Source organism: Alloalcanivorax profundimaris (assembly GCF_015265435.1).
Classification (GTDB): Bacteria; Pseudomonadota; Gammaproteobacteria; order Pseudomonadales; family Alcanivoracaceae; genus Alloalcanivorax; species Alloalcanivorax profundimaris.
Window position 1 is genome coordinate 224,649 of sequence record NZ_JABJWH010000020.1, and the last position, 112,495, is coordinate 337,143.

Genomic DNA, 112,495 nt, shown 5'->3' on the forward strand with positions numbered 1-112,495 from the left:
CAGGAACGCTTCAGCGGCAACCCGTCCACGTCCAGGGTCACCAGACGCCCAGCCGCCAGCTCCTCCCGACAGGCGTCCCGGGGCAGCACCGCCAGCCCCAGGCCGGCGATCACCCCGGCCTTGATCGCCTCCTGGGAGCCCAGTTGCTGCCGGCGGCCGGGGCGCAGCCCACGGCTCTGGCACAGCTCCTCGAACACCAGCCGGGTGCCGGAGCCGGGCTCCCGGCTGAGCAGGGGGAACTCCAGGAAGCGGGTCAGCGGCACCGCCTCCATGTCTTGCAGCGGGTGCCCCGGGGCGGCCACCGCCACCAGATCGTTCTGGCGGAAGGGCACGAAACGCAGCCGCCGGTCGTCCGGCACCTGGCCCATGATGGTCAGGTCGTAGCGGTCCTCGCGCAGGCTTTTCAGCGCCTCGCCGTGGTTGAGCACGCGCATTTGCACCTCCACTTCCGGATGGCGCCGGCAGAAGGCCGCCAGCCGCTCGGGCATGAAGTACTGGGCGCTGCTTTCCACCGCCAGGGTCAGGGTGCCCTGCATCACCCCGCGCAGTTCCGCCAGCTCCATTTCCACCCGCACCAGACGCCGCATCAGGTCCTGGCCGGCGCGGCGCATGGCCCGCCCGGCCGGGGTCAGCGACAAGCGCTTGCCCACGTAATCGAACAGCGGTTCGCCGATCAGCTCCTCCAGATTGCGCACCTGGGCGCTCACCGCCGGCTGGGTGAGCGCCAGTTCCTCGGCGGCCCGGGAGTAGCTTTCCTGCTGACAGACGGTGAGGAAGATGCGCACTTGGCGGAGGGTTAGACGGCTTAGATAGGCGGTACTCATTGCTCTCCATGGCGAGCGAGCGCTCACACATAATGAATTCATTATGGCTTCTCATAGTAATATCAATTTCTTTTGGCCGCCATTTTCCCGGTACCTTGCCGGCATCAAGCGGCCCTTGGGCTGATCGGGAGTACACGCATGGCCATAACAAAAATCCTCATCGCCAACCGCGGCGAGATCGCGGTGCGCATCGTGCGCGCCTGCGCCGAGCTGGGCATCCGCTCGGTGGCGGTGTTCACCGAGCCGGACCGCTACGCCCTGCACGTGAAGCGCGCCGACGAAGCCTACAGCTTGGGCGACGACCCGCTCGCCGGCTATCTGAACCCGCACCATATCGTCAATATGGCGGTGCAAACCGGCTGCGACGCCCTGCACCCCGGCTACGGCTTTCTCTCCGAGAACGCGGAGCTGGCCGAGATCTGCGCCCAGCGCGGCGTGACCTTTATCGGGCCCTCGGCGGAGGTGATCCGGCGCATGGGCGACAAGACCCGCGCCCGCCAGGCGATGATCGAGGCCGGCGTGCCGGTGACGCCGGGCTCGGAGAACAACCTGAGCGGCCTGGACGAAGCCCGCGCCGAAGCCGAACGGGTGGGCTACCCGGTGATGCTCAAGGCCACCTCCGGCGGCGGCGGTCGCGGCATCCGCCGCTGCGACAACGAGGACGAGCTGGCGCGCAACTACGAACGGGTGGTCTCGGAAGCCACCAAGGCGTTCGGCAGCGCCGATGTGTTCCTGGAAAAATGCATCGTCGACCCGCGCCATATCGAAGTGCAGATCCTCGCCGACGACCACGGCAATACCATCCACCTGTTCGAGCGCGACTGCTCGATCCAGCGCCGCAATCAGAAACTGATTGAGATCGCGCCTTCCCCGCAGCTCACCCCGGAGCAGCGTACCTACGTGGGCGATCTGGCGGTGCGCGCCGCCGAGGCGGTGGGCTACACCAATGCCGGCACCGTGGAATTTCTGTTCACCGGCAACCAGGTGTTTTTCATGGAGATGAACACCCGGGTGCAGGTGGAACACACCATCACCGAGCAGATCACCGGCGTGGACATCGTGCGCGAACAGATCCGCGTGGCCGCCGGCGAGCCCCTGGCCCACCAGCAGAGCGACATCCGCCACCAGGGCTTCGCCCTGCAGTTCCGCATCAACGCCGAGGACCCGAAGAACAATTTCCTGCCCAGCTTCGGACGTATCAGCCGCTATTACGCCCCGGGCGGCCCGGGCGTGCGGGTGGATACCGCCATCTACACCGGTTACACCATCCCGCCCTACTTCGATTCCATGTGCCTGAAACTGATCGCCTGGAATCTGAGCTGGGAAGGCGCCCTGGACCGCGCCAAGCGCGCCATCCATGACATGCGCCTGCAGGGGGTGAAAACCACCGCGCCCTATTACCTGAAGATTCTCGACGATCCCGGTTTCCGCAGCGGCCAGTTCGACACCGGCTATGTGGATGCCCACCCGGAACTGCTGAATTACTCGGAAAAATCCAATCCCGAAGAGATCGCGCTGGCCATCGCCGCGGCGATTGCCGCTCACACCGGGCTTTAAGCGCAGGAGATCCCGTCATGAATACGAACGCGAAAAACAGCAGGAAAATTGAAGTCACCGACGTGGTGCTGCGCGACGGCCACCAATCCCTGATCGCCACGCGCCTGCGCACCGAGGACATGCTGCCGATCTGCGAGCAACTGGACGCCGCCGGCTTCTGGTCCCTGGAAGTGTGGGGCGGCGCCACCTTCGACGCCTGCGTGCGCTTCCTCAAGGAAGACCCCTGGGAGCGGCTGCGGCAACTGCGCCAGGCGCTGCCCAACAGCCGCCTGCAGATGCTGCTGCGCGGCCAGAACCTGCTCGGCTACCGCCACTACGGCGACGACGTGGTGGACGCCTTCGTGGAGCGCGCCGCCGCCAACGGCATCGACGTGTTCCGCGTATTCGACGCCATGAACGACCCGCGCAACCTGGAAACCGCCCTGCGCGCGGTGAAAGCCAACGGCAAACACGCCCAGGGCACGCTCTGCTATACCACCGGCCCGGTGCACACACCAGAACGGTTCGTGAAACTGGCCAAACAACTGGCGGACATGGGCAGCGACTCCATCGCCATCAAGGACATGGCCGGCCTGCTCACCCCTTATGCCACCGGCGAGCTGGTGGCCGCCCTCAAGGACGCGGTGGACCTGCCCCTGTTTCTGCATTCGCACAACACCTCCGGGCTGGCCCCGATGTGCCAGCTGAAGGCCATCGAGAACGGCGTGGACCATATCGATACCGCCATGTCGCCGTTCGCCGGCGGCACCAGCCACCCGGCCACGGAGTCCATGGTGGCGGCCCTGAAAGGCACGCCGTACGACACCGGTCTTGATCTGGAAAAGCTGCAGCCGATCGCCGATTACTTCCGCGAGGTGCGCAAGAAGTACCACCAGTTCGAAAGCGACTACACCCGCGAGGACATCGGCGTGCAGGTCAACCAGGTGCCCGGCGGCATGATGTCCAACCTGGCCAACCAGTTGAAGGAACAGGGCGCCCTGGACAAGATCGGCCAGGTGTTCGCGGAAATCCCCCGGGTGCGCCAGGACCTGGGCTACCCGCCGCTGGTCACGCCCACCTCGCAGATCGTCGGCACCCAGGCGGTGATGAACGTGCTCGCCGGCGAGCGCTACAAGACCATCACCAATGAAGTGAAGCGCTATTTGCTGGGCCACTACGGCGCCGCCCCAGCGCCGGTGGACACCACCCTGCAACGGCGCGCCGTGGGCAACGAGGAGGTCATCGACCAGCGTCCGGCGGACCTGCTGCCCCGGGAGCTGGACAAGCTGCGCCAGGACATCGGCGAACTGGCCGGCAACGAAGAGGACGTGCTCACCTTCGCCATGTTCCCGGACATCGGCCGCGCCTTCCTGGAAGAGCGCGCCGCCGGCACCCTCAAACCCGAGCCCCTGCTGCCGCCGGACAGCGGCCAGGCCGCCGGCGCCAAGGTGGCCGGCCAGCCCACCGAGTTCACCATCGACGTGCACGGCGAAACCTATCAGGTGGCGATCACCGGGGTGGGCCTGAAGGGCAGCGACAAGCGCCGCTTCTTCCTGACCCTGGATGGCATGCCCGAGGAAGTGATCTTCGAACCGCTCAACGCCTACCAGAAAGGCGAAGGGGAAGGCGGCCGCAAGCAGGCCGGCGGCCCCGGCGACGTGACCACCAACATGCCCGGCAACATCGTCGATGTGCTGGTGGCGGAAGGCGACGAAGTGCAAGCCGGCCAGCCGGTGCTGGTGATCGAAGCGATGAAAATGGAATCCGAGGTGCAGGCCCCCAGCGGCGGCACCGTGCAGGGGATCTTCGTCGCCAAGGGCGACCGGGTGACGCCGGGGGAAGTATTGATCGAAGTGCGCTGATTCTTCCCCTTACGGGGTTCGACTCCACCGGCGCCCGCCCCGGGCGCCGTTTTCACCGCCGCGACGTTCGCCTTAACCGTCGCGGCGTTTTTTTATCCCACCAAAAAGGTAGGCGCGTTCTATCGCGCCTCCAGGAACGCGAGATCCACGTGGTAACGGCGCGGATTGTCCGGCGCCACCCAGACGGTGAGCGGCTGATCGCCCAGCGCCGGGCTCGGATCGAACCACAGCGCATCGCTGCGGAACGGGTGGGTCTCGCCACTCACCGGATCGCTCCACTGGCACACGATCCGGTAGGGGTGGCGGCCATTCACCTGCAGTGAGTGGTCGAGCACCACCTCCACCGGCTCGGCGGCCACTTTCTGGCCGTTCTTGCGCAGCCAGGCCACCTTGCGCGCTTTCCATCTCGGCCACAGCAGCAAGCCGCTGCCGACCACGGTCAGAATCAGGCCCACCACCCCGGCGATCAGCGCCACGCCCCACAGGGAAAAGAAACTCCTGATCCGGGCGTCACCGCTGGCGCCGGGCGCGTACAGCACTTCCACGCCCTCGCCCACCGAATAGGCTGGTGGGCGGCTGCTCATATTGGGCACGAACACCACGCTGCCACCGTCGCGGTCGCGGAAATGCACCTTGGGGCTGTACAGCACGTCCCCGTCACTGTCGCGCTTGGGCACCAGATCGGTGACCACGCCGGAGGTGGTCACCGCCGTCTCCAGAAAACGGGAAGTGCTCACCGCCGACGCGCCGCTGCCCGCCAGGGCCAGCACACCGAAAAGCAGCAGGCCGCCACCGGCCACGGTCGTCACCTTCATGATTCGGCGCCCCGTGCCCGGCGCTCGCGTTCCCGCTCGCGGAGTTTTTCCACCCGGTCTTCCAGGCTGTCCAGGCCCAGGGCCCAGCGGCGCAGATTGACCATGGCGGGGTCGGCGATCGGGCACGGCACCGGCCAGCCCTCCTCGTCCATGTCGAACTGGGTGCCATAGCGCTGGGGCTCGCCGTTAAGCACGCACAGCCGGTCGCGCAGATAGGCGGACTGCCAGCCCGGAGCCTCGCCCACCGAGGCGGCCTCTTCCACCGCCGTGGCGCAACGCGCCATCAGCTCCAGCCGCGACATGGCGTGCTGGGCGATCAGCCAGGCCGCCTCGCCGCCGGCCTCGCCCACCAGGGACACCCCGGGCCAGCCGTGCTCGTCGAGGATGCGTTCCAGGGCCTCGGCGTTGCGTTCATGAACGGCGCGCATCTCCGGGTGGTAGTCCGGCGCGGGCAGCTCGCCGCGCTCGGTGAGCGCCGCCAGCGTTTGTTTGTCGTCCTCGGCCATGGCCGTGAGCCGGTCGGCGAGTTCCTGGTTCATGGGCGTCCTCGTGGGGGTTGGTCCTGCCTGTGGAGGGCGGCACTTTACCAGCTTCCCCGGGCGGAATCAGGGCGCCGTCGGCGATAAAGACAACACCGACACGAAACTGCCACCGCTCTGTCATGGCGGCTCCCTAGCCTCGCGGGCTGACTTTCAACTGAATCAATGGGAGCCGACCGTGCCTTTCCAACTCCGCTTTCCGGCCCTTGCCGTCACCGGTTTGTCACTTTTTCTCGCCGCCTGCGGCGGCGACGATGACAACCACGGCAACGCGTCCGACGAGGCCAAGCCGCTGAACCTGCAGGTGCTGTACACCAACGACCACCACTCCTATTTCGAGGGCCAGAGCCAGGACCTGAACCTGGACTACGACGCCGACCAGCCCGGCAGCGAAACCGTGCGCCTGAGCCTGGGCGGCTTCCCGCGCATCATCACCGCCATGAACGATTACCGGGACGACCATACCCTGGTGCTCAACAACGGCGAGCTCAACGGCACCCTCTATTTCAGCCTGTTCAAGGGCGAGGTGGACTTCAAGGTATTCAATACCCTGGGCCTGGACGCCTACCAGCTCGGCAACCATGAGTTCGACGAAGGCGAAGCGCATTTGCGCGACCTGCTGGAAACCGCCAACTTCCCGGTGATCACCGGCAACATCCGCCCCACCGTGGACAGCCCGCTGTTCAACTCCGACATCAAGCCCTACGTGGTCAAGGAGATCGACGGCGAGAAGGTGGCCGTGATCGGCGTGCTGAAAGTGGAGAAAACCCGGGAGTCCTCGCTGGTCACCGACGCGGTGGAATTCGACGACGAGATCCTGTCCGTGCGCGACCACATCTATGCGCTGAAGGATCAGGGCATCAACAAATTCATCGTGCTCAGCCACCTGGGCTATGAGTTCGACCAGGTGCTCGCCGAAAGCGTGCGCGACATCGACGTGATCATCGGCGGCGACACCCACAACGTGCTCGACTCCACCGGCGAACTGGCCGCCATGGGCCTGGAGGTGGACGGCGACTACCCCACCGTGGTCCAGGACCCGGACGGCAAGCCGGTGTACATCGTGCAAGCCTGGGAATACGCCAAGGGCCTCGGGCGGCTGAACATCGACTTCGACGCGGACGGCGTGGTCACCGACATCGACGGCAACATGGAACTGCTGGTGGGCGGCCCCTACCAGGTACAGGACGGCGGCGGCGCCTGGGTCACCGCCGACGCGGACCAGACCGCCCGCATCAACGGCGTGATCGACGATCTCACCACCATCCGCACCGCCGAGGAATCCCAGCAAATCCTGGACATCCTGGCGCCCTATAAAGAGCAGATGGAAAGCTTCAAGCAGGAAACCCTGGGCCAGGTCACCGAGCCGATGCCCTTCGAGCGCATCCCGGCGCCGTTCAACGCCGGCGACACCCCCACCGGCAGCTACGCCGCCTGGGTGGTGGCCGACGCCTTCCTGAAGTATCTGCCCAAGGCCGACGTGGCGATCCAGAACGCCGGCGGCGTGCGCGCGCCGCTCAACGACGGCACCTTCACCGTGGCCAACGCCTACGACATCCTGCCGTTCTCCAACACCGTGGTCACCATCGACATGACCGGCGCGCAGATCGTCAAGGTGCTCAACGAAGGCCTGGACTATGCCCAGGGCATCTCCGCCTCCACCGGCGCCTTCCCCTACTCCGCCGGCCTCCGCTATGACGTGACGCTGGGCGCCCCGGAAGGCACCGGCATCGAAAACGTGGAAGTGCGCGACGACAACGGCAACTGGGCGCCCATCGTGGAAAGCGAAACCTACTCCGTGGCCACCAACTCCTTCACCGGCCAGGGCAAGGACGGCTACGTCACCTTCGGCGAGGTGCAAACGGCGAACCCGGACGCCTTCGAAAACTCCAACGTCACCTACGTGGTGCCCCTGCTGGAGTACTTCCGCGAAGAGCTGCCCGGCCAGACCCTGCCGGCCCTGGACGCGAACCAGTACAGCCTCAAGTCCGTCACCGACCTGCGCTAGTCGCCGGAACGATCAAGCCGGGCGGATGTTTCCGCCCGGCTTTTTCTTTCTGAACAGCAGAGCCAGGGTGGCGAACAGAACCAAGGGCCCCATTGGGCCGCCACCACCGCCGCCACCTTCCGCTGAATCGGCGGGGGCTTCCGACAGCGTGCCGATCCGTGCCTTGAGAATCGGGCCGCTGTTTTCATCGGTCTGCTCATACCAGACCACCATCGCGGTCTCGTCCGCCAGTGCCACCTTGGTTGTTTCGGAACTGTCGAACAGCGCCGCGTCGCTTCGCGCGACTACCACCGGGGCATCTCCCACGGCCTGATCGCCGTTAATCACCGTGGCGTAACGGTCACGGGCGCCGTCGTCATGACTGCCCGTCCACGCCGTGATGGCGCCACCCCCACCAGCGCCGACATCCAGGTCCACCCGATCCGAGGACACGTCGAACGGCGTGGCGCCTACGCGCGCCGACCCCGCCACCGTGCCATCGGCCCGCCACCGCTGTATACGCTGGCTATAAACCGGCTCGGAACCATCGCTCTCGACCTGCAACCAGGCGCCCAGGTAGCCGCCGTCCGGGGTGGCCACCAAGCTGACCGCGCTCTGGTTCAGACCGTCGGCGTCGTGGGCATTGTTGTCAAAGCGGAAGTCACCGCCCCCCAGCGTATCGCCGGACAGGTCGAAGCGGGAAGCCAGCAGAACCGTGCCGGGGCCCGCTTGCTCGGACCAGACCGCCATGCCCGAACTTTCCTGAAGCGCCACCACCATTGGATGGCTGGCTCCACCGGCTTGCCCTCGCGTAACGGGAGCCCCCACACCGGTGCCGTCCTCGCCACGTACCTGCATAAGGTAGTTGTCCTCAAGACCATACTTCACGCTCAGAATGAACAGCCCTTGTTCATTCATCGCGACTTCAAGATTGCAATTGAAGCCGTTCGCGGTGTCCTGGAAAAATTGCGTGGGCGAGGCCGTGCCATTGTTATCCACCAGCCGGAATTGGACGAACCGCCGGCATTCCGAGGCGCCCTCGGCGGCACCGCTATTCCAGACGACCACCTTGTTGCCCGCGCCGTTCGTCGCCACGACTGGATCGGAGAGGCGCGGGAAATTGGCTTGATCGGGGGTGTCATCCACGGTCAGGGCGGCACCACGAGGTTCGCCATTGCGATCGAAACGGGCAAGCCGAACGGATTCGGTCTGATCAACCGAATTACGCTCCACCCAGGTAACCGCGAAGTCATTGTCCGGCAGCGCCGCCACGTCGAAGCCCACGAACCGGGCATCGGCGTCGGCGGCATAAAGACTGACCGGCTCACCGTCATCCAGCACCGAAGCCGGGCTCACACCCGGGCTCATCGCCGCGCCGAGAAAAACCGAGAAAGAGAAAAATCGAAGACCGTCCCGCCCCATGATGAAACTCCCTTTAAAGCAATAATCGAGTGAACAGGCGCGGCCACCTCTGCCCGGGCGGCCTGCGCCTTTCTGAATCTAGCACAACCGAAACAAAGAGGTCCCGGCACCATTGCCGCCCGGCCTGTTCACAACAGCCATTCCACCGGCAGCCAGGAGACGAAGCGCACCCAGCCCCGGCGCCAGACGCTGGTGGCCGGTTCCCGCTCATGGCGAACGGTGCCACCCTGGTCCGGCTCCAGCCAGTACAGGTCGCCGTCGTCATCCCGTTTCACCGCGTAGGCGTTGGCCGGAATCACGGTTTCGAAGGCGGCGTCGATGCGGCTGGCCAGGGCTTCACTGTGAATCAGGAAACCCAGTTCGGTGTTCAGGTTCGCCGAGCGCGGGTCGAAATTGAACGAGCCCACGAACACCCGTTCGCCGTCCACGGCGAAGGTCTTGGCGTGCAGGCTGGAGCCGGAGCTGCCGAACGGCCCGGCGCTTTCGTTGCGCTTCGACGACGACAGCCGGCGCAGCTCGTAGAGTTCCACGCCGGCTTTCAGCAGCGCCTTGCGCCGTTTCTGGTAACCGGCGTGTACCGCCGCCACGTCGGTGGCGGCCAGGGAATTGGTCAGCACTTTCACGGTGACGCCCCGGCGGCGCAGAGCACGGAAGGCGTCGGTGCCATCGGCGGTGGGCACGAAATAGGGCGAGACCAGCAGCAGCGAATCCCGGGGCTCGCCCAGGGCCGCTTCCATCTGATGGATCAGCAGGCCTTCCGGCTCGGCTTCGTCGAGCCCCTTGGCCGGGTCGTCGCTGACCATTTCCACCGGCACCCATTCCAGTTCCAGGGAGCCCTCCATCAGCCGGGTGACGAATCGGGAAGCGGCGATCACGCGCTGGTAGTCTTCCGCCGCCGGTGAGGCCTTGAGCGTCTCCGACTTGGCTACGAAACCGGCCAGGGCATCCTCCGGGGGCGCCGCCAGAATGCGCGCCACCGGATAGGCGGAGCGGCTGCGCCAGTAACGGTCAAAATCCCGGGACGCCGAATCCACCACCTCGCCCACCAGCAGTACATCCAGATCGTTGAACAGCATGCCGTCGGAGGCGCCGAAGTACTCGTCGCCCACATTGCGGCCGCCGGCGATCAGTGCCTGGTTATCAGCGATGAAGGCCTTGTTGTGCATGCGCCGGTTCAACCGGGAAAAGTCGTACACATAGCCCAGCCATTTGGGGCTACGTATTACGAAGGGATTGAACAGGCGAATCTCGATATTGGGATGCGAGGCCAGCGCCGCCAGGTCACCGTCCAGCCCGGCGGTGCCGTTGTCGTCCAGCAGCAGCCGCACCCTCACGCCCCGCTCGGCGGCCTGGTACAAGGCGCGCAACAGCAGCATGCCGGTAACGTCGTCGTGCCAGATGTAGTACTGCACATCCAGGGTTTTCTCCGCCGCCATGGACAGCAGCACCCGGGAGGCGAAGGCATCATGGGCGTCCGGCAGGGGCGACACGCCGGTGAGGCCGGGATGGCTCAGCGCCTCCGGGCGCAACGCCCGCCCCAGCGCGGTGGCGCGGCTTTCCTCCGGCGACAGGGCCCGGGACGCGGAGCGCCCGTCCAGGGACGGCAGCGCGCACCCGGACACCAGGGCCGCCAGCAGCAATACGATCAAGGCGGGGATTTTAATGATTCTCTCCTTGTCAGGGCACCGCCGGGCAAGTGTACCCCACCGCGCTCAGGGACCGCCCGCCAGCATCGGCGCCCAGACCGGCAGGCCGACGCCCAGCGCCACGCCGGCGAGTATGCCGACGGCCAGGAACACCAGGAACCACAGCCGCTCGCGCCGGTTCATGGCCTGCGCGCCCTGCAGCGTGCCGGGCCGCACCAGCAGATAGAACAGCCCCAGCGCCACCGCCAGCGGCCCGATCAGGACCGCCAGGTAGCCGTACTCCACGGCGGCCGCGCCAGTGGCCAGGGCGCGGGCCTTGCCACCCAGGTAAAACACCGTCCACAGCACACCGCCGGTGAGCAGCAACCCGCCGGCCAGACGCACGCCGCCGGGCGTGGCGACGCTGGGCGGCGAAGGTGGACTGCCCGCTTGCCGGTGGCGCCACAGGGCGCGGCCGGAACGCGCCATGCCGATCAGCCCCAGCACCAGGAACACCAGCCCCATGGCCAGCATGCCCAGCACCACGCCCTGATCGCCGAACTGCTGGTACAGCCAGCCGCTTCGTTCCTCCGCCCGGGCCGGCTCGCCCCAGCGGGCCACCGCCATGAACAATGCCACGCCACCGATCACCGACAACGCCAGCCAACGCCCCAAGGACGCCAAGGTTCTCTCCACGGTTATTCATCCCGCCAACACGTCAAAAGGGTGGACCAACCTACCCAAGCGCCGGCGCCTCGGCAACGAAACCGGCGCCGAACCGTGAAACGGCCCGGGCACGCTGTTTTGATGCAGATCAAAAAGCGACCAACGGGGAGCGATTAGGGTGTGATGACTCTTATTCCAAAATAAGGAGTCCGGCCATGACAGGAAGACCGCGATGAAAGTGGAGACCTTCTCCGACGTTCTGGACTGGACCCGGGCCGTGCACCGCAACCTGGCCGACTGCGCCGCCCACTGTGGCGCCGGCAGCCGCCATGAGAAGGTGCGCATGCTGCTCGACTATGTCCATGAACATGAAACCCGCCTCAACCGTATTCTGGAAAGCAGCCAGAAGGACGCCGACCCGGCGGCGCTCAACAGCTGGGCCTACGAGTTCTTCGAGAAGGCGCCGGTGCGGCCCCACGAGGCCTGCGCCGCCGATTTCAAGGACAAGGACACCGGCGAGATCATCAGCGCCGTGCTCGCCCAGCACAACAAGATCATCGAGTTCTACCGTTACATGGCCAGCCGCGCGGAAGTGCCCAGCACCCAGGCGCTGATGACCAACCTGCTGGAACTGGAACAGAACGAAGCCAGACGCATGGCCCGGGACGCCGGCGAACTGGACGACCTCTGAGTACCGCGCGCCACCCTCGAGACCCATCCATGCCCGATACCACCCCCGCCGCGCCGGAGCTGCTGTCTCCGGCCGGCACCCTCAAGCATTTGCGTTACGCTCTCGCCTACGGCGCCGATGCCGTCTACGCCGGCCAGCCCCGTTATTCCCTGCGGGTGCGCAACAACAGCTTCAAGAACGAAGCCGCCCTGGCGGAGGGCATCGCCGAAGCCCGCGCCCGGGGCAAACCGTTCTATCTGGCCTCCAACGTCAGCCCGCACAACGACAAGGTACGCAGCTACCTGCGCGACCTGGCGCCGATCATCGAGCTGCGCCCGGACGCGCTGATCATGTCCGACCCGGGCTTGATCATGATGGTGCGCGAACGCTGGCCGGAGCAGCCCATCCATCTTTCCGTGCAGGCCAACGCGGTCAATTACGCCACCGTGGAGTTCTGGCGCCGCCAGGGTATCCAGCGGGTGATCCTGTCCCGGGAGCTGGCCCTGGAGGAAATCCGCGAGATCCGGGAAAAAGTGCCGGCCATGGAGCTGGAGGTGTTCGTCCACGGCGCCCTGTGCATGGCCTATTCCGGCCGCTGCCTGCTGTCCGGCTACATGAACCACCGCGACGCCAACCAGGGCGCCTGCACCAACGCCTGCCGCTGGGATTACAAGCCGGTGGCCGCGCGCGCCGACGACAGCGGCGACCTGATCCCGGTGCGCGAGAGCCCCTCGCTGCTGGTGGCTGAGCCCAACGACCCGGGCCGCGCCATCGCGCTGCACGAGGATGAACACGGCACCTACATCATGAACTCCCGGGACCTGCGCGCGGTGCAGCACGTTCAGGCCCTGGCGGACATGGGCGTGCACTCGCTGAAGATCGAGGGCCGCACCAAGTCGGTTTACTACGCCGCCCGCACCGCCCAGGTGTACCGCCGCGCGTTGAATGACGCCGCCGCCGGCCGGCCCTTCGACATGGCGCTCATGGACGACCTGGAAGCCCTCTCCCACCGGGGCTACACCGAGGGCTTCTTCCGCCGCCATCCGCCCCAGGCCTACCAGCACTACGAAGCCGGCACCGCCAAACTGGGCAGCCAACAGCTGGTGGCGGAGGTGATCGACGCCGATGATCACTGGCTGACCCTGGCGGTGAAGAACCGCTTCGAGCTCGGCGACGAGGTGCTGTTGATCACCCCGGGCGGCAACCGCCGCTTCCGGCTGGACCGGCTGGAGAACCAACAGGGCAACGCCATCCCGTTGGCGCCGGGGGACGGCCATGTGGTACGCATTCCACGGCCCGCGGGTCCTGGCGACCAGGCCCTGGGCTTCGCCATGCTGGTCCGCTGTCTGGACCCGGGCGCCGGGCGCCACCCCTCCCCTGCCTCCCCCCGTACCCAGAGCGTGCGCTGATACGCCCCGGCCAGCATCGCCCGCCTATCGGCAACACGGGTATGATGACGGTCGGCGCCAGCGACCCTGGTGCCCGAAAGCTGAAAACCACAAAAAGAAACGGGGAGAGCAATGATGTTATTCAAACAATGGCTGCCGGCGCTGGCGCTGGCGACCCTGGCCGGGTGCCAGCACGCGCCGCCCGCCGAACCGGCGGACGCCATCTGGACAAACGGCCCGATCATCACCGTGGACGACAACCACCCGGACGCCGAAGCGGTGGCGGTGCGGGACGGGCGCATTGTCGCCGTTGGCACGCGCAAGAAGGTACTGCGCTACCAGGGCGAGACCACCGTCATGCACGACCTGCAAGGCCGTACCCTGCTGCCCGGCTTCGTGGACGCCCACGGCCATGTTTTCTTCGTCGGCTTCCAGGCGATGAGCGCCAACCTGCTGCCGCCGCCGGACGGCGGCGTCACCGATGTGGCGTCGATGATCGAAACGTTGAAGACCTTTTCGAAGGACTCGGTGCTGCGCGAACAGTTCGGCCTGATCTACGGCTTCGGCTACGACGACTCCCAGCTTGCCGAACGTCGCCATCCCACCCGGGAAGAGCTGGACCGGGTGAGCCAGGACCAACCGGTGCTGGTGATCCACCAATCCGCCCATTTCGGCGTGGTCAACAGCGCCGGCCTTAAACAACTGGGCATCACCGCCGACAGCGACAATCCCAAGGGCGGCGTGATCGGCAAGGACCCGGCCACCGGCGAACCCAACGGCCTGCTGGAAGAGAACGCCTTCTTCATGGCCCTGGGCAAGCTGTTCCCGAAAATGAACCCGGAGCAGGCCATCGCCATGCTGCGGGAAGGCGAGAAGCTTTACACTCGCTACGGCTACACCACGCTGCAGGACGGCCGCAGCGCCCCCATGCACGTAAAGATCGCCGAAGCGGCGGCCAATGCCGGCGCCCTGCGCGCGGACATCGTCTCCTACCCGGACATTCTCAACCCGGGGGTGGCGGAGCTGATGGTGCCGCCCTTCTATCACAACGTGGACAGCCAACCGCAATACCACAACCACTTCCGCATCGGCGGCATCAAGCTGACCCTGGACGGCTCGCCCCAGGGCAAGACCGCCTGGCTCACCGAACCCTACTACCAGCCGCCGGAAGGCAAGGGCGCCGACTACGCCGGCTACGGCGTGGTGGACGACGACAAGGTGGTGGAGGTCTACACCCAAGCCCTGGAGAACCGCTGGCAAACGCTGACCCACGCCAACGGCGACCGCGCCATCGACCAGATGATCATGGGCTGGCGGGAAGCGGAGGCGCGGGTGCCCGGCGTGGACGTGCGGCCGGTGCTGATTCATGGCCAGACCCTGCGCAAGGACCAGATCCCGGTACTCCAGGAACTGGGCATCTTCCCGTCCCTGTTCCCCATGCACACCTTCTACTGGGGCGACTGGCACCGGGATTCCGTGCTCGGCCCGGAGCGGGCGGAAAACATCTCCCCCACCGGCTGGCTGCGCGAGCGGGGCATGCGCTTCACCACCCACCACGACGCCCCGGTGGCGCTGCCGGATTCCATGCGCGTGCTCGACGCCACCGTGAACCGCACCACCCGCAGCGGCCGGGTGCTCGGCGAGAACCAGAAAGTGGACGTGATGACGGCGCTGAAGGCGATGACCCTGTGGTCCGCCTGGCAGCACTTCGAGGAAGACAGCAAGGGCTCCATCGAAGTGGGCAAGCTGGCCGACTTCGTGGTGCTCTCGGACAACCCGCTGACGGTGCCGCCGGCCACGCTGATCGACCTGCACGTGGAAGAAACCATCAAGGAAGGCGCAAACATTTACCACCGCGCCGCCGACGATAGCGCTGGCGCGCCGCCGGCCCTGGGCCTGGCGCCGGCCCTGGCCGCTCATGCCCATGATCATGCTCATGAACATGACCACTACGGCGGTGACGGCTGCTTCGCGCCGGGCCTGGAGGTGATCTTCCACCGCCTCACCGGCACGCCGCACTAAACGATCGCAATACTGAAATCAGGTCCCCGCTTCGGTGGGGACCTTTCGTGAAGGAGTGAGCACCATGAAACTCTGGGGACGCGCCAACTCCACCAACGTGCGCAAGGCGCGCTGGTGCGCGGCGGAACTCAACCTGAACCCGGAACTCATTGAAGTCGGCGGGCCTTTGGCGGCGTGGACACGCCGGAATACCGGGCCATGAACCCCAACGGCCTGGTGCCCTGCCTGGAGGACGACGGGCTGGTGCTGTGGGAATCCAACACCATCGTGCGCTACCTGGCCCGCCGCTATGGCCAGCCGCCGTTCACGCCCGAGGGCATCGAGGTCTGGGCCGAGGCGGAAAAATGGATGGACTGGGCGGCGATTTCGTTCGCCGAGCCGTTCAAGCAGCTGTTTCTCAATCGGGTGCGCCGCCCGCCGGAGGAACGGGATGACGCCGCCATGGAGCAGGGCCGGCAGGTGTGCGAAAAGCTGATGCGCATCGCCGATGACGCCCTCCGTCACCGGCCGTTTCTGGCCGGTGACACCCTCACCGTGGCCGATCTCCCTTTGGGGTGTTTTGCCTACGCCTGGTTGTCCATGCCCATCGAGCGCCCGGACCTGCCCCACCTGGCCGCTTGGTATCAGCGCCTGACCGAACGGCCGGCCTTCCAGACCGCGGTGATGACGCCGCTGACCTGAGTACGGTGTTACAGATGGCGGAAGCCGCCGGTCACGGACCAGCCGCGCCCCGCCACAACGCCAGGGCGGGCCCGGGGTCAGGCGGGTCCGCGCCGGGCCGTTACTCCTGCGCGCACTCGAACGAGGCAGCTTCCATCGGGTCGCCGCCATCGATATAGCGCGGCCAGGCCGGATAGTCGCACAGCGGCCGGGTGCGGCCCGGTGCGCCCACGGTGTCCGTGGTCACCTGATTCTCCGGCGCGGTGCCGTCTTCCACCCAGTCCTCCAGCGCGGTCAGCGAATCCCAGGTGGCGTTGAAGCTTAGGCTGGCCGCGTGGCCGAAGCCCGCCACTTCATAGAAGCGCACGAACGAATCCACTTTTTCCGCGCCCATCTGATTCAGCAGCCGGCCGTAGTACATCTCGGTGGCACGGGTGCTCACCAGCACGTCGGACATACCGTGGGCCAGCAGCAGCTTGCCGCCGCGCGCCTCGAACGCGGAAATATTGGTGCCCGCGTTCAGGCCCACGCTCAGCTCGCTGATGCGCTGCGCGTACTGGGGCGCCGGATTGATCGGGTCCAGGTTGTAGGAGTTGAAGGAGGCGTCCCGGGCCACGGAGTACTTCACCCACTGATCCACCAGCACGCTCAGGTAGGGCGCGTACTGCGGCATGTTCGGAAACACCGGCGCGGTGTAACCGAAGTTCAGGAAGGTGATGGTGTTGCCCACCGGGGTGCTGGTGTCGATGCCCAGATCCGCGCCCCACACGTTGGAGCCCGGGTAGCCGGTCTCGCCGCTGGCCAGCGGGAAGTTGAAGGTCACGCCCTGGTCCATGGTTTTCAGGGCGTTGATCTGCGCGTCGGACAAACAGCTGTCGCCGTCGTCACCACCGCCGGGGCAGCGCAGCGGATTACCGTTCACCATGGCCGTGGACGGGTCGAAGATCGCGTTGCACTGGCGCTGGTCATTGATCAGCTCGTCCGCCAGCCCGTCCAGCTCGTCGCAGGCTTCCAGGGCCGCGTCCAGCAGCAACTGCCGCTTGGCGAAACTCGGGTAGGCGCCGGGCTGGGACAGGGCGCGGCTGTAATGCTGACCGGCCAGCAGCGCTTCCGCGTCGTTCCAGGCCGGGTACCAGGCGATGGCCCCGTCCCAATCGTCCGGCCAGCGCTGGATGCTGGTCAGCGCCTCGCGGCCGCCGGTGGAACCGCCGGCGAAATAGCTGTGCGCCGGCGCGCTGCCGTAGCGCTGCTTGATAATGAACACTGACGCATCGCGGGTTTTCTTCAGCGCATCGCCGGCGAAGTTGTCCACCGCCTCGTCATTCAACCCCCAGCGGCCGTCCTGGGACCCGAGCGCATTGGCCTGGTGCCCGGAGTCGCTGGCGAAGGTGGCGTAGCCGCGCGCCACCGGCAGCGGCTGGTCCACCGCACCCTGGGCGATATTGCCGGTGATATTGGGAATGGAACCGTTGAAACCGCCGCCGCCGAACATCAGCGCTTTCTTGTTCCAGTCGGCGGGCAACGCCACCTTGAACAAAATGTCCGGCGCCGCCGGGTCCACCGGCGCGATGCGCCCCTCCACCAGGCAGTGCTCCGGCAACGCCGCCACGCCGCTGCCGCTGGCGGCCACCACCGTGGCCGCCGTCACCTCACCGCCGGAGGTCGCCAGCGCGAACGCATCGGCGGGAATCGCCAGCCCGGGCAACTGCTCGCAGCTCAAGGATTGGGGTTGGGGTTGGGGTTGGGGTTGTTCGACGTCATCGTGGTCGCTGTCGCCACCGCAGCCCACCAGGGCCAGGGCGGACAAACCGCACAGAGTGATGCCCAGCCGTTGCAGGCCGTTTGTTGTTTTCATGATGCTCTCCCGGTGTTGTCGTTATTGGTCGGGTTGTCTGTCTTGGCACCGTGCCCGGCGCGGGCACGGTGTTCTGGCATCATAGGACGGCCGGCGACTATATTCACTCGAACGTTAGTGAATAAACATAAAGGTGCTTTTCGGCTATCGCCCTTTGTTACACGCCAGGCATCGCCACGAACCCCGGCAACACCTTGATGCGCTCGATCCAGGCGCGGATGGCCGGGTACGGCTCCAGGCTCACACCGCCTTCCCAGCCCAGGGCGATGTAGGGGAACACCGCGCACTCGGCCAGGGTCGGCCGGCCCAGGGCCAGCCAGCGATGCTCGCTCAGGTGCCGTTCGATCAGCGGCAACACCCGCGCGCTCACTTCCAGGGCCCGCGACTTATCCAGCGGGTAACCGAACTTGTCGACCAGTCGCGCCGCATTGGGGCCCGCGTGGATCTCATTGGCGGCGGTGGACAACCACTGCATCACCTCGCCCTGATGGGCCGGGCTGTCCGGCCACCATTGATGGCCGCCGTACCGGCGCGCCAGATAAACCAAGATCGCCTGGGAATCGTGCAACACGACATCGCCGTCCTCCAGCACCGGCACCTGGGCCCAGGGGTTCAGATCAATGAATGGCGATTGCTTGTGCTCGCCGGCGGCCAGATCCACCGGCACCAGCTCCAGCTCGATGCCGACCAGAGCGGCGAACAGGCGCACCTTGTAGCAATTACCGGACAATTCCATATCGTACAGTTTCATGGCGAGACTCCTTATTCGGTTTCCGGAAGCAGCTGGTTGAACTCCAGCACGTTGCGATCCGGGTCGCGGATAAACAGGGTGATGCGGCGCGGGCCCAGGCGATGGATGCCCTCGGTGATCTCGATGCCCGCCTGATCCAGCCACTCCTTCAAGGCATACAGGTCGTCCACCACGAACGCCGGATGGGTCACGCCCGGCAGCTTCACCGGCTCGTCCAGCAGCACGTTGCGGCCATGGGGCAACCGCGTGCCGTTGAAAATCAGATTGATGCGCACGCCACCCGGCGTCTCCATCTCGTTGGCTTCGGCCTTCTCGAAACGGCGCACCTCCGTGAATCCGAGCTGCTCGTAGAACGCCACCGCCTCCTGGCGATCGCTGACCCGGATGCCCACGTGGTCGTACTCGCGAATGGGCTGCGGTTGTTTCATCACTGGCTCCTTCTATGAAACGGAGGCCCAGTACACGCCCTTCTTTAAGTTCAATAAATGGCGCCAAGCTGTTAGCTTTATTCAGCTTTTCGCAAAGATGAAGCCGCGCGCCTCCCATGGACAAACTCAAAGCCATGAGCACCTTCGTCGCCATCGTCGACCAGGGCAGCCTCTCCGCCGCCGGCGACAAACTGGACCGCTCCCCCGCCGCCTCGCCCTCACCGACGAAGGCCGCGACTACCTGCAACACTGCCGTTAGTGCCCTGTTCCCTGAATAGGTGACCGTCAGCGTGCCCCACAAAGGCCGTGGTTAGGCGCCGGCCGCCGCCAATGGCCGTAGTCCTTGGCAAGGACGGCAACACAGCCACGGGCTTTGTGGGGCTCGCCCTTCGGGAAGGCCGGGGCGCCACCGTGGCGGCGTTGCACTGCTTGCCCATAGCACCACTATGGCCTGCACAGCGCGCCTAGCCACGGTGGCGCCCCGACCTTCTGACGGTCACCTATTCAGGGAACAGGGCACTCGATCCTCGCCGACATCCACACCGCCGAAGCCCGCCTCGACAGTCACCGCACCGAACCCGCCGGCACCCTCTCCATCACCGCCCCGGTGATGTTCGGCCACCTCCACCTCACGCCCCTGCTCAACCAGTGGCTCAAACAACACCCGCACATGCGCGCCGAACTCACCCTCCTCGACCGCATCACCGACCTGCTCGAAGAAGGCTTCGACCTCGGCCTGCGCATCGGCCACCTCGCCGACAGCACCCTCATCGCCCGCCCCCTCGGACACACCGGCTACGTCCTCTGCGCCAGCCCCGAACTCATCGAACAACGGGGCAGCCCCCAACACCCCCAGGACCTCGCCCACTGGCCCACCGTCTGCTTCGCCCCCGCCGGCAGCACCTGGCACTTTCAGGTGGACGGCAAACCCTGGCCCCAACGCATCGACCCACTGATCCGCGCCAACCAGGTCGACACCCAACTCGCCGCCGCCCGTGACGGCCTCGGCCTCTGCCGCGTGCTCAGCTACCAGGCCCAGCAGGACTTCGAACGCGGCACCCTGGTGCCCGTGCTCACCGACTACAACCCGCCGCCCATGCCCGTGCAGTTCGTGTTTCCGCACAGCCGGCTGCTGTCACCGCGGGTCCGGCATTTTATGGAGGCGGTGGAGGGGGCGTTGAGGGAGAGGTTGGCGGGAGCGGCCAACAGAAGGGGGTAGTGCCGAGAAGGCCTGGAGGTAATCGACTCAGATTGTGAGCCGATTAGAAGGCGGATTCGGCTCATGGACCGCCGAAAAGACGATGGTACCTATAAATACACTTGTGGAATCGATCTCAACATTAGCCACAGGGCCCAGTATGAGACACTAACGGGCCCAACCAGAAAGTGACCGAGACACCTCGAAATCGGGCAAGTACTCTTGCTCTAAACGCCCTCGGTCCCGTGCTGTCAGATAGTGGTAAAGTTCGATTTCATCGCCAATCAAGCCAGCCGGGGCTTGATCTCCGGCGATAGACTCTTCCACTACCGCTCTTTCTTCTTCGTACCGATCAAAAACTGCGCGATCCATCATTAATGGCGTTAAATGAGGCTGATATCTTCTCGCCTCAGCCAACATCACCAAGCCCCAGCTATCGATATCCCCCCAATAGGCGACTTTCTTAGCCTCAAGCCAAGGCGCCGACATCCAAGAGAGATTACGGCCAGCCCCGAGTATGGCGATGGTATTGGGCATTCGAGGAAGAAGATGTAGGCAACGCTCATTTTCAACCACGAGAATACGATCCGCCGGTAGTTCCGCGGCGGCCAGTTCCTCGGCTGTTACACGAAGTCGTCTGAATGGGAGTAATTCATCATCAAGAGGTGCAATGAGAAGCCAGTGCTCTTTTTCTTCCAAAGCACCCAGAAATGCCACCAAACCGCGCTGGCTGGCCAGGCCATCGAATCTTTCATCAAGGAGCCGTGTCAGCAATCCGCTGTGACGTTCAAAAAACTTGGTATCGACTCCGAATTCCGCCATCAAACGCAGCGGCCGGCCATCCGCACACCCCGGGGAAAGCCGGATCGCCAGCCGGGCGGCGGCTATTACTTCCTGATCGGGCTTGTCGCGCCAAAGCCCCCTTTGGCGCACCAATATCCGACGAAATAACGCATCCACGTTCTCAATAATATACTCAAGCCGCCTGAACTCATCACGCATCTTGGTATCGGCGGCCGCCTCCACCCATTCCGAAGGAGTACGCAGGATCCAATAAACCGGAACATCGACGGGATCAGCGCCGGCACGATAGTTGACCGGCTCCCAAAGCACGTCTCCAACGGAAACCTCCCGCCAGGCCAATACATGCTCACGCACTGCCGCGACATCTCGCCCGAAACGCCGAGCGAAGGGCCTACCAATGGGCAGCTTCAATGGCCACCCGCTGGCGCTCAACAAACGTGCCTCCCGTAGTTGCGCCTGCTGCCATTGGCGTGCCAGGCGACAAGCCATCTCAGCGGGGGATTTCATCCGACGCCTTCAGCCGTTTCTGGTGGAACTCATCCAGTGCTTCCCAGCTCAGCGACGTCAAGGAAGCCTGTAAGCCCCGGCGGTGCACCACGATGGCAGAACGGGTGTGATTACGCAGCAGGCGCATTTCCTTATTGGGCGTAATAAAAACGGCGTGCAGGCCGAACTCATGCAGGGCGGCGATGATCCTGCCCGCCACCGCGTGGGAGCTGCGCGAGAAGGCTTCGTCCAACACAATGGTCCCGAATAAGGGGCGGCTGCTGCCGTCCGGACAAAGCGCATAACTCAACGACGCGGTCAGCACATAGGAGGCGATGATTTCCTTCTCGCCCCCACTACCACCCTGTGAGCCAGTACGGGTTTCGATGACGGCGCCATTTTCGCGATTGATCACCGACACCGCGAATTCCAGACGGTAGCGCGGGTCCAGCAAAGCCTTGGCGCCCTGATTCCGGCTACGGTCACAGGCATCATGCAGTAACGCGACCATATGCTGGAGCGCCTTGTATTGGCTTTCCCCGCCATCCTCGGTGAAGCGCGCGGAATTCAGCTCCCGAAGCGCTCTTTGCAGCGTGCGCAAGCTTTCGTGGACGACTTTCTTTGAAATCAGGCGCAAGTAGCGCCCCGGCTGGAAGTCCACCCGACGCAGCGTATTGTTAAGGTCCTCCAGACGCTCCTCGATCATCGATACTTCGTTATCGATATCGGTCAGCAACTGGGTCACGCCATCGTCGGAAGAACGATTCAAGTACTCCATGAACCGCTTTTGCTTCTCAGGAAGCGCTTCTTCAGTAAGAACCTGTAACCGCTCAAGGTAAGCGGGCACATCCTCAAGGTCACGCCCAGCCTCGGACAAGGCACCGCGATCCAGGTGCTTGGCGTCCGCCATGGCCTTGAGTAGCCTCGCAGCGATGTCCGCAAGCCGCCGATTATTCTGCTCAATCTCTTTCTGAAGATTAGCGACCGCTTCACGTTCTAGCTTTTCTATTTGATTCAGGTCTTCGATAACCAGCACTGCCAGATTTTTCTCGCCGATCTGGCGTTGATCACCAGTTAATCCTTCCCCCATGCGTACGAAAGCTTCCTGCCTGCTTCTTTCAGCTTGTTCCAGCCTTTCTTCACCCTTACTGCGTCTCTCGAACGCATCAAGCCAGTCGTTGTCCAGCTTCTTACACAGACTCTCTGCTTCATCCAACGCCTGTTTAGCCGCGCCGACATCGGAATCCGGTGCATTGAGGATCTCAAACTGCTGTTTAATATCCGCCAATGTCCTTTCAGCGCCAGGCAGGTCAATACTCTCAAAATGCACCTCCGCCAGGGAGAGCAGCAGTTCCATCCTCGCCTTTACTTCTCCGACACGAGATCGCGCGGCCTCCAGCCTGTTTTTGCGTTCTTGCCAATTGGCGCTGATCTCCTCAATGGCCCGCTCAAGAGCTGCCAGACGATCACGGTTGTCGAACCCGGTCATCCAGTCCTGGTCCAGGCGACGTTGGTCCTGCTTATCGAAATGCCGGGCTTTTCCGGACATCAAGCCTTGTGCCGTCATTGCGTGGGGGGTGTCACGCAGTTCCTCCGCGTCAGCCACGCAGTGACGGTCGATGCCCGCCAGCAACGCCTTCAACGCTTCCCGGAAGGGGTGTTCCTTGAACTCCAGCTTTCGGGTAAAGCCATCCTCAAAGAATCGGGGTTGCCGCTCCGGCTGCTTTACCTCCAGAAGGCGCACATGCAGCCGATTATGGCGCTGGTTTACCCAGCTCAATGCCTCTCGGATTTGTTCCGTCGGCACCAGGACTCGCAGCCGGTGAGCGCCGATCGCCCGCTCAATGGCGCCTCTCCATTGGTGCTCCTCGTCTTTGACCTGAACCAACTCGGCCACGAACGGCAACATCGACTCCGACAGCGACAACCGTTCAGCCAGCTCCGCCCTGAACTGTTGGTAGCGAAAGTCAATATTAGATCCCGGATTGGCCAGAACGGCTTCCCGCTCTTCCTCCAGCTCCCGTTTTTCGGCTCCAACCGTTCGTTCATTCACGCCGGCTTCAAAAAAGGCTTCCTCCGCCTCCGGGACGCTCTCCTCGATGGATTCCAGTTGCGTCCTTGCTCGGGCCCGGTTTTCCTCGACGACTCGTTTCTCAAGCGAAGTGGGCATTCCCAGACGTTCGGCGATATGGCGGTATTGCCCGGCGTGAACGGCAACCTCGTCCCGCCTCCCGGCCTTTTCCTTGATACGCAGTTCCAGCTGCTCGATATCGCCACCACCCGCCTGGAGATAGGCTTGATGCCTTGCCGAGACAAGATGTTTTTGGCTTTTAAGACGTTCCGCCAACGCTTTTTCGGCGTCCCGATCACGCTGCAGCTGTTCACGCAGCTCCGTTTCCCGCTGCTCCCATAGCCCGTGGGCCTGTTCCGCGTACCAGAGCGGCAGTACCTCCCGTAAACGCTCGCTGCTCGTCAATAGCTCGCGTTGTTCCTGATAACGCCGCCACTCTTCCGCGACCGGCACCAAAGAGCGCTGCTGGCGCCGTGCGATTTCCAGCTCTTCGTGAATATCGGTGAGATCATCAAAACTATTGGCCACATCAAGAGCACGGTCGAAGGCGGAGTGGTCATCCAGCACCAGCTCACGGAAGATTTCGTCGATGCTGTTCAGCTGCTTGAGGCCGGCGGCGCGATTGAGAAGGGTGAAGGCGTTCTCGCCCACTTCGAAGTAATCCCGCAGGCGAGCCAGGTAGGCCTTTTTGCTGGAGTAGGTGCGGATCCCCGTGTCTTCCTTTTCCATCTGTTTGAGTGCGCGCATACCGCCTTCATGGTGCACCATCAACCAGTGGTCCAGAGTGTGCTCCGGTGACTCGGCGAACAGCCACAGCTTTTTCAAATCCGATGCCGACGAACTGGTGCCGTCGAACCACAAGACAGCGCCGAGGCGCACTTCCTTCTCATGGTTGGCGAAGCGCGCGGCGAAGGCCGTCACGGTTTTCCCCGGCCGTGCGATGTGGGTCTGGTCGTCGCCGCCATCCCCGGGGCCGGAGACACCGCGCACATAGGAAACCAAATCCCGGTCGCTTTCGTGGCCGCCGGTGGACGCCAGGTTGTAACGGGGATTGGCGCATAACAAGGTCATCAGCGCATCGACCAGCGTGGTTTTACCGCTACCCGTGGGCCCGATTACCGCCGTGCCGGCCAGATCGATTTCCGCGGTGTGGCGCTCATTGAAACCGCCCCAGTTATAGAGGTCTAAGTGAGTCAGAAACAATGTTTCTCCGGCACTCAGAGGCATTGCCACACTCATTGATCGCCCTCCGGGGTTTCACCTTCCTGGTCTTCTTTTGACTGCCCCCCGGTCTGTTCGCGCAGCCACTCCAGCAGCGCTTGCAGGTTCTCCGGGTTGGCCAGGTGCGCGATAATCGGCCGCACGGTGACCCGCTCATGCTGATCCGGCGCAGAAACCAACCCATGCCCCTTGAGCTGCTCCAGCAGGGCGAGAATGCGGTTGCGCTCTCTGGCGTCACTACCGGTATCCCCCAGGTAAACCTGAATCTGCGGAATCAGATCGTCGATCGCTACCAGAGCCCCGCCGGCACCGGTGCCGCCCTCCTGCTCATGCGCCACGAAGTGCTGTCGCAGGATCGCCACAAGAAGGCTTTGCTCCAAATTCAGGCGCTGGCGCCTGACCAGAGGATGGGACCAGTCATCCTGCTCCGTGACCTCACCCTGACGCACCACCACGTAGGCCAGGCCACGCACGTCGTCCACGCCCAATGCCAGGTCCAAAGGTTCCAGAATCGCTTCTATCTCGGCAGCGTGAGTCGTCACGAGACGGTACAGATTGGGCTTGCGCTCCTCTTCCAACAAACCGTACTTCAATAGCTCCTGGGCCGCCTCACGCAAGCGGGCCGGCGTGCGGTTGGCGTCCGGCGATTCCGGTTGCACAAGTTCCTCTTGATCGCCGGCCTCCGTATCCCGTTCTTTCTCCGCTTCGTCGTCAGTGTCTTGCTGAGTCAACTGGTCAAAGAATCCCGCCATGCTCAGAGCTCCCAATCAATGCCGTTCAGTGCGTCACTTTCCAGGCCGGCATAGGGCAGCCGAAAACGCCAGCGGCCTTTTTCGTCGTCCTCCAGCTCCACTTCCTCAACGCGCTCCTCGTCCACCGGAATACCCGCTTCCCGAGCCATGCCCAACCACAGCGCGAACGTCTCCAGATCGTGGGTGGGAGGCAGGCGGCGGGCCAGCTCGGCAAGGCTCACCGGCCGGCCTTCCTCGGCCAGGAGCGCCAGGGTTTGCCGTACCAGCGCGTCCCGGTCCAGACCGTCGAAGGCCGCCCAGAACGCCTCATCGATCTCGTCCAAATCGCCGTCGCGGGTGACAAGGCTGAGCTCACCGGTGGCGTCGTCTTCCAACGATTTAAACCGCAAGCGCTCCACCACCGGCAGACCGGACAAGACCACGGCCACCGGGGGCAGCGGCGTCTCCCGGCGACGCACCGCCTGACGGGGCCAATCCACCTTCAACGCCACTTGCAGGATCTCGGACAGCAAATTGCCAACCCTATGGTGTTCGGCGGCCAGCCCGGTCTTCAAAAAGCCTTTCACGTCGCGCTCGCTACGCGCTCGCGCCTCAAAAACACCTTGGGATTCCTTGACCAGCCGCATCACCAACCAGCGCAATTCCTGCTGCTGATTGCGCGACAGCGCCTTGTTCACCGCCGGATGACCCTGAATCGTGCGCAGGCGCTGCTTCATGTTTTCCAGCTCGATGGTCTGTCTTAGCTGCTGCTGAAAGCCCTCGAAAACCCGCCCTTCCGGCGTCTCCAGCAAGGTATCGTGACCATCCAATAAGCGATCGACGATTTCGCCCCGGTGATGCTGCTCGCTGATGATCGACTGCCGGAGCTCTTTGTCCGCCTGACGCCAGGAGTCCTCCACGCGACGGAAATCCGCACGCAGCCCGGTGGCCAGATTGAACACTTCACGGATTCGCTCAATGGCGGCCGCCTCCGTCAGCACCGGCACCTTGCCGGCCTCGGCATCCGCCAGCTCACGCTCCAGTTCATCGATACGACGGCGCAGGCTCGCCACCCGGCTGGCCGGGTTCGGGTTAAGGCCGATCTCCAGACTCTCGATCTCGCGCTGGACCACCGACAGCCGTGATGCCGTGGACGTCATGATGCGATTGTCCAGGCCCTCCACGAAGCGTAGCGCGGCCTCCAGCGCATCGGTCTGATACAAACGGCCCTGCCGTTCTACGATCAGCGCCCGCTTGATCCAAGAGCGCAGCTCTCGCCGGGCCTGCTGCGGCGCCTGGTCCACATCGATCTCATAGTCCACGTGGTTGGCGTGCTCCGCCAGCATCTCAGCCAGCGCTTGCAACGCGTCTTCCATGGCGATGCCGTCGTGAGCCTGCTCGAACAGCGTTTGCAGACACCCCAGCACCAAAGGCGCGCGACGCGACGCCAGCAACTGCCAGGATGGATTGTGATAACGAGCGGAAATATAGCGTTCGGTGCGCTCTCTCGCCGGCGCGTCCATAGGTCACCGTCCGTGTTATACCTGCCGGTGCGGCAAGGCTCCCCCCAGGGAAAACATGGTTTTATCCAGGGGAAAGAAATAACACGCCTGCTAGCGCAGGAAAAGGCCACACGGCTCATTCTTAAACTTGCCGGATGGGCCCAGGATAGCGCACCACCATCTCATCACTGGTCAACAGCAGAATCCCTTCATACTCTGCCTGGGCGACCAGAATCCGGTCGAAAGGATCACGGTGAATCGGCGGCAGGTGGCTGATGGCAAGCGTATGACTGCTGATGATCGGCAGCTCTTCATAGCCATTCTCCACCAGCCCCCGCCGGAAGAGGTGTGGATCGACCTGAAAAGCGGGCTTGCCCAAACCGTTTTTGATCGTTACTTCCCAAATGCTAGCAGCGCTGAAGAACAAGCGGTTCTCCGGGGGCTCAATCAGCGCCCGAGCCTCCATCGAAAGGCGCTCAGGAAAACCCGCCGCCCATAGCAGTAAATGCGTATCCAGCAGCAGATTCATTCAGCCCTCAAAGGAATCGGCAATGTCCGTTTCACCGAGGCGGTCAAAATCCTCCGGCACCTGCATTTGCCCCTTGAGAAACCCCAGGCGACGGACCTTGCCGGGCTCGGGAGCATCCACGGCGGTCACTCGCGCCACCGGCTTGCCGGCCTTGGCGATGATGAACGGCTCGCCCTTCGCGGCTTTGTCCACCAACTGGGACAAGCGCGTCTTGGCGTCGTGCATATTGATGATGTCCATGGCCCCTCCTAAGCTTAGTCCAACTAGCTTAGTCTTTTTTGGAGACCCAAGAAACCCCTCTGCCAGCCCGTCTCGGCAACCACAAATAGAGCCGTAGACCAGTGCCAGATCAATGGCCTCCGTATCCGTCCTCCCAAGGCCCTCGCCCACATGTCGCTCGAACCATCGAGAGACGATGCTAGACTACCGGCCGTCACGCAACGGAAACGCCCTCTCAAACCATGACGCACTGTCTTCAAGAACTGGACGATTTCGAACTGGAACGCCTGGCGGGGCCGGCGGCCCTGGAGCGCGGTGTCGGCTATTTCCTGGAGCGCCGGGTCAGGCACCTGCACACCAACCCGCGGGGACTGAACGCCGAAGTGGCGGGTAGCCGCCGCTATCAACTCTGGATACACGAGGAAGACGACCGTCTGGACTGGTTCTGCGACTGCCCGGCGGCGGAAGACGGCGCCTTCTGCAAGCATCTGGTGGCTGCGGTGCTCACCCTACGGGACGATCAAAGCCCCTCCGCGGACACGGCCGATAACGCTTTGCTGGAGGCATTAAGCGAATGCGCCCCGACACAATTGGCCGAGTGGCTTCTGGAAGCCGCTCAACGTGACCCCGAACTGGAGCAGCGGCTACGGTTACGGCTTTCGGCGAGCACGCCGAAATCTCTCGAAGCCCGGCTCGACGACCTTTTGACGCCGAACGGAGACCTGGATTATCAAGGCAGCCTCGACTACGGCGAGCAATTGGCAATGGTGGCCGACCTGCTTGCCGATCATGGTCACCAGGACCCGAATGCCGGCTTTCTCCTTTGCGAACAGGCCGTGGCAAGGGGATTGGCGTACTACGCGCATTCCGACGATTCCGCCGGCACCATCGGCGACCACCTCCACGAACTCGCCGTCCTCCACGCGGAAATGGCCGGGCGCGCCGCCAGCATCGGCGAGGATTTTCCCGACCGGTTATTCCGCCTGAAAACCCACGACGAGTGGGCGTTGTTTCCCTTACCGGCGTACTGGCCCCGGTTCGACGCGGCCGCCCGGGAACGCTATGCAGCGCTGGTACTCGACCGCTTCCGCGCCATTGGCAGGCACCCCAAGACGGAAACGGATGCCTTCTCCATCCGCCATCTTCGCGAGGAACTGGCCGAGGAACAAGGCGACACCGACACCCTGATCGAGCTGCTCAAGCCCGGTCTCCCCGGCTTTTACGCCTACCAGAAACTGATCGATGTCTGCCAACGCCACGGCCATATTGATGACGCCCTCACCTGGGCCGAGCAAGGAGTGCAAGCTCACCCGGACCATCCGGCGTTGCACCGCGCCTTGGCCGGGCTGTACCGACAACGGAACCGAATCAACGACGCCATCGAAACGCTATGGCAAGGCTTCCAATACCGCGTCGACCTGCAATTATGGGATGACCTGCTCGACCTGGCCGGCCCGGACGAGGCCATCTGGTATCAGAAAGCGCGCGCCGCATTACTGGCGCGAGCGCCCCAGATGGAGAGCTACGAACACGCCCAACTGATTGCTTTTTTTATTCACAACAACGACCCGACAGCGGCCCTGCCCATCGCCAAGGCCCACCCCATTGACCTCAACACCCTGCTCCACCTGGCCGACGTCGTGCGCGCCGACCATCCCCATCAAGCCGCGAAACTGATCAAAAAAGCCACGGAACATCAACTGCGCGACGCCGTCAGCCAGCGCTACCCGTTCGCCGTCCGCTTGATGAAACGCGTACGCCGCTACGCCCCAACCCCGGACACCGACGCCTGGATCGCCGACCTGCGCCAGCGCTTCGCGCGGCGCCCGGCGCTGATGCGGCGCATGGACGACGCCGGGCTTTGATCCGGAACGAGCCCACCTGGGAATCTATTGTCGGGGTGGCTATCAGGCGCTCTGCCTCTCACTCCAGGGGCGGATAGCCGCCAGCACCTCCCCCAACTCACGCTCCGCCACCTCCGTATCGTGCTCCACCTGCGCCCGCAGCCAATAGCCACGGGACAGGCCGAAGAAACGACACAGGCGCAGGTCGGTATCCGCGGTGATGGCGCGCTTGCCGGCGACGATATCGCCGATGCGCTGCGCCGGCACGCCGATTTCCTTGGCGAGGCGATATTTGGTGATACCCAGGGGCTTGAGGAATTCCTCGAGAAGCAGCTCACCGGGCGTCACGGGTGCAATACGAGTCATGATGCCCTCCTAGTGGTAGTCCACGATCTCCACGTCAACCGCCCCGGCGGCGGTCCACCGGAAGCAGAGACGGAACTGATCGTTCACTCTGATACTGTGCTGCCCTTTGCAGCCTCCTTTCAGGGCTTCCAGGCGATTGCCCGGCGGCACTCGAAGATCGTCCAGCCGCTCGGCAATCTGCAACTGCCGAAGTTTACGCAGCGCGACGCGCTCGAAGCGACGAAACGTCGGACGCGCCTGCCGCTCGCCAGCGCTTCCGTGTCCTGGCATTTGAACGAACTGATCATTAGCAAATACTAACGCGTTGCATTATTAACGTAAAGCGTTATTGTCCAGGTACGGACGACCCACACCGTGCAATGCCAGCTGTGAGGCCGTCCCAAGATTCAGTAATTTGAACGGGCTTGCAGTAAAACGGCCGGAAACCGCTAAAATTTCAGTGAATTGACCGGGGCCATTTGGCGGCCCGGCCGCTTTACTGCAATGACCTCCATTTCCGGCTATTCTACTGCAAACCCGGCCAATTTACTGAAGAGGGCTCTATGTCCGCACCGCTCGGCTACCAATGGCTGATCGAACACTATGCCCTGCGCGCGCTGCCGCTGGACGAGTGTGCGTATGTCGGCAACATCCGCGGCGGGCGGCAAAGCACCCAGCAAGGGGGGCAGGTCGTCCATCGCTTTGAGCCGAACTACGACCCCGGCGACACCTTGGCGGGGCAAATTCAGTTTGCGCTTCGCTACGAGGGCGTCAACCTGCAGGTCCTTTCCCTGCTCTTCGAAAAAACGGGCCCTGAAGAGCTGGTGACGTGGCTCCTCGACAGCCCCCAGTCCCAGTACGCCCGAAGAGCCTGCTTCCTGTTTGAATGGTTGACAGGTCAGCAGCTTCCCATTGAGGATCCGGTTTCCTCAAGGGCCCGATACGTTCTGGCCGTCGACCCCGCGCATCACTTCGTCTGGGAACACGGCGAGCGCAGCAAACGATTCCGGGTCACCAACAACCTCGCCGGACCGCCCTCGTTCTGCCCCCTGGTCAGGCGCACGGACTATCTGAATGAGATGGTCCGAAAGGACCTCCGCAAGAGTACCTTCGAGACCCTGGCGCGTTACGACGAAGACCTGTTGAGGCGAGCGGCCGCGTTCCTGTATCTCAAAGAAACCCAATCCTCCTTCGAGGTGGAACGGGAGAAACCAAGCCCAAAAAAAGCACAGCGTTTCGCAGACATGCTGAGACAGGCGGATGCTCACGAACCGCTCACCGAAGAACGGCTGGTTGAGCTGCAGAACACCGTGATTGACCCACGCTTCCACGAATTCACCTGGCGGCATCGGCAAAACTGGATTGGCAAGGACCTGGGCCACCGCCAGCAGATCGATTTCGTACCCGCCAGACCGGAGGACCTCCCGGCGCTGATGGGCGGGCTGCTTACCATGTCCTCAAACCTGAGTGATGATCTGGACGAGGTGCGGGACCAGGAAAAAAGCGATAAGGGCCCCTCGCTCGTCGCTGACTTCGTCAACCAGCGCTATGAAGTGTATGTCCCGCCCATGGACCCGGTGGTGGCCGCCGCCTGTATCGCCTTCGGCTTCGTCTACATCCATCCATTCATGGATGGCAACGGACGCATCCATCGCTACCTGATTCACGACACCCTGGCGAAAGCCGGGTTTACCCCACGTGGCATCGTCCTGCCAGTGTCGGCGGTGATCCTGGCCAACCTGGACGACTACATCGAGACGCTGGAGCACTTCTCCAAACCCCTGAATCGGCTCACCGACTACAACCCGGACACGCCAGAGAGCCCGGCCAGCGGCAACGACGCCGTCTATTTCCGCTACCCGGACCTCACCCGACAAACAGAATTCCTCTACCGGGCCCTGGAACGGACCGTCGAGCACGACCTTCAGGAGGAAATCGACTTTCTGCTGGGCTTCGACCGCGCCTGCCGGGCATTGAACGGGTTGCTGGATTGGCCGGACCACAGCCTGGAACTGTTTGTGCGCGTGGTACGGCAAAACGACGGACTGCTTTCAGCCAATAAGCGCAAAAGTCATTTTGATTGGATGACGGAGGAGGAAGTCGCACAGGCAGAAGAGCTTGCCCGAGAAGCCTTCGCTCCAGATTCTGATTAGAAGGCAAGTCACGCCCCACGCGGCCCACCTGAAACTGCCGATAATCGGGCCCAGCGTCAGCCTTCCAGGCGCAACCGCACCGAGGCCTCGACATCGCGGGCCACCCGAATCATCGCGGCCACCAGCGATTCGTCAACTTCCAGATGCCCTTCGTACTCAGCCAGATTGCGTTTCCGGTGGGCTTGGTCCAGCACCCGCCACTGAGCGTTCGGCAAATCCGCCGTGTGCTTGAGACACTGAAAGACCAGATAGCGGCTTTCCGAGCGGTAGCCCTGCAAGCGGAGGGCGGTAAGCGCCAGGGCATGAGCTGCGTTGTAGGCCAGATCGAAACGGCTCTCCAAGCTCAGGCTTTCCTGCTCGGCGTCGGCCAGCCTGCGCTGGCCGGAGAGGAACAGGCCGTTGAGTTCGGCCTCGGCGGGCGGTTCAGGTTTGAGCTGGCCGGTGCAGGCCAGATTCTCCAGAGGATCGGAAGTCATCGGGTAAGCGTCCTTGCAACAGTATGGTGTCCCCCGAAAGCACCTTATGCAGGAACGGATTGCCGTCCCGCAGCCGCTTCTCGAACTCCGCGTTGGTGTACAACGTCGGATTGATCGGCCGCCCCAAGGTGCTCTCCACATCGGCCAGCATCCCGTAGGCCGATTCAAGAGTCAGGGTATCGGACACCAGCAGCAGGTCAATATCGCTCGCCGCCGTGGCCCCGCCCTTCGCCACGGAACCGTAGACCAACGCCAGATCAATGGCCTCCGGAGAGGCCGACAGTGCCTCTCGCAGCGGCGCCACCAGCCCCACTGTCTTGCGGATCAGGGCCACCAGCTCGGAATAGATCGGCGATTCCGGATTGGCCTGGTAATGCTTCTGGTTGCCCACCCGAAACACCCGCACCAACCCGCTATCGGCCAGCTTCTTCAGCTCCCGCTGCACCCCGCCGGAGCCCATACCCAGCAGGCCGATCACCTCGGCGCCGAAGAAGCTCCGCTCCGGCTGACCGAACAGCAGCCCCAGCACCCGCTGCTGGGTGCTGGAGAACAAGGCGTCGGCCACGGAGAGGCGGCCGGAATTGGTTTCGATACCGTGATTCATACCCATAATGGGTAACTATAAACCCAATATGAGTATACTTATACAGGAAACCCATATTGAGTTCTCGAAACCCCAAAATGGGTATTCAGTCTGGACCACCGGTCAAACGCCTTCCCGGTCATTCCAAGGACGAATAGCCCTCAGTTCACGCTCCGGCCGTGGGTTCAGTACCGGCGCTGCTCGCGCATCTCGTAATGCTGAGCGTGCGCATCCCAGCGCGCCAGCACCTCCCTAGCCTTGTCCGGCACGTCAGACACCGTGACGTCCTCACCGACGAACGCCTTGATGGCGTCCAGGGAATCGAACCCCATCAGTGTGATGAACTCCACCTCATCGGCGTGCTCGCGGCGCAGCAATTGGATACCCCGGTAGCCGGGCACCTGCTTGGCTTCGATGCCGGGGAAAATCTCTTCCTTGAGCAGCGACTCGTAACGGTCGGCGTTGGCGTGGGTGGTCCAGCCGTGCCAGATGCGTTTGATCATGGTGCTTTCCTCAACCGGAGCCCGACGGAATCATTATGGCTTTACGGTGCTGGCTGACAAGAGACGAAGCACCTCCTCCAGCCGGGCCACCGCCGCCGCCCGCTTCTCCGGGGTCATCGCGTTGATATTGCGAAGTTTCCACTGCACAGCAGGAAGCGATTCGGCTTTTGGTACCGGACACCGTTGCCAATCAGGCTCGCCGCGTTTGAAGGAAAGGAGGAACTCAATGTCTGCATCGGAAAGGTGGACAGCCAGGGCTTTGAGTAAGGCATCACCAACGGCTTGCAGCGTTTCGGCGGAGACAGCCTCCCGGCTCATGCCGGCGAACTCATCGGCGTGCACCTGACCCAGAGCCTTCCAGCGCGGAGCGAGTAACTCCGCCATCGGCCGGGGATGGCTCATCAGATAGACCAGAAACCCCTCAAAAAGCGGTCGGTCTATGCCTCCGTTTTCCAGTAACAGGTGAACATCGAAAAGATCACGGGGGTGCTGGCGATCCAGCGCCGCACACAGCTTGCCGCCATACAGATCCGGCAGCGCCAGCACCGACGCCGATGCGAAGCCGAACTGATCTTCCACGGCCTCGCTGACGTCACGCTCTTCCGGGGTGTGCAACGAGCCACGGACGACCGGGTTCACCTCCACCTTGACCTGCACCCGCCCCTGGCGAACGACCAGCTTGAGATCGTCATCTCCTCGGTTTTGTTGAAGGCAGTTAACCCCGGGAAGCTGCGCCTTGATGCGCCCTTGTATCCGGGTCAGGGCCTCCCGGGAACATCCCAGAGCGTCGGCACGCCCGTGGTCCGGCAGGTACGCCAAGTCAATGTCCACGGACAGCCGCGGCATATCGCGCACGAAGAGATTAATGGCCGTGCCGCCCTTCAGGGCAAAGTCTTTTTCTTCCGCCACAAGCGGCAGCACCCGCAGCAGCAGCCGCACCTGGTCCGCATAGCGTGCATCAAACGTCATCGCCCCACTCCCTGGGTACCGTTACTTGAAAGTCCCTGTCCAGCCGACCACCCGGATACAGCTGACGCTTACCCGCGCCCAGATCGATACGCACCGTGTCCAGGCGCCGATACCAGGCATGACCGTAGTGGCGGGCCAGCAACAGGAAAGCCCGCTTCACTTTGACCGAGCGACAGGCCTCCAGCAACACCTGCAAACGCCGGGGGCGAAGCGTCACCAGCCCGCCGAACGTCTCCGACACCAGGCTGCCGAAGAACGCCTCACCGGACAACGCATAGAACCACTCCAACACCGCGCGCTCTGGCGTGGCCACCTGGATATCGAAATCCCGCCCCGGCGGCTTATAAGGCTGGATGCTGTCCGCAGGCGCCCGGCCGAACAAGGCGTACCGCTGATAACTCACCCTCGCCCCCCAGTCGTACCCGGCGAACCAGCGCGGCAGCCGCCGGCCGGGCTCGCCCCAGAGAGTGAGCGCTTCCTCACCAAAGCGCAGGAAATGGCTGCCTTCGCTGAGCTCCAGCGCCGACAACCCGCCCAACCAGAAGGCCGGCCCTTCGCCGAGCGGCTGCTGCAACCCGTACAGTCCGCCCTGCCAGTCCACCTTGTCGCCGGCCCGCCGGTAGGCGCCGTGCCCCACGCGCGCCAACCACCCCTCCCGCGCCCAACGCCCGGCGGCCACGCTGGAGACACCATGCGCCGTCAGCCAGGGCTGGGAGAGGACCGCGCCGGCGGGCCATTGCTGGAGGAGCTGGTTTACATTTTTCACTGATATAAACCCATGAAGAACATATCAAGCTATAAATTAAACCATCGTCAGTTTAATTTATAGCCCAAAATATCCTATAAATGCACATATTGGTTTATTTTTTAAACTAGCCGCAGGGATTTCACCGGAGATGCAGAGAAACGAGCGCGCCCTGCCCCGTTCAATACCCAGGCTACAAAGCGGCCTCGGCGGCTTTCGCCACCTCTACCAACTGAGCATTAAAGCGCGCGGCATCCTTAGCGTAGTGCGCGCGCCGGTGACAATTGGGGCACAGAGCGATCACGTTTTCTGGGTGGTCCGGCCCACCATCGGCCACACGGTGAAGATGGTGGCACTCAAGATAAGGACCTTGTGACGAGGAAAACGGCGCCGGCTGGGCACAGCCCTCGCAATAGCCTTTGGCACGCGCCAATGTATAGCGTCGAATAGCCTCCGCCCGGTAGTAGGCAACTCGCATTCGAGTCTGTGGCTCGACGGTGCTAACGGCCTTCGGGAGCGCCGCATCCCGAAGCTGCGCCAGCGAATAGCGCTTCAGCCTATCTGTATCGCCCGGGTCGTAGAGCGGCCGAGCCTCCCGCACCGACGAGGAAGGAGGCGACGAATTCACATCGAGATGAAACACCAAGGCCTGACGCAGCTCGCCATCCCGGTCAGGTCGCTCTTCCTGGTGGTAACCAATACAGTCCGCCTGCCCGACATAACGAACGTACCCGCGGCGCGTGTATTCGAAGAGGTGCAACGTCTTGCCATCTTGCTGATGATGAGCAATGGCGCGATTGCCGCCGGTGAACGCCATGTCTCCGACCTGCCCCGCCCCGGTGTAGAAGAACACGCCCTCTTTGAACTCGTCCGTGTAACCGTGCCGACCGCCGGTCTCTGAAACGAACAGGAACACGCAGGGCGCGTTCTTTGGTGTGGAAATACCGCCTTGCTGCTGCCCGCCATGCACCTCATGAATCTGCGAACGGCGGTGATACTCTTTTCCCACTTCAAACACTGCGCATCCCCAAGCCAACCGGACTATCCGGACGCCCAGGCCAAAACCAGAGCGTCGACGATTATTGTTCGTCAGGGATCATAACGGGTATGCGCTCTTGGTTGCAGCCTCGCAAAGGGAGGAAATCAAGGGATCGATGAAAAGATCTAAGGGTACAGAGTGACAGGAGAGCGTTAAAACGGCCGTAAAGCGAGGCGGGTATCTGAGCGACCCTTCACTGGCCGCTTAGGGGAAGGCGGCCACGAAGTGGCCCACCTCCTCCGTTCAGGTCTGTATAAGCTTCAAGCCGCGACTAATGAACGGGCCACACTGAGCTTGGCCGCCAGAGTTTCGCTGTGATTGGCCAGCCACATGTCGTTGAGTAGCTGCAAGTTGAGCCAGAACTCCGGCGTGGTGCCCAATACCTTGGCGAGCAAGAAGGCCGTTTCGGCGGTGACGCCGCGGCGGTTACCGCAGAGCTCGTTAACTGTTTTCCGACCCACGCCCATTGCCTTAGCGAGTTCGCCTTGGGTGATCCCCAAGGGTTCAAGAAACTCTTCTTTGAGCATCAAACCAACACTCGTGGGTTGATGCGCCGGGATCCTCAATGCTTCAGCCATAACGCACCTCATTTTCTCATCACCGGTAGGTATGTGGGTCCAGATAGAGACCTCGGGCCTCACCATGGTCCCACTGAAAGACCAGCCGGTATTGCTTGTTGACCCTGATTGAGCACCATCCCTTCAACTTACCGCTCAAGTGCTCAAACTTATTGCCGGGAGGAACCATAAGATCCTTCTCTCCCTCTGCGGCATGGATGATTTGAAGCTTTCGCCTTAACGCACTCTCTATGTTGCTGGGAATATGCCGTGTTGATTGACCACCAAAGTAATAGTCATCCAACCACTGATCTCTGAACTCACTGATCACGACGAATTGTACCCTGTATCGATACATGTTACAAGCCAGGATACCCGTTGCCTATGGGCCGATCCCTGGCTCCCCCAGTTCGCATCCTATTGTTTTTGATCGCCTTTATTGGTGGCAGCAGTAAAGCCAGACCAATGCCCTTGCCCAGTCCAGCAGAACATACTGGCCGGTAAACGCAACCCTCGAAGGAGGACGCCCGGCGACACAAGCTTGCTGGAAAGCCGCCGCCCGGCAAGGCGGCGGCGCGGGCGGCCGTCAGGCGCCGGAGGGCTCGGGGGCCGCCGAGATCACCAGGCGGCCTTCGCTGACTTCCACCTCCAATTGCGTGCCGATGGCGAAGCCTGCCTCGGCAAGCCAGTAGCCCTTCACGTGAACCCAGGGCACAGGCGGCTTGGGTGGGCGGCTTAGCTGGACGTGGAGCGGGACGCCGGACGAGTAGTACTGGCCGGGGTGGACCTTGAGGTGGCGAATATAGGGAAATTCCCGGTTGGGTTTGGGGGTTTCGCTTTTACCCACGCGGGCGCGTGGCTTATGATTGCGCTCAGCCATGATGGACTCCTCAGAAGTCTGTTATGGTTAGCTACCTTCGGGTGTTGCCGCACCCGAAGGTAGTGCCTTAATAGTAGTCATAAAAAAAGCCACCAGCAATATTCACCTTATAATTTTTTCGAATATTTTTTGCTCTATATTCTCCTGACTGAAATTTTCATTCTTCACCCTTAGCCCATCGCGATAAGATTTATAATTAATCTCCGCCATCTTGAATGCTTGATCAATAGCATTGAGGGTATTAGCCTTTGAGGCCAATCTCATCACTCCATTCATTACGCAATCCAAATAGTCATGTGCATGCTCGATAAGAACATCAATGTAAGTGGGTGTAATACCTTCATGAACCATCATATTTCTGGCCCTATATATTCTTCTTATTTGCCATCCCACTCTTACTTTATGGGCTTCTAGAGCATCGCTAACAGATTTTGGACTGTGGAAAATTGTGAGAATATACTCAAATCTCAAACCCAGCCATACATAACCCCGACAACTCTCCCTGATAATATCTTTACTTTCATTAAATTCATCCAATGCTAGAATCTTCACTGTTTTTGATAGCACATCAGAGCCCGAAATTCCCTTTAGAGCGTTCTTGAAATTTCTGCTATCCCATCTCCACATATCTCTAACGAAAGACAAAACTAAAGAGCAAATATATTCCAGGTTTATAAAAGGAACGATAGAATCAACAACGTGTTCTATATTGGATTTATCGTTAGCCTCTCCCTTGCTTGGAATGAGTGACTCCAATGCAATCCATAAATTTATCATTTGATTCTCGGATGAATCACTCGCAAGGGCCAATGCATGAAGCTCGGCACTTCGATTAAACTTTTGAAAGGAGTCCCTCTTCATCGAAAAACCAGCCATGAATTCATCTAATTTCTTTGCCGCCTTCTCCTTAGTTAAATCTCTACACTTGTGCATAGGGTTTTTACTTTTATTTATTTTTTTACCTCTTCCTAGAGTTTTATTATATACAACCGCTTCAAGAATAGTTTTCGGATGTTCCTTATGGTGATATAACCCAATCAAAGTTTGAAGCAAGTCAACTTTGCGGTCAGCAGCAGACTTTATTGTGTAAGGATCTTCCCCAATAATGCTGTCGATATATAAATATACCCCGCCCTTTCTCACCGAAAATCCGAATCGACTTAGAATCGTCTGTTTTCCGCTAATATTTTTGCATACATCTATGCCTATTTTTTTAGCTGCTTCTGAAAACCCCTCGAAGTAGTCTGGAGCCCGATAAGCCACAAAGAAGTCATGCCTCTCATGGGAGAATACATCCACAAACTGTCTAATATTTTCATTCGATGAGACATTACTGCCGAAGGCGTAGAACATATTCTGAGATTGCTCCCTTATATATCTCTGAGAGAACCCCATATTTAAAAGCGTTGTCACATATCCGCGCACCAAGGCCCTTATATAGTATTCTCTATGCCCCGAAACGACCTCTTCAACCAAGAGTTCTTAGGTCCTTTTTTTATAAGCCACCAAAGAAACTTGGCTATGCAAGAGCTCAACCACCGCCAGCTTACTTGCATTAGATTCTTTGGGATTTCTCAATAATGCCGTAACCTCTCGCAGATCAATAGCTATCAGAGACTGAGCAACTATATCTTTGTTAATATTTTCGCAAAGTTCATCTAAAACGTGCTTCAAATTCGGGGATTTAATACTTCCAGAGTCAACTAAGGAATATGTTTGAAGTGCCTCTTGAATAAGAATACTCGTATTCATAGCTGACGGCTTATATGTGTCAATCGTGTAATCGAAGAGAAGCTCATCCATCATTTGAGCTACTATCACTAGCGACCGACAAGCAATAGGATCACTCCACCTTTTCAAACTTTTGAATCTCATCCCGTCCCCTTTTCTTATCTAAACAAAGCTCGATGATTATCCACAAAAAAAGGCCACCCCAAAAGGAGCGGCCATCACCAAGGAAGCCTTGAATTAAAGAGTAAGGACTAACTCACCACATGGGTTATGCGTCCCCTTTCTTCTTCGCCACCAGCGTGAGGATGTCGTAGCTGGCGACGAGTTCGTCGTCCTGGTTTTTGACCTGCACGTCCCAGACCACCACGCCTTGGGGGGTGCCGTCGGGGGCGGCTTTGCCTTGGTCGATTTTGCGCTTGCACGTCAGGCGGGCCTGAATGGTGTCGCCGGCGCCGACGGGGGTGATGAAGCGGAGGGTGTCGAGGCCGTAGTTGGCGAGGACCGGGCCGGGGGCCGGGGAGACGAAGAGGCCGGCGGCGGCGGAGAGCAGGAAGTAGCCGTGGGCGATGCGTTTGCCGAATTGGGAGTCCTTGGCGGCGATGTCGTCGAAGTGCATGTAGAAGTGGTCGCCGGAGAGGCAGCCGAAGTTGACGATGTCGGCTTCGGTGACGGTGCGGCGGTGGGTGAGCAGGGATTCGCCGATGGCGAGGTCGTCGAAGTGGCGGCGGAAGGGGTGCACGTCGGTTTCGAGGACGTCGGCGCCACGCACGTATTCGCCGGTGACGGCGGCGAGCATAGAGGGAGAGCCTTGGATGGCGGTGCGCTGGAGGTAGTGGCGCACGGCGCGGATGCCGCCGAGTTCTTCACCGCCGCCGGCGCGGCCGGGGCCGCCGTGTTTGAGCATGGGGAGCGGCGCGCCGTGGCCGGTGGATTCCTTGGCGGATTCGGCGTTGAGCACTTGCAGGCGGCCGTGGCGGGCGGCGAGCACGGGGATGGCGCGGGCGGCGTTTTGCGGATCCTTGGTGGCGAAGGTGGTGACCAGACTGCCTTTGCCTTTGTCGGCAAGGGCGATGGCTTCATCCAGGTCGCCGTAGCCCATGAGGGTGCTGACCGGGCCGAAGGCTTCGATGTCGTGGGCGCCGCCTTCCGCATGAGGATCTTTGCTGCGCAGCAGGCGCGGGCCGAAGAAGGCGCCTTTGTCGGTGCCCTGGCCGATGGGCTGCGGGTCGCCGTTGCCGCCGAAGATGCATTCACTGGTGTTGAGCAGGTCGTTGACGGCGGCGGCCACGTCTTCTTTCTGGTCCAGGGAGGCGAGCGCGCCCATGCGCACACCTTCTTCGTCCGGGTCGCCGAGGGTGATTTTTTCCAGGCGCTGGATCAGGCGGTCGGCGAAGGCGTCCAGGTGCTGTTGGGGCACCAGGATGCGGCGGATGGCGGTGCATTTCTGGCCGGCTTTGACGGTCATTTCACGGACCACTTCCTTGGCCAGCAGGTCGAATTCCTCGTCGTCGGGGGTGACGTCCGGGGCGAGGATGGCGCTGTTGAGCGAATCCGCTTCGGCGTTGAAGGGGATGGAGCGGTTGATGATGTTGGGGTGTGCGCGCAGTTTGCGGGCGGTGTTGGCCGAGCCGGTGAAGGTGACCATGTCCTGTTCGTCGAGCTGGTCGAGCAGGTCACCGGTGCCGCCGATGATCAGCTGAAGGGCCCCTTCCGGGAGGGCGCCGGAGTCTTGCATCAGGCGCACGCAGGCGGCGGTGAGGTAGCTGGTGGCGGTGGCCGGTTTCACCAGACACGGCATGCCGGCGAGGAAGTTGCCGGCGAATTTTTCCAGCATGCCCCAGACCGGGAAGTTGAAGGCGTTGATGTGCACCGCGACGCCCCGGCGCGGCACCAAGATGTGGGTGGCGGCGAAGTGGTTTTCCTTGCCGAGGGGGACCACCGGGCCTTCGTGGAGGACGTTGCCGGAGGGCAACTCCTTGCGGCCCATGCTGGCGTAGGCGAACAGGGTGCCGAAGCCGCCGTCGATGTCGAAGGCATTGTCGCCTTTGGTGGCGCCGGTGTGGCGCGACAGTGTGTAGAGCTCTTTTTTGTGTTCTTGCAGGTAGAGCGCCATGGCCTTGAGGCGGGCGGCCCGTTCCTGGAAGTCGAGTTTGAGCAGTTCGCGGGTGCCGGTGGTGCGGGCGTAGTCCACGGCGGCGGCGAAGTCGGGAGCGTCGTCGTGGGTGTGGGCGACGATTTCGCCGTTGATGGCGCTGGCCAGGGGTTTGGCGGCCTGGCTGCCGAACCATTGGCCGGCGAGGTAGCTTTGGAGAACGGTCATGGCGTGGCTCCTTGTTTGTCTGCGTATGGGCGCGGCTTCTTGGGGCCGCGGCCTGTGTTTTGTTTGGGCCGTGGTTTGGCGGAGGAAGGCTGTGCTTCCTGGTGGCCCGTGCCGCGTCTGGCGACGTGCCGGTTTTTGGCCCTGGTTATCGCGACTGAAGTCGCTCCTACAGCGGCTTCGGCTTGAGTTGTAGGAGCGGCTTCAGCCGCGATTGTTTTGATCGAGGCCTACGGCTGATCGAAATCCAGGACCACCTTGTCGGTGACCGGGTAGCTCTGGCAGGAGAGCACGTAGCCGGCGGCGACTTCGTAGTCTTCCAGGGCGAAGTTGTTGTCCATTTCCACTTCGCCTTCCACCACCTTGCAGCGGCAGGTGGAGCAGACGCCGGCCTTGCAGGAGAACGGCAGGTCGGCGCCGTTTTCGTTGGCGGCGTCGAGGATGTTCTTGCTGTCCCGGGGCAGTTCGACGAGCACTTCGCGGCCGTCGGCGATGATGGTGACCTGGGTTTTGGTTTCGTCGGCGGCGACTTCTTCCGGGACGCGGTGTTTGCGCTGGGTTTGCCCTTCCACGCCGAACAGTTCGAAGTGCACGCGGCTTTTGTCCAGACCGTTGGCGATCAGCCGTTCTTTGACGGTCTCCGTCATGGATTGCGGGCCGCAGAGGAAGGCGGCGTGCAGGTTCGGGGTGTCGAGCCAGCGGGAGAAGATGGCGTCGCATTTGTCGGCGTCGATGCGGCCGTTGTAGAGGTCCACGTCCTGCTGTTCGCGGCTGAACAGGTAGATCACGTTGAAGCGGCCCAGGTAGGCGTTCTTCAGGTCGCTGAGCGCTTCGCGGAACAGGGTGGAGTTGCTGGAGCGGTTGCCGTAGAGCAGCGTGAACTGGCTGTGGGGCTCGGCTTCCAGGGTGGTTTTGATGATCGACAGGATCGGCGTGATGCCACTGCCGGCGGCCACCGCCAGGTAGTGGGCCTGGCGCTCGGGATCCAGGTCGATAAAGAAGTGGCCGCTGGGGGGCATCACTTCCAGGGTGTCGCCTTCTTTCAGGTCGCCGTTGGCGAAGCCGGAGAAGCGGCCGCCGGGCACTTTTTTCACCGCCACGCGCAGGTCGCCGTCGTGGACGCCGGTGCAGATGGAGTAGGAGCGGCGCACTTCCTCGCCGTCCATATGGGTGCGGACGATCAGGTGCTGGCCCTGGGTGAAGCGGAAGGTGTCGCGGAGCTCCGGGGGCACGTCGAAGGCGATGGAGACGGCTTCGCGGGTTTCCGGGCGCACTTCACGGATGGTCAGGGAATGAAATTGGTTCATGGCGCGAACTCTTCACTTTTCGGTTTCGAGGGGCCGCGTGCTTGGCGGCGGGCGGCCCGCTCTTGATTCAGGTGGCCGATTCAGGTGACCCATTCAGAGGCACTTGAAGTAATCGAACGGCTCCAGGCAGTCGCGGCACTTGTAGAGCGCCTTGCAGGCGGTGGAGCCGAATTCACTGACCTGCACGGTGTCGGTGCTGCCGCAGTGCGGGCATTCCGCCGGGCCGGGGTCGTGCAAGGTGTCTCGGCCCTGCCCTTTGGGCGGCGGCGCGATGCCGTAGGCCTGGAGCGCGGCGCGGCCCTGGTCGGTGATCCAGTCGGTGGTCCAGGCCGGGGCCAGCACCCGTTCGATGCGCGGGTTCTTGAAGCCGGTATCTTCCAGGGCTTCTTGCACGTCGCGCTCGATCACCTCGGTGGCCGGGCAGCCGGAGTAAGTCGGCGAGACTTTGACCTTGAGGCGGTCGCCCTCCCACTCCACCGCGCGGATCATGCCCAGATCGACGACGCTGACCACGGGCACTTCCGGGTCCATCACTTCGGTGAGGCATTCCCAGGCCCGGGGCAGGTCGTCTTCGCCGAGCGGTACACCTTGGTAGGCCTTGCGCTCGCGATAGATCAGATCACCAGGTTGCATCGGGGTAGGCCCGCGGCAGGTACTGCATCTCGGCCAGCAGGAAGCCCAGATGCTCGGTGTGCTTGCCGTTCTTGCCGTCCATATAGAAGTGGCGCGCCGGTTCCGGCAGCTCCAGGCCGGCCTCGGCGAACACGCGGGCCACTTCGGCGCGCCAGGCGTCGCCCACGTTGCCGGCGCCGATGCCCGCCTCGGCGAGCTGGTCCTCGATCTCGTCGGTGTCGGTGAGCTCACAGGTGAAGCGCCACAGGTTTTGCACGGCGTCGGTGAGACGGCGGTGGCTCTCCTCGGTGCCCTGCCCCAGGCGCAGCATCCATTCGGTGGAGCGGCGGCGGTGGTAGGTGGCTTCCTTGAGGCCCTTGGCGGCGATGCCGGCGATGCGTTCGTCGCTGGATTCGGTCAGGCGCGTGAGCACCAGGTGGTGCCAGACGTCGAAGAAGAACTGCTTCGCCGTGGTGACGGCGTAATCGCCGCGCGGTTGTTCGGCGATCAGCAGGTTGAGGTATTCGCGCTCGTTGCGACGGAACGCCAGGAAGTCGGCATCGTGGCCGTCGTCGCGCAGTTCGGCGACGTAGTCGTACCAGTTGCGCGCCTGGCCGATCAGGTCCAGGCCCACGTTCATCATGGCGATTTCTTCTTCCAGCGCCGGGGCGTTGCCGCACCATTCGCAGAAGCGCTGGGCCAGCACCATGTCGGTGTCGGCCAGGCGCAGAAGGTATTCGGTGAGTGCTTGATCGGTCGTCATCGTCACGCTCCTCACATCTGGTCCACTTCCGGGGGCAGCTTGTAGAAGCTGGCGTGGCGGTAGACCTTGTCGTCGGCCGGGTCGAAGAAGGGTTCTTTCTCGTCGCCGGCGCTGGCGGTGATCCGGTCGGCGGGCACCACCCAGATGCTGACGCCTTCGCTGCGGCGGGTGTATAGCTCGCGGGCGTTTTCCAGGGCCATGGTGGCGTCGGCGGCGTGCACGCTGCCCACGTGTTTGTGGTTGAGGCCGTGCTTGCTGCGCACGAAGACTTCGAAGAGGGTCCAGTCTGCCATTTCGATTTCCGTTGAATTAATTCGGTTTAAGCGGCGTTCGCTTTCTGCTTGTCGGCGTAGGCCACGGCGGCGTCACGCACCCACTGGCCCTCGTCGATGGCTTTCTTGCGCTGTTGGATGCGCTCGACGCCGCAGGGGCTGTGGCCCTTGAGCACGTCGAAGAACTCCTGCCATTGGATTTCGCCGAAGTCGTAGTGGCCGGTTTCCTCGTTCCATTTCAGGTCCGGGTCCGGGGCGGTGCAGCCGAGGAATTCCAGTTGCGGCACGGTCTGGTCGAGGAAGCGCTGGCGCAGTTCGTCGTTGCTGTGGCGCTTGATCTTCCAGGCCATGGACTGGGCGGAGTTGGGCGAGTTGACGTCGGACGGGCCGAACATCATCAGCGATGGCCACCAGAAGCGGTTGATGGCGTCCTGCACCATCTCTCTCTGCTCGTCGGTGCCTTCGCGCATCATGGTCAGCAGGATTTCGTAACCCTGGCGCTGGTGGAAGCTCTCTTCCTTGCAGACGCGGATCATGGCGCGGGAATAGGGGCCGTAGGAGCAGCGCTGCAGCGGCACCTGGTTGACGATGGCGGCACCGTCCACCAGCCAGCCGATGGCACCCATGTCCGCCCAGGTAAGCGTCGGGTAGGTGAAGATGGAGGAGAACTTCACTTCGCCCCGGTGCAGCTTCTCGATTTCCTCGTCGCGGTCGGCACCCAGGGTTTCCATGGCGCTGTACAGGTACAGGCCGTGGCCGGCCTCGTCCTGGATCTTGGCCATCAATTGGAGTTTCCGTTTCAGCGAAGGCGCCCGGGTCAGCCAGTTGCCCTCCGGCAGCATGCCGACGATTTCCGAGTGGGCGTGCTGGGAGATCTGACGAATCAGCGTCTTGCGGTAGCCATCGGGCATCCAGTTCTTGGGCTCGATGCGGACTTCCGCGTCCACCTTCTCCTGGAAGTGGCGTTCTTCCGGGCTCATCTCGTCCAGGCTCTTCAGGCCCTTGCTGCCGGTGTCCACCTGTTGTGCGTACATGGGTGCCTCCTTGATGCGTGGGCGGAACGCCGGGGCGCCGGGGTTTCCGCCATGAATGGCTCCTTTTTATACGACACATAATTTAGTGTCAATATCTCAATTGCGTATCATATTGAAGCGGGCCGCCGACCGGCCAGGATTAACCTGCATAAATCTTTGTTTTTAATGGCAATAATACTGCCCTTTTCAGCATCGTTTCGGGCTCCCGTGCGCGCCCTTCAACCGGGAAACCGTTAACAATACGATACAGAGCCAGCCCCATCCGCCCCCTTCCCTGAGGCAGGAACCAAAAGACAACGCTTTAACACCCGGGGAAGCGGCGGCCCGGCACCGCTTTTGCTACTCTCTTCGCGGGGGCTTTTCGTCGTGAAAGGGGCTGTATGCCGAATGAAATCGTGGTCGCCGGCCTGACGGGCGCGGGCGTGGACACCTGGGCGCTGTGGGGGAAGATCATGGCGGTGGGCGCCACCGCCACCCTGTCCAGCCTGCTGGTGGTGTTCACCGTGGCGCTGTACCGCAATGGCGACCGGGAAGCGCCAGTGGCGCTGCATTTCACGGTGGCCAACCTGTGCGCCACCACCTACGTGGCCGGCGACATCGCGGTGCGCATCTGCCTGATGGAAAACCGCCTGGAAAGCGTCATGGTGCCGTACCGGGTGTCCCTGAGCGCGGTGATCCTATCGCTGGCCTCCCTGGTGGCGCTGCACCAGGTACTGGGTGACCGTCGCATACCATCAAGGCGCTTATTGCCAATCTATCTGCTGGGCGCCCTGTTGGCCGGGCTGTTCTGGGTCGACGACCCACGGCTGGTGATTGCCTCCGACCGGTATCGGGTGACGCCGGTGGGTGTATTCGCGGATTACGGTGTTCTCGCCGGGCCCGTTTACGTGGCCTGCCTGGCGACCCTGGTGGCGGTGGCCTGGGCCATGCTGCGCCGGGCCCGCCGGGCCGAGGGCCGGTTGCCGTGGCGGATGACGGTGTTCGGTTTCACCGTGTTCTTCCTGGCCGGCGTCCACGACACCTTCCGCGAGCTGGGCATGGAGCTGCTGCCCTTCAGCGGCCTCACCCTGGCCTGCGCGGTGTTCCAGATCGGCGCCTTCGCGGCCATGGCCATGCACTACTCCAAGACCCTGCGCGAACGCACCTACCACGACCACCAGATGCGCCGGCTGGCGGACAAGGCCACCCGGGATCCGCTCTCCGGCCTGTTCAACCGGGCCTACATGGAGCAACACCTGGACCGGCTGCCCGCCGAGGGCGCCGGCGGCCTGCTGTTCATCGACCTGGATCATTTCAAGGTGGTCAACGACCGCTATGGCCACGAACGCGGCGACCGGCTGATCCGCGCGGTGGCGGACGGCATTCGCCAGACCGTGCGCGAGCAGGACGTGGCCTGCCGCTGGGGCGGCGATGAGTTCGTGGTGCACCTTAGCGAGGCGGGCAGCGACGCGGCCCTGGCCGTGGCGGAGCGCCTGCTGCGTGCCTTCCGCCACCTGGACCCGGCCGCCCCGGGGCTGGAGATGAGCGCCAGCGTGGGCTTCGCCCAACTCACCGACGGCGACTGGCGCGCCACCCTACGGCGCGCCGACCAGGCGCTGTACCAGGCCAAGGCGGACGGTCGCAACCGGCTGGCCATCGCCCCCTGAGGCTCAGGCGTCGCCGCGCCGGCCCCGCCACACCAACAACCCGGCCCAGGCCACGGAGGCCACCATGATCAGCCGCCCCAGGTTGAGGGTGAGGGAGGCCAGCGCCTTGTCCCAGGCCAGCAGGCCGGTTTCGCCGAGCAGGAATTCCCAGTCATGGAAGCCGTAGGGCGAGGACCGGCCGTAGTTGCCGCCCACCAGGGGCAGCTGGCCGGCGCGGGCATCCGCCATGTAGGGGGCGATGTCGAGGAAGTTCTGGCCGAACCACCACAGGCAGACGGCGGCGCCGAAGGTGTCCGGGCGGCGCAGCAGGGCGATGCCGCAGATCACCGGGATCAGCAGCTGCCCCAGGGTGCCGCCCAGGGAACCGATGAAACGGCCGAACACGCCGAACACCACATGGCCGGCCTCGTGGAAGGGCAGGTTCACGTTGTGCAGGACGCTGGGCTGGTAGCCCAATTCGTGGAGGTTCTGGGTGATCTGGGCGCCGCCCCACACCGCCAGCCCCAACCACAGGAGCGCGTAGGCGGCGGGGTAACGGCGCAGGCTGTCCGGCGGCACGGCGAGGCCGCGCAGCCAGGCCTTCAACCGCTCGCGGCGGTCCGGCCCGGGCGGCGTGCGGCTTTGTCCCAGTTGCCGCTGGCGCTCCAGGTAGGCGTCGTATTTGTGGAACACCAGGCCGCAGCCGTCGCAGGTGGTCTGGCCGGCGGTTCGGGGATGGTCACACTTGGGGCAGCGCATATCACGCCGGGGTCAGGGTGAGCCGCAGGTCGTCGCCCAGGTGGCGCACGTCCGCCCAGCGCAGGCGCACCTGGTCGGCCATGCGATTCAGGGGCAGGTCAAGCAGAGCGCGGGCGTCGCGACCCAGCAGGGTGGGCGCCATGTAAACGATCAACTCATCAAACAGGCCGTCGCGGACAAAGGCGCCGGCCAGGGTGGCACCGCATTCCACCAGCACCTCGTTGCACTCGCGGCGGGCCAGTTCCGCCAGCAGCGCGGTGAGATCCAGGCCGCGACGCTCCTCCGGCCGGGGCGCTTCCGGGGCGCCCTCCGGCCGCGCCGCCAGGGGCAGCACGAGCAGCTCGGCGCCAGCCCGCTCGAGCGCCGCCCGGGGTTCCGCCGGGGCCGCCTCGCCGTGCGCGATCAGGCAGGGGCCGGCGGCGCTGACCACCGGACTGTCCGGCGGCGTGCGCAGGGCCGGGTCCAGGATCACCCGCAGCGGCGGGCGCACCTCGCCGTCGCCGTAATCGTGGTAGCGGCCCAGGGTCCATTGTTCCGGGCGCACCGTGTAGGAGGGCCGGTCGGCCAGCACCGTGCCGATGCCGGTGACGATGGCGGAGCTGCGCGCGCGCAGCCGCTGCACGTCCTCCCGGGCTTGCGGCCCGGTGATCCACTGGGATTCACCGCTGGCCATGGCGGTGCGCCCGTCCAGGCTGGCGGCGGCCTTGATGCGCACCAGCGGGCGCTGGCCGGACATGCGGCGAATAAAGCCCGGGTTGAGCGCCCGCGCCTCCTGCTCCTGCGGGCCCACCTCCACCTCGATGCCGGCGTCGCGCAGCTTGCGCAGGCCGTTGCCGGCCACTTGCGGGTTGGGGTCCTGCATGGCCACCACCACCCGGGCCACGCCGGCCTGGATCAGGGCGTCGGCGCAGGGACCGGTGCGGCCGGTGTGCGAACAGGGCTCCAGGGTGACGTAGGCGGTGGCGCCCCGGGCGGCGTCGCCGGCGGCGGCCAGGGCATAACGCTCGGCGTGGGGCTCACCGGCGCGGGGATGAAACCCCTCGGCGATGACGGCGCCGTCGCGGGCCAGCACGCAGCCCACGCGGGGGTTGGGGTCGGTTGTGTAGAGCGCGCGCCGGGCCAGATAGAGGGCGCGCAGCATGCACTGCTGGTCGAAGGCGGCGTCGCTCATGCGCCGCCCTGGTCGTCACCCGGCTCGCCGTCCTTGCGGCCGCCCTTGCGCAGGCGGTCCACCTCGGCGGCGAACTCGGAGATGTCCTGGAAGCTGCGGTACACGGAGGCGAAGCGCACATAGGCCACGTCGTCCAGTTCCTGCAGGGCCTCCATGACGAACTCGCCCACTTCCCGGGCCGGCACTTCCCGCTCGCCGGTGGCGCGCAGCCGGTGGCACAGGCGGCTGATGGCCGCTTCCAGGTCCTCCATGCTCACCGGCCGCTTTTCCAGCGCACGGAGCATGCCGGCGCGCAGCTTGCTCTCGTTGAAGGGCTCCCGGGTGCCGTCGGATTTGACCACCCGGGGCATCACCAACTCGGCGGTTTCGAAGGTGGTGAAGCGCTCCGAGCAGCTCAGGCACTCGCGGCGACGCCGCACCTGGCCGCCGTCGGCGACCAGCCGGGAGTCGATGACCTTGGTGTCTTGGGCGCCGCAGAAAGGACAATACATGGGAGACCAGTTAATAGTTAATAGTGAACAGTTAACAGCGAAAACAAGGAGGCATTATCGCTGACTTTTTGTGGTTTTGATAATGGCGATCAAGATGCGCAGCAGCTCCCGGCAGTCCACTCGCAGCGACTGGCCCACCTCCGGGGCGAAGTAACCCGCGTCCGAGAGTAAGTCTATCCAGTAATCCGTCTCGTTGGCTTCTTTTAACGCCATGTGCATTTTGTGCACGAAATCAGGCCGGCTTTCCGCGTACTCCGCCTCGCGCACCAGAGCGCCAATGGCCGTGCCACTGCGCAGCAGTTGCTTGCTGAGCACGTATTCCCGTTTCCGGCCCTGCAGATACTGGCAGCTTCTCACCACCCGCAACGCGAAAGCGCGGGATTTCTCCCGCGCCACGAATTTTTCCGTCATCCTTGACGCCTCGTTTTGTTTTCGCTGTTAACTGTTCCCTGTTAACTGTTAACTCATTTCTTAGCGCTCGTAGACCGGCAGGCGCGCGCAGATTTCGGCGACCTTGCCGCGCACGTCGTCGATCACGCTCTCATCGCCCATGTTGTCGAGGATGTCGCAGATCCAGCCGGCCAGGTTGGCGGCGTCCTGCTCGTTGAAGCCGCGACGGGTGATGGAGGGCGAGCCGATGCGCAGGCCCGAGGTGACGAACGGCGAGCGCGGGTCGTTGGGCACGGCGTTCTTGTTGACGGTGATGTGGGCGCGGCCGAGGGCGGCGTCCGCGTCCTTGCCGGTGATGTCCTGCTTGATCAGGCTGAGCAGGAACAGGTGGTTCTCGGTACCGTTGGAGACCACGTCGAAGCCACGCTCGATGAACACGCGGGCCATGGCCTGGGCGTTCTTGATCACGTCCTGCTGATAGGTCTTGAAGGCCGGGTCCATGGCTTCCTTGAAGCAGATCGCCTTGGCGGCGATGACGTGCTCCAGGGGGCCGCCCTGGCCGCCGGGGAAGACCGCGGAGTTGATCTTCTTGAGCAGGTCGTCGTTGGCCTTGCCCATGATCAGGCCGCCGCGCGGGCCGCCCAGGGTCTTGTGGGTGGTGGTGGTGACCACGTCGGCGATGCCCACCGGGCTGGGGTAGACGCCGGCGGCGACCAGGCCGGCCACGTGGGCCATGTCCACCAGCAGCAGGGCACCCACTTCGTCGGCGATGTCGCGGAAGCGCTGCCAGTCCACCACCTGGGAGTAGGCGGAGAAGCCGGCGACGATCATTTTCGGCTTGTGTTCGCGGGCCAGCTCGGCCACCTGGTCGTAGTCGATCAGGCCGGTGTCGTTGTCCAGGCCGTACTGCACGGCGTTGTACATCTTGCCGGAGAAGTTGGGCTTGGCGCCGTGGGTCAGGTGGCCGCCGGCGTCCAGGCTCATGCCGAGCACCGTGTCGCCGGGTTTGAGGGCGGCCATGTAGACGGCGGCGTTGGCCTGGGAGCCGGAGTGCGGCTGCACGTTGGCCCAGTCGGCGCCGAACAGCTCACAGGCGCGGTCGATGGCCAGCTGCTCGACCACGTCCACGTTCTCGCAACCGCCGTAGTAGCGCTTGCCCGGGTAGCCCTCGGCGTATTTGTTGGTGAGGACGGAGCCCTGGGCTTCCATGACCCGCGGGGAAGCGTAGTTCTCGGAGGCGATCAGCTCGATGTGCTGTTCCTGGCGCTCGCGCTCGGCGTCGATGGCGGCCTGGATTTCCGGGTCGAACTCGGCGATGGACATGGATTTCGGGAACATGGGTTACCTGTCGTCGTGCAATGGTGGGTGTCAGGGGCGCGTATTCTACCCAAAACCTGGCCGGATAGCACTTGAAGGGGGTTCAGGTTAACCATGACCGGGGCTCATGATCCGGTGAGCCGGAAGCCGGCGATCAGGTCCGCCAGGGCGGCGGCCTGGCGGCGCATGGCGTCGGCGGCGGCGCTGCCCTGCTCCACCATGGCGGCGTTGTGCTGGGTCATGGCGTCGAGCTCGGCCACCGCTGTGTTCACCTGGTCGATGCCCTGGTTTTGCTCCCGGGCGCCGGCGCCGATGTCGCCGATTACCTGGCTGACCCGGTCGATGCTCGCCACGATCTCCTCCATGGTCCGGCCGGCGCGGCGCACCAGGCCGGCGCCCTTGTCGGTGGCGCCCGCGGAGCGGTCCACCAGCGCGCGGATGTCCCGGGAGGCCTCGCCGGAGCGGCCGGCCAGGGTGCGCACTTCCTCGGCCACCACGGCGAAGCCCTTGCCGTGCTCGCCGGCCCGGGCCGCCTCCACCGAGGCATTGAGCGCCAGGATGTTGGTCTGGAAGGCGATGCCGTCGATGAGGGCGATGATTTCGTTGATCCGGGCGGACGCCTCGCTGATTTCCTGCATGGTGGTTTCCACCTCGCCCATGGCGTCCTGGCCCCGGCGCACCACGTCCACCGCCGATCGCACCAGCTGGCCGGCCTGGTCGGTGGCCCCGGCGGTGCCACGCACGGTGGCGGTGATCTGCTCCATGGAAGCGGAGGTCTGCTGCAGATTGGCGGCGGATTGCTCGGTGCGCGCGGCCAGGTCCTGGCTGCCACGGGCCATGTCCTCGGCGGCGGTGCTGACGCCCACGGCGTTGTCGCGCACCGATTGCAGGGTGGTGTCGATGCGCCCGATGAAGGCGTCGAACTCCCGGGCCAGCTCGCCGATTTCGTCGCCCCGGGGGCTGTCGACGCGGGCGGTGAGGTCGCCGTCGCCCCGGGTGATCTCGCCGATGCGCCGGCTGACCTGGCGGATCGCCTTGGCCATCAGATGCGGGCCAATCAGGGCCAGCGCCATTGCCAGCAGGCCCACCAGGGCCGCGAAGCCGCCCACGATCAAACGCTGCCGGCGGATCTCGGCGGCGGTGCGCGCCGCCAACGCGGCCGTGGTGCGCTCCACCGCCGCGCTGGCCTGCCGGTAGGCCTCGCCGAGGGCCTGGAAGGCGTCCAGGGAATCCCGATCGATTTGCTGGCTGGCGCGCACCACGTTCTGGTCGTCGTAGTAATCGAAGGTGGCCTGGGAGGCGTCGTGCCAGGCCTGGAAGCGTTCGGCGAAGCCTTCAGTGCGCTCGAGCACGGCGGGGTAGCCGGCCATTTCCGCGCGGAACCGCGCCATGCCCTGGCGGGCGTCCTCCACGCTTTGCTGGTAAGCGGCCTTGGCGGCCTTGGATTCCGGGGTGCCGGGGATGTAGCGCAGGTACTCGTTCTCCGCCGAGCGGGCCTGGTAGAGATCCCGGTGGGCGCCCATCACCGCCACGGTGGCGGCGTGGAAGGGGCCGCTGAAGGCGTCCACCCGCTCGCGCAGCGCGTTCACCAGCAGGGCGTCCGCCGCCGCCACCAGCCACAGCGACAGGGCCACGCCGATAAAGGCGAGCCCGTATTTCACACTAATGCGATTGAGTGAGCGAGGCATGACCGACTCCTGAAAAATCCTGAGGAAAGACGGAGTGCAGGATGCCGGCCGGATGTGTCAGATCGGTGAAAAATAACGAAAAGTGCGGGCAATTTGTCGGCAAATTCCCCGAAAAAAACAGGAAAACACCAAAATCCGCCCACACGAAAACGGACCGGCGTCGCCGGCCCGTGTTTCCGGGCGGGCCGGGCCTCAGGCCGCCAGGTCACCCCCTCCAGCGGAGCGATCCGACGGCACCGCGCGCAGAGTGGGCACGGCGCTTTCCCGGTCGCCGCCAGCCGGGGCGCCGTCGCTGAGCCGGAAGCCGGCGATCAGCCGCGCCAGGGCGGCCGCCTGCTGGCGCATGGACTCGGCGGCGGCGCTGGTTTCCTCCACCAGGGAGGCGTTGTGCTGGGTCATGGTATCCAGCTCGGTGACCGCGGTGTTCACCTGGCCAATGCCCTGGCTCTGCTCCTGGGCGCCGGTGCTGATGTCGCTGATCACCCGGGTCACCTTGTCGATGCTCTCGACGATCTCCTCCATGGTGCGCCCGGCGTTCTTGACCAGGCCGGCGCCGTTCTGGGTGGAGGTCACGGAGCGATCCACCAGCTCACGAATTTCCCGGGAGGCATCGCCGGAGCGGCCGGCCAGGGTGCGCACTTCCTGGGCCACCACGGCGAAGCCCTTGCCGTGCTCACCGGCCCGGGCCGCCTCCACGGAAGCGTTCAGCGCCAGAATATTGGTCTGGAAGGCGATGCCGTCGATCATGGCGATAATCTCGTTGATCTTCGCCGAGGCGTCGCTGATTTCCTCCATGGTGGTTTCCACCTCGCGCATCGCTTCCTGGCCGCGACGGGCCACGTCCACGGTGGACTGGGCCATGCCTTCGGCCTGGCGAGCGGCGTCGGAAGTATTGCGCACCGTGGTGGTGATCTGCTCCATGGAGGCGGAGGTCTGCTGCAGGTTGGCGGCGGACTGCTCGGTCCGCGAGGCCAGATCCTGGCTGCCCTGGGCGATCTCGTCGGAGGCGCGGTTGACGCCCAGGGCGTTGTCGCGCACCGACTGCAGGGTGGTGTCGATGCGGTCGATGAAGGCGTTGAATTCCGCCGCCAGCTCGCCGATTTCGTCGCGGCGGTGGCTGTCGATGCGGGCGGTGAGGTCGCCGTCGCCCTGGGTGATCTCGCGGATACGCTGGCTGACCTGGCGGATCGCCTTGGACATCAAATGCGGGCCGATCAGGGCCACCGCCACGGCCATCAGCCCCACCACCACGGCGAAGCCGATCACCAGGGTTTGCTGGCGCGCCACCTGGGCCAGGGTTTCCTCCTCCAGCGCCTGAACGCGGGCGTCCACCGCCTGGCCGGTTTCGTCGTAGAAGCCGCGCAGGGCCTGGAAAGCGCTCAGGGAGTCGCCACCCAGCTGATCCATGGCGCCGCCGATGTCCTGGTCGTCGTAGAGGGTGAACACCTGGGTGGCGTCCTCGCGCCAGGTGCCGTACAGGGCCTGGAAGCGGTCCAGCTGCTCGCCGGTGTCGGTGTATGGCGCCAGCAATTCAGCCACTTTCTTGAGACGGTCCCGGGCCTGGTCCGCGTTCTCCTCGAAGGTCCGGCGGTTGGCCTCCGCCTCGGCGGTTTCCGGCACCGTGGCCAGGTAGGACATCTCCGCGATGCGCGCCTGGTACAGGTCACGGTCGGCGTTGAGCGTCAGCGACAGGGCCTGGTTGAACACCTCCGCCACCTCCACCATGCGGTTCTTCACCGTGTGCACCAGCATGGCATTGGCGGTGACCACCACCAGCAGCGCCAACGCCACGCCGATGAAGGCGGCCCCGTACTTCACATTGATCTGGTTGAATTTGGCAAACACCGCTCGTCTCCCTCATTGCGGGCATCCATGGCGCCCGTCGTTTATTCGTTCCCAGCGCTGGATATCGGCGGCGGCGGCGGGAACTTGAGCGGGCTTTCATCCCGGGCCGGGTTCGGTTAGTTTAGGCGCCATTCCGCCCGCGCCCCGTATGGCGGGCTTTTCATCCCGATTTCAGGCAGTTTCTTTCTATGTCCCAGTACATCTTCACCATGGATAAGGTGGGCAAGGTCGTCCCACCCAAGAAGCAGATCCTCAAGGACATCTCCCTGTCGTTCTTCCCGGGCGCCAAGATCGGCGTGCTGGGCCTCAACGGCGCCGGCAAGTCCACCCTGCTGCGCATCATGGCCGGGGTCGACAAGGACTACATCGGCGAGGCGCGGCCGCAGCCGGGCATCAACATCGGCTACCTGCCCCAGGAGCCGGAGCTGGACCCGGACAAGAACGTGCGCGAGATCGTCGAGGAATCCCTGTCCGAGATCCGTAATGCCCAGGCGCGGCTGGAAGAGGTGTACGCCGCCTACGCGGAAGAAGACGCGGACTTCGAGAAGCTGGCCGAGGAACAGGCCAGGCTGGAAAACATCATCGAGGCCACCGACGCCCACAACATCGAGCGGCGCCTGGACATCGCCGCCGACGCCCTGCGGCTGCCGCCCTGGGACGCCAACGTGGCCAACCTGTCCGGCGGTGAGCGCCGCCGGGTGGCGCTGTGCCGGCTGCTGATGAGCGCCCCGGACATGCTGCTGCTGGACGAGCCCACCAACCACCTGGACGCGGAGTCGGTGGCCTGGCTGGAGCGCTTCCTGCACGAATTCCCCGGCACCGTGGTGGCGGTGACCCACGACCGCTACTTCCTGGACAACTCCTGCGAGTGGATTCTGGAGCTGGACCGCGGCGAGGGCATTCCCTGGAAAGGCAACTACTCCTCCTGGCTGGAGCAGAAGGAGCAGCGCCTGGAGCAGGAAGAGAAGAAGGAAAGCGCCCATCGCAAGACCGTGGAGAAGGAGCTGGAATGGGTGCGCCAGAACCCGAAAGGCCGGCGCGCCAAGAACAAGGCCCGGGTCAACGCCTTCGAGGAACTGGCCAACCAGGACTTCCAGAAGCGCAACGAAACCCAGGAGCTGTACATTCCGCCCGGCGAACGCCTGGGTGAGAAGGTGTTCGAGATCAAGGACGTGGCCAAGCAGTTCGACGGCAAGCTGCTCTATGAGCACCTGGACTTCGCCGTGCCGCGCGGCGCCATCGTCGGCATCATCGGCCCCAACGGCGCCGGCAAGACCACCCTGTTCCGCATGCTCACCGGCGAGGAAACCCCGGACTCCGGCGAGATCGAGGTGGGCGAGACCGTGGACCTGGCCTACGTGGACCAGAGCCGCGAGGACCTGGACCCCAAGAAGACGGTCTGGGAAGAGGTGTCCGGCGGCAACGACATCCTGCGCATCGGCAGCTACGAAATCCCCAGCCGCGCCTACCTGGGCCGCTTCAACTTCAAGGGCGGCGACCAGCAGAAACGGGTCGGCGACCTGTCCGGCGGCGAACGCAACCGCCTGCACCTGGCCAAGCTGCTGCAGCAGGGTGCCAACGTGCTGCTGCTGGACGAACCCACCAACGACCTGGACGTGGAAACCCTGCGCGCGCTGGAAGAAGCGCTGCTCACCTTCCCCGGCTGCGCCATCGTGATTTCGCACGACCGCTGGTTCCTGGACCGGGTGGCCACCCACATCCTGGCCTTCGAGGGCGACGCCCAGGTGGAATGGTTCGAGGGTTCCTACACCGAGTTCGAGGAGTACCGCCGCAAGCAACTGGGCGACGACGCCCTGCAGCCCAAGCGCATGAAGTACAAGCGCATCGAGGTATGAATCGGGCCTCGGAAGACACGCCGCAAGCCGCACGCCGATTCCGGCGCCGGCCCGCGGCGTGTCGCCGGTAGGACGGGGCCGGGCGCGCCATGGCCATCCCGGAGCTGGAAAGTCCCGAATTCCTGGATCGCCTGCGCGCCGGCGACCGTGACGCCCTGACGGAACTGGTGCGCGGGTATCATCCGCGCCTGCTGGCCACCGCCCGCACTCTCTTGAGTCCGGCGGACGCCGAGGAGGCGGTTCAGGACGCCTGGATCGCCGCCCACCGGGCCCTGCCCCGCTTCCAGGGCCGCAGCGCCCTGCTCACCTGGCTCACCCGCATCGTCATTAACCAGGCCCGCATGCAGCTGCGCCGTGGCGGCCGGGAAATACCGTTCGACCCCACCGAGGACGGCGGCGACGCCCTGGACCACCGCTTCAAACCCGGCGGCCACTGGCGGGACCCGCCGCGCCACTGGGACCTCACCGGCCCGGACGCCCTGCTCACCCGGGATGAGCTGCAGCATTGCCTGGAGAAGAACCTGGCGGCCCTGCCCGACAACCAGCGCCTGCTACTGCAGCTGCGCGACGTGCAGGGGCTGGATTTCGACGCCATCTGTCACATTCTGGAGGTCAGTGCATCCAACGCCCGGGTGCTGCTGCACCGGGCCCGGGCCCGCATTTTCCAAATGGTGGATCACTTTCAGGAGACCGGCGAATGCTGAAATGCCGAGATCTGGTCAATCAGGCCGACCTGCTGATCGACGGCGCCGAATTGCGGCCCGGCCGGCGCCTGGCCCTGCGCGCCCATCTGCTGATCTGCCGCCACTGCCGACGCTACCTGCGCCAGCTCGACGCCCTCACCGACCACCTTCACCAACCGCCGCCGCCCCTGAACGAACGCGACACCCGGGCGGTGCTGGAGCGGCTGGAACCACGGCGTTAACGCTTTCAAACCGCTTTCGGGATAGGTTTCAGAGCGGGTATAATGGCGTCATGAATAGAAAACGCGGCACCGCACCTCTTTCCGAGACCAACCCCCATCTCCGCCGGGCAGGCGGCGCGTGGCGTGTTCGTGCCCGCTCCGTGGCCAGTTCCACCGCCATTGAAACCGGCGAATCAGTAAAGGTGATCAAGGCCAAACTCAAAAAACATCCGACTCGGCGTCCCGCAAGGCAGAGCTGACAAACGCTTCCATCGCCCCATAATCCTCACCAAGCCCCTGCTGAATAGCGGCGAAGTAATTATCCCGGTCCCGGTCCCAACTGGAAAAATCCAGCCCCGCCTTACCCGCCTGAAGGGCCATGATATCCGCCAGCAACCGGGCGATGCGCCCATTGCCTTCCCGAAAAGGGTGCACAAGAACAAACTCGACGTGGGTTCTGGCAATCGCGGCAACCAGTTCCTCCTCCGTCATACAAAGACATGGGGTTGATTCCTGGATCATCTGATCCAGCTCCTCGGCGAGACGGGGCAACTGGGCGGCGGCGGCGAACGGAAAGCCATTCTTGCTCATATTGACGGTCCGATACTGGCCCGCCCAGGCGTAAATGCCCCCTAGCCATTCCCGGTGCCAGGCAATGATGTCCTCCATGCCCAGCGTTTCGTCTTCAGTCACGGATTCATACACACTCTGATAGAGATAGTTCAAACCATCGAGCTCAATCTGGTCCATCAGACAGGGGTCGGTAACCCCAAGCTGATTGGCCAGCACCTGTTCCTCCGAGCCCGGTTCCCATTCGCCTTCCGGTGAACCGGCCGTATCGTAGCGTCCCTGATTCACGGCGCCTGCCTCTCGTCAACGAGTGACCAAAGCATCGACGATTCCGGCCCGGGCGCCAAGGCCGCGGCACGGCCAATTGGCCGATAGGCATTCGTTATTTGGCCAGCACGCGCGAAGCGCTTATCCTCTCGGGCAGAATGCTTTCCGACCGCAAGAGGCACCGGCATGACCTCCCCGCCCCGGCACGACGCCGGGCATGATCCCATCCAGGAAACGCTGAACGATCCGTCTCCCCGCTTTGCTTACCGGGAATACGGCGCCGATGGCGTCGGCGGCGAGCAGGCGCTGGCCGCGGAAGTGGCGGTGGCGATCAGCTACAACGGCATCAATCACGCGGTGATGATGGCCACCCCGGAACACTTGGAGGACTTCGTCGCCGGTTTCACGCTGACCGCCGGCCTGGTGGACGACGTCCGCGCCCTCTACGACATCGAGCTGACGGCCCACGACGACGCCATGGAAGTGGCGGTGACCCTGAGCAGCCGCGCTTTCGCCGGCTTCAAGCAGCAGCGGCGCGGCCAGGCCGGCACCGGCGGCTGCGGCCTGTGCGGGGTGGAAGCCCTGGACCAGGCGCTGCCGCCGTTGCCGGTACGCGAGCGGGCGACGCTGCCGCCGCGCGCCCATCTGGACGGGTTGCGCGAGCGCTTCGACGCCACCCAGCGGCTGGCGCGGCACAGTGGCGCCATGCATGCGGCGATTTACGTGGACGGTAGCGGCGAGACGCGCCTCTGCCGGGAGGACATCGGCCGCCATAACGCGCTCGACAAGCTGATCGGCGCCTGCGTGCGCCAGGGCCTGAACCCGGCGGACGGTTTCCTGGCGATCACCAGCCGCTGCGGCCTGGAGCTGATCCACAAGGCGGTGCGCGCCGGGGCCGGCACTTTGGTGAGCCTGTCCGCGCCGTCGTCACTGAGCGTGCGCCAGGCACGCCGCAGCGAACTGAACCTGATTCATCAACCCCGACACGGCGCGCCGCGCCTGTACAGCCCGATACGCTGATCCCGGACATCGGGCCCGGGAACACGGAGAACCCCATGAGTGATCCTCATACCCCCGCCGACCGGTTGCGCTTCAAGCCCTACCCGGGTCCCGCCGCCGGTTGGGGCGCGTTGCGCGCCGTCACCGACCACTGGTTCGAGAGCAAGCAGCCGTTCAAGAACCTGTTCGCCATGGTGAAAACCAACAAGAGCAACGGTTTCGACTGCCCCGGCTGCGCCTGGGGCGAGACGCCCCAGGGCGGCATGATCAAATTCTGCGAGAACGGCGCCAAGGCAGTGAACTGGGAAGCCACCAGCCGCCGGGTGGACGCCGCCTTTTTCGCGAAACACAGTGTCAGCGAACTGCTCGAACACGACGACTACTGGCTGGAATTCCAGGGCCGGCTCACCGAGCCCATGGTCTACAACCGGGCCACGGACCACTATGAGCCGATTGCCTGGGACGACGCCTTCGCACTGATCGCCCGGCACCTGAAGAACCTGGACAGCCCCCACGACGCCGCCTTCTACACGTCGGGCCGGGCCAGCAACGAAGTGGCCTACCTGTACCAGTTGTTCGTGCGCGCCTTCGGCACCAACAACTTCCCGGACTGCTCGAACATGTGCCACGAGGCCAGCGGCGTGGCGCTCTCCGACAGCATCGGCACCGGCAAGGGCACGGTAACCTTCGAGGATTTCGAGAAGGCGGACGCCTTGTTCCTGTTTGGCCAGAACCCGGGCACCAACCACCCGCGCATGCTGGAGCCGATCCGCGACGCGGTGAAACGCGGCGCCCAGGTGGCGGTGTTCAACCCGCTCAAGGAGCGCGGCCTGGAACGCTTCCAGGCGCCCCAGGACCCGAAGGAAATGCTCACCGGCGGCTCCTCGCCCTTGAACACCGCCTACTTCCGCCCGGCCCTGGGCGGCGACATGGCGGCGGTGCGCGGCATGGTCAAATGGCTGCTGCAGTGGGACCGGGAGGCCATGGAGAGCGGCGGCGAGCCGGTGTTCGACCACGCCTTCATCGCCGAGCACACCACCGGCCTGGACGACTACCTGGCGGAGGTGGACGCCACCTCCTGGGAACGGATCGAGGCACAGTCCGGCCTGAGCCGCGACGTCATCGAGCAGGCGGCGCGCATTCACCGCGACAGCAAACGGGTGATCATCTGCTGGGCCATGGGCATTACCCAGCACAAGCACTCCGTGCCCACCATTCAGGAAATCGCCAACCTGCAACTGCTGCGCGGCCAGTTCGCCGAGGGCGCCGGCCTGTGCCCGGTGCGCGGCCACTCCAACGTGCAGGGCGACCGCACCGTGGGCATCGCCGACGAGCCGCCGGCGGCGCTGCTGGACGCTCTGGAAAAACGCTTCGGCTTCCAGCCGCCCCGGGAGCCGGGCTACAACGTGATCACCACCCTGCAGGCCATGGTGGCGCGCAAGCTCAAGGTGTTCCTGGCCCTGGGCGGCAACTTCGCCCAGGCCACCCCGGACACGCCGCGCACCCACGAGGCCCTGCGCAGCTGCGATCTGACCGTGCAGATCAGCACCAAGCTCAACCGCAGCCATCTGGTGTGCGGTACCGAGGCGCTGATTCTGCCCTGCCTGGGGCGCACCGACATCGACCGTCAGGCGGCCGGGCCCCAGGGCGTCACCGTGGAGGACTCTTTCTCCATGGTGCACATTTCCCACGGCCAGCTGAAACCGCTGTCCGAGCAAATGCGCTCCGAGCCGGCCATCATCGCCGGCATCGCCGAGGCCACCCTGGGCAAGACACCGGTGGACTGGTCCGCCCTGGTGGAGGATTACGACCGCATCCGCGATCTGATCCAGGACACCATACCCGGCTTCGACAACTTCAACGAACGGCTCAAACATCCAGGCGGCTTTTACCTGGGCAATCCGGCCCGCGAGCGCCAGTGGCACACCGCCAGCGGCCGCGCCCGCCTGGCCAGCAATTCGCTGCCGGGCAGCCTGGTGGACGACGCGATCCTGGCCCGTGGCGAGGAACCGGATCTGGTGCTGCAGACGCTGCGCTCCCACGACCAGTACAACACCACGGTGTACGGGCTGCACGATCGCTACCGGGGCGTGCACGGTGAGCGCAAGGTGGTGTTCGCCAACCGCGCCGACATCAAGCGCCTGGGCTTCCGGCCCGGCGACAAGATTGATCTGGTGTCCCTGTGGCGCGATGGCGTGGAGCGTCGCGTCAGCGATTTCACCCTGCTGGAGTACGATGTGCCCGCCGGCCAGGCCGCCGCCTACTACCCGGAAACCAACCCGCTGGTGCCCATGGACAGCTACGGAGACGGCAGCTTCACGCCTACCTCCAAGCTGATCGCCATCCGCCTGGAAAAAAGCAGCACCCCGGCGCGCATCGCCTGACGGCGGTGTAACAAAACGCCGCCGGACGCATCCTTCCTTCAAAGCCACGAAGGAAGGATGCCATGTTCGTCACCGACACCGCCCACCGCCGCCAGGCCCGCTGGCCGGCGTTGGGCCCCGCGCCCCTGCCTGGCGCCGGTATCCGGCGCCGGAGGACCGGGCCGTTGATCTTTGCCGGGGCGCCCATTAGCCTAAAATGTCCATGCCTTGCTTCGGGGATCCGAATGGGGGACGACAGCCTGATTACCCCGCTGCTCGCCGCCGGCGACGAATACAACGTTGATCTGGACCAGGACATCCAGGACATTCAGCACATCCTCAATACGCTGCGCTCTCACCTGGGCATGGACGTGGCCTTTATTTCCGAGTTCATCGAGGGCCGCCGCCTGATCCGTTACGTGGACGCCAAGCAACACGCTTCCGCGCTGCGCCCCGGTGATTCCCACGCCCTGCCGGAAAGCTACTGCCACTATATCTCCAGCGGCGAGCTGGACAGCATCGTCCCGGATACCGGGGAAAACGCCGTGACCCGGACCATGCCGGTCACCTCGGAGCTGAACATCGCCAACTACATCGGCGTGCCGATCCGGCTGCCGGACGGCTCCCTGTTCGGCAGCTTCTGCTGCTTCGACCACCAGACTGGCGCCGAGCTGGACCAGCGGGATCTGGCCCTGCTCCACGCCTTCGCGGACTTCGCCGGGCGGCTGATCAGCAAGCAGGAGGAACAGCAGAGCCGGGGGCGCCGCATCAAGGAGACCGTGCTCGACATGCTCGAGCAGCGGCGGCTGAACACCGTGTTCCAGCCCATCTTCCACCTGGGCGAACGCAAGGTGGTGGGCTTCGAGGCGCTGACCCGTTTCCAAAGCGAGCCCTACCGGCCGCCCAATCAGTGGTTCGGCGACGCCCAGCGAGTGGGGCTGGGCCTGGAACTGGAGAAGCTGGCGGTGGAGACGGCCCTGGAGGCGGCGTCGGCGATACCGGCGCCACTGTATGTGTCGCTGAACGTGTCTCCGGCGCACCTGCTCCACGACCATTTCCTGTCCTGTCTGGATCCCTGGCCCGCCCACCGCGTGCTGCTGGAAATCACCGAGCACGCGCGCATCGCCGATTATCAGGCGTTGCGCAAGGCGCTGGTGCCGCTGCGGGACAAGGGCGTACAGATCGCCGTGGATGACGCCGGCGCCGGCTACGCCAGCTTTCAGCACGTTCTGGAGCTGGCCGCGGACACCATCAAACTTGACCTGAGCCTGATTCGCGACATTCATTCCGACCGGGCCCGCCAGGCCCTGGCGGCGGCGCTGATCCGCTTCGCGGAGGTGGTCGGCGCCCGGGTGATCGCCGAAGGCGTGGAATCGGAAACCGAGCTGGAGACCCTGCGTGGCCTGGGCGTGGACAAGGTGCAGGGCTATTTCGTCGGTGAGCCTCTGGACCTGGACCAGGCCTTGCGGCTGGCCGCCCTGGACTGAACCCCACGCTCCCGCTTTCTTTCTTCACGGAGCACAGCCCCCGAGGATGCCAGCATCCCGGGGGCGTCCCCGTCGTTACTGCAAGAGGTCCCACCCGTGCGCGAAGACGTTCAACAGTACTATGGCCAGCACCTGACCGGCAGCCAGGATCTGCAAACCAACGCCTGCTGCGACCAGACGCCGCCGGAACACCTGAAGCCCCTGCTCGCCCTACTCCACGACGAGGTGGTGAGCCGCTATTACGGCTGCGGCCTGGTGGCGCCGGCGGCCCTGGAGGGCATGCGCGTGCTTGACCTGGGCTGCGGCTCCGGCCGCGATGTCTACCTGCTTTCCGCCCTGGTGGGGCAAACCGGTGAGGTGGTGGGCGTGGACATGACCGACGAGCAGCTGGCCGTGGCCCGCCGCCACCAGGACTACCACCGCGAGGCGTTCGGTTTCGACGAGAGCAACGTGCGTTTCCTGAAGGGCTACATCGAGGAGCTGGACGCCCTGGATCTGGAGGATGGCTACTTCGACATCGTGGTCTCCAACTGCGTGATCAACCTGAGCACCGACAAGGCCAAGGTGATCGGCGATGTGAAGCGGCTGCTCAAGCCCGGCGGCGAGTTCTACTTTTCCGATGTGTACGCGGACCGCCGGGTGCCGGCCTCGTTGACCACGGACCCGGTGCTGTATGGCGAGTGCCTGGCGGGCGCGCTGTACTGGAATGACTTTCTCAACCTGGCCAAGGGCGGCGGGTTCGGCGATCCCCGCCTTGTCGAATCCCGGCGGCTGACCGTGGACAACCCGGCCATCGAGGCGAAGCTGGGCAATATCCGTTTCTATTCCGCCACTTACCGGCTGTTCAACATCGAGGCCCTGGAGCCGGCCTGCGAGGATTACGGTCAGGCGGTGGTTTACCGAGGCACGATGGCGGATCAGCCGGAGGCCTTCGTGCTGGACGGTCACCATGTGATGGAGGCCGGGCGGGTGTTTCCGGTGTGCGGGAATACCTGGCGGATGTTGGCGGAGAGCCGGTTCGCCGGGCATTTCGATTTTGTTGGGGATTTTTCCCGGCATTTCGGGATTTTCGAGGGGTGTGGGTTGAGTGTGCCCTTCGAGGAAAGTGACGGTGGTTCGTCGTCCGGTGCTTGTTGTTAGTGAGTGCTTGACCCTCCAGAGGGGCGCGCTGTGCCGTTTCGCCCCTTCGGGACACGCCGTGAATCCGTCCCTGGAGGCTCTTTTCAGACATCCCTGTCTTCAAAGGTCCCGAAGGGGCGAAACGGCACAGCGCTATCCGGAAACCTCAGCGCTCCGGCAATTCGGATTCAGGAGAGGTTATGAGCATTAAGAAGGTGGTGTTGCTGTTGGTGATCGTGGCGCTGGTGGCGGGCTACTTCATCCTTGATGTGGGACGGTTTCTGAGTCTGGATTACTTGAAGGAGCAGCGCGGGGCGTTTCAGGCGCTGGCCGGGGAGTATCCGGTGGCGGTGCTGGGCGGATTTTTCGCGTTGTATGTGCTGGTGACGGCGTTGAGTTTGCCGGGGGCGGCGATCATGACGCTGGCGGCGGGGGCGTTGTTCGGGTTCTGGGTGGCGCTGTTGCTGGTGTCGTTCGCGTCCAGCGTGGGCGCGACCCTGGCGTTTCTGGCGGCGCGGTTCCTGTTCAAGGACGCGGTGCAGGAACGGTTCGGTGAACGGCTCAAGAAGATCAACGCCGGGGTGGAGAAGGACGGCGCCTTTTATCTGTTTACCCTGCGGTTGATTCCGGCGTTTCCGTTTTTCGTGATCAATCTGGTGATGGCGCTGACGCCGTTGAAGACCTGGACGTTTTACTGGGTGAGCCAGCTGGGCATGCTGGCGGGGACCGCGGTGTACGTGAACGCGGGGACCCAGCTGGGCGAGCTGGAGCGGCTGTCCGGCCTGCTGTCGCCGGGGTTGCTGGGGGCGTTCGTATTGCTGGGCCTGTTTCCGTGGCTGGCCAAGGCGGTGCTGGCGGTGGTGCAGCGGCGCAAGGTGTATCGCGGTTATCGAAAGCCCGAAAAATTCGATCGCAACCTGATCGTGATCGGCGCCGGCTCCGCCGGCCTGGTGAGCGCCTACATCGCCGCCACGGTGAAGGCGAAGGTGTCGTTGATCGAAGCGGACAAGATGGGCGGCGACTGCCTGAACACCGGCTGCGTGCCGTCCAAGGCGCTGATCAAGAGCGCGTCCCTGGCGCATCTGGAGAAAGTGCCGGAGCGCTATGGCTTCAAGCGCATCACCACGGAGTTCGACTTCGCCGACATTCAGGCACGGATTCGCGACGTCATTGGTCGCATCGAACCCCACGATTCCGTGGAGCGCTACAGCGCCCTGGGGGTGGACTGCATTGAGGGCCGCGCGCGGCTGGTGTCGCCCTGGGAGGTGGCCATCGACACCGCCGATGGCGAGCGCCGCCTGAGCGCCCGGGCCGTGATCATCGCCACCGGGGCGCGCCCCCTGGTGCCGCCGATTCCGGGCATCGACGAGGTCACCGTGCTGACCTCGGAAAACCTCTGGCGCCTGGACAGCCAGCCGCGCCGGCTGGTGGTGCTCGGCGGCGGCCCCATCGGCTGTGAGCTGGCGCAGAGTTTCGCCCGCCTGGGCAGCACCGTAACCCAGGTGGAACAGTCCCCCCGGGTGCTGCCCCGGGAGGACGAGGACGAGGCGCGGGTGGTGGCCGACGCCCTGGGCGAGGACGGCGTGACCTTGCTCACCGGGCACCGGGCGGCGCGCTTCGCCGTGGAGGACGGGGAGCAGGTGCTGTACGCGGAAAGCCGGGATGGCGAGCGGCGGCTGCCGTTCGACGCGGTGCTGGTGGCGGTGGGCCGGCGCGCCAACACCGCCGGTCTGGGGCTGGAGGAACTGGGCATCGGCACCCGCGACAACGGCACCCTGGACCTGGACGAACGCCTGCGCACGCGCTTCCCCAATATCCACGGCTGCGGCGACGTGGCCGGCCCTTACCAGTTCACCCACGTGGCCGCTCACCAGGCCTGGTACGCCGCCGTGAACGCCCTGTTCGGCCGCCTGAAGACCTTCAAGGCGGATTACCGGGTGATTCCCTGGGCCACCTTCACGTCACCGGAGGTGGCGCGGGTCGGGCTCAACGAGGACGACGCCCGCGCACAGGGCATCCCGGTGGAGATCACCCGCTACGGCATTGATGATCTGGACCGCGCCATCGCCGATGGCAGCGACCGGGGCTTCGTGAAAGTGCTGACGCCGCCGGGCAAGGATCGCATTCTCGGTGTGACCATCGTCGGCGAAGCGGCCTCGGATCTGATCAGCGAATACGTGCTGGCCATGAAGCACGGCCTCGGGCTGAACAAGATTCTCGGCACCATCCACATCTATCCCACCCGGGCGGAAGCGAACAAGTTCGCCGCCGGCGAATGGAAACAAGCCCACAAGCCGGAAAAACTGCTGCGCTGGGTGCAACGTTTTCACGATTGGCAACGCTGAAGTGAGCAGCGCGTGAACAGTCAACGGAATGGGAGCAGTTCTAGGCGCCAACGCTCACTCCAACGCCACGCCGAAGCGGGTATCCTGAAGCGTAATTCGTTCAGGAGGCCCGCCATGCGTCCGTCCCGCTGGCTCTTTGTTTTGCTGCTTGTGTTCTGGGCGTCGGCGCCGGCCGGCGCCGACGCCGGTTTCGACCATGGCGCCTGGAACACCTTGCTCCAGGAACACGTTGAATGGCGCCGGGACGGCGTCGCCTCGGTGGTGGACTACGACGGCTTCGCCGCCGACCGGGACGCCTTGCGGGCCTACCTGGACGCGCTCGGCGCGCTGAGCGAAGCGGGTTTCCAACGTCTCGACCGCGACGCCCGGCTGGCCTTCCTGATCAACACCTACAACGCCTTCACCGTGGAACTGATTCTGCGCCAGACGCCGCGCCCGGACTCCATTCGCGACATCGGCTCGATCTTCCGCGGCCCCTGGAAGCAACGCTTTTTCACCCTGCTGGGTGAGGAACGCACCCTGGACGAGCTGGAGCACGAAATGATCCGGGGCAACCCGGCACTGATGGACGAGCGCATTCATTTCGCGGTGAACTGCGCCTCGGTGGGCTGCCCGGCGCTGCGCCCGGAGGCCTACACCGGTGCCCGCCTGGAGGCTCAGCTCGCCGACGCCACCCACCGTTTTCTTTCCGACCGCCAGCGCAACCGGTACCGGGACGGCACCCTGGAAATATCACCGATCTTCGACTGGTACGAATCGGACTTCGAAGCCGCCGCCGGCGGCCTGGACGCCTGGCTGGCGAACCACGGCGACGCCCTGGCGCTGCCCGACGCCGCCCGCTCCGCGGCGCGGGACGGCGACCTGGACATCGACTTTCTGGACTACGACTGGTCGCTCAATGACGGCGGCGGGCGCTAGCCGATCTGCACCTGATCCTCGGTAAAGCGCACCTTGGCGGGGCGCGGGCGCGCCAGGGCATAGGCGAACGCCAGGGGCCCGATGCGGCCCACGAACATAAGCAGCATGAGAACGCCCTGGGCGGGCGCCGACAGGTCCGCGGTGATGCCCCGGGACAGGCCCACGGTGCCGAACGCGGACACCGCCTCGAAGAACACGTCCAGCGGCGCCTGCTTCGGCGCCAGCACCACCAGGATGAACCCGGCCAGGGCCAGCAGGATCAGGCTCAGCATGACCACCGCATGGGCACGGAACACCGCGTCCCGGGCCACCGCGCGGCGGAAGATGGTGGTCTGCGCATTGCCCATGAGGAAGGCCCGGGTGGACAACAGCAGCACCATGAAGGTGCTGACCTTGATGCCCGAGGCGGTGGAGTTGCTGCCACCGCCGATGAACATCAGGAACATCACCAACAGCATGGCGGGCACGCCCAGGCCCGCCGTGTCCACCGTGTTGAAGCCGGCGGTGCGCGGCGTCACCGCCGTGAACCAGGCGGCCCAGAAGCGCTCGCCCACCGGCAACGCCCCCAGGGTGCGGGCGTTGTTCCATTCCAGCAGCAGGACCAGTAAGCCGCCGCCCACCGCCAGCACCAGGGTGCCCACCAGGGTCAGCTTGCTGTGCAGGGTCAGGGCACGGAAACGGCGGCGGCGCCACAGGTCCACCACCACGGTGAAGCCAAGCCCGCCGATGATGAACAGCGCGGTGATCACCAGGTTGATCAGCGGATGGCCGGCCCAGGCCGAGAGGCTCCCCGGCAACAGGCCGAAGCCGGCGTTGTTGAAGGCGGAAACGGCGTGGAACAGGCTGAACCAGAGCCCTCGGGCCCAGCCCATTTCCGGCACCCAGACGGTGGCCAGCAGGGCCACGCCCACCGCCTCCAGGGTGAAGGCGAGCAGCGCCACATGGCGCACCAGGGCGAGCACATCCCCCGGCGAGGTCTGATCCAGGGCCTCGCGCACCAGGCGCTGGCCACGCAGGCCGAAGCGCCCGCCCAGAGCCATCACGGTGAGGGCGGCGAAGGTCATCAGCCCGAGGCCGCCCAGGTGAATCAGCACCAGCACCACGGCCTGCCCGAACAGGGTGAGCTGGGCGCCGGTGTCCACCACCACCAGGCCGGTGACGGTGACCGCCGAGCAGGCGGTGAACAGGGCCTGCCACAGGCTCAGGCCATCCACGCTGGCCACCGGCAGCCACAGCAGCAGGGCACCGAGCACGATCAGCACGGCGAAGCTGGCCGCCAGGATCACCGGCGGCCCGTAGCGCCAGGCGCGGCGCAACTGGCGGGCGGCGCGGCCGCGCAGGCCCGGGTGCCAGGTCCTCACAGGCTGGCCGAGAAACGCCGCAGGGCCTGCTCCTCGCCGACCAGCACCAGGTGGTCGTTGCGGCGCAGGCGCTGTTCCGGGTCCGGGCTGAGGCTCACGCTCTGGCCGTGTTTGATGGCCAGCAGACGCACCTCGAAGTCGTCGATGCGCAGGTCGGAGAGCGGCCGGTCCTCAAGCACTTCCCCGGGACGGATCTCGATGACGAAGTAGTTATCGCCCAGCCCGATGTAGTCGAGCATGTTGGGGTGGGCCAGGCTCTGGGCCACGCGCAGGCCCATTTCGTATTCCGGGTGCAGCACCCGGTCGGCGCCCAGCTTCTCGACGATCTTGTGGTGGGTGGGGGTAATCGCCTTGACCCAGACCTCCTTGGCCTCCTGGGATTTGACCATCATGGTGCACAGGATGCTGGCCTCGATGTGGGCGCCGATGGCCACCAGCACGGCATCGAAGCGGTGCAGGTCCAGTTCCGCCAGGGCGTCCTCGTCGGTGGCGTTGGCGATCACCGTCTGGGTGAGCTTGTCCGCCAGGTGGTTGGCCTTGTCCGGATCGCTGTCCACGCCCAGCACTTCGTGGCCCAGGCGCATCAGCTCCACGGCCACCGCCTCGCCGAAGCCGCCCAGGCCGATTACCGCGAATTGCTTCTTCATGCGCGCTCCTTTTCCTCTCCGTAGTCGCGACTGAAGTCGCTCCTACTACAATTGTTCCAGGGCTTCGGAGAGGGTGCTCACGGCGACCACCTCCACGCCCTCCGGCATCTGGCGGGGCAGATTGGCCTTGGGAATGATGGCCCGTTTGAAGCCGTGTTTCACCGCCTCATGGAGCCGCTCCTGGCCCTGGGGCACCGGGCGGATCTCGCCGGACAGGCCGATCTCGCCGAACACCACCAGGTCGCGGCCCAGGGGCCGGTCCCGGAAGCTGGACACGATGGACAGCACCAGGGCCAGGTCGGCGGCGGTCTCCGCCACCTTGACGCCGCCCACCACGTTGGCGAACACGTCCTGGTCGCCCACCTGGATGCCACCGTGGCGGTGCAACACCGCCAGCAGCATGGCCAGGCGGTTGGCTTCCAGGCCCACGCACACCCGCCGGGGGTTGCCGAAGTGGCTGGCGTCCACCAGGGCCTGCAGCTCCACCAGCAGCGGCCGGGTGCCTTCCCAGACCACGGTGACCAGGGAGCCGGCGGCGATTTCGTCGGCGCGGTTGAGGAAGATGGCGGAGGGGTTCTTCACTTCCTTCAGCCCCTCGCCGGTCATGCCGAACACGCCCAGTTCATTGACCGCGCCGAAGCGGTTCTTGAGGCCGCGCAGGGTGCGGAAGCGGGAGTCCGTGGAGCCCTCCAGCATCAGCGAGCAGTCGATCATGTGTTCCAGCACCTTGGGGCCGGCCAGGGTGCCGTCCTTGGTGACGTGGCCCACCAGCAACAACACGGTACCGGTTTGCTTGGCGAAGCGCGTCAAGGCGGCGGCGCACTCGCGCACCTGGGCCACCGAGCCCGGCGCCGATTGCAGGCCGGCCAGGTACATCACCTGGATGGAGTCCACCACCAGCAGGCGGGGGCGCTCCTTGCGGGCCAGGTCCAGAATCTGTTCCACGTCGGTTTCCGCCGCCAGGCGCAATTTTTCCTTGGGCAGCTTCAGGCGATCGGCGCGCATCGCCACCTGGGACAGGGATTCCTCGCCGGTCACGTACAGGCACGACTCGGTGTCCGCCAGCCGGCACATGACCTGCAGCAGCAAGGTGGATTTACCCGCCCCCGGATGCCCGCCGATGAGGATCGCCGAGCCCGGCACCAGGCCGCCGCCCAGCACCCGGTCCAGCTCGCCCATGCCGGTGCCAATGCGCGGCGTTTCCTCCAGGACGATCTCGTCGAGGTTGCGCACCTCGGTGAGCTCGCCGCTGTAACCGGTGCGCTCGGCGCCACGGCTTTTCGGCGTGGCCGGATCGACCACGAATTCCTGTAGGGTGTTCCAGGCACCGCAGGCCGGGCACTGGCCCTGCCATTTGGGGAAGTCGGCACCGCACTCGGTGCACACGAAAGCGGTTTTCTTTTTCGCCACGACGGCTCCTTTATTCGCCCTGCAGGAGCGCCGCCCAGTCGCTCCTACAGTGGCGGTATCACGATTCGGTGATCACCCGCACCGGCCGGGCGGTCACCTGGCAGAACAACTCATAGCTGATGGTACCGCAGGCGGCGGCCACTTCATCCACGGACACCACGTCACCCCACAATTCCACCTCGTCGCCGACGCGGGCGTCGATGCCGTCCAGGTCCACGGTGATCATGTCCATGGAGACGCGCCCGGCCAGGCGGGTACGCTGGCCGTTCACCGCCAGGGGCGTGCCGTTGGGGGCATGGCGCGGATAGCCGTCGCCGTAGCCCACCGCCACCACGCCGATGCGCCCCGGCGCCGTGGCGGTCCAGGTGGCGCCGTAGCCGACGCTGTCGCCGGGTTGCACCGGGTTGATGGCGATCAGGCGGGCGCTGAAGCGCTGGGTGACGCGCAGATCCAGATCGGCGGCGGCGCGCCAGGGGAACGGCGACGAACCGTACAGCATGATGCCCGGGCGCACCCGCCCGACGCGGGCCTCCGGGTAGCGGATCAGGGCGGCGGAATTGGCGGCGCTGAGCGGCACGCCCAGTTCCTCGGCCAGGGCGCGGGCCAGCTCCAGCTGGCGGGGGGTGAGCGGGTCGTCCTCCAGGTCGGCGCCGGCGAAGTGGGTCATCACGCCGAGCAGCCGCACGCCCTTGAGCGCCCGCAGCCGGGCCGCCTGGGCGCGGGCCAGGTCCGGCGCCATGCCGAGCCGGTTCATGCCGGTGTTGACCTTGAGCCAGACGCCCACCGGCTGGGGCCGGGCGGCCAGCAGATCCACCTGCCAGGGGGAATGCACCACCACCTCGGCGTGCAGGCGGGCGGCCAGGGCCAGTTCCTCGGCGTCGAAAAAGCCCTCCGCCACCAGCAGCGGGTGGGCCAGCCCCAGATGGCGCAGGGCCTGGGCCTCTTCCATCACCGCCACGCCCAGGCCGTCCACCTGGTGGGCCAGGGCCCGGGCGGCCAGCCCCAGGCCGTGGCCGTAGCCGTCCGCCTTGACCATGGCGAACACCCGCGCCTTGCCGGCCAGGGCGCGGGCCCGGCGGGCGTTGTCGGCGAGCGCGCCGGGACGCAGCTCAAGCAAGGTACCGCGCATGGGCCGCCCCCTACTCGTCGCCGCTGTATTGCTGGTAATACTCCGGCGCCAGGTCGTCGAAGCGGGTGAACTCGCCGCGGAACGCCAGACGCACGGTGCCGATGGGGCCGTTCCGCTGCTTGCCGATGATCACCTCGGCGATGCCCTTCTCCACGCTGTCCTGGTTATAGACCTCGTCGCGGTACAGGAACATGATCACGTCGGCGTCCTGCTCGATGGCGCCGGATTCCCGCAGGTCCGACATCACCGGGCGCTTGTTGGGGCGTTGCTCCAGGGAGCGGTTGAGCTGGGAGAGCGCCACCAGCGGGCAGTTCAGCTCCTTGGCCAGGCCTTTCAGGGAGCGCGAGATCTCGGAGATCTCGTTGACCCGGCTGTCGGCGCCGGGCACCTGCATCAGCTGCAGGTAGTCGACCATGATCATGCCCAGCTCGCCGCCGCATTCGCGCGCCACCCGGCGCGCCCGGGCGCGCATTTCCAGGGGGCTCAGGGCCGGAGTGTCGTCGATGTAGAACTTCTGCTCGCTGAGCATCTGGATCGCCGAGGTGATGCGCGGCCAGTCGTCCTGCTCCAGGCGGCCGGAGCGGATCGCGCCCTGGTTGATGCGCCCCAGGGACGACAGCATCCGCATCACGATGGAGTCGGCGGGCATCTCCATGGAGAACACCAGCACCGGCTTGTGAGCCTTGAGGGCGGCGTTTTCGCACAGGTTCATGGCGAAGGTGGTCTTGCCCATGGACGGCCGCCCGGCCACCACCACCATGTCGGCGGGCTGCAGGCCGCCGGTCATCTTGTCCAGCTCCTCGAAGCCGCTGGTCAGGCCGGTGAGGGCGTTCTTGTTCTTGTACAGCTCGTCGATGCGGTCCACCGCTTTCTTGAGCACCGACTTGATGTTCTGCGGGCCATCGCCCTTTTTCTGCTGCTCGGCGATTTCGAAGATCGCCGATTCCGCGTCGTCCAGAATTTCCAGGGACGGCTTGCCCTTGGGCTGGAAGGACTGGTCGGCGATGCCGTGGGACACCTGGATCAGCTGCCGCAGAATGCTGCGCTCACGGACGATGTCCGCGTAGGCGGTGATGTTGGCGGCGCTGGGCGTGTTGCGGGCCAGCTCCGAGAGGTAGGCCATGCCGCCGGTTTCTTCCAGCTGCCCGAGATGGGTGAGCGCCTGGGACACGGTCACCAGGTCGCTGGGCTTTTCCTCTTCCACCAGCTGGCCGATCACTTCGAAGATCTGCCGGTGTTCCTTGCGGTAGAAGTCCTTGACCCCGACCCGCTCGGCCACGTCGTCCCAGGCGTCGTTGTTGAGCAGCAGGCCGCCCAGCACCGCCTGTTCGGCTTCCAGGGAATTGGGGGGAACGCGCAGGTTGTCCGGCAGGTGGTCGTCCAGAGTGAGGGGTTCGGTCATGGTGGGTCCGCATGGCGTAAACGAAAAAGGCACCGCCCGAGACCGGACGGTGCCCTTGATTCTGTCACCGCGCCCCCGGCCGGGCAAACCCGACCGGGGCGCTGGCGGCGAGCCCCCTTATTCCTGGGGCACCACCGTCAGCGTGATGGTCACGGTCACGTCGGCGTGCAGGGTCAGGTCGATCTCGTACTCACCGGTCTGGCGGATCGCGCCATAGGGCAGTTTGACCTCGGCCTTGGCCACTTCCACGCCGGTCTGCTCGGTGATGGCATCGGCGATGTTGGCGGTGCCCACGGAGCCGAACAGCTTGCCTTCGTCGCCGGACTTGGCGGCCACGGTAACGCTGGCTTCGGCCAGCTTCTCGGCGCGGCTTTCGGCGGCGCCCAGTTGCTCGGCGGCTTGCTTCTCCAGCTCGGCGCGGCGCGCTTCCACCTCGGCCAGGTTGTCCTTGGTGGCGGGCAGGGCCTTGCCTTGCGGGATCAGGAAGTTACGACCGTAACCGGGGCGAACGTCCACCACGGAGCCCAGGTCACCCAGGTTCTTGATGGTTTCCAGCAGGATCACTTGCATGACGGTCCCCTCGGCTTAATTGTCGTGGCTGTCGGAGTACGGCAGCAGCGCCAGGAAGCGGGCCTGCTTGACAGCGGTGGCCAGCTGACGCTGATAGCGCGCCTTGGTGCCGGTGATGCGGCTGGGCACGATCTTGCCGGTCTCGGTGATGTAGGCTTTCAGGGTGTCGAGGTCCTTGTAGTCAATGAACTCAACACCTTCCGCGGTGAAGCGGCAGAACTTGCGACGGCGATAAAAACGGGCCATGGATAATTCTCCTCTCGATTCCTTAGTCCAGGGGCACCAGTGTTTCCGCAATCAACTGCACCCGGTCGCGGGCTTCGCCCTTGTAACCGGCCCGGCTGAGAAACCCCGTCACCTTCACGTTTTGTCCTTCGCGGAGCCCCTGGATCAGCCCGGTCTTGCGACCGACCAGAACCACGGCGAGGCGTACCTGGACTTCACGGGGGTGACCGTCTTCCTCCTGCCGGGAGCGGTGTTCCAGCCAGAACCGCTGGCGGGGCACACCGGCCGGAGTAACCGCCGCCTGTTCCAGGCGGGCGATGACGCCGGTCATCTGGCAGTGATTGCCGTCGGAAATCAGCTGGCGGCCTCCTCCTTCTCGTTGGATTTCGCCAGCGGCGAGGCTTCGGGGATGGCCCGATGACGGCGAACCACGAGGTGACGGATTACGGCATCGTTGAACCGGAAGGTGTTTTCCAGTTCGGCGAGGGTGTCGCCGTCACATTCGATGTTCATCAGCACGTAGTGTGCCTTGTGGATCTTGTTGATCGGGTAGGCCAGCTGACGGCGGCCCCAATCTTCCTGACGGTGGATGGTGCCACCACCATCGGTAACGATGGCGCTGTAACGCTCCACCATGGCGGGCACTTGTTCACTCTGGTCCGGATGGACCAGGAACACGACTTCATAATGACGCATTGTGGTCTCCTTTCGGATTGCGCAGCCTCCCGCGGTGTGCGGTGAGGCAAGGAGTCCGTTCCCCCGGCGGACCGGGAAAACGGAAGGGCGGGGATTCTAGCCCAGACCGGGCGCGGGCTCAAGCCGGATCGCGGCTTGAGCCACGATCAAGACCGGCCAGCAGGTGGAACAACACCACCCCGGTGGCCACGGACACGTTCAGGCTTTGCACATAGCCGGCCATGGGAATCGCCAGCAGATCGTCGCAGCGCTCCAGAGTCAGGCGCCGCAGGCCCTCGCCCTCGGCGCCCATGACCAGGGCCAGGGCCGCCGGCGGCCGGTACTCGAACAGCGAGGCGCTGTGCTCCTGAAGCGCGGTGCCGGCCACCCGGATGCCGCGTTCCTTGAGGCCCTCCAGCAGCCGCGCCAGGTTGCCCACCTCGAAATACGGCAACGATTCGGCGGCGCCGGCGGCGCTGCGGCAGGCCACCGGGGTCAGCCCGGCGGCGTGACGGCGCGGCACGATCACCGCGTCCACCCCGGCGGCGTCGGCGCTGCGCAGGCAGGCGCCCAGGTTATGCGGGTCGGTGACCCCCTCCAGAATCAGCAGCAACGGCGGACGGCCCAGGCGGTCCAGATGATCGGCCAGGGCGGCATCGTCGCCGGGCCGGCGCGGCCGGGCCCGGGCGGCCACGCCCTGGTTCTGCGGGCCGGCCAGCTTGTCCAGGGACTCACGGCGCGCCAGCTGCACGGCGATGCCCTGATCCCGGGCGGCGATCATCAGGGTTTCCAGGCGGGCGTCGCCGCGCCTGGCGCGGCTGTCCAGCACGAACAGCTCCAGCACGCCCTCGGGGCGGTGCCGCAGCAACGACTCCACGGCATGGATGCCGGAGTACATCAGCGGCTTGGCCTGGCCGCCCTTGCGGGCGGCGGCCTTGCCGGCCGGACGGCGCGGCGCGTTCGGGTCGCTCATGGCGGCCGGTCTCAGCGACGCCGGCGGCGCTTGCCGGCGCCACCCTTGCCGTCGCCTTTGGCGTCACCCTTGCCGCCCTTGGGGATCTCGCCACGGGCCAGCTTCTCCCGCTCGGAGCCGGCTTTCTCGGAACCACCCTTCTCGGAACCGCTATTGTCGGAACCACCTTTGTCGGAACCGCTTTTGCCACCCTGCCTGGCGGGCGCCTTCTTCTTGCGGCTGGCGGCTTTCTTCTTGCCGCCGCCGCGCCGGCCCTTGGCCGGGGTGCTGCTGATCAGCTCCAGGTCGATCTTGCGCTCGTCGGTGTGCACGCCGGCCACCTTCACGCGCACGCCGTCACCGAGGCTGAAGCGGCGGCCGGAGGACTCGCCGATCAGCGCCATGTTGACGTCGTCGAAGTGGTAGTAGTCGCTGTCCAGGTTGGCCACGTGCACCAGGCCGTCGATGTGCAGGTCCTGGATCTGGATGAACAGGCCGAACGCGGCCACGCCGCTGACCACGCCGTCGAACTCGCCGCCCAGATGATCCTCCATGTACTGGCACTTGAGCCACTGGACCACGTCGCGGGTGGCCTCGTCGGCGCGGCGCTCGGTCATCGAGCAGTGCTCGCCCATGGCGACCATGTCGCTCTGGCTGTACGGCAGGATGTGGTCGCGGGGGATCGCCGGCAGCTCACCGGGGTTGTCCGCGTGGGGCGTCTCGGCGCCGCCACGGATCAGATAGCGGATGGCGCGGTGCACCAGCAGGTCCGGGTAGCGGCGGATCGGCGAGGTGAAATGAGTGTAGGCGTTGTAGGCCAGGCCGAAGTGACCCTTCACTTCCGCCTCATACTTCGCCTGGGTCATGGTGCGCAGCATCATGGTCTGGATCACCTGGCGATCCGGACGCTCGTCGATGGCCTCGCCCAGCTCCTGGAACACCCGCGGCGTGATGGAACCCTCCGACCAGGCCAGGCTCAGCCCCAGGCCGCCGAGGAACTGCTGCAGGTTCGCCAGGCGTTCTTCCTTGGGCGGCTCGTGATTGCGGAACAGGGTCGGCACGCCGGCCTTTTCCAGCAGGCGGGCGGCGCAGATATTGGCCGCCAGCATGGCCTCCTCGATCATCACGTGGGCCACGTTGCGGTGCACCGGCACGATGTCGCGGATCTTCTGATGCTCGTCGTAGAGGATGCGGCTTTCGTCGCTCTCGAAATCGATGGCGCCGCGCAGCTCACGGCGGCGACGCAGAGCGGTGTACATCTCGTGGAACGCCCAGATGGAATCCAGGGATTCATCGTCCAGGCTCTCCACGGTCTTCACCGCCAGCGCCGATTCCGGTTCCTCGATGACCGCGCCCACCTTGGTGTAGGTCAAACGGTGACGGGAACGCATCACGCCCTCGCGGAACACGAAGCGCGATACCCGGCCGTTGGCGGACACCAGCATGTCACAGTACAGGCACAGCCGGTCCACGTGAGGGTTCAGCGAGCACAGGCCGTTGGACAGGGCCTCCGGCAGCATGGGCACCACCCGGTTGGGGAAGTACACGGAGTTGCCGCGTTTGTGGGCTTCGTTGTCCAGCGGGCTGTTGGGGTGCACATAGTGGCTGACGTCGGCGATCGCCACGATCAGCCGCCAGCCGCCACGCTTGCGGCGCTCCACGTAAACCGCGTCGTCGAAATCGCGGGCGTCCTCGCCATCGATGGTCACCAGGGGCAGATCGCGCAGGTCCACCCGATGGGCCTTGGCCGGGTGCGGCACCTCGGCGCCGAAGCGCTCGGCGTCCCGCTCCACGCCGTCCGGCCACTGGTGGGGGATCTCGAAGCGGCGCAGGGCCACGTCCACTTCCATGCCCGGCTGTTCCGGGGTGGCGATGATCTCCTCCAGACGCACCAGGACATTGTGGTCCCGGGACGGGTACTGGGTGATCTCGGCGCGTACATGGTCGCCGGCGCCCGGCTTGATGCCGTTGTGGTCCTCGACCAGCACTTCCTTGGTGATGCGGCGGTTCTCGGGATCGATGAAGGCGACACCCGCCTCCTGGCGGTAACGGCCAACGATCTCGGTGACCGCCCGCTCGGCGATCTCGACGATGCGCGCCTCTTCCTTGCCGAACCGGTTGAAGCCGGCCACGCTGACCAGCACCCGGTCGCCGTCCATCACCTTCTGCATCTGGCGCGGCGCCAGGAACAGGTCCTTGCGGCCGGGCTCGTCGGCGATCAGGAAGCCGAAACCATCCCGGTGGGCCTGCACGCGGCCGGCGATCAGGTCCATGCGCGAGGCGATGCCCATCTTGCCGTTGCGGTTCTCCACCAGCTGGCCGTCGCGCAGCATCGCCTTGAGGCGGCGCTCCAGGCCCACCTCTCCGTCTTCACCCACCTCCAGGATGTCGGCGAGCTGATGCTTGCCGAGCGGCTTTCCCTGGTCGTCGAGGACCTTAAGGATCAACTCGCGGCTGGGCACCGGATTCTCGTATTTCTCCGCTTCCCGGTCCGCGTGGGGATCCTTGTAGCGTTTCCTGGACATTCAACAACCTCTATGAAAATACATGTATCGGCGCGGCCCGGAGCGGCGCCAGCGGGGGCTACCTTAACGCAGCGAGAAAAGAGAGGAAATCAACCGTTGACATCCGGTCATCATATACTAGAATGCACGCGCTTTCGCGATGAAGCGTTCTCAGAACGCGATGCGATTGGCCGAGGTGGCGAAATTGGTAGACGCGCTAGCTTCAGGTGCTAGTGGGGGCAACCCCGTGGAGGTTCAAGTCCTCTCCTCGGCACCAATTCAGGATGAGCTCCCGGAGCTCACCGCCAAAAGGGCTCCCTCAGGGAGCCTTTTTTGTTTCCGCCTCCCCGGCGGTCCTCTTCTTCAACGACAAAGGCCTGACACCATGCGCCTTTTTCTCGCCACTCTGGTCCTGGCCATGGGCCTGGGGCTGACGCCCCCCGCCCCCGCCCAGGACAACGGCGCGGTCCACCCGGAAATCCAGAAGGCCAACGCCCAGCGCGAAAAGATCGAGCGCCGCGAGCGTCTGCTGATGCTGTTTCCCGCCGGCGTGCTGGGGCTCACCATCGCTCTGATCGTGATCACACGCCGCAGGAAATAGCCCGCAAAACGGCCACCCTTAACGGTAAGGCACAGGTGCTTTGACGCCGGTCCGCTGCCCCTCGGGGACCTCCTGGTACATATTCTCTCGGGGCGCCAACACCGCGTCCCGACCTCTGATGTAGCTCTGTTCCTCGACGATTGCCCGGTACGCCTTGTTCAGATCCAGGGCGCGGCGTTTGGAAGGCAGAATCAGTGTGGTGATGTCGCGCTCAAGCGCGGCGAGCTGGTCCGGCTTCAGGTCACCCTGAGCATCAAAGAAGCGGGCGCGCACCTCGCTGTTGGCTCGGTACTCGTCGGCGTTGCCCACCTGTTCGAGGTAAAAGGCGTATTCGCCGCTGCCGTCTTCACGCCTGGGTTCCGGCGTGCCCGCCAGGCTCTTCTGGTCCCAGTGGTACCAGCCGCGCTGGAAGCTGTCGGCGGCGTTCAGCTTGCGGGCCATGGCGAAGGTGCCGTCGGTGGTGGCGCCGATGGCGCCGTGGCAGCCGGCGCAGGTCGCCAGTTCCTCGTAGGATTGCGGTCTTAGCTCGCCTTCCTTGTCTTCGATAAAGCCGCTGTAACGCCAGCCACGCCGATTGCTGACACCCACTTCGATGTCACCGACCACCGGCTCCAGCCGGTCGGGGAAGTCGTGGGCGTCCTTGATTTCCTCGAACACCAGGGCCCGGTGCTGGTAATAAGTGGTCCAGCTGGTTTTGCGGGCGTAGCGCAGCTCCTTCATGCGTGGCGCCATGGCGACCCGGCCCTGCCCGTCGATATCCAGATAACGCACCGTGTGCAGAAACTCGGTGCCGAGCGGATACAGCCCGGCGGACAAGGGGGCGTCGCCACTCTCCTGAGCCAACCGGGCCTGGCCGACATAGTGCATGAACCGCTTTTCCAATGGCGCCCAGTCGTAGGTGACCATAGTGGCGGTTCCCAACACGCCGTTTTTGTCCAGGTCCACGTTCAGCGCGGTTTCGTCCACCGGGTCGATGGCCACGTCCTGGCGTTTGATCAGCGCCTCGACAATGGCCAGGTTAACCCGGTACACGGTCAGGTCGGGCTGTCCGGCTTCATTGCTGCGGTAGCGTTCCGGCAGGCGGATCAGCACGTCGTCGGTGGAGCCGTTGGTGGGGAAAAAGGTGCCGGGAAACGGTGTATAGGCGAGCGCCCGCCAGCCGGTCAAGGCGCCGCTGGCATCGTGGTCGAAGCCCTGGTCGTCGAAGTGAAAGCCCACGTCCGGCACGTAGCCGTCCCAGCGGCCATTGCGGTTGCCGTCCCAGTGATCGGGCAGGCGTTCGCTGAGGGTGGTGGCCAACGGCACGGTGCCGTTCGCGTCCCGATAGTTGTTCTCACGGACGTAGTCGAGAATCGCCTGGTCGTCCATGGCGGCCAGATAGGCACCGCGATCCTTGAACTGGTTCTCCCATCGGTTGATGCGCGCCGGGGCGGCGAAGTCGTAGGCCAACTGCAGGTCGAGATCGTTGGTGAAGTTGGGCTCCCGGCTTTCCGTGTGGCAGGCGTAGCAGGGGTTGCTGGCCTCGCCACCGGGGTTTTCCGTTTTGGTATAGCACTGGGGCGGGGTGATCGCGGCCGGGTTGGAGAGGTACAACCGCCCGAGATTTTCCTGTTCCGCGGCGGTACTGTCGCCGCACCCGCTCAGGAGACATACCAAAACGGCCAGAGCGGCCAGAAAGAAGTTTCGCATGGTTTACTCAACGTGGTTCGCCGGTATGAAAAAGCCGGGGCGAAGGCCCCGGCCGTGGTTCCGCGATAACGCTTACTGATCCATTGCCGGGAACGGCCCGACGTAGCCGGTGTAGGCGCGGTGATCCAGGGAGCCATCCGGTATCCGATCTTTCGGTGCCGTATCGGAAGAGTCATTCTCACCGTACGGGTGCTGAATCACGCTCATCAGGTAGCCGAATCCGTTGATGTTCGGGTACCAGTACAGGGAGGTGGATTCGGACCCGTAGGGAGTAGTCTGAATCCGGGTCAGGCCGGCGGTCTGATCCTCGGCGGAGACCTTGGCCAGATCCAACGCCCAGACCACATCATTCTGGTGGCCGGAGCCGGTATCTTCACCAATCATCAGCGTGTTGTAGCCAGTGATGAAGGTGATGTTGTCCGGGCTGGCGATACCGTCCTTGTCGCAGGTGTAGCTGGCGTAGGGGCTGTCTTCGCCATATTGATCGGTGGGAATGCCAGCGATCAGACCGTGCATGTTGGTGGCGACAAAATCGGAACCGATGTCCGCGTCACTCCCCATTGCCAGTTGGTAAACGCCACCACAGCTATTGGCCTCTTCAAGGCGGATGTGATTGGCACTGGCCAGATCACGGCTGCCGTTGTCGAGCATGCCGCTGCCCACGTCACTCATCGCCACGTAAAGATGATTACCCTTGGGATCAAAGGTGATGCCCTCTTCCTTTCGGAACTCGGTGGTGGCACCTTGCATGGCGGCGTAACGGCGCGCTTCCATGCGGGAGGCGGCCTGCTCCATGCCGTCGTTGACCTTTAAGCACTCCAGGTCGCCGCCATTGGCTTTAATGGCGGTGAAGCCGTCGGCGCAGGTGTCACCGGTAGCGGTGCCGGTGGTGAAAATGTCATCGAAAGTCAGGGCGCCCGCGCCTTCCAGATAGGGAGCAATGTCATCATCGCTGGCGTGGCCCAGGCTGATCCACTCCAGATCGGCGCTGCCAAGGCCCGCACCGGAGGTCTGGTTCCACTTGGCCGCGTACAGGGTGCCGGCGCTCAGGTCGCCGGCGGTGTCGGCGATGAACATGTAGAACCCCACGTTGGTGCCGTCATCACTCATGTAGACGGTTTTTTCATCGGGCATCACGTAAGACAACTCGAAGGCCAGCCGGCCCATGGCGTAGTGCTTGGTGAGGTCGGTGGAGGGGTCCGCATCGCCTTCCGCATTCACTTTCACCTCGATGTTCCAGCCCCACCAGTAGGGGTTGATCACGGAGGTATCGCCGCCGAAATAGGACGCCATACGATCAGCACTGCCGGGTGAGGCCGCATCCGGCTCGTATTCTTCACTGGCCAGATGCGTGTTCCAGGGAGTCACCGAGGCAGCGCAATGAGTCCAGCCGCCGTTTACGTCGGACTGGTCGATCTGCCACAGCTGCTTCGGCGTAAGCAGACCGTTCTTCTTGTTCTGATCCAGCTCAATCAGGAACATCGCCCCAGGGGCCGTTTCCATCTGCGAGACCGAGAACAGACGATCACCAATCGGCAACAGCGAGGTGTGTTCGTTGGAATCGGTAATCTGCGGATAACCGTCACCGTCGTACAGCGTCTGGCCAACCTGATCCACTAACTGCCCGAAGACCACATTGTTATTCACGGAATCGCCGGAACGCAGCAGGGTGTGGTAGCCGATATCGTAGGACTGGCCATTGATGGTGGCGGACGATGCTGCCAGCACCTGGCGCTTCTCCAGATCCGAGGCGGGCGCCTCCACCCCTTCGAAGGAAAGCGTGCGCGCGCTGGAGCCGCCGTCGTTGCCGCCGTCGTTGTCTGAATCACCGCCGCAGGCGCTCAGCAAAGCAATACCCAACATGACGGTACCGATCTTCACCGCCAGGGGCGTTTTGGTAAAAGGAATCATTGGTAGTCTCCCACATAAACAGTCGTTATCCGTGGGAGGAGTTAAACCAAGAATTGTGACAAAAAGGTCTCCGTTGTAAGAATTTTTATATGACAAAAAGGCATAATTGGCGCACCGCCACAAACGAAACGGCCCCGAGCACCAGCTTCAGAGGGTACGTAGAGGCTCCTGGATCGCCAGTCAAAACCCCCAATGGCATTTATTTCCACGAAAGCAAAGGGCGGCCGTATACGGAATCCAACGGAAACACGGCCACCCACCACATTCCAAGTAGAAAATCCTTTTTTGCTTACCGACTTATATAAATATAATTTCAGGCGCCGGAAGTGAAAGATAGACCCTCGACCTCGCAAGAAACTGTCTCTAGAGCCCCCGAGTCCCATTGTTCATCAACGCGCACCTTCACACTAATAACGGAGAGCTTATCATTCATGAGGGCATTGACCAGAAAGGCATAAACCATATCCGCGGACCTCAGACTCTCATTGTTAAATGTTATCAGCCCGGTGCCACCGTTTACTGATTTACAGGAAAAGCCTTCCACATTGGAATTGAAATCGACCGTAAAAGTACCATCCATTCCCTGCTCTGACACAGAAAGAATATTCTCCCCGGCAAGGTCTTCATAATAAGTATGATCTCCATCCGGCGCGTCCGCTGCCACCAACCCTGAAACCATAATAGAAACAACTAGAAAAAACCCATTGAAAATTTTCATCATCAACACCCTCTTATCAGTAACCCATCACTGCCGTATACATTGCAGCGCTATATCCATTAGCCTTCCTGAGCTCGGCAGTCTCATTTTTTCTACCATAAACCATTAAATGTGCCAGAAGTGCCTCGGCATCCTCATTACGATATGCTGAATAGATATTCGGCATTAACATAAAGAAACCTTCCGACGATATTATAGATGACACCTGAACACCACTGAGCGCACTCAATTCCGGGACAAGAAAAACCTGTCTACCACCCAACCTTGAAGAAAAATCATATTGCATGGGACCATTTTTAATATCCTCAAGATAGTCAATAATCCTATCTTCGACCTCATCCGCCACGTAATCGCCCCCAACTTCAGCCAGACCGATTTCAGTCAAAAAACCAGCTATCGGTGCTCCGAATATGGCTCCCACAACCGCCCCGACACCTCCATGCGCATCAATATCAGCATCTATATCGGGGTCACCATAAGAATCTATGTTGACGCGGAGAACCCCAGAAGGCTCTATGACGATCTCAGTTCGTCCAGACTGGGACACTCCCTTCGGCACAATAGAAGGATTTATATTAATTACTGCATACACGGAGGCGTTCAAGGGCAAGTCAGGCATATCAAGGTTGACCTTGACCTTGTCATAACGCACGCACTTCCCCAATATTGAGGTACTTGGCCTAAAAGTCGCACTCCCATCAAATCGCAGACTTCCATCGACATTAAGGCCAACCCGAACCGGCTCATCCAAAGCCTCATACATCAGCCAGAAATCCGAACCATTCCCAATAAACGCTCGCGCATTGACATACCAGGAATGCTTTGTTGACCCACAGTGATGCTTTCCACCCGAAAAAGACTTGTAGAAAAGAACCCCGCCATCAGCAAACAGCACCCCCCTATCCCTTAGAGAGACCAAGTAATCCGACCATAGATACTGAGAGATATCCCCATAAGGCTTGGACATCAGAAAATTCGACATCTCACCCACGGTTATATTTACCGTCCGCGAATGCACATTGCCTGCCCAGAGGAAAAGCACCAAGAGGAAAATTATTCTCCTATTCATCCGCAATAACCTCCATGCTATACAACTGCCCATCGTCGCATACCTGCTCTTCGTTACTGTAAACGATACTCACAGGTTTATTTTCAAAAAAGGCATTTGTAGCCTCATACACAGAGGAGGAATCGAGGATATTTTCAGGGAAATAAAACTCCAGTGATTGCCCCAGACATGGTGCGGATAGCGAATTGCCGATAATGTAAAACCCCGCCCCTGAATCATATAATTCCACAATTTTGATCTTTATACTTTCAGCCCACAACGAGCCACAAAACGCCATAAAAATAAAGAACACCAATCCCCTGATCATCTCTCGCAACCTCCCCGTAACGACAACCTCCATGATTTTGGTTTATTGTTAAGAAATCATTTCATAAATCAAAAAAAGCAGCTTTATCGTGAAGGTAATTATGAATTTCACATTAAACCCCGGACAGGAAAGAGTGGCCTCTACGATCTGATCACGCCCAGCCGTGAACGGGCCCTGGCCCTGAATAAGGCCTACAAGCTGATCGTCGAGGAGCAGAGCTTCCTGTACGGCCGGGATGCCACCCTGAAGCCGGCGGAGAACGTGTTCCGGCATATCAATCCGGAAGAGATAGAACCGCTCAAGCCGGAGAAGCGCATCGACGCCTATGACATACGGTTGGATTGGTCGGAGAAATAGAGAGGGAATATCGCGACTGAAGTCGCTCCTACATCGAATGATGGTGTAGGAGCGACTTCAGTCGCGATAAGGCGCTTACCCGAACGGGTGGCGCTTGATGATGGTCTCGGCCCGGTCCGGGCCGGTGGAGATGATGTCGATGGGGGCGCCGGTCACTTCCTCGATGCGCTTGAGGTAGGCCAGGGCGTTGTCCGGCAGGCCATCCAGGGACTTGATGCCGATGGTGGATTCCTGCCAGCCCGGCAGCGATTCGTACACCGGCGTCACTTCCGCGTAGCTGTCCGCGTCCCAGGCGCACTCCAGAGTCTCGCCGTCCGGGCCCTTGTAACCCACGCAGATGTTCACCTCTTCCAGACCGTCGAGCACGTCCAGCTTGGTCAGGCACAGGCCGCTGATCGAGTTGATCTGGATGGCCCGTTTCAGGGCGATGGCGTCGAACCAGCCACAGCGGCGGGCGCGGCCGGTGGTGGCACCGAATTCACGGCCCTTTTCCGCCAGGTGCCGGCCGGTTTCATCGAACAGCTCGGTGGGGAAGGGACCGCCGCCGACGCGGGTGGTGTAGGCCTTGGTGATGCCCAGCACATAATCCAGATAGAGCGGCCCGAAACCGGTGCCGGTGGCGGTGCCGCCGGCGGTGGTGTTGGAGCTGGTCACGTAGGGATAGGTGCCGTGATCAATGTCCAGCAGAGTGCCCTGGGCGCCCTCGAACATGATGTTCTCACCCTTCTCACGGGCACCGTGCAGGCGGGCGGTGACGTCGCACACCATGGCGCGGATTTCCTCGGCCTGGGCCAGGGTCTCATCCAGGGTTTGCTGGAAATCCACCGGCTCGGCGTTGTAGAAGCTGCGCAGGATGAAGTTATGGTAGTCCATCACTTCGCCGAGCTTGGCGGCGAAGCGCTCGCGGTGGAACACATCGCCCAGGCGCACGCCACGGCGCGCCACCTTGTCCTCGTAGGCGGGGCCGATGCCGCGCCCGGTGGTGCCGATCTTCTGGGCGCCACGGGCCACTTCCCGGGCCTGGTCCAGGGCCACGTGCACCGGCAGGATCAGCGGGCAGGCGGAGGACAGCCGCAGGCGCTCGCGCACCGGCACGCCCTTCTCCTCAAGGCCCCGGATTTCGTTGAGCAGGGCCTCCAGCGACAGCACCACGCCGTTGCCGATCAGGCACTGGACGTTTTCGCGCAGGATGCCGGAGGGAATCAGATGCAGGACGGTTTTCTCACCGTCGATCACCAGGGTGTGGCCGGCGTTGTGGCCGCCCTGGAAGCGGGCCACATAGGCGGCCTGGTCGGTGAGCAGATCGACGATCTTGCCCTTGCCTTCATCACCCCATTGGGTACCGAGAATTACGACGTTCTTGCCCATGGCTGTTCGCTTTGGCCTGTCAGGAGGAAATGGGTTGGAGGGTCCAGCCGCCGTCGGCGGCCACCAGTTCGCGGTCGCAGCCGAGTTCGGCCGGATCGTTGTCGGCGCCGTCCAGCGCCAGCAGAACACGCTCGCCGTCGGCGCGCAGGCGCGCCACGCGGTCGGCGAAGCCGGCGTCGGTGAGCGCGCCCCGGGCGAGGATGCCGCCGCCCCGGGTCACCGGCGCCAGCGACGCCAGTTTTTTCAGGTCGGCGCTGAAACCGGTGGCGGGCCGGGCGCGGCCGAACACCTCGCCGATGTGATCATAGCGGCCGCCCTTGGCCAGCGGCTCGCTGTCGCCGGGCAGGTAGGCGGCGAACACGCAGCCGGTGTGGTAGTGGTAACCGCGCAATTCGCCCAGGTCCAGGTGCACCCGGGCGCCGCGCGCTTCCAGCACGCTCACCAGACGCTCCAGTTCCGCCAGCGCCTCGGTGGCGGCGGGGAAGCTGGCCAGCAGTTCCCGCGCCTGCGGGAACACGCCGGCGTCGCCGTCCAGGAACGGCAGCGCCGCCAGGGCCCGGCGGGCGGCGTCCGGCAGGGCGCGCCCGGCCACGAAGCCTTCCAGCTCGGTGCGTGCCTTGCGCAGGTAGATGTCTTCCAGAGCGGCCTGATCGGCTTCGCTCAGATCGCAGGCGGCCACCAGGGCGCGGAAGATGCCCACGTGCCCCAGGTCGAGCACCACCCGGTCGCCGGCGCCGGCCAGCGCCAGGGTTTCCAGCAGCAGCAGGATCACTTCCAGATCGCTGTCGGCGCCATCATGGCCGAACAGCTCCACGCCCAGCTGATAAGGCAGGCGCGTGCCACCGGCCTGGGGCGGCTTGGCGCGCAGGGCGGTGGAGCAGTAGCACAGCCGGGTGGGGGCGTTGCGGCGCAGGCCGTGGGCATCGATGCGCGCCACCTGGGGCGTCATATCGGCGCGCACGCCCATCAGGCGGCCGCTGAGCTGGTCGGTGATCTTGAAGGTATCCCGCTCCAGATCACGGCCGGCGCCGTTGAGCAGGGATTCCAGGAATTCGATCAGCGGCGGGAATACCAGTTCGTAACCCCAGGACCGGTACAGGTCCAGGGCCCGCCGCCGCAGTTCTTCGATGGCCCGGGCGCGCTCGGGGAGGACTTCCTCGACGCCGTCGGGCAGGAGCCACTGTTCTTCCTGATTCATCCTAGGACCGTGTTAGCAGCAGGAGGCCGGCGCCCAATAGCATGGCCGCCAGCCCGATGAGTCTCAGCACGCGGCTATCCAGGTCGGCCAGTTCCCGCGCCGCCCGGCGCATTCGCGCCGGCGCCAGGAAAAGGGGAATGCCCTCGATGACCAGGACCAGGCACAGCGCCGTGATCAGTACGCTCGCGTCCATCGCACCGCCCGATAGCCACAAAAAAACCGGGTCCCTCGGGCCCGGTTACGGTATTCTAACACGTCCTCCAGAGCACAGACACCTTCGCGGGCGCGGCCTCCTGCGGCGGCCCGGCGCGGGCCGTCTGACCGAGAATCGCCAGCCCCACGACGAAGGCGGCGAGCAGCATCTGCAGCGCGAACAGCCAGGCGGCCCAGCGATGGTGAACCCGTTTCATCCTTTTTCCCCGATCCCGATCAGCGGCCTGCCATGCTAGGCGGCCAAACGGCGGGACACACCCATGGCCCGGTCTCCCCGGGCTCATGGCGAGCTCACCGCCGGCGGCGTGGGCGGTAGGCATCCTCGTTGATCAGGCTGGCGAAACGGTGGGCGCCGGCGCGACTTTCCAGCGGCGGTGGCAGCCCGGTGAAAGCGGCGATCTTGCGCCGCAGGCGGCGCAGCAAGCGGGCCGGCACCGGCCGCTCCCCGGGGCGGGCGTCGCCATTGGCCAGGGCGGCGCTCAGGTCCCGGTCCGGCACCCAGGCGCCGGCGGCGGCCAGCAGCCGCGACAGCAACGCCCGCTCATGGCCGTTAAGGGCGATCTCCCGGTTGTCCGGGGTGCGCAGCAGCCAGCCGTCCTCCGCCAGCCACCAGCCAGCGGAGCGCGGCGGCGCGCCGTCGTCGTCCAGGCCCAGGCGCCGCGCCAGCCGCTCCAGGGTGGCCAGCAGCACATGGATGTCCACCGGTTTGACCAGGTAGGCATCGGCACCCTCGCGCAGCCCCAGCAACTGGTGCTCGTTGCTGCCGTAACCGGACACCATCACCACCGGCACCCGGGTATCCCGGCGCAGCCGGCGGCTGACGGAAAAACCGTCCTCGTCGGGCAGGCCGATATTGAGCACCACCAGGTCGAAGGCGGCGTCCGGGAAGTGCCGCCACAGGGACGCGGCGTCCGGGTAACCCACGGCCCGGAAGCCGCCGGCCACCAGTTCGCGCACCAACAGCGCCCGCATCGGGCCATAGTCCTCGACCACCGCCACGCGGAGCGGGCGCTCAGCCACGACGGCGGCCCCCCGGAGTGACCGGGACCCGCGGCGCTCGCCGGTGGTCACGGCGCTTTCCCAAAAACGGCATAAAGAACGGTCGTCGCCATGACGGCCCCGTGTCTCCGGTTACCGTCCGGCGCGTCCCCAAGGTTGTGTGATCGGAACACCGGCTGGCCCGGCGCACGGAGTCGCGGTTCGCTGTCTGGTTTGCGGGACTCTAGGGAAAAGTGTGATCCGCTTCACCAATCTGGACGTAGCCGCCTGCTCACCACTGACTCACAACCCGATCCTGAACCGTTGCCGCTCTCCGGTCATCCGGGAACGCCGCTCTGCTCGCGCATGTCGTTGACCAGATACCCCACGCCGCGCACCGCCTCCAGGGGCAGGGTCCATTCACTGACCGCGCGGATCTTGCGCCGCAACCGGTAGATCACCATCTCCAGACGGTGCGGATCGAAGTCGTGCACGTCCGGCGTCAGGGCGCCGATCAGCGTCTCCCGGTCGATGGGCCGGCCTTCCGCTTCGATCAGGCAACGCAGCATGTCGCGCTCGTAGGCGGTCAACGTCACGTCCTGCTGATCCGGCGTGCGCAGCTTCCAGCCGTCCGCCACCAGCCGCCACAGGTTTTCCTGGCCCGGGGCCGGCTCGGCCACGGCCGGGGTGTCGAGGGCGCCGCGCAAACGCCGGCCCAGGCTTTCCAGGGTGGCCACCAGCACGCCGTAATCCACCGGTTTGGTGAGGTAGGCGTCGGCGCCGTGGCGCAACCCGCGCACCTGATCGGAGCTGGTGGCGTACCCGGTGAGCATGACGATGCCCACCTGGGAGGCGGTGCGCAGATGCTCCGCCACCGACAGGCCGTCCTCGCCGGGCAGCCCCACGTCCAGCACGATCAGGTCGCAGCGCGACACCGTCAGGTGGCGCCACAGGGCGGTGGCATCGGCGCAGCCCTTGACGTTGAACCCGTTGGCGGCGATTTCATTCACCACCAGCTCCCGTTGTTCCGGGTCGTCCTCGACGACCACCACATCAAGACGTCGTTCGCTCATCCACCCTCTCCTTCTTTGCCTTCTTCCAGCGGCCAAGTGGTCAACATGAATACGTATTGCAACAGCAGTTCCGGCGAGAACGGCTTCGACAGCCGCTCCACGTCCGGGGGCAGTTCCCGGGCCAGGGACGCGGCCTCGGGCAAATAATCGGAAATCAGGATGATCGCCAGCGCCGGGTACAGGGGCCGCAACCGGCGGATCAGCGCCGGGCCGTCCAGGCCGGGCATGCGCAGGTCGGTGACCAGCACATCGGGAATCCGGCCCCGGGCGATCACCCGCCAGGCTTCCTCGCCATCGCGGGCGCCAAGCACCCGGCAGCCGCCCGCCTCCAGGGTGGCGCCCAACATGGCGCGCAGTTCATCGTCGTCGTCCACCAGCAGCACCAGGGGAGAATGGGCGTCGCCGGCGGGGGCCGCCAGGGACCGGTGCGGCAGCAGCAGACGAAAGCGGCTGCCGGCGCCGGGCCGGCTGCGCACCCGTATTTCGCCGCCGGCCTCGTTGATCACCTTGCCCACCACCGCCAGCCCCAGGCCGGTGCCGCTGCTTTGCCCCTTGGTGGTGAAAAAGGGCTCGAAGATGCGCCGCCGCACGCCTTCGTCCATGCCGACACCGGTGTCGCTGAGCTCGATCCCGACCCGGGCCGGGTCATCGTCCAGCCGCACCGACAGCCGGAAGTGACCGCCTTCGGGCATGGCGTCCCGGGCATTGGTGGCCACGTTGAGCACCGCCAGTTCGAACTGGCCGCGGTCGATGCGCACCGGCAGGGCCCGCTCCGGCAGGGTCAGCTCGATGCGCACGCGCGGATCGAACAGCTGCCGCAGCATGCCTTCCAGGCCACGCAGGGCCTCGCAGACGTCGAACACCTCCGGGTGCGCCACGTCCTGGCGGCTGAAATTCAGCAGCTTGCGACTGATCGCGGCGCCCCGGCGCGCGGCGGTTTCCACGCCGGCCAGCGCTTCCAGCATTTCCGCCGGCTCGCTGCGCCGTTCCCGCCACTGGGCGTAGCCCAGGATCACGCCGAGAATGTTGTTGAAATCGTGGGCCACGCCGCCGGCCAGCTGGCCGATGGCCTTGACCTTCTGTACGTGCACCAACTGCTCCATGGTCTGTTCCCGTTCTTCTTTTTCGGCTTTCAGGGAGCGGCGCGCGGCCTCCAGCTCGCGGCGGCGCGCCTCCACGTCGTCGAGGCTGGTGGCGAGCCCGGCCAGGGAGCCGTCGAACACCACCGCCACCACCAGGAAACTGACCAGCATGCCGGCGGCGATTTCCAGGGTCAGGCCCGGGTCGGCGCCGGCGCGCAGTTCATGGCCCACGCCCACCAGCACGCACAGCCAGGTGAACGCCAGCACGCCCCACAGTGCCCGCCGGCCGAACAGCACGCCGGCCAGGGCCAGGGGAAACACATGGGCGATCTGCGCCGGCCCCGGGGCGCGGATACCCGCGAGCAGATACACCATCATGATCATCGCCAGACAGCCGGCGAGAAACAGCCTGGCCGCGAACCGGAAGCGGCCCAGACGGATCAGCAGAAACCCCAACCAGGCGAACGCCGCCACCCAACCGTGAATGGCCAGATAAAATCGCTCCAGGTCCCCCAGCGGGCCGCCCAGTAATCGCGCCGACCAGCAAAGCGGTATCAGGAGGCCGAGAATCAGCAACACCAGTTGCAAGGTCACCACGCCGTGACGATCCCCCTCCCCTGCTGCCCGTTCCAGCCAATACCGCGCTTTTGTGTGCATTCAGCCTTGTTCTCCCTGCGCTGGCGGCACGCGTGGATGGAGGGCCTCGAAGGCCCGCCCGGCGGGGGACTCTCGACTCCTCATTATGCCATTATTTGATTAATGGTAATTCACTCTCAAGCCATCCACCCTAATCGAATCCTCACGTGAGGAATACGATCCGCGAATCCCTATTATTACCATTATTGCACCGCCGTCCCCATTGCCACCTTCGTCGACCCTCCCCGGCAACCGGCCGCGAAGGGAACGGTGGGCAAAAAAAAACCCGCCGGATGGCGGGTTTTTTCATGGCCGTGGCGAATCAGTTTCCGCCCGACTCCTTCATGTACCGGAAGAACTCGCTGTCCGGGGACAGGATCAGCAGATCGTCTTGGGAATTGAAGCTGTCCCGGTAGGCCTTCAGGCTGCGGTAGAAGCGGAAGAACTCCCGGTCCTTGGTGTAGGCGTTGGCGTAGATGCCAGTGGCGCGGGCATCGCCCTCACCACGCATCTTTTGCGCGCCCTCGTAGGCCCGGGCCAGGATCTCGGTGCGCTCACGGTCGGCGGCGGCGCGGATGCGCTCGGCCACTTCGCGGCCCCGGGCACGATGCTCGGCGGCGTCGCGGGCCCGCTCGGCGCGCATGCGGTCGAACACCCGGCCACGAACCTGCTCCGGCCAGTCCACCTGCTTGACGCGCACGTCCACCACTTCGATGCCCAGATCCTCCAGGGTGGCCGCGTTCACTTCCTCGGCCACGGAGTTCATCAGTTCCTCACGCTGGTCGTCCTTCTCCGGCGGCGGGCCACTGCCGGCGTCCGGGTCCTGCTGGGCCGGTGCCGCGTCCTCTTCCCCGGAAGTGGCCGCCTCGGCCTCCTCGGCGGCGGAGGTGGTGCCGTTCATCAGCTCCCCGGTGCTCACCGCGGACGGGTCCAGGGCTTCATCGGGCAGGGCGCCGCCACGACCGGCCACCACTTCCTGCACGGTGCGCGAGGCGAACTGGTTGCGCAGCGCTTCGTTGACGCGCGGATCCAGCAGCTCCCGGGCCCGACGTTCCATGGCCAGGCCGCTGTTGGCGCCGGCGCCGACACTGACGATGTAGCGCTGCACGTCGGCGATGCGCCAGGTCACGAAGGCGTCCACGTTGAGCAGCTTCTTCTCGGCGGTGAGGAACGACTGGGTGGGCACGTCGTGGGTCAGCAGACGGCCGTCCACGCGGATCACCTCGTCGATCAGCGGCACCTTGGGGTAAATCCCCGGCTCGATGTCCGCCTGTTCCACCCGGCTGAAGCGCTTCAGCACGGCCTTCTCGGTTTCATTGACGATGTAGAACGAATCCAGGGCCAGCAGCAACAGCACGCCCACTGCCACCAGCACCAGCCAGCTACGTGTGCTCATCAGCGAATCTCCGTGCGGTTGCTTTGGTACAGGCTGCGCGGCGTCTGGCGGCCGCTGCCGCCGTCATCGGCACCGGCGCTGCCCGGGTCCGAAGCGCCACCGGCGCTGGCGCCGGAACCGCTCTGGGAGCCGCTCTTGCCGGTGCGACCCTTGAGCATCTGGTCAAGGGGCAGATACATCAGGCTGTCACCATTGGGGATGTCCGCCAGCACCTTGCTGGATTTGCTCAGCACCTCGGTGATGCTGTCCAGATAGAGCCGCTGCCGGGTTACTTCCGGAGCCTTGCGGTACTCGGCCACCAGGTCGTTGAAGCGTGCCGCGTCACCCTCGGCTTCCGCCACCACGCGGGCCTTGTAGGCCTCGGCTTCCGCCTCGATGCGGGCGCCTTCACCACGCGCCTGGGGAATCACCGAGTTGTAGTAGGCCTCGGCTTCCTTCTTGAAGCGGTCCTCGTCTTCCTTGGCCTTGGCCACGTCGTCGAAGGCGTCACGCACCGCTTCCGGCGCGGCGGTCTTGTCCAGCACCACCTGGTTGATCACCAAGCCGGTGTTGTAGCGGTCCAGGTAGTCCTGCAGGCGCTCGCGCACCTCCAGGCGGATGTCCTCGCGGCGATCCTTGAGCACGCCGTCCATGGTGGAGCTGCCCACCACGTGACGCAGCGCGGAACTGGTGGCGTGTTCGAGGATGGCTTCCGGGGCACCGACGCGCAGCAGGTAGGCCTGCGGGTCGAGCACCTTGTACTGCACCTCCAGGGTCACCGCCACGATGTTGGTGTCCTCGGTGAGCATCTCCTCGCTGAGCTCGTAGCTGCGGTTCTGGCCCACGTCCACCTTCATGGTCTGCTCGATGATCGGGGCGCGCCAGTTCAGGCCCGGATCCACCATGCGGTTGAATTCGCCGAAGCGCAGCACCACGGCGCGCTGGCTCTGGTCGACCACGTAGAAACCCATCAATACGTAGCCCACCGCCAGGATCACCAGCACCACCGCCAGCAGGCCGCCGGGGAAGCCGCCGGACGACTTCTTGCCGCCGCCACCGCCGCCGCTCTTGCCGCCGAACAGGTTGTTGATGCGATCCTTGAGGTTCTTCAGTGCTTCATCGAGATCCGGTGGGCGCTGATCGCCGCCACCACCGCCACCCCCGCCCCAGGGGTCCCTGGGCTTGTTGCCGCCGGGTTCATTCCAGGCCATTGATTTCTCCGTTATCCCGCTCTATGCGAGCGTCCAGGATTGTAGGAAGGGGTCTCCGCCTCTGCAACCGACGGGTCCGGTACCTTTACCTGCTTCTCGTCCAGTCCCGCCTCCCTCAGCAGGCGCTCGAAGTGCACCCGGTTGACGTGCACCCGCAACAGCATGCCGCCGTCGGTGGCGGCCTGCTCATCCAGCACCTCGCCGGCTTCGTGCAGCCGCGAGCGCAGCTTGCCCGCCCAGGGCGGCAGTCGCAACCAGCGGTCCACCCAGCGGTCGGCGAGGCGTTCGGCGATCGCCTGATTGAGCAGGTCGAAGCCTTCGCCGGTGGTGGCCGACAGCCACACCCGCCAGGGCAGGCCCTGCTCGTCACGCTCCAGGCGCGGACCCTCCTCGAGACGGTCCACTTTGTTATAGACGTGCAGCACCGGCACCTCGTCGGCGCCGATTTCCGCCAGCACCTCGTCCACCGCCGCCACGTTGGCGTCCCGCTCCTCGGCGCTACAGTCAGTCACATGCAGCAACAAGGACGCGTTAACGGTCTCTTCCAGGGTGGCCCGGAAAGCCTGTACCAGGCGGTGCGGCAGGTGGCGGATGAAACCCACGGTGTCGGCCAGGATCGCCGGCCCCACGCCCGGCACCCGCACCTTGCGCAGGGTCGGGTCCAGGGTGGCGAACAGCTGGTCCGCCACGTAGACGTCGCCGGTGGTCAGAGCGTTGAACAGCGTCGACTTGCCGGCGTTGGTGTAGCCCACCAGGGAAATCAGCGGCGTTTCCGAACGGTCCCGGGCACGGCGGCCCTGGGCGCGCTGCTTGCGCACCTTGTCCAGCCGCGTCTGAATCGAGCGGATGCGCTCGCGCAGCAGGCGCCGGTCGGTTTCCAGCTGGGTTTCACCGGGACCGCGCAGGCCGATGCCGCCCTTCTGCCGCTCCAGGTGGGTCCAGCCGCGCACCAGGCGGGTGGACAAATGCTGAAGCTGGGCCAACTCCACCTGCAGACGCCCTTCGTGGGTGCGGGCGCGCTGGGCGAAGATGTCCAGAATCAGGCCGGTGCGGTCCAGCACCCTGCACTTCACCGCGCGCTCCAGGTTGCGTTCCTGGCCAGCGCTCAGGGCGTGGTTGAACAGCACCACGTCGGCATGGTGCTCTCGCACCAGCGCGGCCAGTTCCTCGGCCTTGCCGGAACCGATGAACAGCGCAGGATCGGGCCGGTCGCGCTTGCTCACCATTTCCGCCACGGGCTCCACCCCGGAGGAGGTCACCAAGTGGTGAAACTCGTCCAGGTCCTCGCGCCCCAAGGCGTCGGGCAGTTCCAGGTGCACCAGGACCGCCTTCTCGCCGGCGCCGGTGCGTACCTGTTCGGTACGATCAAACAGATCCATGGGTTCCAGTGTAAAGGACACATAAAGCAAAGCCACGCCGGACGGCGTGGCTTTGGCGGGGGTGGGTCGCGACCGGCGGCTTACTGATTGCCGAAATCGTCACCCATGCCCCCTTGTTGGCCGGCCTGCTGGCCGCCCTGCATGGCCGGGTTGCCGCCTCCGCCGGCGGCACGCGGATTGCGGGCCGGCACCACGGTGGAAATGGCGTGTTTGTAGACCATCTGGCTCACCGCGTTTTTCAGCAGAACCACGTACTGGTCAAAGGACTCAATCTGCCCTTGCAGTTTGATGCCGTTCACCAGGAAGATGGAAACCGGGATGCGTTCCTTTCTCAGCGCATTGAGAAAAGGGTCTTGTAGCGAGTGCCCTTTTGACATGGCAAATCTCCTTACACATTCATAAAAAGTGAGCGCCCAAGCGTTCGGGCAATCATCAGCGCTTACGTCCGGGCTTCGCGAGGCCGGCCATCCATGCCGGTGCCCTCGCGGGCCAAGGACTTCTCTTTGGCAGCCTTCCCAGAAAAAGGTTTCAGCCCCACCCTTCGTAAAGCCCTGCGTCGTCGTGGTCCTCTATGGGGCTTGGTCCCAATAAAAACAAGCCTCGCGGGAGCAAACGCGCCCCCCGGAACCCTCAATTCAACTAAACACGGTTTTACAAACGCCTGCAAGACGGGCAACACACGCCCTGCGACTCTCGTCACGGGCGCCGTCGTACCAGGTCAGGCCGGGCCATTTGCGCAGCCAGGTAAGCTGCCTTTTGGCCAACTGCCGGGTGGCAATAATACCTTTTTCCACCATGGTCATGTAATCCCATTGGCCCTCTAAATAACGCCAAACCTGGCGATAGCCCACCGCCTTGAGGGCGGGCAGGTCGCCGTGCAGGTCGCCCCGGGCGCGCAGGGCCGCCACCTCGTCCACCAGGCCGGCGTCGAGCATGGCGCGGAAACGGGCCTCGATGCGCCGGTGCAGCTCCGCCCGGGGCGGCGCCACCGCCAGGCTGAGCACCGGCCGGGCCAGGCCCGGGAAGCGGTAAAAGCCGTCCGCCAGGGGCTCGGCGCTGGTGTCGTGCTCGCCGTGAAACGCGCTCAGCGGGCGGCCGGTGAGCCGGTACACCTCCAGAGCCCGCTGCAGCCGCTGGCGGTCGGTGGGCTTGAGGCGCGCGGCGCTGGCCGGGTCCACCTCGGCCAGCGCCCGGTGCACCGCCGGCCAGCCGTCGCGCGCCGCCAGGGCGGCGATGTCGGCACGCACCGCCGCGTCCGCCTCCGGCAGCGGCGCCAGCCCCTCCACCAGGGCCTTGAAATACAGCATGGTGCCGCCCACCAGAAGCGGGATCCGGCCGGCGGCGGCGATGGCCTCGATCTCGCCGAGCGCGTCGGCGCGGAAATCCGCCGCCGAGTACGGCTCGGCGGGGTCGCGGAAACCCAGCAGGCGGTGCGGGGCGCGGGCCAGTTCCTGGTCGGAGGGGCGCGCGGCGCCGATGTCCAGACCGCGATAGACCAGGGCGGAGTCCACGTTGATCAGTTCCACCGGCAGGGTTTCGGCGGCCTCGATGGCCAGGTCGGTCTTGCCGGCGGCGGTGGGGCCCATCAGCAGGATCACCGGCAGCGGCGCCCGGGGCGCGGCGCCCATCACTGGCCCCGCATGAACAGGCGGTCCAGTTCCTTGACGCTCATCTGGGTCCAGGTGGGACGGCCGTGGTTGCACTGGCCGGAGCGCTCGGTGGCTTCCATGTCGCGCAGCAGGGCATTCATTTCCGGCACCGTCAGGCGCCGGTTGGCGCGCACGCTGCCGTGGCAGGCCATGGACGACAGCAAGGCGTCGAGCTGCTGCTCGATGCGTTCGCTGGAGCCCTGGGCGAGCAGGTCGGAAAGCACGTCGCGCACCAGGGTTTCGCTGTCCGCGTTGCGCAGCAGCGCCGGCACCTCGCGCACCACCAGGGTTTCCGGCCCGGCCCGTTCCACCAGAAAGCCCAGGCGCTGGAACACCTCCGGCTGCTGCTCGGCGAAGTCCGCCTCCCGGGAAGACACCGCCATGGACACCGGCACCAGCAACGGCTGGCTGCGCACCTTGGCCTCGGCCCAGTCGCGCTTGAGGCGCTCGTAGGTAATCCGTTCATGGGCGGCGTGCATGTCCACCAGCACCATGCCGTGCTCGTTTTCGGCGATGATGAAGATGCCATGCAATTGCGCCACCGCGTAGCCTAGCGGCGGGGTCTGACCCGGCTGTGGCGCGGCGGCGGGCGCGTCGACGTCGGGGGCCCCCACCAGAGCACCATAGGCGCCGGCCTGGCGGGCGCCATCGGCCACCGCCGCGGGCCGCCCCGGCACCGGCCCCGGGTAGCCGCCCCCGCCGCCGAAGCCCCCCGCGCCGCCGAAACCAGCGCCGCCGGTATCCGGGCGCGGCGTGGTCAACGGCATGCTGCCCTGGGTGGGCGCCGGCTGAACCTGATCGGTCAGCGGCACTTCGGCGTGGCCGTCGTCGCCGGGGCGTACCTCGGCGATGGTCCGGTGCAGGGTGCGGAACAGGAAGTCATGCACCATGCGCTGTTCCCGGAAGCGCACCTCGTGCTTGGTGGGGTGCACATTGACGTCCACCAGGGCCGGGTCCACCTCGAAGAACAGCACATAGGCCGGGTGGCGGCCGTGGTAGAGCACGTCGGAGTAGGCCTGGCGCACCGCGTGATTGACCACCTTGTCGCGGATCACCCGGCCGTTGACGTAGAAGTACTGCAGGTCCGCCTGGGAGCGGGAGAAGGTGGGCAGCCCCATCCAGCCGTGCAGGCGCAGCCCGGCGTGCTCGATGTCCACCTCCATGGCCTGCTCCATGAAGGCGCGGCCGCACAGGCGCGCCACCCGGGCGGCGCGCAGGGTGGCGTCGTCGCCGGCGGGCAACTGGTGGATCACCTTCTGATTATGGGTAAGCCTGAAGGCGGTCTGGAATTCGCTCAGGGCGACCCGCCGGAACACCTCTTCCAGGTGGTTGAACTCGGTTTTCTCGGTGCGCAGGAAACGGCGCCGGGCCGGCGTGTTGAAGAACAGGTCGCGCATGGTCACGGTGGTGCCGCGCGGGTGTGCCGCCGGGGCCACGCTGGGCGCCATGTCGCGCCCTTCCACGGAGACCTGCCAGCCCTGGGCCTGGGCGCCGTCATTGCTGGCCAGGGTAAGCCGGGACACCGAGCTGATCGCCGCCAGCGCCTCGCCCCGGAAGCCCAGGGTGCCGATCGCCTCCAGGTCTTCCTGTCTCTGGATCTTGCTGGTGGCGTGCCGAGACAGGGCCAGGGGCAGGTCGTCCTCGCCGATGCCGGTGCCGTCGTCGCGCACCTTGATCAGCTTGATGCCGCCCTGCTCCACGTCCACGGTGATCTGCCGGGCGCCGGCGTCCAGGGCGTTCTCCAGCAGCTCCTTGAGCACCGAGGCCGGGCGCTCCACCACCTCGCCGGCGGCGATCTGGTTGGCGAGCCGGGAATCCAGGCGGTGAATCTTTGCCACGGTGCGGAACCTCTCCGTCAGGACTGGGGGATGACCAGCGTCTGGCCGACGATGATGCGGTCATCCTCGATGTTGTTGGCGGCGCGCAGCGACTGCTCGGTGACCTGATGTCGGCGGGCGATGCCGGACAGGGTGTCGCCGGGCCGGATGCGATACTGGTCGCCGTTCTGGCTGCGCTGGGCGGCGAACCAGCTGCCCGGCGCCGGATGGGTGCGGAAATAGCGCTCCACGCCGGCCTCGATGGAGCGCGCGAGTTTGTCCTGATGGGCGCTGGAACGCAAATTCCGCGCCTCCTCCTTGTTGGAGATGAAGCCGGTTTCCACCAGCACGGACACCATCTCCGGTTCCTTGAGCACCACGAAGGCGGCCTGCTCCACGGTGTCGCGGCCGCCGTGCAGACGGGTGATCTGGCCCATCTCGGCGAGAATCTGGCGGCCCAGGTACAGGCTGTGGGCCATGGAGCCGCTCATGCGCATGTCGGCGAGCACGCTGAGCAGGTTGGAATCGTCCTTCTCCTCCTCGTAGACGCCGGCCACCTTGTCCGATTCGTTGGCCATCTTCGCCAGATAGCGGGCGCGGGCACTGGTGGCGCCCCGGTTGGACAGGGCGAACACGCTGGCGCCGTGGGCGCGCGGGTCGGTGAAGGCGTCGGCGTGAATGGAGATGAACACGTCGGCGTGGTTGTCCTGGCGGGCGATGCGGCGGCGCTCCGCCAGCGGCACATAGTAGTCGCCGTCGCGCACCATCACCGCCTTCATGCCGTCATGGGCGTCGATGCGCGCCTTCAGTTTCTTGGCGATCTGCAGCACCACATCCTTCTCGCGCAGATTGCCCGGGCCCGAGGCCCCCGGGTCCTCGCCGCCGTGGCCGGCGTCGATGGCGACGATCATCTCGCGGGGCTCGCCGGCGGCCGCCTCCGGCTTGTCCACGGTTTTCACCGGCCGCGGGTCCTTGTCGAACAGGTCCACCACCAGCCGCCAGTTGTGCGGCGCCACCGGCTTGAGCAGGTTGGTGCGCGGGCGCACCGCTTCATTGAGGTCGAACACCACCCGGGTCATGTCCGGGTGCTTGCCCACGCGAATGTCCTTGATCGGGCTGTCGCTGACGTCCAGCGACGCCATGTCGAAATCCAGCTCGGTGTCGGGCAGGTCCACCACCACCCGGTCCGGGTCGGCCAGCTTGTCCAGGCTGTGCTCCACCGGCTCGGGCAGGTCGAAGACGATGCGGGTGTGGTCCGGGGCCCGGTGCAGACGCACCGAATCCACGGTCACGGCGGCCGCCGGCACGGTCGCCAGGCAACCCAGCGCCAGCAGGCACAGGACCATCAGTCGGGGCAGGGTCGCTCGCTCAGTGTTGGCCATGGGCCCATTCCAGGTTTGCCTGTCGTCCCCGCCCGTCCACGGTCAGGGTCACGGTAAGATCCGGTTCGGGAATCATGCCCCGGCCCCGGTCGGGCCACTCCAGCACGCACAGGGCCCGTCCGTCAAAATAGTCGCGGATGCCGATCATCTCCAGTTCCTCGGGGTCGCCCAACCGATACAGGTCGAAATGATAGATAGGGACCCCACCCACTTCATAGGGTTCCACCAGGGTATAGGTGGGACTTTTTACCGCGCCCCGGTGGCCAAGCCCTTGCAGCAGGCCGCGCATCAGGGTGGTTTTGCCGGCGCCCAGGTCGCCGCGCAGATAAACGCAGCTGCCCGGCGCCAGGCGGCGGCCCAGGTCGGCGCCCAGCTCCAGGGTGGCGGCTTCGTCGGCCAGATAATGGCGTTCAGTGTTCATTCAACTCCCGGCGCAGGTCCATGAGCAGATCGGTGGCCAGCAGGCCGCGCTCGCCGTCCCGGGCGGCGGCCCGGTCGGCGGCGCGGGCGTGGGCCATGGCGCCCAGGGCGGCGGCCCGGTAGGGCGCCAGTCCCTGGGCACGCAGGGCGGCGATCACGCCGGTGAGCAGGTCCCCCATGCCGCCGCTGCCCATGCCCGGGTTGCCGTCGCTGATCAGCGCGGTGCCTTCGGCGCCGCGCACCAGGGTGCCCAGCCCCTTGAGCAGGGCGGTGCCACCGTAGCGGGCGGCAAGGCTTTCCACCGCCGCGAAGCGGTTCGCCTGGATGGCGCCGGTGTCGCTGCCCAACAGTCGGGCCGCCTCCCCCGGGTGCGGAGTAAGCACCCAGTCGTCGCGGGCGTCCACGCCCCACTCGGCGATCAGGGTCAGGGCGTCGGCGTCCACCACCAGGGGCAGGCCGCTGTCCAGGGCCGCTTCCAGCAGGGCCCGTCCCCAGGCATCACGACCCAGGCCCGGGCCCACCGCCACCACCGTGGCCTGCTCCAGCAGCGGCGCCAGATCCGCCACGCCGTCCACCGCCCGGGCCATGATCTCCGGCTGACGCGCCAGCAGCGGCGCCACGTGCTCGCTCCGAGTGGCCAGGCTGACCAGCCCGGCGCCGGCATGGCCGGCCCCCTGGGCGGTCATCATCGGCGCGCCGCCGAAACCGTGGTCGCCGCCGATCACCAGCACGTGACCGTAGGTTTTCTTGTACCCGTCCGGCGCCCGTCGCGGCAACCAGCGGGCCAGGTCCGCCGGCGCCGGGCGCCACACCGGCGCGGCGATGGCGTCGTGCACCCGGGCCTCCACGCCCAGGTCGTCGAACAGCAGCTCACCGGTGCACACCGGGCCGATCCCGGTGAGCAGGCCCCGGTTCACGCCGATGTAGGTGATCGTGCAGCGGGCACGCAGCACGGCGCCGGTGGAGGCGCCGCTGTCCGCCGCCAGCCCGGAGGGCACGTCCACCGCCAACACCGGCTTGCGCAGATCGTCCAGGGCCTGGATCAGGGCACGCTTGTCCTCGCGCAGGGGGCCGGCCAGGCCGGTGCCGAGCAGGGCGTCCACCAGCACCGGGGCGTCCTCCGGCAGGCAATCCAGGCTCAACGGCCGCATCGGCACCCCGGCATCCCGGGCCCGGCGCGCCATGGTCAGGGCATCGCCGTGCATCTCTTCCACCGGCTTGTCCTGGTACACCACCGGCGCCAGCCCCGCTTCCAGGGCCAGGCGCGCGATCACATAGCCATCGCCGCCGTTGTTGCCGCCGCCGCACAGAATCGCCGGCCGCGACAGATCCGGCCAGTGCTGCACCAGCAGCTCAAAGGCGGCACGGCCGGCCCGTTCCATCAATTGCTCGCCGCTCAGGCCGGCCTCGCCGGCCAGGCGGTCCAGTTCGCGGGTTTGTTCGGCGCTGTAGAGACGGCCGGGTAACGATCTCACGGACATTCGCTGCTATCCTTGGCTCCGTCGTTGCGGTATGCGACCACAGTATACCTGTTCCTATTTTGCGCCGACCACGGGACCACCATGCCTCCTCGCTCCGAGCCCCAATGGGACCTTTATGGTCTGCACCTGGCCGCGTTCATGCTCGCCGGCACCGCGTTGTTCGCCAAACTGGTGCCCCTGCCGGCGCTGGACATCACCGGCCTGCGCGGCGGCATCGCGGCGCTCGCCCTGCTGGTGGTGATGGTGCTGGGCCGCGCGCGGCTGCGGCTGCCGTCGGCGCGCCACTACCTGGCCATGCTGATCGGCGGCCTGCTGTTCGCGGTGCACTGGATGACCTACTTCCACGCCATGCAGGTGTCCTCGGTGGCGGTGGGCGTGGTGGCGCTGCTCACCTTCCCGGTGATCACCGCGGTGATCGAGCCACCGTTGCTGCATCGGCGCGCCCCCCGGGGTTATGCGCTGCTGGCCGGCCTGGCGGTGCTCGCCGGCGTCACCCTGATCGGCCTGGAGGGCGGCCTGGCCGGCAACGTGCCCCTGGGCCTGGCGGTGGGCATTTTCTCGGCGGTGCTCTATTCCCTGCGCAACCTGCTGCAAAAGCGCTTTCTGGACGGTGTCTCCGGCCCCCAGGTGATGCTCTACCAGGGCGCCCTCACCGCCCTGGCGTTCGCCCCCTTTCTGAGCACCTCGCCGCTGCAACTGGCGCCGGCCACCTGGGGGCTGCTGCTGTTGCTGGGCACGGTGTTCACCGCCGTGCCGCACACCCTGATCACCCATGGCCTGCGACGCTTGAGCGCCACCACGGTGTCCTTCACCCTGGCGTTGCAGGTGCCCTACGCCACCCTGCTGGCGGCGCTGGTGCTGTCGGAAACCCCCGGCTCACTGGCGCTGGCCGGCGGCGCCCTGGTGGTGGCCGCCTCCCTGTTCGTCACCGCCCGGCAGCGGCGCCAGCCGGCGGCGGTGGCCACCAGCGACTGACCGCCCGCGCGACATGGATCTCGACGACCTCAAACAGCGCATCGCCCTCCGGGCCCGGGAACTGGGCTTCCAGCAGATGGGCGTGGCGGACCTGGACCTGAGCCAGGCCGAACAGCGCCTGCATGAATGGCTGGCCGCCGGCCGCCATGGCGGCATGGACTGGATGGCCGCCCACGGCAACAAGCGCTCGCGGCCGGCGGAACTGGAACCGGACACGGTGCGGGTGCTGTCGCTGCGCATGGACTACCTGCCACCGGACACCCAGCCGGTGAAAGTGCTGCGCCAGAAGGACAAGGCCTATGTGTCGCGCTATGCCCTGGGCCGGGACTACCACAAGGTAATCCGCAAACGGCTGGCGCGGCTGGCGGACTGGGTCCGCCAGGAGGTCACCGACTCGCGCCTGGCGCGGGCCTTCGTGGACAGCGCCCCGGTGATGGAAAAGCCCCTGGCCGAGAAGGCCGGGCTGGGCTGGCAGGGCAAACACACCCTGCTGCTCAACCGGGACGCCGGCAGCTGGTTTTTCCTGGGGGAGCTGTACACCGACCTGCCGCTGCCCGTGGACCGCCCCGGCGAGGATCACTGCGGCAAATGCTCCGCCTGCATGACGGTGTGCCCCACCGACGCCATCGTCGCGCCCTACCAGCTGGACGCCCGGCGTTGCATCTCCTACCTGACCATCGAACACGATGGGCCGATTCCCGAGGACCTGCGCCCGGGCATCGGCAACCGGGTGTTCGGCTGCGACGACTGCCAGTTGATGTGCCCCTGGAACCGCTTCGCCTCGCACAGCGGCGAGACCGATTTCCGCCCACGCCACGGCCTGGAAGATCGGGAATTGGTGGACCTGTTTCAATGGGATGAGGCCACCTTCCTGGCGCGCACCGCCGGCTCGCCGATCCGCCGCGCCGGCTTTCAGCGCTGGCGGCGCAACCTGGCGGTGGCCCTGGGCAACGGCCCGGCCAGCCCGGCCGCCCTGGCGGCCCTGGAAGCCGCCCGGCACGACCCCAGCGAGCTGGTGCGCGAGCATGTGGTCTGGGCCCTGCGCCGGCTGCGAAACAGAGCCGGCATGTAAAGTTCGTATTCTTTAGACTGTCAGGATCGCCTTCGGGGAACCGCCGTCGGGATGACGCCTTCAAACCGGGGGAATGTTTTTCAATTATCGACCAAGAGGGAACGCCAGCCATGAAAAAGCCAGCCCTGATTATGCTCGCCATCGCCGCGCCGCTGTTGAACGCCTGCTCCGGCGGGCCCAACGAAGCGGCGGAGTACCGCCATTCCGTCTTCCACGTGATCGCCTGGCACTTCGGCACCCTGGGTGCCATGGCCAAGGGCGAGCAGCCGTTCGACCAGGCCGTGTTCGAGCGCAAGGCGGGGATTCTGGAAAACCTCTCCAAGCTGCCCTGGGAAGGTTTTCAGGAAGGCACTGCGGAGGGCAGCGACGCCCTGCCCGCGATCTGGGAAAACCGCGACGACTTCGACGCCAAGTCCAACCGTTTCCAGGAAGAAGCCAGCACCCTGGCGAGCCTGGCCCGGGAAGGCGACCAGCAGGCCATGCTCGACCAGGTGGGCAAGGTGGGCCAGGCCTGCAAGGCCTGCCACGACGATTACCGCAAGTAACCGGTCAGCCGCCCAGCGTCACCACCAGCCACACCACCGCCGCGGCGAGCACCGCCAGCAACAGAGCCCGCCAGGCGGACGCCGGGGCGGCGTCGCCGTCGCCGGCCTTGCGGCCGGTGATCATGGCGCCCACCAGCCGCTCGCCGCGCAGACGGTGGGCGGCCACCGCCGCCACGTGCAGCCCCGCCAGCACCAGCAGCAGATTGATGTTGAAACCGTGAAAATCGGTGAGCGCCCCGGCCAGGGACGACGGCGCCAGATGATTGAGCGGGCCGTCGATGCTGATGTCATCGGTGGCGAACAGGCCGCTGATCGCCTGGGCCAGCAGTAGCACCAGCATCACCACCACCATCCAGCCACCCAGGGGATTGTGCCCCCGGTAGGCCGGCGCCCGGCCGCGCGCGAAGGCCAGCCCGTAACGGACCGCCGCCGCCGGCGCGGTGAGAAAATCCCGGAAGCGGCTGTGCGGCGAGCCCCAGAAGCCCCACAGGATGCGGAACAACAGCAACGCCAGCAGGGCGTAACCGGCCAACATGTGCCAGTCCATTTCCGCGCTGCTGCCGCCGCCGGAATACCACAGGAAGGCGAACAGCCCCACCAGGGTCCAGTGAAACAACCGGGTGGGGAGATCCCACACCCGCCCTTTTTCGCTCCGCTGCTCGGCGCCTTTCACGATCGTCCCTCCCGATCACGACCCTAGAGTTGAATCAGATGCTCGCGGTAGTAGGCGAGTTCCGCGATGGATTCACGAATGTCATCCAGGGCCAGGTGTTTGTTGGCCTTTTGGAAGCCGGCGAGGATGTCCGGCTTCCAGCGCCGGGCCAGCTCCTTGAGGGTGGAGACATCCAGGTTGCGGTAGTGGAAGAAGGCTTCCAGCCGGGGCATGTAGTTGGCCAGGAAACGGCGGTCCTGGCAGATGCTGTTGCCGCACATGGGCGAGGCACCGGCGTCCAGATACCGTTCCAGGAACGCCAGGGTGCGCCGCTCCGCCTCGGCGTCGTCCACGTCGCTGCGCTTGACCCGCTCCACCAGGCCGGAGTTGTTGTGGTGGCGGGTGTTCCACTCGTCCATGCCGTCGAGCAGGGCGCCGCTCTGCTTGACCGCCATCACCGGCCCCTCGGCCAGGATGTTCAGATGGGCGTCGGTGACGATGGTGGCGATCTCGATGATGCGGTCGTGGCTGGGGTCCAGCCCGGTCATTTCCAGATCGATCCAGATCAGGTTGTCCTGTGATTGCGTCATGGTTCTCCCGGGGAAAAAGCCGATACAGGGTGAAGGATACAGGATACAGCGCGCGACCGGCCCTGCCAGCCGCAAGGCCGTGCCCGCGACGCCCGGGTTGCTGTATCCTGCAGGCTTCATCCCGTATCGGCGGCCAGGCCGCCCGCACAGCACACTATGGCGAAACGCAACCTCAACCGGCGGCAGCGCTGGCGCATCGAGAAGATTCAGCAGGAGCGGCGCGACCGGGCCCAGCGCAAGGCGGAGCGCGCCCACCCGACGGCCACCGATCTGGGCGAGGAACAGGAAGGCACCGTGGTGGCCCACTTCGGCGGCCAGGTGCTGGTGGAAGCCGGTGACGGCGCGCCGACGCGCTGCCACTTCCGCGCCAACCTGGAACAGCTGGTGGTGGGCGACCGGGTGATCTGGCAGGCGCCGCGCAGCGAAGGCGACGGCGTGGTGACCGCCGTGATGCCCCGCGCCACCGTGCTCAAGCGCCCGGACAACTACGGCAACCTGAAGCCGGTAGCGGCCAATCTGGACCGACTGCTGGTGGTGTTCGCGCCGCGTCCGGAACCGTCCAGCGCCCTGCTCGACCGCTACCTGGTGGCCGCCGAGCTGTCCGGCATCCCCGCCACCCTGGTGCTCAACAAGGCGGACCTGGTGGCCCCGGACAACGCCGACACCGTGGCCCGGTTGGTGGCGCTCTACCGGGACCTGGGTTACCCGGTGCTGCAGGTGTCCGCCACCTCACGGGACGGCCTGGCCGACCTGAGCGACGGCCTGACCGGCGGCACCGTGGCCTTCGTGGGCCAGTCCGGAGTGGGCAAGTCGTCCCTGGTGAACGCCCTGCTGCCGGAGGCGGAACTGGCGGTAGGCGCCCTGTCGGACGTGTCCGGCCTGGGCCAGCACACCACCACCACGGCGCGCCTGTTCCACCTGGAGGGCGGCGGCCACCTGATCGATTCCCCGGGCATCCGCGAATTCGGCCTGTGGCACATCGACGAGGACGAACTGCTGCGCGGCTATCGGGAACTGGCGGCGCTGGCCGGCCACTGCCGGTTCCGCAACTGCACCCACCGCCACGAACCGGGCTGCGCCCTGCGCGAGGCGGCGGACGCGGGCCGCATCAGCGCCGAGCGCCTTAATAACTTTTTTCACATCGCCGCCACCCTGGATGAACAGGCGCGACAGCGTTATCACTCCTGAGCGAGGCCGGGAACCCATCTGACACCCTCCCTGTCCCTCCAGTACAATGCCTGTCACACGACGTAGCGATGGCGATCAATCATGACCTCTGAACTGCCGCTTCTCATCGAACCCGCCGAGCTGGCCGACCATCTGGACGCGCCGGACCTGCTGATCATCGATCTGTGCAAGGATCAGGTGTACGACCAGGCCCATGTGCCCGGCGCCATCCACCTGGACCATCAGCGTCTGCTGGCGGGCACCCAGCCGGCGCCGGGCCTGCTGCCCGACGACCAGACACTGTCGGCGCTGTTCTCCGAACTGGGCCTGACCCCGGATACCTGGGTGGTGGCCTACGACGACGAGGGCGGCGGCTGGGCCGGGCGCCTGCTGTGGACCCTGGACGCCATCGGCCACAAGCGCTACAGCTACCTGAACGGCGGCATCCACGGCTGGCTGGCCGAGGACCTGACCACCAGCACCGAGCGCACCGAAGCGGAGCCCAGCGACTACCAGGTAGGCGAACACGACCCGCGCACCAGCGTCGACCTGGACCATGTGCTGGCCCACTACCAGGACCCGTCCGTGGTGATCTGGGACGCGCGCTCCGAGGAGGAATTCGCCGGCGTGCGCGCCTTCGCCCAGAAGGCCGGCCACATCCCCGGTGCCGCCCACTACGAGTGGACCGACGCCATGGACAAAACCAACAATCTGCGTCTGCGGGATCTGGAGGAAATCCGCCGGGAGCTGGCGGACCGGGGCATCCAGGGCGACAAGCAGGTGATCACCCACTGCCAGACCCACCACCGCTCCGGCCTCACCTGGCTGCTCGGCAAGATCCTGGGCTTCCAGGACATCCGCGGCTACCCGGGCTCCTGGGCCGAATGGGGCAACCATCCGGACACCCCGGTGGAAAAATCCGAATAACACCAACCACCAAACCGCCGGGCTCGCGCCCGGCCCGCATGGAGAGCCCGCCGTGAGCGCGCTGAAAGACAAAGTGTTCGTGGCCGTTCAGTACTGCCTGCCCCAGCATCTGCTGTCGCGGCTGGTGGGCTGGGTGGCGCGCAGCGAGATCCCCTGGATCAAAACCACCTTCATCAACACCTTCATCCGCCGTTTCGGCGTCGACCTGAGCGAAGCGGAGATCGAGGATCCGGACCGTTTCGAGAACTTCAACGCCTTCTTCACCCGGGCGCTGAAGGACGGCGCCCGCCCCATCGCCGAGGACCACGATGCCCTGGCGTGCCCGGCGGACGGCACCGTCAGCCAGCGCGGCCGGCTGCGCGGCGGCGACCTGTTCCAGGCCAAGGGCCGGCACTACTCCGCCTTCGAGCTGCTCGGCGGCGACGGCGCCCTGGCCGGCGAGTTCAGCAACGGCGAGTTCGCCACCGTCTATCTCTCGCCCAAGGACTACCACCGGGTGCACATGCCCTGCACCGGCACGCTGCGGGAAACGATCTATGTGCCGGGGCGGCTGTTCTCGGTGAACCAGGCCACCACGGAACGGGTGCCCCGGCTGTTCGCCCGCAACGAGCGGCTGGTGTGCGTGTTCGACACCGAACGCGGCCCCATGGCCGTGGTGATGGTGGGCGCCATGATCGTCGCCGGCATCGAGACGGTGTTCGCTGGCCAGGCAACGCCCCAAGCCACCGACGTCACCCGCCGCGACTACCGCGACCCGGCGCCGGTGGTGCTGGAAAAAGGCGCCGAGCTGGGCCGCTTCCTGCTCGGCTCCACGGTGATCCTGCTGTTCCCGGAGGGCGCCGCCACCTTCGACGACGCCGCCCTGCCCGGCGACACCGTGCGCATGGGCCAGCCCTTCGGGCGGTTCCGGTAGCCGCCCGTGACGCTACCCCGTAGCGAGTCGGCGTGGTCCCTCCTTCCGGGACCCTGTTTGACAGGATGTCAAACCGGGAGCCCCCAGGGACGGGTTCACGGCGTTCCCGGAAGGAGGGACCACGCCGACTCGCGGCCCGGCTGGAGAAACACGCCCGAAGATTCCCGCGCGGCCCTTACTTCTTCCCGAGCTTGGCGGCCAGAATGGCCTTGGCCTCGTCGCCCTGGAGCATTTCCGCGAACAGGGCCAGATCGTGATCCACCAGCTCCGCCAGCGGCATCTCCGCCGCCTGGCGCATCAGTTTCTTGCTCTCGCGCATGGCGCGGCGCGGCTTGGCGGCCAGGGCCACGGCGTACTGGCGAGCGGTGCCCTCCAGGTGCGCCCGCTCCACCACCCGCGCCACCAGCCCCGCCTGGGCCGCTTCCTCGGCGGTCAACGGCTCGCCCACCAGCAGCATGCGCGCGGCGCGCTGGTAACCCAACCAGGCCGGCAGCAGCTTGGAGGACCCCGCCTCCGGCACCGCGCCCAGATCGACGAACGGAGTGATGAATTTGGCGTCGTCGGCGGCCACCACGATGTCCGCGTGCAATAGCAGGGTGGTACCCACGCCCACCGCATTGCCCTGCACCGCCACCACCAGCGGCTTCTCGAAACGGCTCACCGCGCGGATGAAGGGCGCGGCACCGGCCTCGGTACCGTCGCCGGTGCCGTTGCCGGCGGCCAGGAAGTCCGCCAGATCGTTGCCAGCGCAGAATGATTTGCCCTGGCCCTCGATCAGCACCGCGCCGATGTCGTCGTGGTCGGACGCCAACGCCAGCAGGTTGACCAGGTCCTGGTACATGGCCCCGGTCAGGGCGTTGAGCTTGTCGGGCCGGTTCAGGGTGATGGTCATCACCGCTTCAGTGGTCTTGACCAGGATCTGGCCGCTTTCCGGTGCCGGTAATTCCACGGTTGTCTCCCTCGATTCGATTCGCTGCGCGAAAGGTTAGTGCGCCGCCGGCGGGAATGCCATGACCGGAAGCGTCGCGGGGGCTTGCCGGCGCGCGGTTTTCGTCCTATAAATCGCCGGTTGCGTTGCGCGAGGTCCGCCGGCCTTGAAACTGATTTCCTTCGACCCCTTCCGCACCCTGGGCCTGCCGGGGGTGCGCTATATCAAACCGGAGCATATGTTCGCCCAGCGCGAGCAGCTCGCCGACGCGGACTGGCTGCTGTTCCCCGCCTACTGGCAGTTGCACGCGTTGCACTACGTGCTCGGCCGGCCGATCTTCCCCAGCCTGGCCACCTATCACCTGGGCCACGACAAGATCGAGATGACCCGGGCCCTGCGCCTGGCCTGCCCGGACAACGTGCCCGAGACCGAGATCCTGCCGTCCAGCCACAGCGGCGTGAGCCGCATCCTGGACACCTGGACCTTCCCGTTCGTGGCCAAGCGGGTGCGCTCCAGCGAGGGCGACGGCGTCTTCCTGGTGGAAAACCGCCAGCAATTCCTGGATTACGCCGCCCGTCACGAGGCGCTCTACATCCAGAAACTGCTGCCCATCGTGCGCGACCTGCGCGTGGTGGTGGTGGGCCGGGACATCGTCGCCAGCTACTGGCGCGAAGGCACCAGCTTCCACAACAACCTGGCCCGGGGCGCCCGGGTGCGCACCGATCTGCCGGTGCCGGACGCCGCCCTGGAGCTGGTGCTGGAGCTGGCCCGCCGGCTGGGGATCGACCACGCCGGCTTCGACGTGGCCTGGGTGGACGGCCGCCCCTATGTGCTGGAATTCAACCGGCTGTTCGGCAACCAGGGCATCGCCGACCTGCCGCAGCGGGTGGGCGCGGCCATGCGAACCTATTTGCTGGACGAGGTCTCGCCCTCGCCGCTGTCTCCGGAGCCGGCGCCCATCACCGTTTCCGCCTGAGTCCGTAACAGCGTCTGGTAGCGGTGGGCGAGCTGCTCCACCGGCTGCAGGCGCACCTGCTGCTCGGCGGCCTGCACTACCAGGGCCCGGTCGGTCTGGTAAAGCGCCTTCACATCCAGCTCGGCGCGGGTCAGCTCGCTCTCCGGCACATGCAGCCGGCCGGGCACCCCGGCCAGGCACAATGCCCAGCTGTCCGCTTCACCGAACTGTTCGCTGATCAGCGCCTTGAACTCCAGTGCCGGGGACTGGGCGGCCTTGCGGCGCGGCGCCTGCAGGCGCACCACGCGCAGGAACAGCAAGCCGGCGCACAGGGCGGAGAAAGCAGCGGCGGACAGCGGCTCGCCGCTGAAGCGCACCCGCGCCCGCTCGCCCAGCCCGGCCACCACCCGGCCGCCGTACAGCGCCACCACCTCGTCCAACAGACGGTGGTAATCGTCCAGCAACTGGTCCAGGGCGGCGCGGGTGTAGCGCTGCTGGTAATGATCGAAGTTGACCACGCTCAGGCGCAGTTCCACCGCCGGCCCGGTGTCTTCCTCCGGCTGGCCCGGCACCACCGGCGGAGCGGGACGATCCTCCGGTTCCGGCGGCGCCGCTTCCGCCGGCGGCGGCGGGCGGAACAGGCGACGGTAAATGGCCTCGCCGGCGAGCCGCAGGATCAGGATGCCCAGCACCACCAGCACATAGCCGGTTTCCAGGCGCTGGCGCGGCGCCGGGTCGGCGCGAGCCGCCAATTGCAGGGAGCCGGCCATCTCGCCATCGGGCAGGGCCACCGGCACCTCCACCACCAGGCCGGCACCGTCCGGCAGGCCCCCGGTGACCGGCTCCCGGGCGGTGTCCAGGAAACGCGCGCCGGCCACCGGCGCCAGGTCCCGGGTTTCCCGGGCGATCACGTTGAGGCCGATCAGA

109 protein-coding genes, 1 tRNA gene and 1 pseudogene (2 of these 111 only partly in view) are annotated in these 112,495 nt (G+C 65.0%); 33 read left to right on the forward strand and 78 right to left on the reverse strand.

Annotated elements, in window-relative coordinates; translation table 11 throughout:
* A protein-coding gene (locus HMJ39_RS11430) for a LysR family transcriptional regulator (protein WP_194297406.1) crosses the window boundary here: on the reverse strand, window positions 1-824 show its 5' portion. It extends 76 nt beyond the left edge of the window; 824 of the gene's 900 nt are visible here — the first part of the coding sequence; the start codon lies at window positions 822-824; its stop codon lies off the left edge, out of view.
* A 138-nt stretch (window positions 825-962) separates the two neighbouring features.
* Between HMJ39_RS11430 and HMJ39_RS11435 the strand changes: the two genes are divergently transcribed.
* Complete coding sequence (locus tag HMJ39_RS11435; protein WP_194297407.1) at window positions 963-2,381, forward strand: acetyl-CoA carboxylase biotin carboxylase subunit; 1,419 nt, start codon at window positions 963-965, stop codon at window positions 2,379-2,381.
* Between the two features lie 17 nt (window positions 2,382-2,398).
* Window positions 2,399-4,222: a sodium-extruding oxaloacetate decarboxylase subunit alpha gene (gene oadA, locus HMJ39_RS11440; RefSeq protein WP_194297408.1), complete on the forward strand. Its 1,824-nt coding sequence runs from the start codon at window positions 2,399-2,401 to the stop codon at window positions 4,220-4,222.
* A gap of 119 nt (window positions 4,223-4,341) precedes the next feature.
* Here oadA and HMJ39_RS11445 read toward each other — a convergent pair whose 3' ends face one another.
* Both HMJ39_RS11445 and HMJ39_RS11450 read right to left on the reverse strand, forming a co-directional pair.
* A complete protein-coding gene (locus HMJ39_RS11445) occupies window positions 4,342-5,037 on the reverse strand; it encodes a DUF3592 domain-containing protein (protein ID WP_194297409.1) in 696 nt (231 codons plus the stop codon).
* The gene (locus tag HMJ39_RS11450; protein ID WP_194297410.1) at window positions 5,034-5,576 is read right to left on the reverse strand and encodes a DUF6624 domain-containing protein; all 543 of its coding nucleotides are present in this window, start codon (window positions 5,574-5,576) and stop codon (window positions 5,034-5,036) included. Before HMJ39_RS11450 ends, HMJ39_RS11445 begins: the two co-directional genes overlap by 4 nt.
* Before the next feature lie 178 nt (window positions 5,577-5,754).
* On the opposite strand from HMJ39_RS11450, the gene HMJ39_RS11455 reads away from it, so the two are divergent.
* Complete coding sequence (locus HMJ39_RS11455; RefSeq protein ID WP_323370891.1) at window positions 5,755-7,584, forward strand: 5'-nucleotidase C-terminal domain-containing protein; 1,830 nt, start codon at window positions 5,755-5,757, stop codon at window positions 7,582-7,584.
* A gap of 12 nt (window positions 7,585-7,596) precedes the next feature.
* Here the strand turns inward: HMJ39_RS11455 and HMJ39_RS11460 are convergent, their stop codons facing one another.
* The 3 genes from HMJ39_RS11460 to HMJ39_RS11470 form a co-directional block, all read right to left on the reverse strand.
* On the reverse strand, window positions 7,597-8,985 hold the full coding sequence (locus HMJ39_RS11460; RefSeq protein ID WP_194297412.1) for a hypothetical protein: 1,389 nt from the start codon (window positions 8,983-8,985) through the stop codon (window positions 7,597-7,599).
* 128 nt (window positions 8,986-9,113) lie between these two features.
* Complete coding sequence (locus HMJ39_RS11465) at window positions 9,114-10,634, reverse strand: phospholipase D family protein (RefSeq protein WP_228462301.1); 1,521 nt, start codon at window positions 10,632-10,634, stop codon at window positions 9,114-9,116.
* Between the two features lie 63 nt (window positions 10,635-10,697).
* The gene (locus HMJ39_RS11470) at window positions 10,698-11,306 is read right to left on the reverse strand and encodes a hypothetical protein (RefSeq protein ID WP_194297413.1); all 609 of its coding nucleotides are present in this window, start codon (window positions 11,304-11,306) and stop codon (window positions 10,698-10,700) included.
* Between the two features lie 202 nt (window positions 11,307-11,508).
* Between HMJ39_RS11470 and HMJ39_RS11475 the strand changes: the two genes are divergently transcribed.
* From HMJ39_RS11475 to HMJ39_RS11490, 5 genes are all read left to right on the forward strand, one after another.
* Window positions 11,509-11,967, forward strand: a complete 459-nt coding sequence (locus tag HMJ39_RS11475) for a hypothetical protein (RefSeq protein WP_194297414.1) — start codon at window positions 11,509-11,511, stop codon at window positions 11,965-11,967.
* A gap of 29 nt (window positions 11,968-11,996) precedes the next feature.
* Window positions 11,997-13,355: a prephenate-dependent tRNA uridine(34) hydroxylase TrhP gene (trhP, locus tag HMJ39_RS11480; RefSeq protein WP_194297415.1), complete on the forward strand. Its 1,359-nt coding sequence runs from the start codon at window positions 11,997-11,999 to the stop codon at window positions 13,353-13,355.
* Window positions 13,356-13,466: 111 nt separating this feature from the next.
* Window positions 13,467-15,356, forward strand: coding sequence for an amidohydrolase (locus HMJ39_RS11485; RefSeq protein ID WP_228462302.1), 1,890 nt, complete (start codon window positions 13,467-13,469; stop codon window positions 15,354-15,356).
* Window positions 15,357-15,420: 64 nt separating this feature from the next.
* A complete protein-coding gene (locus HMJ39_RS18885; RefSeq protein ID WP_228462303.1) occupies window positions 15,421-15,558 on the forward strand; it encodes a thioredoxin domain-containing protein in 138 nt (45 codons plus the stop codon).
* Window positions 15,555-16,037: a glutathione binding-like protein gene (locus HMJ39_RS11490; RefSeq protein ID WP_228462304.1), complete on the forward strand. Its 483-nt coding sequence runs from the start codon at window positions 15,555-15,557 to the stop codon at window positions 16,035-16,037. Before HMJ39_RS18885 ends, HMJ39_RS11490 begins: the two co-directional genes overlap by 4 nt.
* A gap of 100 nt (window positions 16,038-16,137) precedes the next feature.
* On the opposite strand, the gene HMJ39_RS11495 is transcribed toward HMJ39_RS11490, so the two are convergent.
* From HMJ39_RS11495 to HMJ39_RS11505, 3 genes are all read right to left on the reverse strand, one after another.
* Window positions 16,138-17,871, reverse strand: a complete 1,734-nt coding sequence (locus HMJ39_RS11495) for a tannase/feruloyl esterase family alpha/beta hydrolase (RefSeq protein WP_194297416.1) — start codon at window positions 17,869-17,871, stop codon at window positions 16,138-16,140.
* Window positions 17,872-18,028: 157 nt separating this feature from the next.
* Window positions 18,029-18,622: a glutathione S-transferase family protein gene (locus HMJ39_RS11500; protein ID WP_194297417.1), complete on the reverse strand. Its 594-nt coding sequence runs from the start codon at window positions 18,620-18,622 to the stop codon at window positions 18,029-18,031.
* 11 nt (window positions 18,623-18,633) lie between these two features.
* The gene (locus HMJ39_RS11505; RefSeq protein ID WP_194297418.1) at window positions 18,634-19,050 is read right to left on the reverse strand and encodes a VOC family protein; all 417 of its coding nucleotides are present in this window, start codon (window positions 19,048-19,050) and stop codon (window positions 18,634-18,636) included.
* Window positions 19,051-19,166: 116 nt separating this feature from the next.
* Here HMJ39_RS11505 and HMJ39_RS11510 point away from each other — a divergent pair, with 116 nt between their 5' ends.
* The gene (locus HMJ39_RS11510) at window positions 19,167-19,328 is read left to right on the forward strand and encodes a helix-turn-helix domain-containing protein (protein ID WP_228462305.1); all 162 of its coding nucleotides are present in this window, start codon (window positions 19,167-19,169) and stop codon (window positions 19,326-19,328) included.
* 257 nt (window positions 19,329-19,585) lie between these two features.
* The gene (locus tag HMJ39_RS11515) at window positions 19,586-20,269 is read left to right on the forward strand and encodes a LysR substrate-binding domain-containing protein (protein ID WP_256244705.1); all 684 of its coding nucleotides are present in this window, start codon (window positions 19,586-19,588) and stop codon (window positions 20,267-20,269) included.
* A gap of 147 nt (window positions 20,270-20,416) precedes the next feature.
* Here HMJ39_RS11515 and HMJ39_RS11520 read toward each other — a convergent pair whose 3' ends face one another.
* The 5 genes from HMJ39_RS11520 to HMJ39_RS11540 form a co-directional block, all read right to left on the reverse strand.
* Window positions 20,417-21,559: a Wadjet anti-phage system protein JetD domain-containing protein gene (locus HMJ39_RS11520; RefSeq protein ID WP_194297420.1), complete on the reverse strand. Its 1,143-nt coding sequence runs from the start codon at window positions 21,557-21,559 to the stop codon at window positions 20,417-20,419.
* Window positions 21,543-24,848, reverse strand: a complete 3,306-nt coding sequence (locus HMJ39_RS11525) for an ATP-binding protein (RefSeq protein WP_194297421.1) — start codon at window positions 24,846-24,848, stop codon at window positions 21,543-21,545. The genes HMJ39_RS11520 and HMJ39_RS11525 overlap by 17 nt, the downstream gene beginning before the upstream one ends.
* Window positions 24,845-25,582 carry a DUF4194 domain-containing protein gene (locus tag HMJ39_RS11530; protein WP_194297422.1) on the reverse strand — a complete coding sequence of 246 codons (738 nt, stop codon included), beginning with the start codon at window positions 25,580-25,582 and terminating at the stop codon, window positions 24,845-24,847. The genes HMJ39_RS11525 and HMJ39_RS11530 overlap by 4 nt, the downstream gene beginning before the upstream one ends.
* A 2-nt stretch (window positions 25,583-25,584) precedes the next feature.
* Complete coding sequence (locus tag HMJ39_RS11535) at window positions 25,585-27,084, reverse strand: DUF3375 domain-containing protein (RefSeq protein WP_194297423.1); 1,500 nt, start codon at window positions 27,082-27,084, stop codon at window positions 25,585-25,587.
* Between the two features lie 121 nt (window positions 27,085-27,205).
* Entirely contained in the window at window positions 27,206-27,583 is a 378-nt protein-coding gene (locus HMJ39_RS11540) for a type II toxin-antitoxin system VapC family toxin (RefSeq protein ID WP_407645824.1), read from the reverse strand.
* Between HMJ39_RS11540 and HMJ39_RS19210 the strand changes: the two are divergent.
* Window positions 27,468-27,704 (forward strand): annotated as a pseudogene (locus HMJ39_RS19210) (DUF1589 domain-containing protein); the annotation flags it as partial. The gene HMJ39_RS11540 and the pseudogene HMJ39_RS19210 sit on opposite strands and share 116 nt — an antisense overlap.
* On the opposite strand, the gene HMJ39_RS11545 reads toward HMJ39_RS19210, so the two are convergent.
* Complete coding sequence (locus HMJ39_RS11545; RefSeq protein WP_194297425.1) at window positions 27,593-27,832, reverse strand: type II toxin-antitoxin system Phd/YefM family antitoxin; 240 nt, start codon at window positions 27,830-27,832, stop codon at window positions 27,593-27,595. The pseudogene HMJ39_RS19210 and the gene HMJ39_RS11545 overlap by 112 nt on opposite strands.
* A gap of 221 nt (window positions 27,833-28,053) precedes the next feature.
* Between HMJ39_RS11545 and HMJ39_RS11550 the strand changes: the two genes are divergently transcribed.
* Entirely contained in the window at window positions 28,054-29,676 is a 1,623-nt protein-coding gene (locus tag HMJ39_RS11550) for a DUF6880 family protein (RefSeq protein ID WP_194297426.1), read from the forward strand.
* A gap of 42 nt (window positions 29,677-29,718) precedes the next feature.
* On the opposite strand, the gene HMJ39_RS11555 is transcribed toward HMJ39_RS11550, so the two are convergent.
* Window positions 29,719-30,021 carry a HigA family addiction module antitoxin gene (locus HMJ39_RS11555; RefSeq protein WP_194297427.1) on the reverse strand — a complete coding sequence of 101 codons (303 nt, stop codon included), beginning with the start codon at window positions 30,019-30,021 and terminating at the stop codon, window positions 29,719-29,721.
* A 9-nt stretch (window positions 30,022-30,030) separates the two neighbouring features.
* Window positions 30,031-30,291, reverse strand: a complete 261-nt coding sequence (locus HMJ39_RS11560) for a type II toxin-antitoxin system RelE/ParE family toxin (RefSeq protein WP_306801081.1) — start codon at window positions 30,289-30,291, stop codon at window positions 30,031-30,033.
* A gap of 272 nt (window positions 30,292-30,563) precedes the next feature.
* On the opposite strand from HMJ39_RS11560, the gene HMJ39_RS11565 reads away from it, so the two are divergent.
* Window positions 30,564-32,153: a Fic family protein gene (locus tag HMJ39_RS11565; protein ID WP_194297428.1), complete on the forward strand. Its 1,590-nt coding sequence runs from the start codon at window positions 30,564-30,566 to the stop codon at window positions 32,151-32,153.
* A 56-nt stretch (window positions 32,154-32,209) separates the two neighbouring features.
* Here the strand turns inward: HMJ39_RS11565 and HMJ39_RS11570 are convergent, their stop codons facing one another.
* The 17 genes from HMJ39_RS11570 to paaA all read right to left on the reverse strand — a co-directional run bounded on the left by HMJ39_RS11570 (window position 32,210) and on the right by paaA (window position 45,941).
* On the reverse strand, window positions 32,210-32,629 hold the full coding sequence (locus HMJ39_RS11570; RefSeq protein ID WP_194297429.1) for a hypothetical protein: 420 nt from the start codon (window positions 32,627-32,629) through the stop codon (window positions 32,210-32,212).
* Window positions 32,577-33,233, reverse strand: coding sequence for a nucleotidyltransferase domain-containing protein (locus HMJ39_RS11575; RefSeq protein ID WP_194297430.1), 657 nt, complete (start codon window positions 33,231-33,233; stop codon window positions 32,577-32,579). The genes HMJ39_RS11570 and HMJ39_RS11575 overlap by 53 nt, the downstream gene beginning before the upstream one ends.
* Window positions 33,234-33,397: 164 nt before the next feature.
* The gene (locus tag HMJ39_RS11580; RefSeq protein ID WP_194297431.1) at window positions 33,398-33,715 is read right to left on the reverse strand and encodes an antibiotic biosynthesis monooxygenase; all 318 of its coding nucleotides are present in this window, start codon (window positions 33,713-33,715) and stop codon (window positions 33,398-33,400) included.
* 33 nt (window positions 33,716-33,748) lie between these two features.
* Complete coding sequence (locus tag HMJ39_RS11585) at window positions 33,749-34,684, reverse strand: nucleotidyl transferase AbiEii/AbiGii toxin family protein (protein ID WP_194297432.1); 936 nt, start codon at window positions 34,682-34,684, stop codon at window positions 33,749-33,751.
* Window positions 34,674-35,450: a type IV toxin-antitoxin system AbiEi family antitoxin domain-containing protein gene (locus HMJ39_RS11590; protein WP_194297433.1), complete on the reverse strand. Its 777-nt coding sequence runs from the start codon at window positions 35,448-35,450 to the stop codon at window positions 34,674-34,676. The genes HMJ39_RS11585 and HMJ39_RS11590 overlap by 11 nt, the downstream gene beginning before the upstream one ends.
* A gap of 172 nt (window positions 35,451-35,622) precedes the next feature.
* A complete protein-coding gene (locus HMJ39_RS11595; protein WP_194297434.1) occupies window positions 35,623-36,447 on the reverse strand; it encodes an HNH endonuclease in 825 nt (274 codons plus the stop codon).
* Window positions 36,448-36,728: 281 nt separating this feature from the next.
* Complete coding sequence (locus tag HMJ39_RS11600) at window positions 36,729-37,046, reverse strand: HigA family addiction module antitoxin (protein ID WP_194297435.1); 318 nt, start codon at window positions 37,044-37,046, stop codon at window positions 36,729-36,731.
* A gap of 19 nt (window positions 37,047-37,065) precedes the next feature.
* Window positions 37,066-37,383: a type II toxin-antitoxin system RelE/ParE family toxin gene (locus HMJ39_RS11605; protein ID WP_228462306.1), complete on the reverse strand. Its 318-nt coding sequence runs from the start codon at window positions 37,381-37,383 to the stop codon at window positions 37,066-37,068.
* A 228-nt stretch (window positions 37,384-37,611) separates the two neighbouring features.
* A complete protein-coding gene (locus HMJ39_RS11610) occupies window positions 37,612-37,905 on the reverse strand; it encodes a SymE family type I addiction module toxin (protein WP_194297437.1) in 294 nt (97 codons plus the stop codon).
* A 102-nt stretch (window positions 37,906-38,007) separates the two neighbouring features.
* Window positions 38,008-39,381: a hypothetical protein gene (locus HMJ39_RS11615; protein WP_194297438.1), complete on the reverse strand. Its 1,374-nt coding sequence runs from the start codon at window positions 39,379-39,381 to the stop codon at window positions 38,008-38,010.
* Window positions 39,382-39,387: 6 nt separating this feature from the next.
* Window positions 39,388-39,780: a hypothetical protein gene (locus tag HMJ39_RS11620; RefSeq protein ID WP_228462307.1), complete on the reverse strand. Its 393-nt coding sequence runs from the start codon at window positions 39,778-39,780 to the stop codon at window positions 39,388-39,390.
* A 124-nt stretch (window positions 39,781-39,904) separates the two neighbouring features.
* A complete protein-coding gene (gene paaZ / locus HMJ39_RS11625) occupies window positions 39,905-41,956 on the reverse strand; it encodes a phenylacetic acid degradation bifunctional protein PaaZ (RefSeq protein ID WP_194297440.1) in 2,052 nt (683 codons plus the stop codon).
* Window positions 41,957-42,183: 227 nt separating this feature from the next.
* Window positions 42,184-43,260 (reverse strand): 1,2-phenylacetyl-CoA epoxidase subunit PaaE, encoded by a 1,077-nt coding sequence (paaE, locus tag HMJ39_RS11630; protein WP_194297441.1) that lies wholly within the window; start codon window positions 43,258-43,260, stop codon window positions 42,184-42,186.
* 93 nt (window positions 43,261-43,353) lie between these two features.
* Window positions 43,354-43,893, reverse strand: a complete 540-nt coding sequence (gene paaD, locus HMJ39_RS11635) for a 1,2-phenylacetyl-CoA epoxidase subunit PaaD (RefSeq protein ID WP_194297442.1) — start codon at window positions 43,891-43,893, stop codon at window positions 43,354-43,356.
* Window positions 43,880-44,635, reverse strand: coding sequence for a 1,2-phenylacetyl-CoA epoxidase subunit PaaC (gene paaC, locus HMJ39_RS11640; protein ID WP_194297443.1), 756 nt, complete (start codon window positions 44,633-44,635; stop codon window positions 43,880-43,882). The genes paaD and paaC overlap by 14 nt, the downstream gene beginning before the upstream one ends.
* Window positions 44,636-44,646: 11 nt before the next feature.
* Window positions 44,647-44,928 (reverse strand): 1,2-phenylacetyl-CoA epoxidase subunit PaaB, encoded by a 282-nt coding sequence (paaB, locus tag HMJ39_RS11645; protein WP_194297444.1) that lies wholly within the window; start codon window positions 44,926-44,928, stop codon window positions 44,647-44,649.
* Between the two features lie 26 nt (window positions 44,929-44,954).
* Complete coding sequence (paaA, locus tag HMJ39_RS11650; RefSeq protein ID WP_194297445.1) at window positions 44,955-45,941, reverse strand: 1,2-phenylacetyl-CoA epoxidase subunit PaaA; 987 nt, start codon at window positions 45,939-45,941, stop codon at window positions 44,955-44,957.
* Window positions 45,942-46,321: 380 nt separating this feature from the next.
* Here paaA and HMJ39_RS11655 point away from each other — a divergent pair, with 380 nt between their 5' ends.
* Entirely contained in the window at window positions 46,322-47,587 is a 1,266-nt protein-coding gene (locus HMJ39_RS11655) for a GGDEF domain-containing protein (RefSeq protein WP_194297446.1), read from the forward strand.
* Window positions 47,588-47,590: 3 nt separating this feature from the next.
* On the opposite strand, the gene HMJ39_RS11660 is transcribed toward HMJ39_RS11655, so the two are convergent.
* The 7 genes from HMJ39_RS11660 to HMJ39_RS11690 all read right to left on the reverse strand — a co-directional run bounded on the left by HMJ39_RS11660 (window position 47,591) and on the right by HMJ39_RS11690 (window position 55,227).
* Window positions 47,591-48,325 carry a zinc ribbon domain-containing protein gene (locus HMJ39_RS11660; protein ID WP_194297447.1) on the reverse strand — a complete coding sequence of 245 codons (735 nt, stop codon included), beginning with the start codon at window positions 48,323-48,325 and terminating at the stop codon, window positions 47,591-47,593.
* A 1-nt stretch (window position 48,326) separates the two neighbouring features.
* A complete protein-coding gene (ribD, locus tag HMJ39_RS11665; RefSeq protein ID WP_194297448.1) occupies window positions 48,327-49,496 on the reverse strand; it encodes a bifunctional diaminohydroxyphosphoribosylaminopyrimidine deaminase/5-amino-6-(5-phosphoribosylamino)uracil reductase RibD in 1,170 nt (389 codons plus the stop codon).
* Window positions 49,493-49,987 carry a transcriptional regulator NrdR gene (gene nrdR, locus HMJ39_RS11670; protein WP_161384876.1) on the reverse strand — a complete coding sequence of 165 codons (495 nt, stop codon included), beginning with the start codon at window positions 49,985-49,987 and terminating at the stop codon, window positions 49,493-49,495. The genes ribD and nrdR overlap by 4 nt, the downstream gene beginning before the upstream one ends.
* A gap of 54 nt (window positions 49,988-50,041) precedes the next feature.
* Window positions 50,042-50,398 (reverse strand): four helix bundle protein, encoded by a 357-nt coding sequence (locus tag HMJ39_RS11675; protein WP_194297449.1) that lies wholly within the window; start codon window positions 50,396-50,398, stop codon window positions 50,042-50,044.
* Between the two features lie 60 nt (window positions 50,399-50,458).
* Window positions 50,459-51,715 (reverse strand): serine hydroxymethyltransferase, encoded by a 1,257-nt coding sequence (gene glyA, locus HMJ39_RS11680; RefSeq protein WP_194297450.1) that lies wholly within the window; start codon window positions 51,713-51,715, stop codon window positions 50,459-50,461.
* 104 nt (window positions 51,716-51,819) lie between these two features.
* Window positions 51,820-53,382 carry a methyl-accepting chemotaxis protein gene (locus HMJ39_RS11685; RefSeq protein ID WP_194297451.1) on the reverse strand — a complete coding sequence of 521 codons (1,563 nt, stop codon included), beginning with the start codon at window positions 53,380-53,382 and terminating at the stop codon, window positions 51,820-51,822.
* Window positions 53,383-53,574: 192 nt separating this feature from the next.
* The gene (locus HMJ39_RS11690; protein ID WP_194297452.1) at window positions 53,575-55,227 is read right to left on the reverse strand and encodes a methyl-accepting chemotaxis protein; all 1,653 of its coding nucleotides are present in this window, start codon (window positions 55,225-55,227) and stop codon (window positions 53,575-53,577) included.
* A gap of 188 nt (window positions 55,228-55,415) precedes the next feature.
* Here HMJ39_RS11690 and ettA point away from each other — a divergent pair, with 188 nt between their 5' ends.
* From ettA to HMJ39_RS11705, 3 genes are all read left to right on the forward strand, one after another.
* Complete coding sequence (ettA, locus tag HMJ39_RS11695; RefSeq protein WP_161384861.1) at window positions 55,416-57,083, forward strand: energy-dependent translational throttle protein EttA; 1,668 nt, start codon at window positions 55,416-55,418, stop codon at window positions 57,081-57,083.
* Window positions 57,084-57,172: 89 nt separating this feature from the next.
* The gene (locus HMJ39_RS11700; RefSeq protein ID WP_161384860.1) at window positions 57,173-57,787 is read left to right on the forward strand and encodes an RNA polymerase sigma factor; all 615 of its coding nucleotides are present in this window, start codon (window positions 57,173-57,175) and stop codon (window positions 57,785-57,787) included.
* Complete coding sequence (locus HMJ39_RS11705; RefSeq protein ID WP_194297453.1) at window positions 57,781-58,008, forward strand: cupin domain-containing protein; 228 nt, start codon at window positions 57,781-57,783, stop codon at window positions 58,006-58,008. Before HMJ39_RS11700 ends, HMJ39_RS11705 begins: the two co-directional genes overlap by 7 nt.
* Window positions 58,009-58,206: 198 nt before the next feature.
* On the opposite strand, the gene HMJ39_RS11710 is transcribed toward HMJ39_RS11705, so the two are convergent.
* Window positions 58,207-58,845, reverse strand: a complete 639-nt coding sequence (locus tag HMJ39_RS11710) for a Fic/DOC family protein (protein WP_194297454.1) — start codon at window positions 58,843-58,845, stop codon at window positions 58,207-58,209.
* Between the two features lie 165 nt (window positions 58,846-59,010).
* Between HMJ39_RS11710 and fdhD the strand changes: the two genes are divergently transcribed.
* From fdhD to HMJ39_RS11740, 6 genes are all read left to right on the forward strand, one after another.
* Complete coding sequence (gene fdhD / locus HMJ39_RS11715) at window positions 59,011-59,844, forward strand: formate dehydrogenase accessory sulfurtransferase FdhD (RefSeq protein WP_194297455.1); 834 nt, start codon at window positions 59,011-59,013, stop codon at window positions 59,842-59,844.
* 35 nt (window positions 59,845-59,879) lie between these two features.
* Window positions 59,880-62,207, forward strand: a complete 2,328-nt coding sequence (locus HMJ39_RS11720; RefSeq protein ID WP_194297456.1) for an FdhF/YdeP family oxidoreductase — start codon at window positions 59,880-59,882, stop codon at window positions 62,205-62,207.
* Window positions 62,208-62,431: 224 nt separating this feature from the next.
* The gene (locus tag HMJ39_RS11725) at window positions 62,432-63,673 is read left to right on the forward strand and encodes a sensor domain-containing phosphodiesterase (RefSeq protein WP_194297457.1); all 1,242 of its coding nucleotides are present in this window, start codon (window positions 62,432-62,434) and stop codon (window positions 63,671-63,673) included.
* A gap of 96 nt (window positions 63,674-63,769) precedes the next feature.
* Window positions 63,770-64,813, forward strand: a complete 1,044-nt coding sequence (locus HMJ39_RS11730; RefSeq protein ID WP_161384855.1) for a methyltransferase domain-containing protein — start codon at window positions 63,770-63,772, stop codon at window positions 64,811-64,813.
* Window positions 64,814-64,992: 179 nt separating this feature from the next.
* On the forward strand, window positions 64,993-67,137 hold the full coding sequence (locus HMJ39_RS11735; protein WP_194297458.1) for an FAD-dependent oxidoreductase: 2,145 nt from the start codon (window positions 64,993-64,995) through the stop codon (window positions 67,135-67,137).
* A gap of 114 nt (window positions 67,138-67,251) precedes the next feature.
* Window positions 67,252-68,055, forward strand: a complete 804-nt coding sequence (locus tag HMJ39_RS11740) for a DUF547 domain-containing protein (protein ID WP_194297459.1) — start codon at window positions 67,252-67,254, stop codon at window positions 68,053-68,055.
* On the opposite strand, the gene HMJ39_RS11745 is transcribed toward HMJ39_RS11740, so the two are convergent.
* The 11 genes from HMJ39_RS11745 to rnr all read right to left on the reverse strand — a co-directional run bounded on the left by HMJ39_RS11745 (window position 68,052) and on the right by rnr (window position 78,951).
* On the reverse strand, window positions 68,052-69,416 hold the full coding sequence (locus HMJ39_RS11745; protein ID WP_194297460.1) for a TrkH family potassium uptake protein: 1,365 nt from the start codon (window positions 69,414-69,416) through the stop codon (window positions 68,052-68,054). The two genes, HMJ39_RS11740 and HMJ39_RS11745, sit on opposite strands and share 4 nt — an antisense overlap.
* Window positions 69,413-70,063 carry a potassium channel family protein gene (locus tag HMJ39_RS11750; RefSeq protein ID WP_194297461.1) on the reverse strand — a complete coding sequence of 217 codons (651 nt, stop codon included), beginning with the start codon at window positions 70,061-70,063 and terminating at the stop codon, window positions 69,413-69,415. Before HMJ39_RS11750 ends, HMJ39_RS11745 begins: the two co-directional genes overlap by 4 nt.
* Before the next feature lie 45 nt (window positions 70,064-70,108).
* Window positions 70,109-71,473 carry a DNA repair protein RadA gene (radA, locus tag HMJ39_RS11755; RefSeq protein WP_161384850.1) on the reverse strand — a complete coding sequence of 455 codons (1,365 nt, stop codon included), beginning with the start codon at window positions 71,471-71,473 and terminating at the stop codon, window positions 70,109-70,111.
* A gap of 58 nt (window positions 71,474-71,531) precedes the next feature.
* Window positions 71,532-72,602, reverse strand: a complete 1,071-nt coding sequence (alr, locus tag HMJ39_RS11760; protein WP_194297462.1) for an alanine racemase — start codon at window positions 72,600-72,602, stop codon at window positions 71,532-71,534.
* Between the two features lie 10 nt (window positions 72,603-72,612).
* Entirely contained in the window at window positions 72,613-74,004 is a 1,392-nt protein-coding gene (dnaB, locus tag HMJ39_RS11765) for a replicative DNA helicase (RefSeq protein WP_161384848.1), read from the reverse strand.
* A 117-nt stretch (window positions 74,005-74,121) separates the two neighbouring features.
* Window positions 74,122-74,574 carry a 50S ribosomal protein L9 gene (gene rplI, locus HMJ39_RS11770; protein ID WP_161384847.1) on the reverse strand — a complete coding sequence of 151 codons (453 nt, stop codon included), beginning with the start codon at window positions 74,572-74,574 and terminating at the stop codon, window positions 74,122-74,124.
* 15 nt (window positions 74,575-74,589) lie between these two features.
* Window positions 74,590-74,820, reverse strand: a complete 231-nt coding sequence (rpsR, locus tag HMJ39_RS11775) for a 30S ribosomal protein S18 (protein ID WP_161384846.1) — start codon at window positions 74,818-74,820, stop codon at window positions 74,590-74,592.
* Between the two features lie 22 nt (window positions 74,821-74,842).
* Complete coding sequence (gene priB, locus HMJ39_RS11780; protein WP_161384845.1) at window positions 74,843-75,130, reverse strand: primosomal replication protein N; 288 nt, start codon at window positions 75,128-75,130, stop codon at window positions 74,843-74,845.
* Window positions 75,131-75,153: 23 nt separating this feature from the next.
* Window positions 75,154-75,495 carry a 30S ribosomal protein S6 gene (gene rpsF, locus HMJ39_RS11785; RefSeq protein ID WP_161384844.1) on the reverse strand — a complete coding sequence of 114 codons (342 nt, stop codon included), beginning with the start codon at window positions 75,493-75,495 and terminating at the stop codon, window positions 75,154-75,156.
* 118 nt (window positions 75,496-75,613) lie between these two features.
* Entirely contained in the window at window positions 75,614-76,372 is a 759-nt protein-coding gene (rlmB, locus tag HMJ39_RS11790; protein ID WP_194297552.1) for a 23S rRNA (guanosine(2251)-2'-O)-methyltransferase RlmB, read from the reverse strand.
* Between the two features lie 86 nt (window positions 76,373-76,458).
* Window positions 76,459-78,951 carry a ribonuclease R gene (gene rnr / locus HMJ39_RS11795; protein ID WP_194297463.1) on the reverse strand — a complete coding sequence of 831 codons (2,493 nt, stop codon included), beginning with the start codon at window positions 78,949-78,951 and terminating at the stop codon, window positions 76,459-76,461.
* 169 nt (window positions 78,952-79,120) lie between these two features.
* Between rnr and HMJ39_RS11800 the strand changes: the two genes are divergently transcribed.
* Both HMJ39_RS11800 and HMJ39_RS11805 read left to right on the forward strand, forming a co-directional pair.
* Window positions 79,121-79,207 (forward strand) — tRNA-Leu (locus tag HMJ39_RS11800).
* 108 nt (window positions 79,208-79,315) lie between these two features.
* Window positions 79,316-79,531 carry a hypothetical protein gene (locus tag HMJ39_RS11805; RefSeq protein ID WP_194297464.1) on the forward strand — a complete coding sequence of 72 codons (216 nt, stop codon included), beginning with the start codon at window positions 79,316-79,318 and terminating at the stop codon, window positions 79,529-79,531.
* 18 nt (window positions 79,532-79,549) lie between these two features.
* On the opposite strand, the gene HMJ39_RS11810 is transcribed toward HMJ39_RS11805, so the two are convergent.
* The 5 genes from HMJ39_RS11810 to HMJ39_RS11830 all read right to left on the reverse strand — a co-directional run bounded on the left by HMJ39_RS11810 (window position 79,550) and on the right by HMJ39_RS11830 (window position 85,225).
* Window positions 79,550-81,220: a hypothetical protein gene (locus HMJ39_RS11810; protein ID WP_194297465.1), complete on the reverse strand. Its 1,671-nt coding sequence runs from the start codon at window positions 81,218-81,220 to the stop codon at window positions 79,550-79,552.
* A gap of 72 nt (window positions 81,221-81,292) precedes the next feature.
* Window positions 81,293-83,131: a PhoX family protein gene (locus tag HMJ39_RS11815; RefSeq protein ID WP_194297466.1), complete on the reverse strand. Its 1,839-nt coding sequence runs from the start codon at window positions 83,129-83,131 to the stop codon at window positions 81,293-81,295.
* Window positions 83,132-83,444: 313 nt separating this feature from the next.
* Complete coding sequence (locus tag HMJ39_RS11820; RefSeq protein WP_194297467.1) at window positions 83,445-83,852, reverse strand: hypothetical protein; 408 nt, start codon at window positions 83,850-83,852, stop codon at window positions 83,445-83,447.
* Window positions 83,853-83,865: 13 nt separating this feature from the next.
* Window positions 83,866-84,918 (reverse strand): hypothetical protein, encoded by a 1,053-nt coding sequence (locus HMJ39_RS11825; protein WP_194297468.1) that lies wholly within the window; start codon window positions 84,916-84,918, stop codon window positions 83,866-83,868.
* Window positions 84,911-85,225, reverse strand: coding sequence for a hypothetical protein (locus HMJ39_RS11830; RefSeq protein ID WP_194297469.1), 315 nt, complete (start codon window positions 85,223-85,225; stop codon window positions 84,911-84,913). Before HMJ39_RS11830 ends, HMJ39_RS11825 begins: the two co-directional genes overlap by 8 nt.
* A gap of 45 nt (window positions 85,226-85,270) precedes the next feature.
* Between HMJ39_RS11830 and HMJ39_RS11835 the strand changes: the two genes are divergently transcribed.
* Window positions 85,271-85,582, forward strand: coding sequence for a hypothetical protein (locus tag HMJ39_RS11835; RefSeq protein WP_228462308.1), 312 nt, complete (start codon window positions 85,271-85,273; stop codon window positions 85,580-85,582).
* A gap of 75 nt (window positions 85,583-85,657) precedes the next feature.
* Here the strand turns inward: HMJ39_RS11835 and HMJ39_RS11840 are convergent, their stop codons facing one another.
* From HMJ39_RS11840 to HMJ39_RS11915, 16 genes are all read right to left on the reverse strand, one after another.
* Entirely contained in the window at window positions 85,658-86,950 is a 1,293-nt protein-coding gene (locus HMJ39_RS11840; RefSeq protein ID WP_194297470.1) for an adenylosuccinate synthase, read from the reverse strand.
* Window positions 86,951-86,969: 19 nt separating this feature from the next.
* On the reverse strand, window positions 86,970-88,148 hold the full coding sequence (locus HMJ39_RS11845) for an ATP phosphoribosyltransferase regulatory subunit (RefSeq protein WP_161384567.1): 1,179 nt from the start codon (window positions 88,146-88,148) through the stop codon (window positions 86,970-86,972).
* A 1-nt stretch (window position 88,149) separates the two neighbouring features.
* The gene (locus HMJ39_RS11850) at window positions 88,150-88,341 is read right to left on the reverse strand and encodes a DUF2065 family protein (protein ID WP_161384568.1); all 192 of its coding nucleotides are present in this window, start codon (window positions 88,339-88,341) and stop codon (window positions 88,150-88,152) included.
* 55 nt (window positions 88,342-88,396) lie between these two features.
* Window positions 88,397-88,558, reverse strand: coding sequence for a hypothetical protein (locus HMJ39_RS11855; protein ID WP_194297471.1), 162 nt, complete (start codon window positions 88,556-88,558; stop codon window positions 88,397-88,399).
* A 94-nt stretch (window positions 88,559-88,652) separates the two neighbouring features.
* Entirely contained in the window at window positions 88,653-89,381 is a 729-nt protein-coding gene (locus HMJ39_RS11860; RefSeq protein WP_194297472.1) for a response regulator transcription factor, read from the reverse strand.
* 296 nt (window positions 89,382-89,677) lie between these two features.
* Window positions 89,678-90,412, reverse strand: coding sequence for a response regulator transcription factor (locus HMJ39_RS11865; protein WP_194297473.1), 735 nt, complete (start codon window positions 90,410-90,412; stop codon window positions 89,678-89,680).
* Window positions 90,409-92,151 carry a hybrid sensor histidine kinase/response regulator gene (locus HMJ39_RS11870; protein WP_194297474.1) on the reverse strand — a complete coding sequence of 581 codons (1,743 nt, stop codon included), beginning with the start codon at window positions 92,149-92,151 and terminating at the stop codon, window positions 90,409-90,411. Before HMJ39_RS11870 ends, HMJ39_RS11865 begins: the two co-directional genes overlap by 4 nt.
* A 301-nt stretch (window positions 92,152-92,452) precedes the next feature.
* A complete protein-coding gene (hflC, locus tag HMJ39_RS11875; RefSeq protein ID WP_161384573.1) occupies window positions 92,453-93,526 on the reverse strand; it encodes a protease modulator HflC in 1,074 nt (357 codons plus the stop codon).
* Complete coding sequence (hflK, locus tag HMJ39_RS11880) at window positions 93,526-94,716, reverse strand: FtsH protease activity modulator HflK (RefSeq protein ID WP_161384574.1); 1,191 nt, start codon at window positions 94,714-94,716, stop codon at window positions 93,526-93,528. The genes hflC and hflK overlap by 1 nt, the downstream gene beginning before the upstream one ends.
* 11 nt (window positions 94,717-94,727) lie before the next feature.
* On the reverse strand, window positions 94,728-96,095 hold the full coding sequence (gene hflX / locus HMJ39_RS11885; protein WP_161384575.1) for a ribosome rescue GTPase HflX: 1,368 nt from the start codon (window positions 96,093-96,095) through the stop codon (window positions 94,728-94,730).
* A gap of 80 nt (window positions 96,096-96,175) precedes the next feature.
* On the reverse strand, window positions 96,176-96,472 hold the full coding sequence (hfq, locus tag HMJ39_RS11890) for an RNA chaperone Hfq (protein WP_194297475.1): 297 nt from the start codon (window positions 96,470-96,472) through the stop codon (window positions 96,176-96,178).
* 258 nt (window positions 96,473-96,730) lie between these two features.
* Window positions 96,731-97,723, reverse strand: coding sequence for a tRNA (adenosine(37)-N6)-dimethylallyltransferase MiaA (gene miaA / locus HMJ39_RS11895; RefSeq protein WP_194297476.1), 993 nt, complete (start codon window positions 97,721-97,723; stop codon window positions 96,731-96,733).
* Window positions 97,723-99,582 (reverse strand): DNA mismatch repair endonuclease MutL, encoded by a 1,860-nt coding sequence (gene mutL, locus HMJ39_RS11900; protein ID WP_194297477.1) that lies wholly within the window; start codon window positions 99,580-99,582, stop codon window positions 97,723-97,725. Before mutL ends, miaA begins: the two co-directional genes overlap by 1 nt.
* A gap of 17 nt (window positions 99,583-99,599) precedes the next feature.
* On the reverse strand, window positions 99,600-100,943 hold the full coding sequence (locus tag HMJ39_RS11905) for an N-acetylmuramoyl-L-alanine amidase (protein ID WP_194297478.1): 1,344 nt from the start codon (window positions 100,941-100,943) through the stop codon (window positions 99,600-99,602).
* On the reverse strand, window positions 100,930-101,364 hold the full coding sequence (tsaE, locus tag HMJ39_RS11910) for a tRNA (adenosine(37)-N6)-threonylcarbamoyltransferase complex ATPase subunit type 1 TsaE (protein ID WP_194297479.1): 435 nt from the start codon (window positions 101,362-101,364) through the stop codon (window positions 100,930-100,932). The genes HMJ39_RS11905 and tsaE overlap by 14 nt, the downstream gene beginning before the upstream one ends.
* A complete protein-coding gene (locus HMJ39_RS11915) occupies window positions 101,354-102,844 on the reverse strand; it encodes an NAD(P)H-hydrate dehydratase (RefSeq protein WP_194297480.1) in 1,491 nt (496 codons plus the stop codon). The genes tsaE and HMJ39_RS11915 overlap by 11 nt, the downstream gene beginning before the upstream one ends.
* A gap of 81 nt (window positions 102,845-102,925) precedes the next feature.
* Here HMJ39_RS11915 and HMJ39_RS11920 point away from each other — a divergent pair, with 81 nt between their 5' ends.
* From HMJ39_RS11920 to HMJ39_RS11930, 3 genes are all read left to right on the forward strand, one after another.
* Window positions 102,926-103,819 (forward strand): DMT family transporter, encoded by an 894-nt coding sequence (locus tag HMJ39_RS11920; RefSeq protein WP_194297481.1) that lies wholly within the window; start codon window positions 102,926-102,928, stop codon window positions 103,817-103,819.
* Window positions 103,820-103,832: 13 nt separating this feature from the next.
* Entirely contained in the window at window positions 103,833-104,891 is a 1,059-nt protein-coding gene (gene queG / locus HMJ39_RS11925) for a tRNA epoxyqueuosine(34) reductase QueG (protein WP_194297482.1), read from the forward strand.
* A gap of 110 nt (window positions 104,892-105,001) precedes the next feature.
* A complete protein-coding gene (locus HMJ39_RS11930) occupies window positions 105,002-105,436 on the forward strand; it encodes a c-type cytochrome (protein ID WP_194297483.1) in 435 nt (144 codons plus the stop codon).
* Between the two features lie 4 nt (window positions 105,437-105,440).
* Here the strand turns inward: HMJ39_RS11930 and HMJ39_RS11935 are convergent, their stop codons facing one another.
* Both HMJ39_RS11935 and orn read right to left on the reverse strand, forming a co-directional pair.
* Window positions 105,441-106,109 (reverse strand): cytochrome b/b6 domain-containing protein, encoded by a 669-nt coding sequence (locus HMJ39_RS11935; protein WP_194297484.1) that lies wholly within the window; start codon window positions 106,107-106,109, stop codon window positions 105,441-105,443.
* Between the two features lie 23 nt (window positions 106,110-106,132).
* Window positions 106,133-106,678, reverse strand: coding sequence for an oligoribonuclease (orn, locus tag HMJ39_RS11940; RefSeq protein ID WP_194297485.1), 546 nt, complete (start codon window positions 106,676-106,678; stop codon window positions 106,133-106,135).
* A 156-nt stretch (window positions 106,679-106,834) separates the two neighbouring features.
* On the opposite strand from orn, the gene rsgA reads away from it, so the two are divergent.
* The 3 genes from rsgA to asd all read left to right on the forward strand — a co-directional run bounded on the left by rsgA (window position 106,835) and on the right by asd (window position 109,685).
* Window positions 106,835-107,866 (forward strand): small ribosomal subunit biogenesis GTPase RsgA, encoded by a 1,032-nt coding sequence (gene rsgA / locus HMJ39_RS11945; protein ID WP_194297486.1) that lies wholly within the window; start codon window positions 106,835-106,837, stop codon window positions 107,864-107,866.
* 81 nt (window positions 107,867-107,947) lie between these two features.
* Window positions 107,948-108,772: a sulfurtransferase gene (locus HMJ39_RS11950; RefSeq protein ID WP_194297487.1), complete on the forward strand. Its 825-nt coding sequence runs from the start codon at window positions 107,948-107,950 to the stop codon at window positions 108,770-108,772.
* Between the two features lie 52 nt (window positions 108,773-108,824).
* Window positions 108,825-109,685 (forward strand): archaetidylserine decarboxylase, encoded by an 861-nt coding sequence (gene asd, locus HMJ39_RS11955; protein ID WP_194297488.1) that lies wholly within the window; start codon window positions 108,825-108,827, stop codon window positions 109,683-109,685.
* A gap of 175 nt (window positions 109,686-109,860) precedes the next feature.
* Here the strand turns inward: asd and HMJ39_RS11960 are convergent, their stop codons facing one another.
* On the reverse strand, window positions 109,861-110,634 hold the full coding sequence (locus HMJ39_RS11960; RefSeq protein ID WP_323370893.1) for an enoyl-CoA hydratase-related protein: 774 nt from the start codon (window positions 110,632-110,634) through the stop codon (window positions 109,861-109,863).
* 145 nt (window positions 110,635-110,779) lie between these two features.
* Between HMJ39_RS11960 and HMJ39_RS11965 the strand changes: the two genes are divergently transcribed.
* Window positions 110,780-111,589 carry an ATP-grasp domain-containing protein gene (locus HMJ39_RS11965; protein WP_194297489.1) on the forward strand — a complete coding sequence of 270 codons (810 nt, stop codon included), beginning with the start codon at window positions 110,780-110,782 and terminating at the stop codon, window positions 111,587-111,589.
* Here the strand turns inward: HMJ39_RS11965 and HMJ39_RS11970 are convergent.
* Window positions 111,520-112,495, reverse strand: the 3' portion of a protein-coding gene (locus HMJ39_RS11970; RefSeq protein WP_194297490.1) for a hypothetical protein. The gene runs 221 nt beyond the window's last position; the window shows 976 of its 1,197 coding nt (coding positions 222-1,197); the start codon falls outside the window, past its right edge; the stop codon is at window positions 111,520-111,522. The two genes, HMJ39_RS11965 and HMJ39_RS11970, sit on opposite strands and share 70 nt — an antisense overlap.

Bases quoted from the DNA above. Each gene is read 5' to 3' on its own strand.
- HMJ39_RS11685 (WP_194297451.1), bottom strand. From the start codon at position 53,382: ATGCCTCGCTCACTCAATCGCATTAGTGTGAAATACGGGCTCGCCTTT.
- HMJ39_RS11610 (WP_194297437.1), bottom strand. From the start codon at position 37,905: ATGGCTGAGCGCAATCATAAGCCACGCGCCCGCGTGGGTAAAAGCGAA.
- HMJ39_RS11735 (WP_194297458.1), top strand. From the start codon at position 64,993: ATGAGCATTAAGAAGGTGGTGTTGCTGTTGGTGATCGTGGCGCTGGTG.
- nrdR (WP_161384876.1), bottom strand. From the start codon at position 49,987: ATGTATTGTCCTTTCTGCGGCGCCCAAGACACCAAGGTCATCGACTCC.
- orn (WP_194297485.1), bottom strand. From the start codon at position 106,678: ATGACGCAATCACAGGACAACCTGATCTGGATCGATCTGGAAATGACC.
- HMJ39_RS11605 (WP_228462306.1), bottom strand. From the start codon at position 37,383: ATGTATCGATACAGGGTACAATTCGTCGTGATCAGTGAGTTCAGAGAT.
- HMJ39_RS11750 (WP_194297461.1), bottom strand. From the start codon at position 70,063: ATGAAGAAGCAATTCGCGGTAATCGGCCTGGGCGGCTTCGGCGAGGCG.
- HMJ39_RS11445 (WP_194297409.1), bottom strand. From the start codon at position 5,037: ATGAAGGTGACGACCGTGGCCGGTGGCGGCCTGCTGCTTTTCGGTGTG.
- HMJ39_RS11475 (WP_194297414.1), top strand. From the start codon at position 11,509: ATGAAAGTGGAGACCTTCTCCGACGTTCTGGACTGGACCCGGGCCGTG.
- HMJ39_RS11495 (WP_194297416.1), bottom strand. From the start codon at position 17,871: ATGAAAACAACAAACGGCCTGCAACGGCTGGGCATCACTCTGTGCGGT.
- paaC (WP_194297443.1), bottom strand. From the start codon at position 44,635: ATGACGACCGATCAAGCACTCACCGAATACCTTCTGCGCCTGGCCGAC.
- paaB (WP_194297444.1), bottom strand. From the start codon at position 44,928: ATGGCAGACTGGACCCTCTTCGAAGTCTTCGTGCGCAGCAAGCACGGC.
- hflK (WP_161384574.1), bottom strand. From the start codon at position 94,716: ATGGCCTGGAATGAACCCGGCGGCAACAAGCCCAGGGACCCCTGGGGC.
- priB (WP_161384845.1), bottom strand. From the start codon at position 75,130: ATGACCGGCGTCATCGCCCGCCTGGAACAGGCGGCGGTTACTCCGGCC.
- HMJ39_RS11545 (WP_194297425.1), bottom strand. From the start codon at position 27,832: ATGGACATCATCAATATGCACGACGCCAAGACGCGCTTGTCCCAGTTG.
- HMJ39_RS11490 (WP_228462304.1), top strand. From the start codon at position 15,555: ATGAACCCCAACGGCCTGGTGCCCTGCCTGGAGGACGACGGGCTGGTG.
- HMJ39_RS11555 (WP_194297427.1), bottom strand. From the start codon at position 30,021: ATGACTCGTATTGCACCCGTGACGCCCGGTGAGCTGCTTCTCGAGGAA.
- rlmB (WP_194297552.1), bottom strand. From the start codon at position 76,372: ATGTACTCCGGCATCCATGCCGTGGAGTCGTTGCTGCGGCACCGCCCC.
- HMJ39_RS11535 (WP_194297423.1), bottom strand. From the start codon at position 27,084: ATGGACGCGCCGGCGAGAGAGCGCACCGAACGCTATATTTCCGCTCGT.
- HMJ39_RS11810 (WP_194297465.1), bottom strand. From the start codon at position 81,220: ATGCGAAACTTCTTTCTGGCCGCTCTGGCCGTTTTGGTATGTCTCCTG.
- HMJ39_RS11920 (WP_194297481.1), top strand. From the start codon at position 102,926: ATGCCTCCTCGCTCCGAGCCCCAATGGGACCTTTATGGTCTGCACCTG.
- rpsR (WP_161384846.1), bottom strand. From the start codon at position 74,820: ATGGCCCGTTTTTATCGCCGTCGCAAGTTCTGCCGCTTCACCGCGGAA.
- hfq (WP_194297475.1), bottom strand. From the start codon at position 96,472: ATGTCAAAAGGGCACTCGCTACAAGACCCTTTTCTCAATGCGCTGAGA.
- HMJ39_RS11705 (WP_194297453.1), top strand. From the start codon at position 57,781: ATGCTGAAATGCCGAGATCTGGTCAATCAGGCCGACCTGCTGATCGAC.
- HMJ39_RS11825 (WP_194297468.1), bottom strand. From the start codon at position 84,918: ATGAATAGGAGAATAATTTTCCTCTTGGTGCTTTTCCTCTGGGCAGGC.
- queG (WP_194297482.1), top strand. From the start codon at position 103,833: ATGGATCTCGACGACCTCAAACAGCGCATCGCCCTCCGGGCCCGGGAA.
- HMJ39_RS11520 (WP_194297420.1), bottom strand. From the start codon at position 21,559: ATGAAATCCCCCGCTGAGATGGCTTGTCGCCTGGCACGCCAATGGCAG.
- HMJ39_RS11435 (WP_194297407.1), top strand. From the start codon at position 963: ATGGCCATAACAAAAATCCTCATCGCCAACCGCGGCGAGATCGCGGTG.
- alr (WP_194297462.1), bottom strand. From the start codon at position 72,602: ATGCGCGGTACCTTGCTTGAGCTGCGTCCCGGCGCGCTCGCCGACAAC.
- HMJ39_RS11840 (WP_194297470.1), bottom strand. From the start codon at position 86,950: ATGGGCAAGAACGTCGTAATTCTCGGTACCCAATGGGGTGATGAAGGC.
- HMJ39_RS11580 (WP_194297431.1), bottom strand. From the start codon at position 33,715: ATGATCAAACGCATCTGGCACGGCTGGACCACCCACGCCAACGCCGAC.
- HMJ39_RS11655 (WP_194297446.1), top strand. From the start codon at position 46,322: ATGCCGAATGAAATCGTGGTCGCCGGCCTGACGGGCGCGGGCGTGGAC.
- HMJ39_RS11720 (WP_194297456.1), top strand. From the start codon at position 59,880: ATGAGTGATCCTCATACCCCCGCCGACCGGTTGCGCTTCAAGCCCTAC.
- rpsF (WP_161384844.1), bottom strand. From the start codon at position 75,495: ATGCGTCATTATGAAGTCGTGTTCCTGGTCCATCCGGACCAGAGTGAA.
- hflC (WP_161384573.1), bottom strand. From the start codon at position 93,526: ATGAGCACACGTAGCTGGCTGGTGCTGGTGGCAGTGGGCGTGCTGTTG.
- HMJ39_RS11950 (WP_194297487.1), top strand. From the start codon at position 107,948: ATGACCTCTGAACTGCCGCTTCTCATCGAACCCGCCGAGCTGGCCGAC.
- HMJ39_RS18885 (WP_228462303.1), top strand. From the start codon at position 15,421: ATGAAACTCTGGGGACGCGCCAACTCCACCAACGTGCGCAAGGCGCGC.
- HMJ39_RS11865 (WP_194297473.1), bottom strand. From the start codon at position 90,412: ATGAGCGAACGACGTCTTGATGTGGTGGTCGTCGAGGACGACCCGGAA.
- HMJ39_RS11500 (WP_194297417.1), bottom strand. From the start codon at position 18,622: ATGAAACTGTACGATATGGAATTGTCCGGTAATTGCTACAAGGTGCGC.
- rplI (WP_161384847.1), bottom strand. From the start codon at position 74,574: ATGCAAGTGATCCTGCTGGAAACCATCAAGAACCTGGGTGACCTGGGC.
- paaE (WP_194297441.1), bottom strand. From the start codon at position 43,260: ATGAACCAATTTCATTCCCTGACCATCCGTGAAGTGCGCCCGGAAACC.
- glyA (WP_194297450.1), bottom strand. From the start codon at position 51,715: ATGTTCCCGAAATCCATGTCCATCGCCGAGTTCGACCCGGAAATCCAG.
- HMJ39_RS11585 (WP_194297432.1), bottom strand. From the start codon at position 34,684: ATGACGTTTGATGCACGCTATGCGGACCAGGTGCGGCTGCTGCTGCGG.
- paaZ (WP_194297440.1), bottom strand. From the start codon at position 41,956: ATGACCGTTCTCCAAAGCTACCTCGCCGGCCAATGGTTCGGCAGCCAG.
- HMJ39_RS11530 (WP_194297422.1), bottom strand. From the start codon at position 25,582: ATGGCGGGATTCTTTGACCAGTTGACTCAGCAAGACACTGACGACGAA.
- HMJ39_RS11700 (WP_161384860.1), top strand. From the start codon at position 57,173: ATGGCCATCCCGGAGCTGGAAAGTCCCGAATTCCTGGATCGCCTGCGC.
- HMJ39_RS11905 (WP_194297478.1), bottom strand. From the start codon at position 100,943: ATGGCCAACACTGAGCGAGCGACCCTGCCCCGACTGATGGTCCTGTGC.
- HMJ39_RS11525 (WP_194297421.1), bottom strand. From the start codon at position 24,848: ATGAGTGTGGCAATGCCTCTGAGTGCCGGAGAAACATTGTTTCTGACT.
- HMJ39_RS11820 (WP_194297467.1), bottom strand. From the start codon at position 83,852: ATGATGAAAATTTTCAATGGGTTTTTTCTAGTTGTTTCTATTATGGTT.
- HMJ39_RS11600 (WP_194297435.1), bottom strand. From the start codon at position 37,046: ATGGCTGAAGCATTGAGGATCCCGGCGCATCAACCCACGAGTGTTGGT.
- HMJ39_RS11485 (WP_228462302.1), top strand. From the start codon at position 13,467: ATGATGTTATTCAAACAATGGCTGCCGGCGCTGGCGCTGGCGACCCTG.
- trhP (WP_194297415.1), top strand. From the start codon at position 11,997: ATGCCCGATACCACCCCCGCCGCGCCGGAGCTGCTGTCTCCGGCCGGC.
- HMJ39_RS11725 (WP_194297457.1), top strand. From the start codon at position 62,432: ATGGGGGACGACAGCCTGATTACCCCGCTGCTCGCCGCCGGCGACGAA.
- HMJ39_RS11870 (WP_194297474.1), bottom strand. From the start codon at position 92,151: ATGCACACAAAAGCGCGGTATTGGCTGGAACGGGCAGCAGGGGAGGGG.
- HMJ39_RS11845 (WP_161384567.1), bottom strand. From the start codon at position 88,148: ATGAATCAGGAAGAACAGTGGCTCCTGCCCGACGGCGTCGAGGAAGTC.
- HMJ39_RS11575 (WP_194297430.1), bottom strand. From the start codon at position 33,233: ATGAATCACGGTATCGAAACCAATTCCGGCCGCCTCTCCGTGGCCGAC.
- HMJ39_RS11510 (WP_228462305.1), top strand. From the start codon at position 19,167: ATGGACAAACTCAAAGCCATGAGCACCTTCGTCGCCATCGTCGACCAG.
- HMJ39_RS11460 (WP_194297412.1), bottom strand. From the start codon at position 8,985: ATGGGGCGGGACGGTCTTCGATTTTTCTCTTTCTCGGTTTTTCTCGGC.
- HMJ39_RS11560 (WP_306801081.1), bottom strand. From the start codon at position 30,291: ATGCCAGGACACGGAAGCGCTGGCGAGCGGCAGGCGCGTCCGACGTTT.
- HMJ39_RS11505 (WP_194297418.1), bottom strand. From the start codon at position 19,050: ATGAAACAACCGCAGCCCATTCGCGAGTACGACCACGTGGGCATCCGG.
- dnaB (WP_161384848.1), bottom strand. From the start codon at position 74,004: ATGACCGAACCCCTCACTCTGGACGACCACCTGCCGGACAACCTGCGC.
- fdhD (WP_194297455.1), top strand. From the start codon at position 59,011: ATGACCTCCCCGCCCCGGCACGACGCCGGGCATGATCCCATCCAGGAA.
- HMJ39_RS11915 (WP_194297480.1), bottom strand. From the start codon at position 102,844: ATGTCCGTGAGATCGTTACCCGGCCGTCTCTACAGCGCCGAACAAACC.
- HMJ39_RS11855 (WP_194297471.1), bottom strand. From the start codon at position 88,558: ATGAAACGGGTTCACCATCGCTGGGCCGCCTGGCTGTTCGCGCTGCAG.
- HMJ39_RS11550 (WP_194297426.1), top strand. From the start codon at position 28,054: ATGACGCACTGTCTTCAAGAACTGGACGATTTCGAACTGGAACGCCTG.
- HMJ39_RS11675 (WP_194297449.1), bottom strand. From the start codon at position 50,398: ATGACGGAAAAATTCGTGGCGCGGGAGAAATCCCGCGCTTTCGCGTTG.
- HMJ39_RS11620 (WP_228462307.1), bottom strand. From the start codon at position 39,780: ATGAGATTCAAAAGTTTGAAAAGGTGGAGTGATCCTATTGCTTGTCGG.
- ettA (WP_161384861.1), top strand. From the start codon at position 55,416: ATGTCCCAGTACATCTTCACCATGGATAAGGTGGGCAAGGTCGTCCCA.
- ribD (WP_194297448.1), bottom strand. From the start codon at position 49,496: ATGAGCGACGCCGCCTTCGACCAGCAGTGCATGCTGCGCGCCCTCTAT.
- HMJ39_RS11570 (WP_194297429.1), bottom strand. From the start codon at position 32,629: ATGACTTCCGATCCTCTGGAGAATCTGGCCTGCACCGGCCAGCTCAAA.
- miaA (WP_194297476.1), bottom strand. From the start codon at position 97,723: ATGGGCGCCGCGCCCCGGGCGCCGCTGCCGGTGATCCTGCTGATGGGC.
- tsaE (WP_194297479.1), bottom strand. From the start codon at position 101,364: ATGAACACTGAACGCCATTATCTGGCCGACGAAGCCGCCACCCTGGAG.
- oadA (WP_194297408.1), top strand. From the start codon at position 2,399: ATGAATACGAACGCGAAAAACAGCAGGAAAATTGAAGTCACCGACGTG.
- HMJ39_RS11805 (WP_194297464.1), top strand. From the start codon at position 79,316: ATGCGCCTTTTTCTCGCCACTCTGGTCCTGGCCATGGGCCTGGGGCTG.
- paaA (WP_194297445.1), bottom strand. From the start codon at position 45,941: ATGTACGCACAACAGGTGGACACCGGCAGCAAGGGCCTGAAGAGCCTG.
- rnr (WP_194297463.1), bottom strand. From the start codon at position 78,951: ATGTCCAGGAAACGCTACAAGGATCCCCACGCGGACCGGGAAGCGGAG.
- HMJ39_RS11660 (WP_194297447.1), bottom strand. From the start codon at position 48,325: ATGCGCTGCCCCAAGTGTGACCATCCCCGAACCGCCGGCCAGACCACC.
- HMJ39_RS11450 (WP_194297410.1), bottom strand. From the start codon at position 5,576: ATGAACCAGGAACTCGCCGACCGGCTCACGGCCATGGCCGAGGACGAC.
- HMJ39_RS11815 (WP_194297466.1), bottom strand. From the start codon at position 83,131: ATGATTCCTTTTACCAAAACGCCCCTGGCGGTGAAGATCGGTACCGTC.
- HMJ39_RS11830 (WP_194297469.1), bottom strand. From the start codon at position 85,225: ATGATCAGGGGATTGGTGTTCTTTATTTTTATGGCGTTTTGTGGCTCG.
- rsgA (WP_194297486.1), top strand. From the start codon at position 106,835: ATGGCGAAACGCAACCTCAACCGGCGGCAGCGCTGGCGCATCGAGAAG.
- HMJ39_RS11740 (WP_194297459.1), top strand. From the start codon at position 67,252: ATGCGTCCGTCCCGCTGGCTCTTTGTTTTGCTGCTTGTGTTCTGGGCG.
- paaD (WP_194297442.1), bottom strand. From the start codon at position 43,893: ATGCAACCTGGTGATCTGATCTATCGCGAGCGCAAGGCCTACCAAGGT.
- HMJ39_RS11930 (WP_194297483.1), top strand. From the start codon at position 105,002: ATGAAAAAGCCAGCCCTGATTATGCTCGCCATCGCCGCGCCGCTGTTG.
- HMJ39_RS11565 (WP_194297428.1), top strand. From the start codon at position 30,564: ATGTCCGCACCGCTCGGCTACCAATGGCTGATCGAACACTATGCCCTG.
- hflX (WP_161384575.1), bottom strand. From the start codon at position 96,095: ATGGATCTGTTTGATCGTACCGAACAGGTACGCACCGGCGCCGGCGAG.
- HMJ39_RS11850 (WP_161384568.1), bottom strand. From the start codon at position 88,341: ATGGACGCGAGCGTACTGATCACGGCGCTGTGCCTGGTCCTGGTCATC.